This window comes from Blautia faecis (assembly GCF_020554845.1).
Classification (GTDB): Bacteria; Bacillota; Clostridia; order Lachnospirales; family Lachnospiraceae; genus Blautia_A; species Blautia_A faecis.
Map to the genome: position 1 here is coordinate 56206 of NZ_JAJCIA010000002.1, position 115343 is coordinate 171548.

Consider the following 115343-nt stretch of genomic DNA (forward strand, 5'->3'; position numbering starts at 1 on the left):
ACCAGAAATCGTTTGCAGATGAGAAGAGGCAGGAAGTTTGGGAAAATCAGGGAAAAAACGAAGAAAAAAGACAATAGGGTATAATCATCTCGGGATGTTCGGTATTTCTCTGATCGTTCTGATTCTGATTCTGACGCTTATGGCACAGAGCCGGGACCTTAAGGAATCTCTTGCCGGCTATGAGACCAGGGCAGAGGCATTAAGCCAGCAGATTGAGGAAGAGCAGGCGCGCACTCAGGAGATTGAAGATCTGAAGCAGTATATGCTCACGGATGAGTACGCAGAGCAGGCCGCCAGAGAGAAGCTGGGTCTTGTGAAGGAGAATGAGATTATTTTTCAGGAGGAGAAATAAGGTTCTGGGAAAAACGAAGTTTGGAAGTTTCTGACGATATATTTTTCAATATGGTCGTCTTTGTTTGACATATATTTTCATACCTGTCCCCTATAATAGGCATAAGGTGCTGCCGAAGGTGATGTAAATGCAGCATTCCTTTGCAAAAACAAGGGCAGCAGTTAAAGACTACATGAACAGTGGGGCGTGCAGCTTGCGGGAATGCTTTTTCAAACAGGCTCTGGCACTGTAAGGCTGTAAAGGGGAGGGGAGAATATGCAGGAATGGATAATTGCCATGCTCGTGATCAGTGTGCTGCTGGTGCTGCGGGACATGGCAAAAGTTTTTTTCAGGGGAAGAAGTTTCCTTAAGGCAGAGCAGCCGGCCGAAGAGAAAAATCCCCAGAAGGAGAAGGTGGAGCGGTATGCTGCTTCTTTTCGGAAGCTTGCAGACAGCTTTTATGGATTACCCTACCGAAAAGACTATTTAAGCAACGGCCAGGTGGATGGAATCATAAGGGAGACCTGTGATGAGATATGCAGCCACTGTTATCAGCGGGAAATCTGCTGGGGCACCCAGTCGCAGGAAATGTACAGAGGAAGCGAGCGGATGATTCGTTCCATGGAGGAGGGAAATCAGGAGAAAATACAGGAGACAAAAAGCGACTGGATGAGTGTATGCAGTCGTTTTTCCCAGTATTATGAGACACTTGGTAACTCTTATATGAGGGAGCGGCAGAAGCTGATATGGGACAACCGGATGATCGAAAGCCGCCTTGCCGTGGCACAGCAACTCCAGGAGATGTCCAGAATCATGGATATGGTGGCAGAAGACCTGTACGACATTTCCATTGCGGATCCTCAGCTTATGACGGAATTGCAGAAGATTCTCAGGAAGCGTCATATTGTGGTGAAGCAGGTCTGGGTGATGGATAAGGTGGAAGGAAGACGTGAGATTTTTCTTACCATGCGTGCCAGAAGCGGGCAGTGCATTTCTGTTAATGAGGTGGCACAGCTTTTGTCTCAGGAATTCGGAACTCCCATGGCGGCAGCAGGAGGAAGAAGAATTGTAAATGGAGAATACCATACGGTTCATTTTGTGGAGGATGTAAGCTATCAGGTACTTTACGGAGTGGCAAAGCTGACCAAGGAAATGGAGAAGGTTTCCGGAGACAATTATATTTGCAGACAGGAAGAGGCAGGCCGTTTTGTAATGTGTCTTTCTGATGGAATGGGCTCCGGGGTGGAGGCATGCCGGGAAAGCGAGGAAGTGGTAGAACTTCTGGAACAATTTCTGGAATCCGGTTTTACCCAGGAGACGGCGGCGAAAATGGTGAACTCTGCTCTTGTGATGAAGGGACAGGAAGGGATTTTTTCAACAGTGGACATCTGCGCAGTGGATTTATATACGGGAATCTGTAACTTCCTGAAAGCGGGGGCTTCCGCCACTTTTATCAAAAGGGATCACTGGGTGGAGGCCATTTCTTCAGAGAGTCTGGCGGCAGGGCTGATACAGCAGGTGGATTTTGAAACATCTTCAAGGAAGCTGTATCACGGGGATTATCTGATCATGATGACAGATGGCGTCTTGGATGCGCTGCCTGCCATGCGGGAGGAGGAGACCATGAAAGAAATCATTATGGATATCCATGAAGAGACTCCCAAGGAGATGAGCCGGGGGATTCTGGAGCGGGTGCTGGGATACAGCGATTACTGCGCCAGGGATGATATGACGGTTCTTGTAGCTGGAATGTGGAAGAAATAGAATGATTATTTTTGAGTAAAAAACAGATATGGAATCATATGAGCATATGAATATGTTTGAAAGAAGTAATATTGTTACGGTTCACGAAAGAATCAGTAACGTATCAGAGGCAGAGCTAGTATGTATCAGAAAGTGAAAGCATATATGAAAGAACATGGCATGGTAGTGGATGGGGATGTGGTCCTTGCCGGAGTTTCCGGAGGAGGAGACTCCATGGCTATGCTGGAAATGTTAAAAAGATATCAGGCTGAAGCAACTTTTTCGCTGTGTGCGGTACATGTGCATCATGGAATCCGCGGCGAGGAAGCTGACCGGGATGAAAGAGTAGTAAGAGAGACCTGCGAAAAATGGACGATTCCTTTTTTATCCTATCATTACCCGGTACCGGAGCTTGCAAAGAAATGGAAAATGGGACTGGAAGAGACAGGAAGAAAAGTCAGACAGGATGCGTTTTCCAGGGCAGAAGCTGATTATTTTGGAAAATCAGAAACGGCTGACCTCCAGGGTGGGGGAAGAGTCTTTGCCGCCAGAGAAGGAAAATTACGGATCCGTATTGCTCTGGCCCACAATGAAAATGATGTGGCGGAAACTTTGCTCCACAATCTTTGCAGAGGAACGGGGCTGAAAGGTCTGGCTTCTATTTTGCCGGTGCGGGATGAAATTATTCGGCCCATTTTGTGTTTAAATAAACAGGAAATTGTCAATTATTTAATAAAAGAACAGATTCCCTATGTAACAGACAGTACCAATCTTACAGATGATTATACAAGAAATAAGATCAGACATCAGATATTGCCTATTCTGGAAGAACAGGTGAATGCTTCTGCTGTCCGCCATATGGCGGAGACGGCCAGTCTTGTTAGTCAGGCAGAGGAGTATTTGTCCCGTCAGGGAGAACGCCTTGTGAAAAAGTATGGGGAAAACAGGGAGCGGGGAATTTTCCTGTCAGAAGCATTCTGGCGAGATGAGCCTGCCATAGCTTCTTACGGAGTGCTTCAGGTTTTTGAAGACCTGGCTGGGAAACGTAAGGATTTTACAGCTGCTCATGTAAAAAGTGTGGAGAGCCTTCTGAAGCTTCAGGTGGGACGACGGATCAATCTGCCTTATGATCTGGCGGCGCTTCGAACTTATGGAGGAATTTTACTGGGAGAAAGACAATTACTGGGAATGTCAGATAGAAATCTAAGTTCAAAAGAGTACGATCCAGTGAAAGCTGAAAAAAATCAGGAGAGGAATGCACTGCAAAAAAGTGTCCAGTTGAGTAAAAAGGAGCTGGAAACTGCTTGTGAACAGGTACTTTTTACAGATAATGTTTTTTATCTGAAAATATTTTCTAATGAAGGCCAGAAGATTGAAGAAAAAAAGTATACGAAATGGCTGGATTATGATAAAATAAAACAGGAATTGTCCATCCGGACCAGACAGCCGGGAGATTTTCTCATTGTAGATGACAAAGGGAGCAGCAAGAAGCTGAACCGTTATTTTATAGATGAGAAGATCCCATCAGAGGAAAGAGACAGCATCTTGCTTCTATGTACCGGCTCTGAGGTTTTGTGGGTGGTGGGAGGCAGAATAAATGAGAATTATAAAATAGCTCCCAGAACCAGGAGAATATTGGAAATACAATACCAAGGAGGAAAAGATAATCATGAGTGAAAAAATCAGAGTTTTACTGGATGAGGAGACTGTGGAGAAGCGTATCTGCGAAGTAGCAGCCCAGATCAGCGAAGAGTACAAGGGAAAAGAAATCCACATGATCTGCGTTCTTAAGGGCGGAGTATTTTTCATGTGTGAGCTTGCCAAGAGAATCACAGTGCCGGTAACTCTTGACTTCATGTCTGTTTCCAGTTATGGAGATGACACCAAATCAAGCGGAGTTGTAAAGATCGTCAAGGATCTGGATCAGCCTCTTGAAGATAAAGAAGTTCTTGTTGTGGAGGATATTATTGATTCCGGAAGAACCTTAAGCTATCTGCTGGACGTTCTGAAGAGACGTAATCCAAACAGCGTGAGACTTTGCACCTTGTTGGACAAACCGGACCGCAGAGTGGTAAAAGGGGTTGATGTGGATTATTGCTGCTTCAATATTCCAGATGAGTTTGTTGTGGGCTATGGTCTTGACTATGCCCAGAAATACAGAAATCTGCCATACATCGGAGTGGTAGAGTTCGAATGAAAGGAGAATTATACAAGTGAATAAGCAGTCAGGCAGAATTGGCTTGTATCTTGTCCTGATCGTAGCTTTGATCGCAGGTTACCTGTATCTGAACAATCAGGCAGCTGTCCAGAGTGATTATACTTATGGACAGCTGGAGCAGGCAGTGACAGACGGAAAGGTGACCAGTGCCACGATCCATCAGAACAGTGAGGTTCCAACAGGTTCTGTGATCGTGAATATAAGCGGCGAGGGACAGAAGCGTATTTATGTGGCAGATGTAAATGAGGCAGAGCAGCTTCTTCGAGAGAGCGGGCTTGATCCTGCTGTTGAGGATGTGCCGAAGCAGAGTGTATTTATGAACTCTGTTTTCCCGGTACTTCTTACCTGTGGTCTTATCATCTTCCTCATGCTGATGATGAACCGCCAGATGTCAGGTGGGGGTGGTGGCACCAATGCCAAGATGATGAATTTCGGCAAAAGCAGGGCGAGAATGTCCATGCCGGATGATAAGAAAGTGACTTTCCAGAACGTAGCGGGCCTGGAGGAAGAGAAAGAAGAACTGAAGGAGGTTGTAGATTTCCTGAAGGATCCCCAGAAGTATACCAAGGTGGGGGCCAGAATCCCGAAAGGAGTTATCCTTGTAGGACCTCCAGGAACTGGTAAGACGCTTCTGGCCAAGGCTGTTGCCGGGGAAGCGGGCGTTCCGTTTTTCTCCATTTCCGGTTCTGATTTTGTGGAAATGTTTGTTGGTGTAGGTGCTTCCCGTGTAAGAGATCTTTTCGAAGAGGGCAAGCGTCACGCACCTTGTATCATCTTTATTGATGAGATCGATGCTGTTGCAAGACAGCGTGGAACCGGCATGGGAGGCGGTCATGATGAAAGGGAACAGACTCTGAACCAGCTTCTTGTAGAGATGGATGGATTCGGGGTAAATGAAGGCATTATCGTAATGGCCGCTACCAACCGTGTGGATATTCTGGATCCTGCAATTCTTCGTCCGGGACGTTTTGACCGCAAGGTTGGCGTAGGTCGTCCGGATATTAAAGGAAGGGAAGAAATCCTCCATGTTCATGCCAAGGATAAACCTCTTGGCGAGGATGTAGACCTGAAACAGATCGCTCAGACTACAGCTGGATTTACAGGTGCAGATCTTGAGAACCTGATGAATGAGGCGGCTATTGCTGCAGCCAGAAAAGGTCATGTATTTATTTGCCAGAAAGATATTAAGAATGCCTTTATCAAGGTTGGCATCGGTGCAGAGAAAAAGAGCAAGGTGATCTCCGAGAAGGAGAAAAGGATCACCGCTTATCATGAGGCAGGCCATGCAATCTTGTTCCATGTGCTGCCGGATATGGAGCCTGTTTACACCATTTCCATTATCCCTACCGGAATGGGAGCAGCCGGCTATACCATGCCTCTTCCAGAGAATGACGAAATATTTAATACTAAGGGTAAAATGCTCCAGGATATTACCACACTTCTTGGAGGACGTGTGGCAGAGGAGCTGATTTTCGGCGATATTACAACTGGTGCATCCAACGATATCAAGCGGGCTACCAGCGAAGCAAGAGCTATGGTGACCAAGTATGGTATGTCCGATAAGATTGGACTGATCTCCTATGGAGATGATGACGATGAGGTATTTATTGGACGAGATCTGGCGCACACCCGCGGTTACAGCGAGGATGTTGCCAAGGCAATTGACAGTGAGATTCACAGTATCATTGAGGAGTGTCATGACAATGCGAAGAAGATTATTTCTGAGCATATGGAGGTTCTTCATGGCTGTGCCAAGCTCCTTCTCGAGAAGGAAAAAGTTCATCGGGATGAATTTGAAGCACTTTTTACAATGGAAAAATCGGGTGAATCAAATGAAAGTATATAACATGCACAAAAAATAATAGTGATTTTTGTGAAGTTTGTGCACACTTTTTGGTGGACACATGGTACTATATACATCGTAAAAACCCCCCAATACATTATATAGTTTTTGCTACACCCCATAAGAAGAAATACCTTCTCCAAAAAAGACAGCTTTTACCGGCTGTCTTTTTTACGTTAAATGAATAAGGTATTTTAGATCGTGTTTGAAATGTGGTGGGAGTTCTTTGGTGAAAACGTCGGTAAGCTGGGCGGAAATTTGGAGAATAAGCCGAATTTTAACAGTTGTGGGAAGAAATGTTTTCAGTTAAAATATAGGGTGTAATTTTTTTGAAAGAGGGATGTTATGGATCGTAATAATGCAGATGTAATGAAAAAAATGCAATATATATTGAATATGAGACCGGTTTTGAATACAGAGGCATTGTTCAGCGATGGTTCTGATTATTACCGTTGTCCGTCAAATCCCAAAGCAGGAGACAAGGTCCGTATCCGCTTCCGCACCAAGCGGAACAACGTAGATATGGTTTATTTAGTATACGATGGCAAGCGTCAACAGATGGAGCGTGTGGCCAAATCCAATGGATTTGATTATTATGAGACTTCTATTATTATGGGAGAGGAGATTGTCCGTTACCATTTTGAGATCACATACGGATGGGTGACCTGTTATTATAATTATCAGGGCGTTTCCATGAACCCGGAGGAGCGTCTGGAGTTTGAGATTTATCCCGATTATGATACACCCCAGTGGGCGAAGGGTGCTGTTATGTACCAGATTTTTGTGGATCGCTTCTGCAATGGGGATCCGACGAATGATGTGGAGGATCGTGAATATTTTTATATTGGCGATATGACTTCCAGGGTAAGAGACTGGGGAAAAGTTCCGGCAGTAATGGGGGTGCGGGAGTTTTATGGCGGTGACCTGCAGGGAATTATGGATAAACTGGATTATCTGCAGGATCTGGGAGTGGATGTTATTTATCTGAACCCGATTTTTGTTTCTCCAAGTAATCACAAGTACGATATTCAGGATTATGAGTATGTGGATCCCCATTACGGCAAGATCGTGGAGGATATGGATGATGGCCTTCTGAATGAGGGGGACCGCGAGAATGCCCATGCCCGGAAATTTATTAAGCGTGTGACCGATAAGCGGAATCTGGAGGCAAGTAATGAACTGTTTGCAAAGCTTGTGGAGGAAATCCATAAGAGAGGCATGAAAGTAATCCTGGATGGTGTGTTTAACCATTGTGGATCTTTTAACAAATGGATGGACAGAGAGCGGATCTATGAGAACCAGGAGGGATATCCAAAGGGAGCGTATATTTCTGCAGACAGTCCATATAGGTATTACTTTAATTTCTATGACGAGAACCGCTGGCCGTACAATCCTACCTATGATGGATGGTGGACTCATGATACTTTGCCGAAGCTGAATTATGAAGCCTCCAGGGATCTGTATGATAAGATTCTGGAGATTGGTAAGAAGTGGGTTTCTGCGCCTTATAATGTAGATGGATGGAGATTGGATGTGGCGGCAGATCTTGGGCACAGCAACGAATTTAACCATCAATTCTGGAAGGATTTCAGGAAAGCTGTAAAGGAGGCAAATCCCAATGCGATCATTCTGGCAGAGCATTACGGAAATCCGGAGAGCTGGCTGCAGGGGGATGAGTGGGATACGGTTATGAACTACGATGCCTTTATGGAACCTCTGACCTGGTTCCTGACGGGCATGGAGAAGCACAGTGATGAGTGCAGGGATGACCTTTATGGAAACAGTGATGCCTTTATTGGGGCTATGAAGACTCATATGAGGGCACTTCATATGTCTGCACTTTATACGTCCATGAATGAGCTGTCCAATCATGATCATTCCAGATTTCTCACCAGAACAAACCGCCGTGTGGGAAGGATTTCCTATGCCGGTGCGGAAGCTGCTTCCCAGAACATCAATCCTGCAGTGATGCGTGAAGGTGTTGTGGTGCAGATGACCTGGCCGGGAGCACCAACTGTTTATTATGGTGATGAGGCAGGTGTCTGTGGCTTTACGGATCCGGATAACAGAAGAACTTATCCATGGGGACATGAGGATCAGATGATGATTGCGTTCCACAGAGATATGATTAAGATCCATAAGGAATATGATTTCTTAAGTAATGGTTCCCTTGTGTTCCTCTGGAATGATTATCAGGGACTTTGCTTCGGAAGATTTTCCCATGATGAAAGAATGATTGTGATTCTGAATAACCGGAATGAGGATCGGGAGGTTGAGATTGAGGTCTGGAAGACGGGAATCAGCAGACTGAAGGATTCTGTGTTGAAGCGGATCATGCTGTCTTACCGTGATGGATATACTACGGAGGAATATGAATATACAGCCAAGGCAGGTGTGATCAGGGTGCCGATGCCAGCGTTTGGGGCGATGGTGTTGTATCATAAGTGTGAGAATCCGACTATATTTGTGGAAGATTAAGGGACGCCGCGAGGAGGAACCTATGGGCTGACGGCCAGAGCTGTGGTTCCGGGATTTTCCATATACGCTTATTTGCAGGAGGTGGAGCAAACTCGGCCACATGGTGGCCTCAGACAGTGCTCCACCTCCTGCGCGTATATGGAAAATCCCTGGAATCCTCGCAATGGCCGCCAGTCCATAGGCCCCTCCTCGCGGCTGAGTATTCAAGGCGAAAAAAGAACGTTTGGTATCAGGGCGCTGCGCTGCTGATACAGAGAAGAGAGATAAAAAACTCCCAGGTAAAAATATCTGGGAGTTTAGAATATAGTGGATGGAGAAGGATTCGAACCGCTTTGGCGTATGACAGAAAAATTCCAGAGCGAATATGCTCTGGAGTAGTAGTGGATGGAGAAGGATTCGAACCGCTTTGGCGTATGACAGAAAAACTCCAGAGCGAATATGCTCTGGAGTAGTAGTGGATGGAGAAGGATTCGAACCTTCGAAGGCATCGCCAGCAGATTTACAGTCTGTCCCCTTTGGCCACTCGGGAATCCATCCGTGAACGAATTTATTATATACAAAGAAGAAAGTTTTTGCAAGATATTTTTTCAGTTTTTTTGATATTGTACACGCGAGGGGAATGAAAAAAGAATCAATAACTCATTTTTTTTGCAAAGAGGTAGACGAATGGGGAAAAATCTGCTAAACTACAGACAATGGAAATAGTTAAGGTGTTTCCAAAGATAGGAGGAATTTTATCATGTATGAGTTAGTTAATGCAACAGAAATGCTGAAAAAAGCAAAAGCTGGACATTATGCAGTAGGTCAGTTCAATATCAACAACCTTGAGTGGACAAAGGCTATCCTGCTTACAGCACAGGAACTGAACTCCCCGGTTATTCTGGGCGTTTCCGAAGGCGCTGGTAAGTACATGGCTGGTTATAAGACTGTTGTTGGAATGGTTAAAGGTATGATGGAAGAGCAGAAGATCACTGTTCCGGTTGCACTTCACCTGGATCACGGTTCATATGAAGGATGCCTGAAATGTGTTGAGGCTGGATTCTCATCCATCATGTTCGACGGTTCTCATTACCCGATCGAAGAGAACGTTGCTAAGACTAAAGAACTGGTTAAGATCACAAGAGAGCATGGAATGTCCTTAGAGGCAGAGGTTGGCTCCATCGGTGGTGAGGAAGATGGCGTTATCGGTATGGGCGAGTGCGCAGATCCTAAGGAATGCAAGATGATCGCTGATCTTGGTATCGATTTCCTGGCAGCAGGTATTGGTAACATTCATGGTAAATATCCAGCTAACTGGAAGGGCTTAAGCTTTGAGACTCTGGATGCAATCCAGCAGCTTACAGGTGATATGCCGTTAGTACTTCACGGTGGTACAGGTATTCCTACAGACATGATCAAGAAAGCTATCGACCTTGGAGTTTCCAAGATCAATGTTAACACAGAGTGCCAGCTTTCTTTTGCAGAAGCTACACGTAAATACATCGAGGAAGGCAAAGATCAGCAGGGTAAAGGATATGACCCACGTAAGCTTCTTGCACCTGGCTTCGATGCAATCAAGGCTACTGTTAAAGAGAAAATGGAAATCTTCGGATCCGTTGGAAAAGCTTGAATATGATTTTTCTCCGCACATGCGGAAAGAGAAAGGGGACTGCGCAAGCAGTCCTCTTTTGCATATATGAGATGTTTCACAGACTGCTTTTTCCAATAGGTTCTGGCTTGTGACCCGAATTATTATTCAAAGTCTGGATCTGATAAAAATTGTAATGTTTTGTACAAGTTGCGACAAAATGTCCATATTCAAATATCACTCTCTAAAAAAATGAACATGTTTCTTGATTTTTTATCATGGTTTTTTAACAGAAAAATCAGTATTATATAAACATCTTAAGAAACGGTTCTCAAAGAAAAGGAGAGTAAAATTATGAAGATGAGAAAAATCGCAGCAATGGGACTTAGCGCAGTTATGGCAGCTTCTATGGTACCAGCATTACCGGTTATGGCTGATGATGCATCTGGAAAGGTTTACTACTTAAACTTCAAACCAGAGCAGGATGAAGCATGGCAGAATCTGGCAGCAAAATATATAGAAGAAACAGGTGTTCCGGTAACAGTTGTTACAGCAGCTTCCGGACAGTATGAGACCACACTTCAGTCTGAGATGGCTAAGAGTGATGCTCCTACACTTTTCCAGGTAAACGGACCTGTAGGACTTAAGAACTGGAAGGATTATTGCTATGATCTGTCCGGATCTGATATCTACTCACAGCTTACATCTGATGCTTACACTGTAAAAGACGGTGATGCAGTTGATGGTATTGCATACGTAATCGAGTCCTATGGACTGATCGTAAACAAAACCTTACTGGAAAAAGCAGGCTACACAGTAGATGACATCAAGAGCTTTGATGATCTGAAGAAGGTTGCTGATGACATCCAGGCAAGAAAAGATGAGCTTGGAGTGAAAGGTGCTTTCACAAGCGCTGGTATGGACGGATCCTCTGACTGGAGATTCAAAACACACCTTGCAAACCTTCCAATCTACTATGAGTATCAGGCAGATGGCATCGATGATACAGATGCAATCAAGGGAACATACCTTGATAACTATAAGAACGTATTTGATCTTTACATCACAGATTCTACCTGCGATGGAGCTGAGCTTTCCGCTAAGACAGCAGATGACTCCCGTAACGAGTTCATCAACGGAGATGCAGTATTCTATCAGAATGGTTCCTGGGAATATGGCGAATTGTCCAAAACATACAGCGATGACGAGCTGGCTATGATTCCGATTTACTTCGGTGTTGATGATGAGAACGAAGGCCTTGCAACCGGTACAGAGAACTTCTGGTGTGTAAACAAAGAAGCTTCTGAGGAAGATATCCAGGCAACACTTGATTTCATGAACTGGTGCGTAACTTCTGAGGATGGAACAAAGGCTATGTCAGAAGACTTGGGCTTTACAATTCCTTTCAAAACAGCACAGGAGCCCACAAACGTATTTGTAAAACAGGATGCAGAGTATACAGCAGCTGGCCTTACACCTGTATCATGGAACTTCACAACAATGCCATCTGAAGAGTGGAAGAACGGTCTTGGTACAGCGCTTACATTATATGCAGCAGGAAGCGGTTCCTGGGATGATGTAGTTTCCGCATTCGTTGACAATTGGGCAACTGAGAAAGCTCTTTCCGAATAATCGTAACAGGTAATAAATTTCTTTCCAACAGCATATAATATGTCCAGAAGAAATTCAGGACATATTATAGAATGGTGAACAGGGTGGGGAGGCGAAATACAGCCTCCCCATTTTAATGGGAAAATGATGTAATGTTTTGGGGTGGTGGATAATCTTCCACAAAGGTGTCATAACAGGAAAAGGAGGAGTGAAAAATGGTAGGAAAATCTCTGAAAAAATGGTGGCCGGTATTTGTTCTGCCAACATTGGCTGCATTTATTATAGGTTTCTTATGGCCGTTTATCTGGGGTATTTATCTTTCATTTTGTAAATTTTCAACTGTAAAAGATGTAGTCTGGGTTGGACTTTCCAACTATCAGAAAATTTTTATCGGCGGTGACTTCAGTCATGCATTCTGGCTGACCGTTGTATTCGCATTTGTTTCCAGTATTCTGATTAATGTGTTGGCATTTTCCATTGCATTGGCTTTGACAAAAGGCTTCAAAGGAACAAACGTGTTCCGTACTGTATTCTTCATGCCGAACCTGATCGGTGGTATTGTACTTGGTTATATCTGGCAGACACTGTTAAACGGTCTGCTTTCCATGTGGGGACAGCCTCTTCTGAAGTTGTCTGCAACAAATGGTTTTATTGGAATGATCATCCTGTTGTTATGGCAGCAGATTGGATATATGATGATCATTTATGTGGCTGGTCTTAATAACGTATCTCCGGATCTGATTGAGGCTGCACAGATTGATGGCGCAACCGCATCACAGATCCTGTTTAAAATCAAGATTCCGATGATCATGCCATCTGTTACAATTTGTACATTCCTTACTCTTACAAACGGATTCAAGATGTTCGACCAGAACCTTTCCCTTACAGGCGGAGATCCTGGAAAACAGTCACAGTTACTGGCACTGAACATTTACGATACATTCTACGGACGAAGCGGCCCTGCATGGAAGGGTATCGGCCAGGCAAAAGCAGTTGTATTCTTTGTACTGGTTGTTGCAATCGCGTTGATCCAGCTTCGTGCAACATCATCTAAGGAGGTGCAGGCATAATGGCAGATAAGAAAAAAAGTATTATCCCAACTATAATTCTTTCCGTAATTTCAATTATCTGGATCTACCCGATTGTTATGATCCTGTTTAACTCCTTAAAAGTGGAGTCCGCAATTACTACATCTGGTGTTTTCCAGTTTCCTACATCTGAGACCTGGAACGGAATCCAGAACTTTATAGCCAGCGTCACACAGATGGATTTCCTGAAATCCTTCTGGTACAGCCTTGTGATCTCAGTTATGTCTGTTGTTTTGATTCTGCTTTGTTGCTCTATGTGCGCATGGTACATTGTACGTGTAAACGGCTTGCTTTCCAAGGTTCTGTATTACCTTTGCGTATTCAGTATGGTTGTTCCTTTCCAGATGGTTATGTTTACCCTGGCAAAAACAGCAGATACTTTGAAACTGAATAATCCATACACCATTTGCATTGTTTACCTTGGATTTGGTGCCGGACTTGCAGTATTTATGTTTACCGGTTTTGTAAAAGGAAGCCCGCTGGAAATTGAGGAAGCTGCCATGATTGATGGATGCAGTCCTCTGCAGGTTTTCTTTAAGATCTTGATTCCGATTTTGAAACCAACCATTATCTCTACTGCAATTCTGGAGCTGATGTGGGTATGGAACGATTACCTTCTTCCAACACTGGTTCTGGATATTAAGAAGTATAAAACAATTCCAATGGCAATCCAGTATTTCCGTGGAAGCTATGGTCATGTGCAGATGGGACCGATGATGGCAAGTATTATGATCGACATTATCCCGATTATTGTTGTATATCTGGTTTGCCAGAAATATATTATCGAGGGAGTTGTTGCAGGTGCAGTTAAGGGTTGATTTCTTTGGGTAAAAGAACGGTTTTTACCTGAGAAATTTGGAGATTATTCCCTTTTCAATATGATACCAGAATGTTAAAATAAAGATAGTTCTTTGCAGAGATGCGAGGGGCTATCTTTATCTTTATATAAGATTTCATGTGCGCCAGACAGAAAAAATGGGGCGAAGCAACAGGCGATATGAAATTTCTGGCTTTTCTGACAGACGGACATAAATGACAGTTGGAAGAGTTGTCCCGGTGTTAAATATAATAAAAGATCGGAGTACCAATATGTACAGAGTTTTGATAACAGACGATGAGAAAATTGAGCGGGAGGGAATAAAATTCCTTCTGGCACAGGAAGAGGGAGAATACGAGATCCATGAGGCTGCCAATGGCAGGCAGGCACTGAATGTATTGCGAAGTGAAGAGATTGATTTTCTTTTAACAGACATAAAAATGCCTCATATGGACGGTCTGGAGCTGGCTAGCAAGGTCAGAGAAGAGTATCCCAATCTTCCAATTGTAATTTTTAGTGGATACAGTGATTTCGCTTTTGCCCAGGAAGCTATGCGTTACGGAGTGAAGGATTACGTGCTGAAGCCGGTTGATCCGGATACATTTCATACAACTATCGGGAAAGTAAAAGCAGAGCTTCAAAGTATCCGGTCCAAGAAGCAGAAGGAAGAGAAAGGGAAGAATTTTCTTCTTCAGTATTTTCTTCAGACTTACCTGTATTCCGGAAATGAAGAAGTGTTGAAAAAAGCTGGGGAGATTTTAGATGAATCTAACTGGGAGCAGTGGCACTGTGCGATTCTTATCGAATCAGATAAGGCATTTTTTGATAATGTTCCAGATAATATTGATGAGGAACTGATGCAGGGATTGCACCGGAATTTCTTTTACCTGAATCTGAATACCAGACAGTCTGTGCTGTTTTTTTCTGATGTGTACTGCGATTATCAGCTGGTTGCCAAGCATTTATATGACATTTTGAAGCAGAATTACTCTGCAAGTTTTCACCTTGCAGTGAGCAGCCGGTTTGAAGGGCATGAGGCGCTGCCTGAAATTATGTCCCAGCTGGAGCAGACCATGGAGGAGAAATTTTATCATCCAGATGTGCATGTGTTTAATAATGAGGCCTCTGACAGCCAGCCGGTGAATGCGGAGACACAGGATTCCCGTCTGATGGAGAAGATTTCCGAAGACATTTCCCGCAAAGATGTGGAGCAGCTGAAGAAGCATTTTGAGTGTCTGGTGAAGAAATATGAGAATGATACCCGTTTCTCTGCCATGTATGTGAAATTTGTTTTTTCCAATGTGATCCAGGAGCTTTTTCAGGAAAATCAATTCTCTGAGGAGCGGAAGCTGGATCATGAGGTAGAGCGGCTGTACAGTTGTACCAATCTGAAGCAGATCCTTGCAATCACCCAGGAGAATATTAAGGAGTACGAGGAGTTTCTGGAGCGTTCCATGAGTGATTCCAGAGATGAAGTTGCTTCTGTGAAGAATTATATTTACCAGCACTATGCGGAGGATTTAAGTCTTGAGACATTGGCGGAGAAGGTGTATTTGTCTTCTGGCTATCTCAGCTTTATTTTTAAAAAAGAGACTGGTATGAACCTGAACCGCTTTATACGTGTGGTTCGGATGGAAAAGGCGAAGGAGCTTTTGTGTAATTCCAATATGAAGGTGGCACAGGTCAGTGAACAGGTAGGAATCCCCAATGTTTCTTATTTCTGCAGAAGTTTCAGGGAATATTATGGAAGCAGCCCGGAGTCCTATCGGAAAGGAACCGGTGAAGAGGATGAAAATACCGGCAGTCATAAAGAATAAATTTGAGAATATGAAATATCGTCATAAGCTGACTATTCTTCTTGTGACAGCCAGCCTGGTTCCCATGATCCTGCTTGTATTGTATAGTCATGACCGCATGAGCAGTCTGCTCCGGGAAAAAGAAATGGAGGATATGTCTTCCATTCTGGAACAGACCGGAGAGGGAATCGACAGCCAGATAGAAGTTTTTTCCAGTCTTCTGAATTATCTCACTTATTCCCCGGATATTGAGGATCTGATCACTGAGAAAAATATGGATAATTATCAAGCGTATAGAAAATATACAGAAGTAGCAGATCCTCTTTTGTCTGTACCAAAGTCTTATCATGATGCTATTATACAGATCCAGTTGTTTGCAGAAAGTATTAAAGTGCGCCATGAGTATACACTTGTGCCTTTGTCAGAGGTGGATAAGGAGTGGTGGTATGACAAACTGGCAGAGGATGTGTCTGTGCAGTGGGTGGTGGACAGCCGGATACCGGAGATTGCAGCTGTAAGGCGGATTTATACTGGCAGAGAGCAGACTGCAGTTCTTTGCGTTACACTGGATTATAATAAGATTTTTCAGCCCTTTGAAAAGATTATTTCTGCAGAATCCGGGGGCATGATCCTGGATAAAGGGGGAAATGTTCTGTTTCAGAAGGAAATGCTGGGTGAAAAGGAAGAAAAGGATTCGGGAGAGGCTGTCTCCAGGGAGTTTCTGGAGTCCGGGCAGGGAGATTATGCTTTTGTAAACCGGAAGAACGCGGCTTGCGGATGGATTTTTTATTTGTATAAGCTGCAATCAGCAGTGGACAGCTCTGTGTCAGGAATCCTGGTCAGCGAGATTCCCCTGATTGCGGCCTGTGTAGCCATAATTCTGGTGTTGGGACTTTCTTTTTCCAGACTTTTTACCAGAAAGATCGAGGAGCTTACCGATAACATGAACCGGGTAAACCAGGGGAGCCGTGAGGTTACGGTGGACAGCAATGCTGGAGATGAAATTGGCCTTCTGGTGCGCAGCTTCCGAAGCATGATGGACGAGATCAATCGTCTGATCCATGAGGTTTATGAGAATAAGATTGCGTTGAAAGAGTTTGAACTGAAGGCACTGACTGCCCAGATCAACCCTCATTTTTTGTATAACTCCCTGTCTGTTATCAACTGGATGGCTATTCGAAGCAATCAGAGGGAAATTAGTAAGGTTACTTTGTCCTTATCTATGTTCTACCGGACTGCTTTGAGTAAGGGGCAGGATATGGTAACTGTGGATAACTGTATTCAGAATATTAAGGCGTATCTGGATATCCAGCTGGTGATGCATGACAATGATTTTCAAGTGATCTGGGACATTGACCCGGAGGTGAAAGGAGATATTGTGCCTAAATTGTTGCTGCAGCCTGTTGTGGAGAATGCATTGGAGCATGGGCTGGACATGAAAGAAGAAGGAGAGAAGATTCTGAAACTGTTTTTTGTAAAGGACGGTGAGGATGTGCTTCTTGCTGTGGAGGATAATGGACCAGGAATGGAACAGGAAGAGGCAGATAAGCTGGTAACTTACAAGGCTTCCGGATATGGTCTTAAAAATGTCAATGACAGAATGCAGCTTCTTTATGGGATGGAGTACGGAATCAAGGTGTTTAGCCAGATTGATCAAGGTACCAGGGTAGAAATGAGAATTCCAAGAGAAAAAGCGGATGAGGAGGCTGTGGCAGCCGGAGAGTTTTCTACGAAAAAGTTTTTGCAGGAACCGGAAGAAGACACAGAGGACACAACAGGAAAGAAAGGTGGAAAAAGTGAAGAAAAAAAATAGAATTCTGGTATTGGGACTGACTTTTTCCATGGTGATTTCGTCTGGTTCATTGACAGGCTGTGATAGCGCAGCTGGAAATATGGGAAAAGAGACAACGGGTGTGGAATACGAAGAAGCAGATTATGAGCTTTCTGAGGAATCATGCAGTGATTCCGGAATTGATGCAGCTGACCCAGGCACTGTAGACAACGAGACGGAAAAGACAGCAGAAAACAGAACGGATGCAGAGAAAAGTACAGAAACAGAAGAATCCCAGACAGATAATTCTACAGATAGCGGATTGTGGAAAAAAGCTTCCACAACTCCGTATGGAAAGTACCCGGAGCTTGTGACTTATACTTTAGGACAGATGAGCGGTGCCAATAATTCCAATCTTCCAGCAGGAAATACCTACGAAGACAGCGCTTATACCAGATATCTGAAAGAGATTCTGAACGTGCAGAATGAAAATGCCTATATGGAGCGGGAGGATCGCTACGACGAGTATGTGAATGTGCTGGTAAATGATCACACTTTGCCGGATGTACTGGTGGTTTCAGACAGGGAGACTTTAAATGTTCTTGTGGAAAATGACATGGTGGAGGATCTGACTGAGGTTTATGCAAACTGTACCTCCCCGAGAATCAAGGCCATGTATAACAGCTATGGTCCACAGCTTCTCGGTGCAGGAACCTTTGATGGTAAGCTGATGGCGCTTCCGGAAGCAGTAATCGACCACGGTCCCTGCCTTTTGTGGATGAGAAAGGACTGGATGGACCAGCTAGGCCTTGCAGAGCCAAAGACTCTGGAAGAGGCTATGGATATTATCCAGGTTTTTCAGGAAAACAGGATGGGAGCAGAGGAAGGGGAAGATCCTGTGGGACTTGTGTGTGATACCAATTTTGTGTCTACTACCAGTCAGAATTATTCGGTGGAACCTGTTTTTGAAAAATTTTATTCTTATCCAAGAAGATGGATCAAGGACAAAGACGGGGAAATTGTCTATGGTTCTTTGACAGAGGAGACCAGATCTGCCGTTGCTTATTTGCACGAGCTATATGAGAGAGGAATACTGGATCAGAACTTTGCCCTGCGTGCTCAGAATAATCTCCGTGATCTGGTAGTGGAAGGTAAATGCGGTGCGTTTTTTGGACTTTGGTGGGCACCGAATAATCCGCTTATGGATGTGGCTGAGAATGATCCGGAAGCAGACTGGGAGCCTTATTACCTTACTGCTGAATATCAGGAAAAAGATAACGTTTATGCTTCTTTTCGGGACAACAAATATGTGGTTGTGAGAAAGGGTTACGAACATCCGGAAATTGTAATGAAAATTATCAGTGTTCTGTTTGATTACAGCCGGTTTGAAGATGAGGAAAATGCGGATGAGATCAACAGCTATTTTGCTTTGAATGTGGATCCTACAGCCAGACCGCTGGTTATTAATGTGGATTATAATGAGGCAATTTATAATGTTACGAAGGATATCAGGAGAGTAATGTCCGGCAAGCAGAAGGCAAGTAATTTAAGCGCACTGGAGAAGTCTTACTATGATGCCTGTATGAAGTATTTGAGCGGGAAAAATGTAACTGTAGAGGACTGGGCTGCGTACAAGTCCAGAATTTCAGCAGTGGGCGTGCTGGTTGACGGCCATTATAGTTCGGTGCGCAGAACATATCTGGTTGATTCGGATGGAGAGATTCCCAACATGCTTGCTTCCCTGGAGAAAAATGCCTTTATTCAGATGATCATGGGAGAGCAGCCCATGGATTACTTTGATACCTTTGTGGAAGAGTGGTATAACCAGGGGGGAAGGGAACTGACCGAGAAGATCAGAGAGGAGAATTCGTAATTTATGCGAGAAGAATTATTTAAGAATTGTACCTTATGCCCCCGGAAGTGTAATGTGAATCGTCTGGAGGGCAAAAGAGGATATTGTGGCATGGACAGTACTATAAGGGCTGCCCGTGCCGCTCTTCATATGTGGGAGGAACCTTGTATTTCAGGAAAAAAAGGATCAGGGGCTGTTTTTTTCTCTGGCTGCGGCTTGCGGTGCTGTTTCTGCCAGAACCGGGATATTGCCATTGGGGATTCCGGAAAAGAAATTTCAGTGGAGCGGCTTGCTGAAATTTTTCTGGAATTGCAGGAAAAAGGGGCGGCAAATCTGAATCTGGTCACTGGGGCGCATTATGTGCCGCATATTATTTCGGCGTTGGAGCTGGCCAGAGGAAAGGAAATGAATCTTCCAGTCGTGTACAATTCCAGTGGGTATGAGAGCGTGGAAACTATCCGGAGACTGGATGGTTATGTGGATGTATATCTGCCAGATATGAAATATATGGAGCCTGAATTGGCTGCTGCTTTTTCCAACGCAAGGGATTATCCGCAGGCGGCGCAGAGTGCAATTGCCGAAATGATGCGTCAGACCGGTCCCTGTCAGTTTGCGGAGGATGGATATATAAAACGCGGGACAATTGTTCGTCATCTGATTTTGCCAGGGCATACCAAAAATTCTATTGCAGTATTGAAATATCTGTACCGGACTTATGGGGAGGATATTTTTATCAGCGTAATGAACCAATATACGCCTGTCTGGAAGAATGAGAAATTTCCGGAACTGAATCGGAAAGTGACCAGACGAGAGTATGAAAAGGTGTTGGACGCTGCCATTGAGCTTGGAATCGAAAATGGCTATTTTCAGGAAGGGGAGACTGCGGAGGAAAGTTTTATACCGGCGTTTGATTATGAAGGGGTATGAAAGAAAAAGTATTATGCACGAATCCGATGATATAGTTCCAGAGGATATTTGTGGTGACTTTGAAGTTGAGTAAACGAACAATTGGTATGGGGAGAAAAAGCCTGCTGACTACTGTTTTGAAGCTGCCCAGCAATTGCCGGGCAGTATTAGAGCGTGTTTAAAAAAGGTTTTCTGTGAGATGTGTATTGCTGTTACGGTTATCTTTATGACCAGCAGCATATGCTATTTTGCTTCAGGTGCACAGCTTGCAGAGCAGGGATTGTCAAAGCCTGGATTGAAAGCGTAGAAGTTTTTAGCATCCAACTGTTCCTGGATGGAGCGAAGTGCTTCACCAAATCGCTGGAAATGTACCACTTCCCTTGCACGCAGGAAACGGATAGGATCAGCAACTTCCGGGATATTTCGTACTACACGGAGAATATTGTCATAAGTGGAGCGTGCTTTCTGTTCTGCTGCAAGGTCTTCAAATAGATCCGTGATTGGATCACCTTTACTCTGGAATTCGCAGGCATTAAATGGAACACCCCCTGCTGCCTGTGGCCACACGCCAACTGTGTGGTCAATATAATATGGTCCCAGCCCGGAATTCTCAATTTCTTCCATAGTGAGGTCACGGGTAAGCTGGTGAACCATGGTGGAAACCATCTCCAGATGTGCCAGTTCTTCAGTACCGATATCATTAAGCACAGCTGCAGAGGTTCGGTTCGGCATGGTAAAGCGCTGGGAGAGATAGCGCATAGAAGCACCGATTTCTCCATCCGGGCCACCATACTGGCTCATAATGAACTGAGCCAGCTTCGCATTTGGCGTTTTGATATTGATTGGATACTGTAATCTTTTTTCATAATTCCACATAAACTGTCACGCTCCTTCCTTTTCCCATGGAAATGGCTGCTGAGACCATTTCCATGCATTTTCACTGCTTACAGCTGCACTGTCGATGGTCAGAGGACCGTATTTCTCAGCATATTCGGCCATCAGCTGGTTGCGACGGTCAGAAATATCGGAAAAATAGCGCAATGCTTTTTGATCCTCAGGGTGAGTATCCAGATAAAGAAGCATGTCATTGACAGCGAAACTAACCTCATTGATCTGCTGTAAAAAAGAGCATCTTGGGGAAGGCTGCTTTCTCATCATCTTCGAATACCTCTCTTTCCACAGAATGGTTTACAAAGCTGTGGGAAAATAGTGCCCACAGACAAGGCATAGTCAAGAGCATAGGCTGAAGTGAAATTCTGATATGGTACATAGGCCATTGCTGGTGTCAGGTGTTTCAGGTGCTCATACATATTATCTGTTTTTGATGAAACTGGTTTAGTGCAGGGGCAGTTTGGTGTTTGGGAAATTGGCGGATTGTATGAAGACTTCACAGGTATGAAATCACCGGAATTTTTATATGGTCTGGTACAGTCTGAGGACTCACAATTCATTTCGCTGCAAGAAGTCTCTCGCCGCATTTGCGACAGTGGAGCGGGAGAGAAATTCATCATCCCGCAGGTTCTATTATAAGGGCGGCAGCCCGAACGGTTCATCTGATAATTTTCCATAAACAGATCCTTTCCTTATTCCGTAAGGTCTTTCCCTTTATTCTATGTAAAAATATATAAATGTGTTTATATAAGAGAATGTAATAGTTACGTATACTGTTGGTGGTGCAGTGAAAAGAACGGATGGTATTTTTTATTATGGCTTTGGTTTTAAGAGATACACATGCACAAAATAAATCAGTGCGGGAATCAGAAATACAAGATTTACACCGCCTGCCAGGAATTCAGGAACGTTGCCTGCTCCTTGAAATGTAAATTCAAGGAAAAGGTACAGTGCTCCAGCTAAAGTACTTAACATCCAGTTCTCCCAGCCCAGCCAGCCAAGAAGCCCAGCCAGAATCAGGGAAAATTCCCGATAATACTGCAAATAAGTATCCGAAGAAAATGGAAAAACATTTCTTAGAAGATAACATCCAAATAGGATTCCAAGAATATTCATTGCTCTCATTATTTCAAAAATCAGACTTGTACTCTTTAACATAGAGCAGTTGTCCCATAGCTTTACATCTAATTTATTGGCTGCGCTGATAGCTGCCTTGGTGAAAGTGCCATTTGTCATAACGATGCAGCGGTCGCAGTCATAGTATTTGCCCCCGGCATAGACCTCTTGCACTGCTTTATTCCCAACTGGATAAGAATAATATTTGCATTGAACTGCATATTTTGAAAAATGTTTGTAGGCAATGATGTCAACACCCTGGTCACCACTTTTTTTGGTAACTTCTACATGGTGAAATCCCTTTCGGCGCAGCATCCGGGCGCATTTATATTCAAATTTGTGTCCATTCATCTGGTAAAATCCCTTATTTTGAGTTATTGTTTCGTTTTTTTATACAAAAACAGCAGAAATCGTTTCATGATTTTTTCAAAAGTCTTTCACACTTTTATCACATTTGTTTCGTATATTATTAACTGTAGAAAGCACCAAGTCTTTCTTAATTTAATATTTTTCTTTTTCATACGCGCCGGTGCGAAAGCACCGGCCTCCTTCCATTTCTGGGGAAAATATCCTGTTTATAAAGTTAACGGCGAAAGCCAAATTCGGGAAAATGAAATAAAGTATATTTATAGAGATAAAGTCATTGTACTACATATGAAATAAAAAGTAAACACCTGTTCGAACAACACGTTGCTGTTCACTCCGTTCACAGTAACGCGCTTCGCGATGCACAAAAATCACGCATTCGCATGATTTCGCGCCGCACTTCCCGGGTTTTGTGTGAACAAAGTTCACAGTTAACTTCAAACATACTCTAAGATTTACTGTAAGAAAATGACTATTTCCAAAAGCAAACAGTAGTGCTATAATAGCAGTGTTTAGAATGTTAGGAACAGACTCATTTTTTGTCTGTGACCTGACATTTTCCTATTATTTATATATTTGGAGGAGTTATGCAAATTATAATTGTCGGGTGTGGAAAAGTTGGACGTACACTTGCAGAGCAGCTTCAGGAAGAGGATACTGATATAACTCTGATCGATATCAATCCGGACAGGATTAATGAGATTACAGATGAAGTAGATGCTATGGGCGTTGTTGGAAATGGAGCAAGTATCAATACTCTTATGGAAGCGAGAATTGAGACTGCAGACATTCTTATCGCAGTTACTGTATCAGATGAGATGAACCTTCTATGCTGTCTGATCGCCCAGAAGACTGGTCACTGCCACACAATTGCCCGTGTGCGTAATCCGATTTACAGTAAGGAGATTGGTTTTATCAAGGAGCGTCTGGGTGTAACCATGATCATCAACCCGGAACTGGCAGCAGCCCAGGAGATTTCAAAACTTCTGCGTTTTCCATCCGCCATAAAGATCGATACTTTTGCCAGAGGCAAGGTAGAACTTCTGAAATTTAAAGTAATGCCTGAATTTGAACTGGATGGAAAGAGCATTCAGCAGATTACGGAGCACTTTCGCTGCGATATTCTTTTCTGCGCTATTGAGGGAAAAGATTATACTACCATTCCAGGCGGTACCAATGTGATCCGGAATGGAGATGTGATTTCTATTCTTGCTACCCCGCAAAATGCAGCAGTTTTCTTTAAAAAGATTGGCTTGAAGACCCATCAGGTAAAGAACACCGTGATCGTAGGAGGTGGAACTATTTCTTATTATCTTGCCAAGGCCCTGCTTGCCATGAAGATCAAAGTCAAGGTAATTGAGAAAGATAAGAACCGCTGTGAGTTCCTAAGCGAAGAACTTACAGATGCTACGATTATTAACGGTGACGGCACAGACCGTTCCCTTCTTCTGGAAGAGGGGCTGGAAAGTGCTGAGTCCTTTGTAACTTTGACCAATATGGACGAGGAGAATATTTTCCTTTCCCTTTTCGCAAAGACTATTTCAAATGCCAAGCTGGTTGCCAAGGTAAACAGACTTGCCTATGACGATATTATTGACAGTCTGGACATCGGAAGTGTTATTTACCCGAAATACATTACTGCAGATTATATTTTGCAGTATGTAAGAGCAACTCAGAATTCCATTGGAAGTAATGTGGAGACCTTGTATCACATTCTGGATGGAAAGGCAGAAGCTCTGGAATTTAAGATCTGTGATAATTCACCTATTGTAGGAAGGACATTGTCCGAACTGAATCTGAAGAAGAATCTTCTGGTTGGATGTCTTTACCGGGATGGCAGTGTGCGCATTCCTCGTGGACATGATGCCCTGGAGATTGGAGACAGAGTTGTAATTGTTACCACGAACAGAGGCCTTCGTGATATCAACGATATACTTGCAAAGTAAAGGAGTCCGGACATGAATTATTCCATGATATCTTATATTCTTGGCTGGATCTTCAATTTTGAAGCGGCATTTATGATTTTGCCAGGAATTACAGCAATCATTTACCGGGAAAAAAATGGTCTGGCATTTCTGATCACGATGTTGATCTGTCTCACAATTGGAATTCCACTTACCAGGAGGAAAAGAAAAAGCAAAGTATTCCATGCCAAAGAGGGTGCTGTTACAGTTGCTCTCAGCTGGCTGGTACTCAGTATTGCAGGAGCCCTTCCCTTTATTATTTCAGGAAGTATTCCACATCCTATAGATGCAATATTTGAGACTGTTTCCGGTTTTACCACGACTGGAGCCAGTATTTTGAACAATGTGGAGGCACTTTCTCACTGTATGCTGATCTGGAGAAGCTTTACCCACTGGATTGGCGGAATGGGAGTACTGGTATTTATTCTCTGCCTGCTGCCTCTTACCGGTGGATATCACATGAATCTGATGAAAGCAGAGAGCCCGGGACCGTCTGTCAGCAAATTGGTGCCGAAGGTACAGTCCACAGCCAAGATTTTGTATACCATATACATTATTCTGACTATTGTGGAGATCATTTTCCTTCTCATTGGAAAAATGCCTCTGTTTGATACATTGTGCCTTAGTTTTGGTACCGCAGGTACCGGTGGTTTTGGTGTCAAAAATGACAGCATTGCAAGCTACAGTACGTATAATCAGGTGGTGATCACGGTCTTTATGATTCTTTTTGGAATCAACTTTAATGCCTATTATCTGCTTCTGACAAAGAAAGTAATGCAGGCAGCGAAGAATGAAGAGGTACGTTACTATCTGGGGATTATTGGCCTGGCCATTGTAGCTATCGCCATTAATACAAGAGAAATGTTTACAAGCTTTGGAAGTGCTTTCCAGCAGGCTGCTTTCCAGGTGGGGTCCATCATTACGACTACTGGATATGCTACCACAGACTTCAATGTGTGGCCGGTATTTTCCAAGACCATTCTGGTTATCCTTATGTTTGTGGGAGCCTGTGCAGGAAGTACAGGCGGCGGTATCAAGGTATCCCGTCTTCTGATCCTGTGTAAATCTGCACGCAAGGAACTGCAGCTGTATCTGCACCCAAATGCAGTGAAGAAGATCAAGATGGATGATAAGGCGATTCCCCATGAGGTGGTGAGAGCTACAAATATGTTCCTGTTTGTGTATATTATGATTTTTGTTATTTCACTGTTGATCATAAGTCTGGACAATCTGGATATGGTTTCCAATTTCACTGCGATCGCAGCCACTTTGAATAATATAGGACCTGGTCTTGGAGCTGTGGGACCTACCGGGAACTTTGATACGTATTCTTATATTTCCAAGGCTGTTATGATCTTTGATATGCTGGCAGGAAGGCTTGAAGTATTCCCGCTGTTACTTTTGTTTAAGAGAGATACCTGGAGAAAGTTCTGAAAACTGACAAATATAAAACTCCTCAAATTAACACGCTCTAAAGAATGTTAATTTGAGGAGTCTTTATTTGCGTAAGCAACGAACAGGAGCTTGTTTGGTTTTACTTGTCCATAGTATAAGGCTCATCTGCCGGATATCCTCCTGCCGCTTTCTGCATTCCACGCGGCAGTGCATCCTTGGAAGTACGCCAGTCCGCATCTTTATTGCGGTAATCAAACTTATCGCAGAACCAGTCCAGATCATCAGAAAGCCTTTGCATATTCTGCTCCATCATTGGGAAAAGGATAGCGTAAAAGGCTTTTTTCTCTTTATCAGATAAAGCACTTTCAGCTGTTTCAACAAGATCTCCGAAATGGGGAATGCAAAATCCCTTACAGGTTTCAAAAAGCGGGAGAAATTCCTGATTTTTTTTAAACAGTTCAAAAAAAGTATCCAGATATCTTGCATAGGTATCTTTATAAAAATTGCAGATATAGCAGGTATCTTCCTGTTCTTTTACCCATGTGCCAAGAGAAGTCTTCGGTGCCTCTGTATCTGTGTTCCTCTTCTTAAATCTGGAAAAAACGGAAGTCCTGGAAGGGGCGAAAATCCTGATCTGTTCATGAAGTTCTTTTGTTTTGTACTGAAAATGGGTTTTCAGAATCAGCCCTGTACCCAGACGGTTTCCGTAGTCATACATTTTCTTATAGTGGGTACGGCAAAAGCCCATTTTATCAGTTTCTGCCCGTACATCGTCTTCCATATAAGATGCGCCGGCACCTAAAACGAAATCCATGGCATGCTGTTCCAGCTGGCGCTCCACAAAACAGAAAGGGCATTCGTCCTCTGCTTTAAAAGCATCCATCAGGGGAATGGTATATAATTTTTCTTTCATCTGTAAGGTCTCCTTCAGGATTTTAATGTATAAGTCTATAATTTTTCAACATCTGCTCCATGGATAAATGCCTGCAAAATACAGTCTATCGTCCGATGAAGATAAGGACGGTATTCAGCAAGACAGACTGGCTGGGAGTGAAGAATACAGCTGTAACTTGTGGAACTTACCAGTTCAATAATGGTAAAAAGAAGCAGCTCTGGGGAATCATACTGTACATCAGATTGATCCAGAAGATTGAGATATTCCTGGAAAAATGGAAAATCATCGTCATCTGCCTGTTCCTGAAACGCATCCTTAAAAACTCCCCAGGACAGATTCTTGGAAATAAAGCCAAGCAGACTACTCTCAGTTTCCAGCCTGTCCAGAATATTATCTACAATAAAATGAAGCTGTGCAGTGAAACCGGTAATGTGGGAGGCTTCCAGAGCGTCATGCGCCTCGGAAAAAAGTTCGCCGGCTTTGTGAGAGATCAGCTTATTTCGAATATCATATTTATCTTTAAAATAGAGGTAAAAAGTTCCTTTTGCAACACCTGCATTTTCCACAATATCGGAAATGGTTGTCTTGGCAAGCCCCTTAGTGGTAAAGAGTTCAAAGGCAGTGTTGTACAGAGCACTTTTCTTCCTTTTTTTATTTAACTCCAGTTTTCCCATGCCAGTTCCTCCTAAGCTTATGTCTGTCAGACATTCTATAAATAAAAGTTTACTGTCTCTTCCAGCAGCAATAAAAGTCGGTTGTTACAATTATAGCTTCACTATCTGAACTTTTCTTGATAATTATGGTGGTTTATTTCTATTTTAAACAAAAATGACCAAAAGTCAATATCAAAACAGGAAAAGATTTGGGTAAAAAGCAGATATTGACTACTGGTCAGTTTTGTTGTATAACTTTCATAGGCTAAGAGATGACTAACTGATGTCGGGAAAACAGATACGCTGCAGGACAGCGAGAGGAGTTTGCAGACGTCAGATATTTAAGTAAGAATTAAGGAGTTGGCTAACATGAACCGAAATAAAAAGATTCTGAATGTTACAATGGCTGCCGGAATGGCTGCCGTCCTTGGAACTACACCGGTAATTGCTGCAGCACAGGAAGCAGACAATGGAGTATCCAAGGAAGAAACCGTATATGTAAACGCTACTGCAGAAGGTGAAATAAAAGACATCACCGTATCTGACTGGCTGAAGAATTCCGGATCAGCAGAGGGAGATATATCCGATGTATCTGACCTGGAAGGAATCAAGAATGTAAAAGGTGATGAAACCTTTACCCAGGATGGCGACAAGGTTACCTGGAATACAGACAGCAGTGATATTTACTATCAGGGAACTTCCAACAAGGAACTTCCGGTAGATATGAAGATCAAATATTATCTGGATGACCAGGAAATTACTCCAGAGGAGCTTGCTGGCAAGAGTGGACATCTTCGTATGGAAGTTTCTTATACAAACAAATCCAAAAAGACAGTAAAAGTTGATAAAAAAGACGTAGAAGTTTATTCTCCGTTTGTTATGGTAACCGGAATGATCCTTTCTTCCGATAATTTTTCCAATGTTACCATTGATAATGGAAAGGTGATTTCCGATGGCGACAAGGAAATGGTTGTAGGAGTTGCAGTTCCAGGTTTAAAGGACAGCCTGGATTTAAGCGGTGACCTTTCCGATAAGATTGATATTCCGGAAGGATTCACAATGGAGGCTGATGTTACAGACTGTACTATGGGAAATACTTTCACTATGGCGGTTACAGACTTGCTCAGCAGTCTGAATCTTGAGGATTCCGATGATTTGGATGAACTTCAGGATTCTCTGGATGAACTGGATGATGCAGCAGTGAAGCTGGTAGATGGATCTAAGGATCTTTTTGATGGAACTAAGAAGCTTTATGATGGAACGAAAGATCTTTATGATGGAACCGAAAATCTGAAAGACGGAACCAGCCAGCTTTATGATGGAGCCAAGGACCTTGATGACGGAGCCAAGACTCTGAAAGATGGAACCAGCCAGCTTTATGATGGAAGTAAAGATCTGGATGACGGAGCCAGTCAGCTTTACGACGGAGCCAAGACTCTTAATACAGGAGCCGGTCAGCTTTATGATGGAACTACTTCCTTATACAGTGGAACAAAGACTCTGTACGATGGAACCAGAACGCTTTATGGCGGAGCCAATACACTGGCTTCCAGCTACAATGAATTTGATGCTGGTGTGGCAAGTGCCAAGACTGGTGCTTACCAGTTAAACAGCGGTGCAAAAACACTGCAGAGCGGTATTTCCCAGTATACTGCAGGGGTGGATTCACTGGCTTCTGGTGTGAACAGCTACACAGAAGGTGTTGACACTGTAAACAGCAACATGGCAGAGTATAATAAAGGAATGAAATCCCTGACAGATGGTGTGAACAAATATGTGGCTGGTGGAAATCAGCTGGCAGACGGTGTAACCGCTTATGTAAATGGTGCAACTCAGCTGACTGACGGAGTAAGCACTTATGTAAGCGGTGCAAGTGCCCTGGCACAGGGAACCAAGGACTATGTAAGTGGAACATCTGCACTGGTTGAAGGGGTAGGACAGCTGGCACCTGGAATCCAGCAGGCTTCAGAAGGAATCAGCGCTGCTTCTGCAAAACTTACAGAAATTGCCAAGAATGTAGCAGCTGCAAAGCCGGAAACAATGGTGAAGAGCCTGAATCAGTATGCAGATGGAGCTGATTCCCTGGCTGACGGTGTAACGGAATACGTTGGAAAAGTAGGTGAGGCTGCTTCTGGAGCAGCAAGTGTTGCAGAGGGTGCAAAGAGCCTGACTGATGGTACAGCGGCTCTTGTTTCCGGTGCAACTCAGGTAAAAGACGGAATTGGAAAATTAAAAGAAGGAACAAGCTATTCAATCAGTCAGATCGGCGACAGTGCCTCTAAGACAATGAAGGATTCAGCAGCAAGTATCCATGAGGCAGCTGCCCAGATTGAGACTACGGTTACTGCACAGTCCGCAGGGGTATCTACAGATGCTGCCGCTGGTGCAATCAGTGCAACCCAGAGCTCTATGAGCAGTGCAATCGCAACTTTACAGGGAGCACTTGGAACAGAGGGACTTGACGAAGGAACTGCAGCAGCTATTAATTCTGCAATCGAGCAGTTAAATGCAGGTCTTGGAAATGCTTCTGCCGCCCAGGGTGAGCTAGGTAACATTCAGGCACAGTCACAGGTAGCTGTCCAGGCTGAGACAAACGGAAGCAGTGTTCAGGAATCCTTAAATGCCATTGCGTCCACCCTGGAAGGTGCAGCGGGCAGTATTTCAGAAGCAGCATCAGCGAGCTCCTCAACTTTAGCTGGTGAAGCAGATAAACTGATTGCAGGTGCAGCTGCTGTTGAATCAGGAGCCCAGACCGCAAATGCAGGAGCCGCACAGCTGAGCACAGGTGCTGATTCTCTGAACAGTGGAATGGCACAGCTGAAGGAAGCAGGTGAAGGTCAGTTATCTACAGGAGCATCAAATCTGAAAGCAGCCGGAACGCAGGTAAGAGAGAGTCTGACAGCAGTAAGCAGTCTGATTGCAGGACTTGGAGATCTTTCTTCCATGACAGATTCTGTGAATCAGTTAGCGGAAGGTGCTAAACAGATTTCAGAAGGAAATGAGAAGCTTCAGGCTGGCTATAAACAGTTACAGGATACCAAGGCTGCTGAGACACTTACAAGCGGAGCAGATCAGATCCTTAACAGTGAGAAGACTATTACAGATGGAATCAATACCCTTCAGGGCAAGGATAATGCCAATGCAACAGCACTTCTCAGTGGCGCAAGTACATTAAAGAGTGCAAAGGAGAGCCTTGATGCAGGTATCAGTTCAATCAGCAAAGCAACCGGCAAGCTGGTAACTGGTGTTGGTCAGATTGCAGCAAACAGTGTGGCACTAAGAAGCGGAGCTTCTCAGCTGACAGCAAGCAGTGATACCCTGAACAGTGGAGCATCCCAGCTGACAGCAGGAACCAAGAGCCTTGTAAGCGGAGCAGGTACATTAGCAGCAGCCAGTGGACAGGTAAAATCCGGTATTGCACAGCTAAAGAACGGTGCTGCAGATCTGAGAAGCGGAGCTTCCCAGTTAAGAAGCGGTGCAAACAGTGTTAATAATGGAACTCGTGAATTGAAGAGTGGTACATCTTCTTTAGTAAGCGGAACAAAAGATCTGAAAGACGGAACCAAGACTTTGAAAGATGGAGCTAAGGAGCTGAATGACGGAGCTAAGACTCTGAAAGACGGAACAAGCAGTCTGAAAGACGGAGCTAAGACCCTGGATGATGGAGCAAAAGACCTGAAGGATGGGGCAAAAGATCTGAAAGACGGAGCTAAGGATCTGAAGGATGGAGCAAAAGATCTGAAGGATGGTGAGAAAGAGTTCTACGATGAGGGTATCAAGAAACTGAAAGATACTATGGAAGATGATTTCCAGAGTGTTCTGGATCGCCTGGAAGCACTCCAGTCTGATGATGCTGCTTATACATCCTTCACAGGAAAAGATGCTTCCATGAGTGGCAACGTGAAGTTCATTATTGAAACAGAAGGCTTCGATGATGGCAGTGAAGACTGATCTTAAGCAGGTCAGATATAAATTTCTATAAGGAAACAGAGAAGGGCAGGAGAGTATCCTGCTCTTTTCTATTACGGGATAAGCCCTGCAGCCGTTATCGTTCACGGAGTAACAGCACCTTTTGGTTGCACCTGCAAAAAGAGTCTGCTATAATGAAAAACAATTAAGGAAATAAAAGAGTTTATATAAAAATGAACAGAAAAAGGTGATAAAGTGGATATTGCGAAAAAGAAAAAAGCAAGTATCCGGTCAGGAAAGAAAAAGGCAGGTCCTGGCTATAAGTCCAAGATCAAAATGAAAAAGGCGAAATCAGATTACTATGATTTTAATCTGGTCGCAGTAATCATATTGATCATGTGCTTTGGTCTGATCATGCTTTACAGTACAAGCTCTTACATGGCTCAGATTAATGAAGGGGACGATATGTTCTATTTCAAAAAACAGGCAATGTACAGTATCGGCTGTCTTGTGCTGGCAATTATAGTGTCCTATTTTGATTATCATATTCTGGCGAAATTTCCGTTTTTGATCTATGTAGTAGCCGCTGTTCTCATGGTGCTGGTAAAGACTCCCCTGGGAGTCACCTCTCATGGAGCGAGAAGATGGCTGAAGCTTGGGGTACAGTTTCAGCCGGCAGAGATTGCAAAGATTGCAGTGATCATCACATTGTCCTATCTGATCGTCAAAATTGGAAAGAGAGCGGAAACCCTGAAAGCTACTATGGTACTTCTGGGAATGGGCGGCATTCAGGCCCTGTTTGCATATGTGTTTACGGATAACCTGAGTACTGCTATGATTATTTTGGGGATTACCGTAGGTCTGGTGTTTATTGCACATCCAAAAACAAAACCATTTGTTATCCTTGCTGTTGTTGCGGTTATTCTGGTGGCAATCCTGGTATACAGTCTTTCCCATATGGATCAGAGCTCTAACTTCCGTTTACGTCGTATTCAGGTATGGCTTCATCCGGAGGATTATGCAAGCGGAGATGGCTATCAGACTCTGCAGGCTTTGTATGCAATTGGTTCAGGAGGTTTCTTTGGCAGAGGTCTTGGAAACAGTATTCAGAAGCTTGGAAGTGTGCCTGAGGCACAGAATGACATGATATTTTCCATTATTTGTGAAGAACTGGGGATTTTTGGCGCGATCATGGTTTTGGCGTTGTTTGGTTATCTGTTGTACAGATTGTTTTTTGTTGCACAGAATGCACCGGATATGTTTGGCTCCCTGCTTGTGAGCGGCGTTTTTGTACATATCGCTTTGCAGGTTATTATGAACGTGGCTGTTGTGCTGAACATCATGCCAAACACAGGTGTCACATTGCCATTTATCAGCTATGGAGGTACCTCCATTTTGTTCCTGATGGCGGAGATGGGACTGGCCTTAAGTGTGGCCAGACAGATTAAATTCCAGGAGCCGGAATTTATCCTATAATTCTCTTGACAAATGAGCCAGCAGATTATATACTTTCCGCAGTGTATGACATACGGCTGATGGAAGCCGGTTTTCGAGATATTTATTAAAGGAGAATGAGCAATGTTAGAAAAGATGAGTGAAATGATCGCAGAGCAGCTTAACTGCGACGCAGAGACAATTACAGCAGATACTTCTTTCAAGGATGACCTGGGAGCAGATTCCCTTGACCTCTTCGAGCTTGTTATGGCTCTGGAAGACGAGTACAACATCGAGATTCCGGCAGAGGAGCTTACAGAGCTGAACACAGTTGGTGATGTGATCGACTATCTGAGAGATAAAGGAATCGATGCTTAATTTTTTTCGCAGATGATGATCTCCCGCTACTGTTCACTGGTAACATTCCGCGAGGTGTTTCTGTGAACAAAGTTCACAGAAAACCCGAGAATTAAGTTTGCGCAGCAAACGCTACTTCTTGTGCTTGTCACAAGAAGGTTCGTCTTTCTGTGCATCGCGAAGCGCGTTACGGTGAACGGAGTGAACGTAACGATCTCCCTGAGGCTGGGCTTCAGGGGGATTTTTTCTATGGACATTTTGAATGGATTAGGTATATAATGTGAAAAGGCAATTGCCATCACGGAATGGCAGCAGAAGATAAGAAAGAATAAACAGGGAGAATAGAGAAGACATGACTAAGATCAGAACCAGATTTGCACCAAGCCCTACTGGCAGAATGCATGTTGGAAATTTACGTACTGCGTTATACGCATATCTTATTACAAAGCATGAAGGCGGAGATTTTATTCTCCGTATTGAGGATACAGACCAGGAGCGCTATGTAGAGGGCGCTGTAGATATTATTTATCGTACTATGGAGAAGACTGGTCTTATTCATGACGAAGGTCCGGATAAGGACGGTGGATATGGCCCATATGTACAGAGTGAGCGCCAGGCACAGGGGATTTACATGAAATATGCCAGACAGCTTGTAGACCAGGGCGACGCATACTACTGTTTCTGCCAGAAGGAAGAATTAGAGAGCATGAAGCGCGTGGTAGCAGGCAAGGAGATTTCCATTTATGACAAACGCTGCCTGAAGCTTTCCAAGGAAGAAGTTCAGCGCCGTCTGGATGCCGGAGAGCCACATGTAATTCGTTTTAACATGCCTACAGAGGGAACTACCACTTTCCATGATGTAATTTACGGAGATATTACAGTAAACAATGAGGAGCTTGAGGATCTGATCCTGATCAAATCTGACGGATATCCGACTTATAATTTTGCTAACGTTGTAGACGATCATCTTATGGGAATCACACATGTAGTACGAGGCAATGAATATCTTTCCTCTTCCCCGAAATATAACCGTATCTATGAGGCATTTGGCTGGGATATTCCGGTTTATGTACATTGTCCGCTGATCACGGATGAAACTCACGCCAAATTGTCCAAACGTTCCGGACATTCCTCCTATGAGGATCTTCTGGATCAGGGATTTGTTTCCGAGGCAATTGTAAACTATGTTGCACTTCTGGGATGGAGTCCGGCAGATAATAACGAGATCTTCAGTCTCAAGGAACTGATTGAAAAATTTGATTATCATCACATTAATAAATCTCCGGCTGTATTTGATATTAACAAGCTTCGCTGGATGAATGGCGAGTATATTAAGAAAATGGATCCGGAAGTATTTTATGAAAGAGCACTTCCATACATGAAGGAAGTTCTGAAGGGAGACTTTAACTTTAAGAAAATTGCAGGAATGGTTCAGACCAGAATCGAAACTTTCCCTGACATTCCGGCATTGATTGATTTCTTCCAGGAAGTTCCGGAGTATGATGCATCTATGTATTGCCATAAGAAAATGAAAACAAACGAAGAGACTTCTCTTACAGTTTTGAAAGAAGTTCTTCCGCTTCTGGAAGCTCAGGAGGATTACACCAATGATCCGCTGTTCGCTTCCTTAAGTGAATTTGTCAAGGAGAAAGGTTACAAGAACGGCTATGTAATGTGGCCTCTTCGTACAGCTGTTTCAGGTAAGCAGATGACACCGGCAGGCGCTACCGAGATCATGGAGATCATTGGCAAGGATGAGACAATCCGCCGTGTGAAAGCTGCAATTGAGAAGCTTGAGAATCTGTAATGAAGAATCTGTCTCAATTATGAAGAAAAATCCATCTCAATTAAGGGCAATCGCCCACCTGTCAGGACCTATGATGGTTCTGGCAGGCCCCGGTTCGGGGAAAACTTCAGTGATCGTTGAAAGAACTGCATATATGACTGGTGAGGGGGAAATACCGGCGTCCTCTGTTCTTGTTGTAACCTTTTCCCGGGCTGCAGCAAAAGAGATGAGAGAGCGTTTTTTGAAGTTTACCGGACAGACCTCCACGGCTGTTACCTTCGGAACCTTTCACGGTGTTTTTTATGGAATTCTGAAGCAGGCTTATGGACTTGGTGCCGGCAATATTTTGTCAGAAGAAGAAAAATATGCCATTTTAAAAGAAATGACTCTGGAATTTGGTCAGGAACTAGCGCAGGAGGGAGATTTCCAGGAGGATGTGGCAAAGGAAATCAGCGTGGTAAAAGGGGGGAGGATTTCCTTGGATCACTATTATTCTTCCTGCTGCCCGGATGAGATATTCCGCCAGATTTATAATGGGTATCAGAAGGCTTTGCGTCAGAGAAGAAAACTGGATTTCGATGACATGCTTCTTTGCTGCTATGAACTTTTTGTCAAGAGAAAAGATATCCTGGCGGCATGGCAAAACAAATTCCAATACATTATGGTAGATGAATTTCAGGATATCAACCATCTCCAGTATGATATTGTAAGGATGCTGGCAAAGCCCAGGGATAACCTGTTCATAGTGGGAGACGATGATCAGTCTATTTATCATTTCCGTGGCGCCAAGCCAGAGATCATGCTGAACTTTACCAAAGATTATCCTAAGGCAGAAACGGTTCTTTTGGACATTAATTATCGCTGTACGAAAAATGTACTTCAGGCAGCCATGAATGTGGTGGGCTGCAACCAGATCCGCTTTAAGAAGAGGCTGTCTACGCCAAATGAGCAGGGAAAACCTGTGAAGGTGATGGAATTTGACAATCCAAGAGAAGAGTATGTGAAGATTGCCGCCTTTTTGAAGAAGCGGCTGGAGGCAGGAGAGAATCTGGAGGATACTGCAGTGCTTTTTCGTACCAATCAGGAGGCAGAGGGGCTTGTTGGAGCCTTGATGGAGTACCAGATTCCTTTTACCATGAAAGAACAGCTGCCCAATCTGTTCCGGCATTGGATCAGCAGAAACCTGATGGCATATCTGAAAATGGCAGCAGGAGACAGGACGCGAAAGCTTTTCCTGGAAATCATGAACCGCCCCAACCGGTATATAGCAAGGGATGCCCTGACTCAGACCACAATCTCATTTTCTGCACTGAGAGATTTCTATAAAGATAAAGACTGGATGTGCGACAGGATTACCACACTGGAAACACATCTTCGGATTCTTTCCACTTTAGCACCCTATGCTGCAGTGAATTTTATCCGAAAAGGAATGGGCTACGAGCAGTATCTGATTGAATATGCCCAGTATCGTAAAATTCGTCCAGAGGAGCTCCTTGAGGTCCTTGACCGCATACAGGAAAGTGCCAAAGGCATGAAAACCCTGGAAGAGTGGGAAAACTACATAGAGGATTACACAAAGAAACTGGCCGAACAGGCGAAAAAACAGGAGACGAAAAGGGAAGGGATTGTAATTTCCACCCTTCATGCGGTAAAAGGGCTGGAATACGATAAAGTTTATATTATGAATGTAAACGAAGGGAGCATTCCCTATAAAAAAGCGGTTCTGGCAGAGTCCTTGGAAGAAGAACGCCGGCTTTTTTATGTAGGCATGACCCGGGCGAAGAAAGAACTTATGCTCTGTTATGTGCGCCGTCAGTACGATAAAGAGCGTGACCCTTCACGGTTTCTGGAAGAAACCGGGCTGTTCTAATTTCCTCTTGTAAACGTAAACCTGATAAAGTATAATGATGTCTGTTGTGAAATTATAACAAAAAAAGAGGTAACTATTCAGGAGACAGTATTCCGCGAGGTTGTTTTTGTGAACACAGTTCACAGAAAGCCCGGGAATTGCGGCGTGAAATCATGGAAAGCATGATTTTTTGTGTATCGCGAAGCATGCAATTGTAAAGCATGTAATTGTGAAGGTACGGAACAGTTACCAAAAGAGTACTATTGCGGAAGCAGTGCAGATAAATGAAGAAAAAGATGAAATGGAGAAACCGCATTTTCTGGCTCAGGATCCTGATCATGGTTCTGGTCATTGTGGGATCTTATCTGGCATATGCCTTTATATACAGAGGCAGAAATGAGCCGCCCACCAAGAGGAAAACCACCAATCAGGAAGCGGCTTACTATACGCTTCGTGGACAGATCCAGATGCTTTCCCAGAAAGAAGAGCTGATGGCATTTGCCTTTGAAGACAGGAAAAAAGAGCGGGAATACGGAACCTATATTATTCCTGGTCTGAAAGCAACACGAACCCTTCTTACCAGTGAAGGTGATATGCCGGCCATGTGTACCACTATGACACCGCAGGGTCTGGCAGTAACAGAGGATTATGTTTTTGTAAGTGCCTATTGTCATGCGAAAAAGCATAACTCTGTGATCTATATGATTAATAAAGAATCGCACCGTTTTATAAAAGAAATTATTTTGCCCGGACAGCCACATGTTGGCGGTCTGGCGTATGACAGTGAACATCAGATTCTGTGGTATTCTTCAAATACGCAGGAGCTTGCCCAGGCAGTGAGTCTTACCATGGAATCCATTGAAAATTATGACTATGATGCGGGTAGGCATCCTATCGCGACCAACCAAATAGCCAGCCTTTACGGAATCGTCCGTGATTCCTTTATGACCTTTTATGATGGGTGTCTATACGTTGGCTGCTTTACAAAATATACAGACAGTGCAATTGCAAGATATGCAGTAGATGATCAGGGAAACCTGATAAATACTATGGATGAAGGTCTGGGAATGAACTTTGGGATGGCAGTTCCCCTTGATTATTCCACCATTTCCGAACAGGCACAGGGAATGGCTTTTTATAACGACAAGCTTCTTTTGTCTCATTCCTTTGGAATTCTGCCTTCCAGAGTGGTATTTTATGAGAAATCCGATAAAAGGCTTTATGTAGATGAAAATTCTGCTGTCAGCTATCGGTTTCCGGAACGAATCGAACAGATTTTTGTGGATGGGGATGACTTGTACGTGCTGTTTGAATCCGCTGCTTATGCATATAGTTCAGCGTCTGTGAATATTGTGGACAGGGTTTTAAAACTGAGCCTTCCCAGAATGGAAGAATACCAGCAGAGCATACAGAGTAATGTGAGCCAGTATTAGAAGGATTTTTCAAACACGCTCTAGAGCCTGTAAATCTGGTGGATTTATTTAAGAATGAATCCGGGATTGTCCACATATATTAAAATTGAGAGGTGATACAACATAGAAGCAGAGCAGATTCAGAACCTGTTTGCGGGCAATATCCGCAGACTGTTGATGAATGCAAACCTTGATTATGACAAAATATATGAGATACGGTTAAGAGTAGGACGACCGCTGTTCTACACCTATGACGGAGGTGAGGGTTTCCTTACCGACCATGATGGCAAATACGTGGTGACAAGGGAAGATCTGAAGGAAACCATGGAATATATAAGTGGTTATTCCCTTTATTCCTATGAAGATGAAATGCGCCAGGGGTTTCTTACTGTTCAGGGAGGTCATCGGGTAGGTGTTACCGGAAAGGTGATTCTTGACGGCAATGAGATCCAGGGAATGAAATATATTTCCTGTATCAATGTACGTCTGGCTCACGAAGTGGTAGGCTGCGCAGACCAGGTGATGCCCTATATCCGCAAAAAAGACTGGGTAGCGCATACTTTGATCGTTTCTCCGCCAAGAGGGGGGAAAACAACCCTGCTTCGGGATATTATCCGTCAGCTGAGCAATGGTGAGGAAAAGAAAAAAATGCCGGGGGTAACGGTTGGCGTTGTAGATGAGAGAAGTGAGCTTGCCGGTTCCTATCAGGGAGTTCCCCAGAATGACCTTGGTATGCGTACGGATGTGCTGGACGGCTGTCCAAAGGCAGAAGGGATGGAAATGCTGATCCGTTCTATGTCTCCGGCAGTTGTGGCCGTAGATGAACTGGGACGGAAAGAAGACTTTAAAGCTGTGGAATCTGTGATTCACAGTGGATGTAAAGTAATCGCCACCGCTCATGGAAATTCCATTGAGGACGTGATCCATCAGCCTTATTTTGAAAGGCTGGTGAGAAGAAGAGTGTTTGAACGGTATATTTTCCTGGACAAGGGAGAACATGCGGGAACCATACTTGGAATTTATGACAGAAACGGGAGGCCTTGTTGAAAACAGCAGGAATCATTCTGATCCTTTTTTCCGGAACAGGTCTTGGATTGTGTAAAAGCATGGAATTGACAGCCAGACTGAAAATTCTGGAAAAACTGGCTCAGCTTCTTCTGTTACTGAAAGGGGAAATCCGCTGCACAGGGGCGACGTTGGAAGATGCCTTTCTTGATGCTGCAGCAAAAATGCCAGGAGAGTACAGGCTTTTTCTCAAAGAAACTGCAGGATGGCTTCAGCAGCGGCCTGGAATTACCTTTGATGAGATTTTCAGGGAATGCGCGGTAAGACTGCTTCCCCTTTACAGACTTTCAGAGGAAGAGAGGGAAAGCTTTCTTTCTCTGGGCGAAAAACTGGGATATCTGGACAGGGAAATGCAGGTGGCACAGCTGACACTTCTGGAGGAGGAGCTAGGCTACAGGATAAAGACTCTGAAAAGTGCTATGCCAAAGCAGCAGAAAACATATCAGAGCATGGGAATTCTGGGCGGAATTCTGCTGGCAGTCTTGTTGTGGTAATTTCATATAATATCTGGAAAAATTGCCTGGAAAACGGTTATGTAAGGCAGATAACGGTAAGAAAGGAGGCCCCCTTGGAAGTCAGTATTATTTTTAAAATAGCTGCTGTGGGGATTCTGGTCTCCGTGCTTTCTCAGGTTCTGAAACACAGCGGCAGAGAGGAACAGGCTTTTTTAGTCAGCCTGGCAGGTCTCCTTGTGGTACTCTTCTGGATCGTACCATATATTTATGAGTTGTTTGACAGCATAAAAAAATTATTTGAATTGTGATCTGATTCACCAATATCCTGTCACCTGTGTTCAGGAGGTGGAAAATGGACATTATAAAGATTTCGTTACTAGGCGTATGCGGTGTTATTCTTGGATTTCTTATGAAAGGAACCAAACCGGAATACGCCTGTTTTATTACAGTTGGAATTGGTCTTGTGATCATGGGACTTGCTGTGGGGAAAATTTATTACCTGTTTGAATCTCTGGGGAAAATCCAGGAGACACTTCCAGTGGACACGGAATATATTTCCACACTGGTAAAAATGATCGGAATTACCTACATCGGTCAGTTTGCCTCCGGAATCTGTAAAGATGCAGGCTACAGCACAACAGCGGCGCAGATTGAGCTGTTCTGTAAATTGTCGGTGATGGTTCTGAGCATGCCGGTGCTTATGGCACTTCTGAAGACGATTCAGGAGTTCATGGTATGAGGGTCTGGAGAAAAAAACAAAAATGGCAGGCAATTGCTGCATTGTTGTTTGCAGTATGGATTCTGATGGGAACCAGAAAAATAAATGTAAACGCAGAGAACATGGAAGCAGAGAGTTTTACAGGTGAAACAGCAGTCGAAACAGAGGAAGAGACAACGGAGAAAACGGTAACAGCAGGTATTGGCTATCGTGCAGCTTCCGCTGATTCTGAGGGCATTACGGAGCAGCTGGTTTCTGACATGTCTTTCGAACAGGTACAAACTTTAATGGATGAAATGCTGGGAGAGGACAGCTTCTCCATAGGAACAGCATTAAAAAACATGATAAACGGCGAAACAGTATTTTCAAAAGAGGCGGTGCAGCAATTTCTGCGCAGCCTCTTTTTTGAACGGCTGGAAAAAGAACGGGCTAATTTTTTTCGCATTCTTCTCCTGGTGCTGGCAGCTGCTGTTTTTTCAAATTTTGCAGAGGTATTTGAAAACAGCCAGATTGGAGAGGTAAGTTTTTACATGGTATATCTTTTATTATTTACCATTCTGATGAACAGCTATCAGCAGCTTGGAGTTTCTCTTGGAAAACAGCTGGAATGGATGACTCAGTTTATGAAAGGCCTGGCACCTGCTTATTTCGTGGCAGTTTCAGCAGCATCAGGAGCTGTCACGGCTTCTGTATTTTATCAGGGGGTTCTTCTTCTGGTGTGGCTGGTGGAATGGCTTCTTCTCACTTTGATTCTGCCAGGGGCTAATCTGTATGTTCTTCTTTGTATGGTGAACCATCTTTCCAAAGAGGATATGTTAAGCAAGATGGCAGAACTTCTGGAAACTATGATCAACTGGAGCCTGAAAACCATGCTTGGGGCTGTCCTTGGGCTTCAGGCGGTACGAGGGCTGGTTGCGCCTGCCATGGATGCCATCAAACGAACTGCCCTGGGCAGAACTGCCGGAGCGATTCCGGCTGTGGGAAATGCCGTAAATGCGGTAACAGAATTGATTCTGGCAGGGGCACTGCTTGTGAAAAACTGTCTTGGAGCAATGGCGGTGGTGGTTCTGCTTCTTGCAGGAGCCGGACCTGTGATTCATTATGGTCTCCTATCCCTTAGCTTTCGCTTCCTTGGTGCAGTGGCACAGCCTGTATCAGACAAACGAATCGTAGGCTGCCTTGGCACAATGGGAGAAGGCTGTGCCCTGCTTCTGCGGATCATGCTGACTGCGGAAATACTGTGTGTGCTTACCTTTATAGTTCTCATGGCGTCTGTAGGCGGATAAAAGTAACAGTAAGCGGAAATGAACCATAATAACCTGAGCATATGACTGTATGGGACCAAAATGGGATGCGGGAAGTGATATATTATGAAAGAAGCCATCTACAGCTGGATCAAATGCCTTGCCATATTTTATATTCTGTTGACTATGCTCATCCATCTGGTGCCTACCGGGAAATATCAGCGTTATGTGCGTTTTTTTATGGGACTTTTGCTGATGGTTATGCTGATCACTCCCATGCTTTCCATTCTGGAAAAAGCTAAGACACTGCCGGAAAGCTTTTCCAGCCTTTACCAGCAGGAAGAAAAAAAGCGGCTCACTCTTGATCTGGAAAATCTTCAGAAAAGCCTTCTGGAAAAAGGTGTGGAGGAGCAGCTTGAGAAAAATATTCCGGAATCTTTGAAAAAGAAAGGCATAGAAGTGACGGCATGCAAAGTACATATAGAAGGGGAGCTGTTAAAAGTCTGCCTGTGGACGAAGGAGGTGCCAGATGGAGAGCTTGAGAGGGGGATAAAAGATGAACTTGCAGCAAACTGGGGAATCAGGGAAGAAAACTGTGAAGTCCTTGCTTGGGAAAATGGGAAGCAGACAATGGGTGATTCTTCTCCTTCTGGGACTTCTGCTTACAGTAATCGCACTTCCGGTATCCAATAAAAAGGATAGCTCCCCGGAAGTAAAAAGCAGTTCCTTTTTTTCAGCTTCTTCTGAGGAAAATACAGATGCAGAACGGACAGTTCTGGAGAAAAAACTGGAAGATCTTTTATCCCAGACAGAAGGAGTGGGAAAAGTGCGGGTGCTCCTTATGACGGGGGAAGAAAAAGACAGCAGCAGTTTCTACGATTCCGGAAATCAGGCGGTGACCGGAGTGCTGATCGCGGCGGAAGGAGCAGATAATTCTGTGGTTTCCAGGAATATTGTAGAAGGAGTTATGGCATTATTTCAGCTGGATGCCCATAAAATTAAAGTAATGAAAATGAAATGAGGAGAGGTAAAGTGAAAAAGATTCTGAAAAAGAACCAGGTAATCATTACTTCACTGGCGGTTCTGATCGCAGTTGCAGGATACCTGAATTTTGCAGATGTAGATCTTGGCCTGAAAAATAAGGAGGCAAGCGCGGACAGCAGCAGTATTCTGGAGGATGTAGACTATGATCTGACCGATGAAACAGCCCTTCTGGATGAGAACGGGGCGGATAGCAGCCTTACGGATGTGCAGGATCAGACCACCAGCACGCCGGGGGAAGCTGTACTTACTGCGGCTTCTGATTTTGCGGCCCAGGCCAAACTTTCCAGAGAACAGATCCGTTCCCAGAATAAAGCAGACCTGCAGGCTATTATTAACAATCAGGATCTGGGAGATGACCAGAAGCAGGAGGCTGTGAGCACAATGGTTTCCATGGCGGATCTGACGGAAAAAGAGTCGGCAGCAGAACTTCTTCTGGAAGCCAAAGGCTTCGAAAATGTGATCGTAAACCTTACCGGAGAAACGGCAGATGTGGTGGTTCCGGAAGCAGATCTGACAGATGCAAAACGGGCTCAGATTGAAGACATTGTGAAAAGAAAAACGGGAATTGCGCCGGAAAATATTGTGATCACGCCGTTAAATGAAAGCGAGGAAGAACTGGTAAATAAAGATGAATCACTGGAGACTTCCGTGGATATTGATGATGATACTACAGTAAATCCGTGATAATACTACAGTAAATCCATGATATACCCCCTTGACAGTGCAGCAGTCCTTATACTAGAATAGGAATGCTGCAAAAATATAAGAATACACGCTCTAGAGCGTGTCTGAAATAGAGAATTCAAATAGGAGGCTAAACGTGTCGAAGTATACGAAAGAAATAGAAAAAAGAAGAACCTTTGCCATCATTTCCCACCCGGATGCAGGTAAGACTACTCTGACTGAGAAATTCCTGCTGTATGGCGGAGCCATTAATCTGGCCGGTAGTGTTAAAGGAAAGGCAACGGCCCGCCATGCAGTATCAGACTGGATGGAAATTGAAAAGGAGAGAGGTATTTCCGTTACTTCTTCCGTATTGCAGTTCCATTATGACGGTTACTGCATCAACATTCTGGATACTCCTGGACATCAGGATTTCTCAGAGGATACTTATCGTACCCTGATGGCTGCAGATTCTGCAGTTATGGTAATCGATGGGTCCAAGGGTGTTGAGGCACAGACCAGAAAGCTGTTCAAGGTCTGCGTTATGAGACACATTCCTATTTTTACGTTTATCAATAAAATGGACCGTGATGCCAACGATACCTTTGATCTTCTTGACGAGATCGAAAAAGAGCTTGGAATCGCAACCTGCCCTATTAACTGGCCAATCGGTTCCGGTAAGAAATTCCGCGGTGTTTACGACCGCAACACGAATAAGATCCTTACTTTCACAGATACCCAGAAAGGTACCAAGGAGGGAACTATTGAGGAAATCGATCTGGATTCTCCTCATGCACTTGAGGTTATGGATCCGGAGCAGAAAGAACAGCTTCTGGAGGAAATCGAGCTTCTGGATGGCGCAAGTGCCGAGTTCGATCAGGAGATGGTAAGTAAGGGAGAACTGACTCCTGTGTTCTTTGGATCCGCTCTTACCAATTTTGGTGTTGAGACTTTCCTGGAGCATTTCCTGAAGATGACTACGTCACCTCTTCCAAGAATGGCAGACTCAGGTCTTGTTGATCCTATGAGCGATGATTTTTCTGCTTTTGTATTTAAGATTCAGGCAAATATGAATAAGGCTCACCGTGACAGAATTGCATTTATGCGTATCTGCTCCGGCAAATTCGATGCCTCCCAGGAGGTTTATCATGTACAGGGGGATAAGAAGATGAGACTTCTTCAGCCCCAGCAGATGATGGCTGAGTCACGCCATGTAGTTGAGGAGGCTTATGCAGGAGATATTATCGGTGTATTTGATCCCGGTATTTTCTCTATTGGAGATACGATCTGTACGCCTGGAAAAAAATTTGCATTTGAGGGCATTCCTACATTTGCACCGGAGCACTTTGCAAGGGTAAGACTTCTGGATACCATGAAGAGAAAGCAGTTTGTAAAGGGAATTAACCAGATCGCACAGGAAGGTGCCATCCAGATTTTCCAGGAGCTTTACGGAAATATGGAAGAGATCATTGTGGGCGTTGTTGGTGTGCTCCAGTTTGATGTTTTGAAATATCGTCTGGAGAACGAGTATAATGTGGAAATTCGTCTGGAAAATCTGCCATATGAGCACATCAGATGGATTGCGAACAAGGATGAGATTCAGGTGGACAAGATCGTCGGAACTTCTGACATGAAGAAGGTTACAGATCTGAAAGGCAATCCGTTGCTTCTGTTTATCAATGCATGGAGTGTGGGCATGACAGAAGACAGAAATCCGGATTTAATATTAACAGAATTCAGTAAATAACTCTTTTCATTTTTGACGCATTTTGCTATAATTAAAGAAAGTCTCGGATAGAAATAGAACTGCGCAGATGCGTGGGATGATCCGTTTCGTGTAAATACGCCGTAAGGCAGATTTGACGCTGGCCTCGTGGAAAGATGCGAATTTTCCGGCAGCCGGCAGATTAAACCTAGGAGGTTTGTAAGCATGGCAGAGAAGAGAACAACATATAAAATACAGGATATTGAGGGAATCGGTGAGGTTCAGATCGCAGATGAGGTCGTTACTATTATCGCCGGACTTGCCGCTACAGAAGTAGACGGAGTTGCCTCCATGGCAGGTAATATTACCAATGAGCTGGTAAGCAAGCTTGGAATGAAGAATCTCTCCAAGGGAGTTAAGGTTGAAATTGTTGACAGTGTGGTAAGCGTTGACCTTACCCTGAATATTGAATATGGCATGAATATCCTTGAGACCAGCAAGAAGGTTCAGGAGAAAGTAAAAGCAGCCATTGAGAACATGACAGGACTTGAGGTTGCAGATGTCAATATTCATATTGCAAGCGTAGATATGGAGAATGAAAAAAGCAAGTAAACGAAAAAAGGAAAGTAAACCTTTCCTTTTTTTTCTATGAATGTCTGCGTGAGCTGGCATTTCTTTGCAGGGATTTTCGGGAGTTACAGATAGTAGGAGGAAACATGAGAAGAAGGGAACAGAGAGAACATATTTTTAAGCTGCTTTTTATCAGCGAGTTTAATACACAGAAAGAAATGGAAGAGCAGCTGGCTTTATATTTAGCTGATATTGAGAATCTGGAAGAGAGCGACCGGGACTATATCAGCCGCAAATATATGAACATTATGAACCACACAGATGAGCTTGATGAGAAGCTGAACAGCATCAGTATGGGATGGAAGACAAGCCGTATGAACCGTGTTGATCTGACAGTTCTTCGTCTGGCTGTGTATGAGCTTGAATATGAGAAAGAGGAAGTGCCGGTAGGAGTTGCCATCAATGAGGCTGTAGAACTGGCGAAATGCTTCGGTTCTGAAGAGTCCGGTGCATTCGTAAACGGAATCCTTGGAAAGATTGCCAACCCGGATAAGAAGGTTGCTGCAAGAAAGGCATCTTCTAAGAAAGAAGAACAGACCTCTGCAAGACCGAAATCCGGTTTCAAGGTAAAGGATCCTTCCAAAAAGGTGGTAGTTGTCAACCGCAATGTAAGCTCCAGGGCACCGGAAAATAAAAATGAATAATGTCTATTCTGTTGGTCAGGTAAACCGCTATGTGAAGAACATGTTTACCCAGGACTATTTTTTACAGAATATTTATGTAAAGGGAGAGGTATCCAACTGTAAATACCACTCCACAGGACACATCTATTTTACCTTGAAGGACGAAGGCGGCACACTGAAATGCGTTATGTTCGCAGGTTCCAGAAAAGGTCTTGCTTTCCGCATGAAAGACGGAGACAAGGTGATAGCCGGGGGCAGAGTAGATGTTTATGAAAGAGATGGCGCATATCAGTTCTATGCGAAGGAGATTACTTTAGAGGGAGCTGGTGCGCTTTATGAAAGATACCTGGCGTTGAAGCAGGAGCTGGAGGATATGGGAATGTTTGCACAGGAGTACAAGCAGCCCATACCGGAATTTGCCCACAGAGTGGGGATTGTCACATCTCCTACAGGTGCTGCGATTCGGGATATTATCAACGTTTCCACCCGAAGAAATCCTTTTATCCAGAGTATTCTTTACCCGGCACTTGTGCAGGGAGAGGGAGCAGCGGCCAGTATTGTACGTGGTATCCGCATGCTGGACGAGGCAGGCGTGGATGTGATCATTGTAGGCCGGGGCGGTGGTTCTATCGAGGAACTATGGGCTTTTAACGAAGAAGAGGTGGCAAGGGCGATTTTTGAGTGCCATACACCTGTAATTTCTGCAGTGGGACATGAGACTGACTTTACCATCGCGGATTTTGTGGCGGATCTTCGTGCCCCTACACCTTCAGCAGCGGCAGAACTCGCCTATTTTGACTGCCGGACTCTTTTGAATTCCATGCAAGGGTATCAGGAACGGCTGGAACGGGCAGTGTGGAATAAAATTGACGTAAACAGGGCAAAACTGGAAAGATATGGAACACGTCTTCAGTATCTGAATCCAGAGAGCCGTCTGCGTGACCGTCAGCAGTATGCGGCAGATGTGCAGGAACGAATCCAGTCTGCCATGGAACAAAAGATAAAAGATAAAAGACACAGACTGTCCCTCTATCTGGAAAGGTTTCACGGTCTTTCTCCTCTTCGGAAGCTGAATCAGGGTTACTCCTACGTTTCTGATAAGGAAGGAAAGATATTGACAAGCGTTTCACAGGTAAAACAAGGGGATGGTCTGCTGATTTATGTTACAGATGGTACAATAGAGGCGTCTGTACAGAATACAAAAGCCAGCAGTTACGGAGCAGATACAGACAGTGAAAAATAAAGTCAGCATGCAGATCGTGCATAGCTAGTAAAAGACTTCTGTGCACAATGTGTGCAGCAATAAAGACGGAGGTGCGGAAGGATGGCTGATGAGAAAAAAGAAGAGAAAACTCTGGAGGAGGCTTTTTCAGAGCTGGATGTTCTGGCTGGAAGGCTGGAAGACCGTGAGACCTCCCTGGAAGATTCATTTCGCCTTTATAAACAGGGAATGGAGCTTCTGAAATATTGTAATGATAAGCTTGATACTGTTGAGAAAAAAATGCTGCTGATGAATGAGGATGGTAGCCTTGGTGAATTTTCAAGATGAATTAAAAAAAAGAACAGAAGAAATTAATAAAGTGATCCAGTCTTATCTTCCGGAAGAGGAAGGTTTTGCGAAGACTATGGCACAGGCAATGAATTACAGTATTCTGGCAGGAGGAAAGCGCCTTCGCCCTATGCTGATCCTGGAAACCTTAAGGCTGTTTGGAGGAGAAGAGAAGCTGGCATATCCTTTTATGGCAGCAATGGAGATGATTCATACCCATTCACTGGTCCATGATGATCTTCCGGCTCTTGATAATGACGATTACCGGAGAGGACGTCTTACTACTCATAAAGTTTATGGGGAAGCTATGGGGGTTCTTAGCGGTGTGGCACTTCTCAATTATGCTTATGAAGTGATGCTTACAGCTTTTGACACGGCAGATACACCAGATTGTCAGGCACATATGATTCAGGCACTGAAGGTAATGTCCCATAAGACCGGACTTTACGGAATGCTTGGCGGACAGAGTGTGGATGTGGAAAATGACGGCAAGCCTATGAGCCGTGAGATGATTGATTATATTTATGAGAATAAGACTTCTGCACTTATTGAAGCCTCTGTGATGACAGGCGCAATTCTTGGAGGTGCCACGGAAGAAGAGACTGCTATAGTAGAAAAAGCAGCAAAAAATATCGGCCTTGCGTTCCAAATCCAGGATGATATCCTGGATGTGACCAGCACCGAGGAAGAGCTGGGTAAGCCAATTCACAGTGATGAGAAGAACCATAAGACTACTTATGTGACACTTATGGGAATTGAGAAAGCATCACAGCAGGTGAAGAAGCTGTCAGATGAGGCAGTTACTTTGTTTGAAGGACTGAATAAGAAAAATGAATTCCTGTTTACTCTGGTGAACGAGCTGGTGGGACGCAGGAAGTGAAAGAAGGATACAAATGATTCTGGATAAAATAAAAAAGCCCAACGATATTCACAAAATTCCTCTGGCTGAATTTCCGCAGCTGGCAGAAGAAATACGAAGCTTTTTGATTGAATCCGTCAGCAGGACAGGAGGACATCTGGCATCCAATCTTGGAGTGGTAGAACTTACACTGGCACTGCATAATGTACTGGATTTTCCAGATGACAAGCTGATTTGGGATGTAGGCCATCAGGCATACACTCACAAGATCCTCACCGGACGAAAAGGTGAATTTGAGACCCTGCGCAAGGAAGGCGGACTTAGTGGTTTTCCAAAAAGAGGGGAGAGCAATTGCGACTCTTTTGACGCGGGACACAGCTCAGATTCTATTTCAGCAGGCCTTGGTTATGTGTATGCAAGGGATCTTCTTGGTGAGAATTATCATGTGGTTTCTGTGATCGGCGATGGTGCGCTTACAGGCGGTATGGCTTATGAGGCGTTGAATAATGCAGCTGAATTGGAGACCAATTTTATAATTGTTTTAAATGACAATAATATGTCAATCTCTCCAAATGTAGGAGGAATGTCAAATTATCTCAGTGCGATCCGTACTGCAGAAGCATACACCGGAATGAAAATGAGCTTGAATAAGGCGGTAAAAAAGATTCCCCGTGTGGGAACCGCTATGGTGGATGCTGTGAGAAGGACGAAAAGCAGCATTAAGCAGCTTTTTATTCCGGGAATGCTCTTTGAAAATATGGGCCTGACCTATCTTGGACCGGTGGACGGGCATAATATGCGCCAGATGATGCGTCTTTTTAATGAGGCAAAGCGTGTGAAGGGACCGGTTGTGGTTCATGTTCTTACAGAAAAGGGACGTGGCTATGAACCTGCAAGACAGAATCCGGATATGTTTCATGGAATCGGACCGTTTGACATCAAGACTGGAAAGCCAACCCAGAAGAAGGTCTGTCCGGGCTATACGGATGTGTTTGCAGATGCTTTGTGCCAGGTGGCAGCAGAAGAAGAGAAGCTGGTTGCCATTACAGCTGCCATGCCTGATGGTACCGGGCTGAAAAAGTTTTCCCAGAGATTTCCAGACCGGTTCTTTGATGTGGGAATTGCAGAAGAGCATGCAGTTTCCTTTGCAGCCGGACTGGCACTTGGCGGAGTAGTCCCGGTGGTTGCCATTTATTCCTCCTTTTTGCAAAGAGCTGTGGATCAGATGCTTCACGATGTGTGCATGCAGAAGCTTCATGTGATCTTTGCAGTGGACAGGGCAGGTCTTGTTGGAGCAGATGGTGAGACACATCAGGGCAATTTTGACATTTCCTATCTCAGCATGATGCCTGGAATGACAGTGATGGCACCGAAGAATGACTGGGAGCTAAAGGAAATGCTTCGCTTTGCTGTGAAAGCGGATGGCCCGGTAGCAATCCGTTACCCAAGAGGTAATGCATATCAGGGGCTGCAGGAATATCAGACAGCTGTGGAGATGGGGAAAAGTGAAGTCCTTCACAGCGGTTGTAAGGTAGCAGTTCTGGCACTTGGAAACATGGTGGAGATCTGTGCAGAGGTCTGCAGTGAATTACAGAAGGAAGGAATTGATTCTACCTTTGTAAATGTCAGATTTGTAAAGCCATTAGATACAGCTTTGCTGGATCAGCTGGCGCGGAATCACAGCCTGGTGGTAACAGTAGAAGAAAATGTGCAAAATGGTGGCTTTGGACAGCAGGTATGCGGTTATATGGAAGAACATCATCCTGGTATCCAGGTGCTGCCAGTGGCTATTCCGGATCGTTTTGTGCCTCATGGAGGTGTGGACAGTCTTAGGGTACAGCTGGGGCTTAGCGCCAATGCCATTGCAGAGAAGATAAAGAAAATTTCAGGTAACTATTCAGAAGGAATAAGAGAATGAAGAAACGATTGGATATGATGCTGGTGGAGCGCGCTCTTGCACCTTCCAGAGAAAAAGCAAAAGCATATATCATGGCCGGACAGGTTTATGTAGATGGTCAGAAGGAAGATAAAGCAGGCTCCATGTTTACTGAAACGGTGAAAGTGGAAGTCAGAGGAAACACCCTTCCATATGTAAGCCGCGGCGGCCTGAAGCTTGAAAAAGCAATGAATGAATTTGATGTAAGTCTTGAGGGGAAGGTGTGCATGGATGTAGGCGCCTCTACAGGCGGTTTTACAGACTGTATGCTTCAGAATGGCGGTGTGAAGGTATATTCTATTGATGTGGGATATGGCCAGCTGGACTGGAAGCTTCGCAACGACCCAAGAGTTGTGTGCATGGAGAAAACCAACATTCGCTATGTGGTACCGGAGGATATCCAGGAGAAACCTGCATTTTCCTCTATTGATGTTTCCTTTATTTCCCTGACCAAGGTACTGGGACCTGTGCGAAATCTTCTTACAGAGGATGGCGAAATCGTCTGCCTGATAAAACCCCAGTTTGAGGCTGGCAGGGAAAAGGTGGGAAAGAAAGGGGTTGTCCGTGATCCTGCTGTACACGAGGAAGTGATAGAGAAGGTGAGGGATTTCGCCATGAGTATTTCCCTCGAGCCATGCCATCTTTCTTTTTCTCCGATCAAAGGACCAGAGGGAAATATTGAATATCTTCTGCATCTGAAGAAAAAACCGGAGGGAACGGAGGTTCCGGACAGTCTTACTGTGAAAGTGGAAGATGTGGTTGCACAGGCACACGGAGCATTGGATAAACCGGCAGAAAAATAGTATGCAGTTGAATGCTGTTGCTTACAGGGGCAGTAAACAGATACAGGACTTTGGTATGAATAAGTTTTATATTATAACCAACAATGAAAAAGATAAAAATCTGGAATTTACAGACCGGGTAGTGGATTATCTTGGAAAAAGAGGCGGACACTGTGAAGTTCAGCTTGCAGGAAGACAGACTGCAGGTCCGTTCCACTATACGGATCCAAGAAAGATTCCGGAAGAAACACAGTGCATTATCGTACTTGGCGGTGATGGAACCCTTCTTCAGGCTGCCAGAGACATTCAGGCGGCTCACGATAAGAAGCGCAGTCAGATTCCCCTTCTGGGAGTCAATCTTGGAAATCTGGGCTTTCTGGCTGAGGTGGACAGGCAGTCTGTATACCAGGCTCTTGACAAGCTTACGGAGGATGTCTACGAGGTGGAAGAGAGAATGATGCTCTCCGGGACTGTTTACCGGGGAGACAGGGTCATTGGCAAGGATATTGCCTTAAACGACATTGTAATTGCAAGGGAAGGTCCCCTTCGTGTTGTAAGATTTAAAAATTTTGTCAATGACGAATATCTGAACTCTTATAACGCTGATGGAATTATTATTTCCACACCTACAGGTTCGACAGGATACAGCCTTTCTGTTGGCGGTCCTATTGTTTCACCAAGTGGAGAGATGACGATTATGACACCGATCGCGCCACACACTCTGAACAGCCGAAGCATTGTTTTCCCGGCGGAGGATGTGATCACGGTGGAAATGGGAGAGGGACGTCACCAGGATTGTGAAAAAGGACTGGCTTCTTTTGATGGGGATTCTGAGATTCCGATGATCACAGGAGATAAGATTGTGATCCGGAAGGCAGAGGTGAAAACCAGGATTTTGAAGCTGAATCATCTTAGTTTTGTTGAAGTGTTGAGACAAAAAATGAGGGATAGCTGATTTTTATTAATGTATCAGAATACAAATATTATTATAAGTATTGATCATAGTATGGGAATTTTATTGATAATATCATTTTCAGAATGCGTTGCAAAGGTTCATTCAGAGCTTGTTTGAAAAAGGGGTATTGTAAGTGACAGCCTTTTTTAACAGACTTCAGGGCAGAAAATCTTTGCAGGGGAGGTTAAGAAGTGAAATTAGCAAGACATGAGAAAATTATCGAACTGATAAAAGAATATGACATAGATACACAGGAAGAGCTTGCAGCCAGATTGAATGAAGCCGGTTTTAAGGTGACACAGGCTACGGTTTCACGAGATATCCGTGCACTGAAAATGACCAAGGTTGCAGGAAAAGACGGGAAATCCCGCTATGCCATCCTGCAGGATACACAGCCAGGGCTTGGGGACCAGTATACAAGAGTGTTAAATGATGCGGTTGTGTCCATTGAGGTTGGACAGAATCTGGTAGTGATCAAGACAGTTACCGGAATGGCAATGGGAGTTGCCACCGCCCTGGATGCCTTGAAATGGCCGGAAATCCTGGGCTGTATTGCAGGAGATGACACGATTATGTGTGCCTGCAAAAGCTCTGAGCTGGCGGAGGGTGTCATGGAGAAGCTGGGTAGTATTTTGAACAGAAGATAAAAATGGAAACAGTTTGCATGACCGGAAGTTTCAATCGGGTTTCAGAGCTGACTGAGAACATAAAGTGGATCGGGCAGGGAGTTCCTGCTCGATTGTTGCTATCTGAAGGGCATGTGTGGCTTTGAAGCATAGCGTTGCCTGACATTACATATGGCATTTAGACCTGTTTATAAGGGTATGAGAAAAGAGTAAGGAGTTACTGTCCATTTGAATATACAGTAACGTAAGGAGGTCAACCTTGTTAGTACATTTACACGTAAAAAACCTTGCACTCATAGATGAAATTGAAGTGGAATTCGGACCAGGGCTGAATATCCTCACCGGTGAGACTGGTGCCGGTAAGTCCATTCTTCTCGGTTCCATGCAGCTGATCCTGGGAGGAAAGACATCCAGAAGCATGATCAGGGAAAATGCGCCCTATGCACTGGTAGAGCTTTTATTTCAGGTTGAAAATACGAAAGCAAAAGAAGCACTTGCCGCACTTGATATTTATCCGGAGGACGGACAGATCCTCATGTCAAGAAAGATCATGGACGGCAGGAGCATTAATAAAATAAATGGGGAGACAAGCACTGTCAGCCAGATGAAGGCCGCTGCAGCCTGTCTTCTTGACATTCACGGGCAGCATGAGCACCAGTCCCTTCTCTATGAGGAGAAACAGCTGGAAATCCTGGACGCTTATGGCCGTGAGAAAATCTTTCCGGAAAAAGAGAAGGTGAAAGCAGCCTATCAGGAATATAAGAAATGTCAGGCAGAACTGAAATCCCTTGATATGGACGAAGAACAGAAGAATCGGGAAATGGCTTTTCTGGAATTTGAGATCAATGAGATTGAGAAAGCATCTCTGGTTCCAGGAGAAGACGAAGAATTGGAAAAGCAGTATCGAAAGCTCTCCAATGGACGCAGAATTATCGATTCCCTGCAAAGTGCCCATGCCCTTACCGGATATGACGGACAGGGAGCCGGGGAAGCAGTGGGAGAGGCTCTTCGGGAGCTTTCCAGAGTGACAGAGTACGATGAACAGCTGGAATCCCTTTCCCAGACCTTAAGCGAAGTGGACGGACTTCTCAATGATTTTAACAGGGAGCTGTCCTCCTATATGGATGACATGACTTTTGATGAGTCCGTATTTTATGAGACAGAGCACCGCCTGGATCTGCTCAATGGTCTGAAAGCCAAATACGGTCAGCGTATCGAAGAAATCCAGGAATACCAGAAAAAACAGCAGGAAAAGCTGAACAAACTTCAGAAGTATGAAGAAATTTTCGAGGCTGCCAGGGAAGAACTGAAAAAGGCAGAGAAACAGCTGGAAACAGCCTGCAGCCGTCTTTCGGAAATTCGTAAAGAATACAGCCATCAGCTGGAGGAAAAGGTAATTCAGGGATTAAAAGACTTAAATTTTCTGGATGTACAGTTTGCCATCACGTTTTCCAGAAGAAGCAGTTTTACAGAGAATGGTTATGATGAAATTCAGTATGAAATTTCCACAAATCCGGGAGAAAGTCTGAAGCCCCTTGGTAAAATCGTATCCGGCGGTGAGCTTTCCAGAATTATGCTTGCCCTGAAGGCAATCCTGGCAGATCGTGACCAGATCGAAACACTGATTTTCGATGAAATAGATACGGGAATCAGCGGACGCACTGCTCAGAAGGTTTCTGAGAAAATGGCAGTGATCGGGCATCATCATCAGGTGCTCTGCATTACCCATCTTCCCCAGATCGCAGCCATGGCAGATTCCCATTTTGAGATCGAGAAGCAGGTTGAAGGCACCAAGACCACCACTCAGATTCATCCCCTTGATGAAGAAGCCTCCATCCGCGAACTGGCCCGTCTTCTTGGGGGTGCCCAGATCACTGGCGCTGTGCTGGAAAATGCAAGGGAGATGAAAAAACTGGCCAGGGAGTGCAAGGCATAATTCCTTTTTGTAGATTGAGAAAATGAGTTTTCAAACATGTAAGTTGAAATCCTCTGTGAGACAGGCTCCTGTCTGACAGGGGATTTCTGAATATATCAGAAGCTTTTTCAGGCAGGCTCCGGAGCGAGTCTGAAAAATCATTCCCGCAATCTGCACGCCCCACTTTGCGGTATATTTTGCCCGAATTCAGTTGCCGTAGTCCGCTACGGCGCCCTCATCCGGGCAAAATCTCCCACAAATTGTGACGCACATCTTGCAGAAAGCCTTTTTCAGACACGCTCCAGCATGTTTTCAATAAAAATTCCATACCCACTTGCCGCATCCTGGACAAAAACGTGGGTTACCGCACCGATTACTTTTCCATTTTGCAGGATGGGACTGCCTGACATGCCCTGGACAATGCCGCCGGTGGTGTTAAGAAGCCGCTGATCGGTGATATGGATGATGAAACTTTTGTTAGTGTCCTCGTGGTTCATGTCGATTCTGGTGATTTCTGCATCGTATTCTTTTACTCCATTACCTACATCACACAGAATGGAAGCCGGACCGGTCTGTACTTCCTGTTTGTAGCCGATTTTCATCTGGCGGAGGGAAATTGGCAGAGAATCATTTCCGGAAAAACTGTCTGCAAAATCCCAGAAAGAAGTTTTGGACTGGTTAAAGCTTTCAGAAGCATTGACCGTATCATCTGAAGCAGAAGCTGCGGCCTGGAGCTCTGTAATATTATTGCCAGAACTGTTGGTGAAACTGCCGTAAATTCCATTTGAACTATTTACACGAATCTGTCCGATCACATTGTCATTTCTGTAACGGATCAGCCCGGAAAGTTCTCCGGGACTTCCTTTTTCCCCTTTTTGCACTCCGAGAATCTGGGCACAGTAAAGATTTCCTCCCTTTATTGACAAAAGATTTCCTGTGTCGATATCGCTGATTCCATGGCCAAGAGCACCGAAATTTCCGTCTTTTGTTACATAGGTAAGGGTTCCGATTCCCTGGGTGTCATCCCGGACCCAGATTCCAAGCTTGTACTTTCCGGAAGCATCCTGTGCCGGGGAGAGAGAGACCGGAATGGTACTGTTATTTCTTCGCACGCTTACCGTAACAGGCTTTCCATCAATAGTTTCCAGATCGTTAATTAAATCCTGCTTGCAGGATATTTTCTGCTCATTTAGTGCAACAATATAATCGCCAGGCTTTAAAATATTTTTTGCCGGATCCTGCATCTGCCCATTTTTAGAAAGGATTTCTCCGGTGTCGATCACAAGAACTCCGTCTGTTTCCATGTAAATCCCCACTGTGCTGCCACTGACCAGAATGGTGTCTGCCTCTGTTGGTTTCACTTTAATATTCTTGAAAGCTATTTTTCCAAAAAGTCTGCAAGGCAGTTGGTAGCTGCCTTCCCCGGAAGTAGTGATTGTATCTCCGAAAGATACAAAAGGAAGATTGGAAATCTGGGAAAGGTCAAGTCCTGAATTTTTGTCAATGTGTATTTCATCCGGAATTTTCCGGTCCAGATAACGATATCCCAGAAATACCATTGTCAGAAGGTCAAGGACAAGACAGAGCAGGATAAAATGTTTGTATTTTCGTTTCTGGTACATGTTTTCACATCCTTTTCTTTTGTTTTTCACTGTGCTGGTACAGCAAATATTAAGTAACCGCTATAGTGACTTGTCTGATTTTTCATATACTGTGTCAATATAGCAGAAACTTAATTTTCACTGTACTAGTATGGAGAAAAATCATGATTTCACTCTTGTATTTTTATGAACCTGTTCCATATCTTTCAATCATAAAACGCGAAAAAAATAAACTGTGTTAAATTGAGAGGCGGTGTAAAACGCTGTCTTAATATAAAAATCCCCTCAGAAAAAATGAAATTATTGTCGTTAAAAGACGCAAAAAAGCTCGAAACTAATCGAACGAAAATGCAGTAAAAACGGCAGTTTCGGCTTGATTTCCCCATGGCAGTTCCACTATAATAGACGTTGTTACAGCAAAGGAAAATTTTTCTGAAAAATGTGCAAGAGCAAACAGGGCCCTGCTGTTTTGTACAGGTGATAGGAAGATATTGGGAAGAAAAACGCGTTTGCTTCCTGATATCAGAAATATAGCAACTTTCCGGCTGTGGATTGCCGGAGAATTTTCAAAATAGTAGAAGGAGAATGGCCTCATGGAAAAATTGAATGTGGCAATTGCGGACGATAATGAGAAAATGGTGGAGGTACTGAGTAAGATCATTGATCAGGACGAAGAACTGAAACTGGTTGGAAAAGCACATAATGGAGAAGAAATCTGTAACATCATAAAGGAAAAACAGCCTGACGTGGTTGTACTGGATATTATCATGCCAAAAGTAGACGGACTTTCAGTGATGGAGCGCTTCAGTCACGATGAAAATTTGAAAAAAGTGCCGTCATTTATTGTGGTTTCGGCAGTGGGACAGGAGCGGATCACAGAGGACGCTTTTGATCTTGGAGCAGATTATTTTATGCTGAAGCCTTTTGACAACAAAATGCTGCTGAACCGAATCAAACACATCCGCCGGGCGGGAGAGAGACGCGTCAGGGAAATGAACCGTCCAAGACAAAAGGAAGAGGAAAATACTTACAATTCAGGAAATCTGGAAACGGATGTGACAGATATCATACATGAAATCGGAGTACCTGCACATATTAAAGGTTATCAGTATCTGCGGGATGCTATTATTTTATCCGTAAATGACATGGAAATGCTGAATTCTATTACAAAAATTTTATACCCAACCATAGCCAAACGCCATCAGACAACGCCAAGCCGCGTGGAGCGGGCTATCCGACATGCCATTGAAGTTGCATGGAGCCGTGGAAAAATGGATACCATTGACCAGCTGTTTGGCTATACAGTGAGCAATGGGAAAGGAAAACCTACCAATTCCGAGTTTATTGCACTGATTGCTGACAAAATCAGACTGGAATATAAAAATCGTTCTTTCCAATGAGCCGAATTTGGGGTATAATAAAAGACAGAAGCAGGTTACTGGCATTAAGTGGCAGTAACGCTATTTGCTATTACTAAGGAGGGTTTTTTGAATGAAAAGAATTCTTTTTGCAACATCAGAGGCAGTGCCTTTTATTAAGACCGGAGGATTGGCTGATGTAGCCGGCTCACTGCCGAAATGCTTTGATAAACGTTATTTTGATATTCGCGTGATCTTACCGAAATATGCCTGCATGAAGCAGGAATGGAAAGATAAAATGGAATATGTCACACACTTCTACATGGATCTTGGATACAAGAACTGTTATGTAGGTATTCTTCAGATGGAGTATGATGGCATTAAGTTCTACTTTATAGATAATGAGTATTATTTCAGTGGACCGAAGCCATATGACAGTGCTCCGTGGGATCTGGAGAAATTTGCATTCTTCTCCAAGGCAGTGCTTTCCGTACTTCCGGTAATCGATTTCCGCCCGGACATTATTCACTGCCATGACTGGCAGACAGGTCTTGTTCCGGTTTATCTGCACGACAGCTTCCAGCAGAATCAGTTTTTCTGGGGAATTAAGACCATCATGACCATACATAACCTGAAATTCCAGGGTGTATATGATGTGAAGACAATCAAGGAGCTTACAGGACTTTCCGATTACTATTTTACACCGGATAAGCTGGAAGCATACAAGGATGGCAACTTCCTGAAGGGTGGTATTGTATTTGCAGATGCTGTTACTACAGTAAGTAATACATATGCAGATGAGATCAAGACACCGTTCTATGGCGAAGGTCTGGACGGACTGCTCCGTGCACGCTCCAACAGTCTGCGTGGTATTGTAAATGGTATTGATTATAATGATTTTAATCCGGAGACAGATATTAATCTGTCAGCTCGTTATAATGCTACCACCTTCCGTAAGGAGAAGGTTAAGAATAAGATCCAGCTACAGAAAGATTTAGGACTTGAGCAGGATCCGAAGGCTATGATGATTGGTATTGTTTCCCGTCTGACAGATCAGAAGGGATTTGACCTGATCGCTTATATCATGGACGAGCTTTGTCAGGATAGTGTACAGATTGTAGCTCTTGGCACAGGAGATGAGCGCTATGAGAATATGTTCCGTCACTTTGACTGGAAATATCATGGCAAGGTTTCTGCACAGATTTATTACGATGAGAGCATGTCTCACAGAATCTATGCAGCTTCTGATGCATTTCTGATGCCGTCATTGTTTGAGCCATGCGGTCTGAGCCAGCTGATGAGCCTTCGTTATGGTACTCTTCCAATCGTCAGAGAGACAGGTGGTCTGAAGGATACGGTAGAGCCTTACAATGAATTCGAAGGAACCGGAACCGGATTTTCATTCAGCAATTACAATGCACATGAGATGCTTTCCACGATCCGCTATGCAGAGCACATTTACTATGACAAGAAGCGCGAATGGAATAAGATGGTAGACCGGGCTATGGCAAAGGATTTCTCATGGAGTAATTCCGCACGTCAGTATGAAGAGATGTACAACTGGCTGATCGGGGAATAATGATTCTGTAAGAAATATGCCATTTAAAGTACGGATATAGATATATATGGTACATAATATATACGGTACATAATAAGATGAAATTCGGACATACTACTTTCTGTAAAGTGTCCGCCTCAGGATACAGGAGAGATTAATTTTCTCCTGTATTTTGTATATATGGACATTTGAAGGCTGTCGAAAACAAAGGTTCCATACTGTTGGTTTTCGCTACAGAAATATTTTAGTTACTGTTCACTGGTAACATTCCGCGAGGTGTTTTTTGTGAACGTAGTTCACAGAAAACCCGAGAAGTGCGGCGCGAAATCATGCAAATGCATGATTTCTGTGCATCGCGAAGCGCGTTGCTGTGAACGGAGTGAACAGTAACATATTTTAACAGGAGGCAGGTTATATGAACCAAATTTCAGAACTGGATCTACAGAATTTACGTCACCTGATTGGCGGATTTGACACCACCCATTGTAAAATGGAGGAGTATGCAAGTAAGGCTACAGATGCCCAGGTAAAACAGTTTTTCCAGAAGTCTGCCCAGTCGGCAGTGGACTGCAAAAATCAGCTTATGCAGTATTTACAGTAGGAGGTGCCGCAGATGAATGAAAAAGTGATGGTAGCAGATACCCTTGCCGGAATTAACGGTGAACTGACCCGTTATGGGGAGATGATCCCTCAGACAGAGAATCCTCAGCTGAAACAAACCTTAAAACAGATGAGAAATCAGTGCGAGATGTCCCAGGAGGAGATTTACCAGATTGCCCGTGCAAGAGGCTATTATGTGCCGGCAGCTCAGGCAACAAGGGAAGAAGTGGATCATGTCAGAAGCGTGCTTAGCCAGGGATAAGAAGGGATAGTGTTACTGGTCACGGAGTGAACAGTAACCGGGATAGTCAATAACATCCGGGTTGCAGGAAATAATTCTTGTAATTCCGGATGTTTTGCTATATAGTAGAATTACTGACAGGAAAACGACAATAAAAAAGTCGTATACGATTCATTTCAAAATTTACCGGAGTTTTGTCTGTCTCCGGGTATACAAGAATTTCACACCCGTATTCCGGGATGATTCCACCGGTGAAAATAACTTTACAGTTCGTTTGGCTTAACATGAAAAATAAAATTTTTATATGGCGAGTAGGGGCTTGACAAGTGAACTGATTTAAGATAGTATGTACTACAGAGAAGCGAACATAGGTTCGTATTTGCGCAAGCAAGAAGATCCTGGCTGCTGTTCACTGGTAACGTTCCGCGAGGTGTTTTTGTGAACAAAGTTCACAGAAAACCCGAGAATTGCGGCGCGAAATCATGCTTTGCATGATTTCTGTGCATCGCGAAGCGCGTTACTGTGAACGGAGTGAACAGTAACAGATCCTGGCTGCTGTTCACGGATAAGGTTCTGCCAGGTGCCTTTTGTGAATGGTAACAGGTTATACAGTCCGGTTAATGATTACAGAAATTACTACGGACTTGTCTGATTATTAAGAATAGGAGATCGGAATAATGATAAATGAAGAGAAGAAGAAAGCGCTGGAAGCGGCTCTTGGACATATTGAGAAGCAATATGGCAAGGGCTCTGTAATGAAACTGGGTGAGTCCAGTGCCAATATGCAGGTGGAGACTGTTCCTACCGGTTCCCTGAGCCTTGACATTGCACTTGGGGTAGGCGGTGTGCCGAAGGGACGTATTATAGAAATCTACGGACCAGAGTCCAGTGGTAAGACCACTGTTGCATTACATATGGTAGCCGAGGTTCAGAAAAGAGGCGGAATTGCCGGTTTTATCGATGCCGAGCATGCTCTTGACCCTGTATATGCGAAGAACATCGGCGTAGATATTGATAATCTTTACATTTCCCAGCCGGATAATGGTGAGCAGGCTCTGGAGATTACAGAGACCATGGTTCGTTCCGGTGCAGTTGACATTATCATCGTGGATTCCGTTGCAGCTCTGGTTCCCAAGGCAGAGATTGATGGTGACATGGGAGACAGTCATGTAGGTTTGCAGGCACGTCTGATGTCACAGGCACTTCGTAAGCTGACCGCTATTATCAGTAAGTCTAACTGCGTTGTGATCTTTATCAACCAGCTCCGTGAGAAGGTTGGTGTTATGTTTGGTAACCCGGAGACAACTACTGGTGGACGTGCCCTTAAGTTCTATTCATCCATACGTCTTGATGTACGCCGTGTAGAGACATTGAAGCAGGGCGGCGAGATGGTTGGAAACCACACCAGGATCAAGGTTGTTAAGAATAAGGTTGCTCCGCCATTTAAGCAGGCTGAGTTTGATATTATGTTTGGTACCGGCATCTCCAAGGAAGGGGATATCCTTGATCTTGCTGCTGAGAATTCCATTGTGAATAAGAGCGGTGCATGGTATGCATACGAAGGAAATAAGATCGGCCAGGGACGTGAGAATGCTAAGCTGTTCCTGAAAGAGCATCCGGACATCTGCGATGAGATTGAACGCAAGGTTCGTATCCATTATCACCTTCTTCCAGGTGAGGAAGAAGAGCAGCAGGATGTGAAGCAAGAAGAAACTACACCAGAATCTGACGCTCCGGCAGCAGAAGAGGAATAAAATATGGCGGTTACACCTGAAGAGCAAAAGAATGCCAGAAGAAAGGCAATGCTTCTTCTGGAGCATATGGACCGTACAGAGAAAGGCCTGTCTGACCGGCTGCGTCAGGCAGGCTTTTCAGCAGAAGCCACAGAGGATGCCATGAACTATGTGCGTTCCTATGGGTATCTGAACGATTACCGCTATGCCATGAATTATATTTCCTTCCGCATGGGAACCAAGAGCCGTCAGAAGATTCTCCAGGAGCTTTCCGGGAAAGGAATTGACCGCGAGACTGCCCTTGCAGCCTGGGAAGAGGCAGCAGAGATTGAAGAGCCAGATGAACTGGCCATTCTCCGCGTTGCAGTAGAGAAGAAGTGCCAGCCAGATACTGTTCTGGATGAAAAAGGAATGCGCAGACTCCAGGGATTTCTTCAGAGAAGAGGTTTTTCCTATGGGGACATATCCCATGTACTTGAAGAGATGAATATTACCTGTGAGAGGAATTTTTAACAAAATTCAGCTGTTCAGTACTTTCACAGGAACCCTTGACGAAATATAAATTTCATTTTTGTGTAGAAAAACTTGACATAATTCTAAAAAAAAGATAAACTTGTATTGTTGTGATTGCACAATGAAAACTAAATATTGAGGAGGTGCTCCTGTGACAACAATTATTGTTGCAGTTGTCGCTGTAGTAGCCACTCTACTGATTGCAGTTCCTATTACTAGTAAAGTTTCTGTGGATAACAAAGTTAAGAAAGACGCAGAAACGATTGGGTCAGCTGAAGAAAAGGCCAGAGGCATCATTGATGAAGCCTTAAAAGCGGCCGAAACAAAGAAACGTGAAACTTTATTGGAAGTAAAGGAAGAATCTCTCCGTACAAAGAACGAACTGGAGAAGGAAACCAAGGAACGTAGAAACGAACTGCAGAAATATGAGAAGCGTGTCTTATCGAAGGAAGAAACCGTTGATAAGAAAGCTGAAGCAGTTGAGAAGCGCGAGGCAGAGTGCACAGCGAGATTTGCTGAATTGCAGAAGAAAGAAAAGAGAGTAGATGAACTCGAGCTGAAAGGAGTACAGGAACTGGAACGTGTTTCCGGTCTGACCTCCGAACAGGCAAAAGAAGAATTGCTCAGATCTGTGGAAGACGATGTTAAAGTTGATGTTGCCAGACTTTACAAGGAACTTGAGAGCCAGGCGAAGGAAGAGGCAGGAAAGAAAGCCAAGGAATATGTGGTAAATGCCATTCAGAAATGTGCGGTAGACCATGTTGCCGAGACTACTATTTCCGTAGTGCAGCTTCCAAGCGATGAGATGAAGGGACGTATTATCGGACGTGAGGGACGTAATATCCGTACTATGGAGACCCTGACAGGTGTAGACCTTATCATTGATGATACTCCTGAGGCAGTAGTTCTCTCATCATTTGATCCTATCAGACGTGAAGTGGCAAGAGTAGCACTTGAGAAACTGATCGTAGATGGACGTATCCATCCGGCCAGAATCGAGGAAATGGTTGAGAAGGCACAGAAAGAAGTTGAAACTCAGATCCGCGAGGATGGCGAGAATGCAGCTATGGATGTTGGAGTTCATGGTATTCATCCAGAGCTTCTGAAACTTCTTGGACGTATGAAATTCCGTTCAAGTTATGGACAGAATGCGCTGAAGCATTCTATTGAAGTAGCACAGCTTTCCGGTCTGCTTGCCGGTGAAATTGGTGTAGACGTGCGCATGGCGAAACGTGCCGGTCTGCTTCATGATATCGGTAAATCTATTGACCATGAAGTTGAGGGATCCCATATTGAGATTGGTGTAAACCTTTGTAAGAAATATAAGGAATCACCTATTGTGATCAATGCGGTAGCAGCACACCACGGTGATGTGGAGCCAGAGAGCCTTATTGCCTGTATCGTGCAGGCAGCAGATGCGATTTCCGCGGCGCGTCCAGGTGCCAGAAGAGAGACACTGGAGACTTATACCAACAGACTGAAGCAGCTTGAGGATATTACCAATCAGTTCAAGGGGGTTGAGAAATCCTTTGCAATCCAGGCTGGTAGAGAAATCCGTGTTATGGTAGTTCCTGAGCATGTGAATGATTCTGAGATGGTACTTCTCGCAAGAGACATAGCGAAGCAGATTGAGGCTGAGCTTGAGTATCCGGGTCAGATCAAAGTCAATGTGATCCGCGAGAGCAGAGCTGTTGATTATGCCAAATAATCGGAGTTAATTTACATTAAGAAATATTAAGAAACCGCTTCCGCATTTTTCATACTATATGAAGGATGCGGAGGCGGTTTTTATTATGAAAGTCCCGGACGGCAGCCATGAACGAGCTATGCTTGCATGGGCTGATTCATGGAAAATCAAAAAGAATTTTTTTATGTAATTCATAATCAAATCATCGCTTGCGTACAATGGTACAGGGTGAATATATGGAAAATTTACTCAGTATCAAAAAGAAAAGTTTTTTTCCAGGACTGACTTTGCTGCTTGCAGGATTTCTTGCAGGAATGCTGATCCCGAACTTTATATACCGTTTTTCCTGGAAGCAGCAGGCATTTTCCGCAGTGTACCTTTTGGAAACCTATGGGAAAACAGAAGCAGGAGGAATCGATTATCTTTTGCAGATTCTCTGGATGCGCGGTGGGATTTTTTTCCTTTCTCTAATCTGTGGTTTTACTGTATTTGGAGTCCCTATGGCAATTATGGCGATGCTTTTTACCGGAATTGGACTGGGAATCGTATTTTCCATGTCTATTCTGCAGTTCGGACTTACCGGAGGCGCAGTTGCCGTAGCACTTCTTTTTCCGCATTATCTGATCTATCTGCCATTATGGGATTCGGTGTATCAGATGGTCTACAGGGAATCTATGGGAATCTGGCGCAATCATGGAATTTTTCCACAGAAAGTAAGCGCTTATCTCCTGAAAGTGCTCTTATATACAGCTTTATACGGTGTGGGAATTCTTTTGGAATGGCGTGTAAATCCATGGATTTTAAACAAAATTCTGGATTTTTCGAAATTTTTTGAATGAGAATAATATGAAAAATACAAGATATAGTATTGGTTACCATAAAAGCGACGCTATTTTGTAAAATGGGCAAAAAAAGCTTGTTTTTATACGATTTTTGGCCGAAAAAAAGGTTTGATTTTATGTCAATTACAAAGTATAATACAAATACATTTTAAGATCAGTTATTGTGGGGAGGTAGCCCGTTCCTGCAATAAAGCGTGAAAGAGCAAATGCAATGGACAATAGGAATTCCGGGCGAAATCTCCCACAAATTGTGACGCACATCTTACAGAAAGCCTTTTTCAAACACGCTCCAGAATCTTTTTCAAACATGGTCTAAAGCAGTATGATCATGGACTATATGAAATGAATTTATAACAAAAGAGACAGGAAGTAAACAATATGGAACAGGAAATACGCGAGTTTATTGAATACTTACATAATACGAAAAAAACATCCCAGAATACAGAGGTTTCCTATCAGCGGGATCTGAACAAGATGGCTGCATACCTGGAAATGAAGGGGATTATGAAAGCGGAAGATGTCCGTGAATTTGATCTTATGGGATACATGGATTATATGGAGAAAGAGAACTTCGCGTCATCCACTATTTCAAGAAGTGTTGCTTCCATGCGTGCTTTTTTTCAACACATGTTTGCACTTAGGAAGATGGAAGAGAACCCCACAGATAATCTGAAATCTCCAAAGGTAGAGAAGAAGCTTCCGGAGATTCTCAGTATTCAGGAAGTTGACGATCTTTTGAAGCAGCCAGATCTGACTACGCCTAAGGGAATTCGGGATAAGGCTATGTTAGAGCTTTTATATGCCACTGGTATGCGTGTCAGCGAACTGATCCATCTGGAGACCACAGATGTAAACCTTCAGCTTGGCTATGTGGTTTGCCAGGAGAATAAAGAGCGTATCATTCCGATTGGAAATGTAAGCAAGGAAGCGTTGAATCTTTATCTTGAAGAGGGACGTAAGGTATTTGTGAAAGATGATTCAGAGCATGCGCTGTTCACAAATTGCTCCGGTAAGGCCATGAGCCGTCAGGGATTCTGGAAAATGCTGAAAGGCTATGCCCAGGAGGCTGGAATTCACAGAGATATTACGCCACATACATTGAGACATTCTTTTGCAGTACATATGCTGCAGAATGGAGCAGACATCCGAAGCGTCCAGGAAATGCTGGGACATTCCGATATTTCTACGACTCAGGTATATTTAAGCATGAATATTAACCGGATGCGAGATGTGTATATGAAAGCACATCCAAGACATTGAGAAGATCGAATAAGATGATAACTGTCCATGGGAGAGACCTGTGGGCAGTTTTTTATGTAATAGGAAATTCCGTTGGAATTTCCTATTACATAAAAAGCCCTACCGGGCAGGATCGCACTGCGGCGGAAAGGTAGTTGTCGCTCGAGGCGACCCGCCGCAGGCGGAGAAGCCTGCAAGCAGGATTCTTTTTTATGTAATGAAAATTCTGCAAAGTAAGATTCTTTCTTGTATTATAAAAATGTTTGACCGAAAATTCTATCGAAAGATATTAGAGCGTGTCTGAAAAATCTCCCGCATTCCGAAATCAGAATACAGGAGATAAATAAATTTTATTTTTGAAAATATACCGCAAAGTGGGGCGTGTAGATTGCGGAAATGATTTTTCAAACAGGCGCTAGCACATCTCAGCGATTGTATAAAGCAGCTTCTCAGATTCTTCCCATCCAAGACAAGCATCTGTAATGGATTTACCATATACATGGTTTGGTCCGATCTTCTGATTGCCTGGCTCAATGTAGCTTTCGATCATAAGACCCTTTACCAGCCCACGAACATCAGAATCAACCTGACGGCTGTGAAGAACTTCTTTGGCAATACGGATCTGCTGCTCATACTGCTTGTTGGAGTTGGAATGGTTGGTATCCACGATGGTAGCCATGTTCTTCAGGTTCTTAGCGGAATATTTCTCGAAAAGAAGACGAAGATCTTCGTAATGGTAGTTGGGAATAGCTTCTCCGTGTTTGTTTACAGCACCACGAAGAATGGTATGTGTCAACTCATTTCCAGTAGTTTCAACTTCCCATCCCCTGTAGATAAATGTATGGCTTCCCTGAGCTGCAACAACAGAGTTCAGCATAACACTGAAGTCACCACTTGTAGGATTCTTCATTCCCGCCGGAACATCCATACCGCTGACAGTGAGACGGTGCTGCTGATCCTCAACAGAACGTGCTCCTACAGCAACATAGGAAAGAAGATCGGAAAGGTAACGCCAGTTCTCTGGGTAAAGCATCTCGTCCGCACAGGTAAATCCGCTCTCCTCAATAGCGCGGATGTGCATTTTACGGATGGCAACAAGACCGGCAAGCATATTAGGTTTTTTCTCCGGATCTGGCTGGTGTACCATTCCTTTATAACCCTCTCCGGTAGTACGGGGTTTATTTGTATAAACACGAGGAATGATTAAAACTTTATCCGCGATCTTGTCCTGAACTTTGCGAAGTCTCAGCAGATAGTCGCATACAGCATCTTCATTATCTGCAGAACAGGGACCAATGATTGCAAGAAATTTATCGGATTTTCCGGTGAATACGTCACGGATTTCCTGATCACGTTTCTCTTTCAGTGCCTTGATCTTTGCATCAATGGGATATTGGTTGCGGATCTCGTCGGGGGTTGGAAGCTTTTTGATGAATTCAAATCCCATGGTATTTTCTCCTTTTATCGGCAAAATTTGTTTTCGATTCAATATTATAGACTATGATGGAAAAAATGTCGATAGGCAAATTGCAGGAATGATTTTTCAAACACGCTCCAGTCTGTTTAGATAAATGAAATGAAGCAAGGTAAGAATTAGTTGGGAAAGGAGCATTCCGTAAAAATATCCACGGATTCCAAGCACAGGAATGGAAAAGAAAACAAATCCAATTCGGATACACACTCCTGCAATATTGTGAAAAAGGCAGGTATCCGGGCGCCCGAGGCCGTTCAGAATACTTTCCAGTGCAGTATTTGTATAAAGAAAAGGGCAGATAAAAGCTAACGTCCTTATGTAAATCCCCGCAGTTTCACTGTGAAAAAGAAAATTTCCCAGTGATTTTCCGAAAATAAAGAAAAAGAATGTACAGAAGGCTCCGAAGAAAAAGCAGTTTTCACAGGTGCGGCGGATCACATGACGGATTTTTTTTTCATGACCGAGGGCCTGTAAACTAGCCACAGAAGGCATCAGCATAACAGAGGCAGAATTTGTCAGTGTTGCCGGGAAAAGAATCAGCGGCAGCGCCATTCCGGTAAAAATTCCGTACACAGACAGGGAATCAGTCCGATTTATTCCAGCCAGAAGCAGTCTTTGGGGAATAAGAACCATTTCGATGCCAGAGAGTAAGGTAAGCAGCAGCCGGTTGACAGAATGGGGAACTGCAATCTGGGCGATCTCTTTTATAAGAGCATTTATGGAAGTGGCAGTATTGTTTTTGGCAGAAGCTGGTTGTATATGTGAAATATATTTTACAGCAGAAGGTGAATTTCTGTGAGTGCCTTTGTTTATACGAGAAAATACTCGTAAAATACGTCGAAGCAGTCTGGCGGCTGGTTTGTAATTTTCCCTGGAAAAATCCAGCCCAAGCGCCAACATACATGCTGCAGTGGCTGTAAGCTCACTGAAAAGTGCACCTCCGGCCGCTATTACAGGGGTAATCTCTTTTTTCTGGGAAATCAGAATCAGGTAGATCACGTAAGTGCTGCCAATCCGGGAAGTCTGCTCAAGAAGCAGGATAAAAGCTGGAATTCCAGTCGTTTTTCTGGCATAATAAAAGCTGTTTACGCATGAATGCAAGGCTGCAAAAGGAAAACTAAAGGCAAGAATACGAAGCAGAACCGTAGTACGCGGCTCTTTTAACAAAGCAGAAGCCACAAAATCTGCATTCCAATAGACCAGAAAAGATAAAAGTCCGCAAAGTGCCATCGAAAGAAATGTTCCAAGAAGCAGCGCATCTCTGGACTCTTTTTCTTTTCCAAGGGCAGTGAAAGAGGCACACAGCCTGGAAATAGCAGCCTGAATGCCCATACAGCAGGCTGCCAGTACGATTGCGTGAACCGGAAGCGTAAGCTGGTAAATTCCCACTCCCTGTGCACCAATAGTATGAGATAAGAATATTCTATAGAAGAAACCCATCAGGCGGCTGACAAGGCCGGTAAGAGTAAGAATCAGGGTTCCTTTGATAAAAAGTTTGTCAGACATAAGAATCCGCCTATCCTCTTCATCCTTTTAGTTAGTTTATGCTGTAAATGTGCCTTGACAGAACTGCTATTATCTGGTAAAGTGGGATAGAAATCCAAGAGAAATACTAGGAAATAGAAAAGTACCTAAGGAGATAGATGAAATAACCCTTTCCCGGGAGTCTTTCATATCGAATTGATACCAATAAACCAGGAGGAAGAAAAATGGGAAAAATGATATATCTGGATAATGCGGCTACTACCAAGACCGCTCCGGAAGTAGTAGAAGCAATGCTTCCTTATTTTACCGAAATGTATGGAAATCCATCCAGCATTTACGACTTCGCATCCAAGAGCAAAGAAGGCGTCAGCAAGGCAAGAGGCCAGATCGCAGATGCACTTGGTGCCAAGAAAGAAGAAATCTATTTCACAGCTGGCGGTTCAGAGTCTGATAACTGGGCACTGAAAGCCACCTTTGAAGCATATAAATCCAAAGGAAACCACATCATCACAACCAAGATCGAGCATCATGCAATCCTTCACACCTGCGAATATCTTGAGAAAGAGCGCGGAGCGAAGATCACATATCTTGATGTAGATGAGAATGGTATTGTGAAGCTTGACGAGCTTGAGAAAGCAATCACACCAGAGACCATCCTAATCTCCGTTATGTTTGCAAACAACGAGATTGGATCTATTCAGCCAATCAAAGAGATCGGTGCAATTGCCAAAGAGCACGGCATCCTTTTCCACACAGATGCAGTACAGGCTTTTGGACAGGTGCCGATCAATGTAGATGAATTAGGAATCGATATGCTCAGCTCCAGTGGACACAAGCTGAATGGACCGAAGGGAATCGGCTTCCTTTACATCCGTAAGGGTGTTAAGATCCGTTCCTTTGTACACGGTGGAGCGCAGGAGAGAAAGCGCCGCGCAGGTACAGAGAATGTTCCTGGAATCGTAGGTTACGGTGTTGCTGCAGATCGTGCAGTCCGCACTATGAAAGAACGTACAGACAAAGAGATTCAGGTAAGAGATCATTTCATTGAAAGAATCCTGAAAGAGATTCCGTATGTGAAATTAAATGGTGACCGTACCAAACGTCTTCCAAATAACGTAAATGTAAGCTTCCAGTTCATCGAAGGAGAGTCCATGCTGCTCATGCTTGACAATTATGGCATCTGTGCATCCAGCGGTTCCGCCTGTACATCAGGCTCTCTGGATCCGTCCCATGTACTTCTGGCAATCGGACTCCCGCATGAGATTGCACATGGTTCCCTGCGTATGACCTTAAGCGAGGAGACTACCATGGAAGATGCTGATTTTGTAGTAGATAAGCTGAAAGAAATCGTAGCTTACCTGAGATCAATGTCTCCATTATATGAAGATTTTATAAAAAAACAGTAACTGTTCAGTACCTTCACAGTTACACGCTTCGCGATGCACAGAAATCATGCTTTGCATGATTTCGCGCCGACATTCTCGGGCTTTCTGTGAACTACGTTCACAAAAAACACCTCGCGGAATAGTGCCTGCTGAATAGTTAAAAAAATAAAAAATTTGATTAAAACACTTGCCAGGAGGAAAAAAAGATGTATAGTGAGAAAGTAATGGATCATTTCCAGCATCCACGTAATGTTGGAGAAATAGAGAATGCAAGCGGTGTCGGTACAGTAGGAAATGCCAAATGCGGCGATATTATGAGAATTTTCCTGGATATCGATGATGAGACACATATTATCAGAGACTGCAAATTCAAAACCTTTGGCTGCGGTGCTGCAGTTGCAACCAGCAGTATGGCTACTGAGATGGTAAAAGGTAAGACCATCGAGGAAGCTATGAAGCTTACCAACAAGGCTGTTATGGAGGCTCTTGATGGACTTCCGCCAGTGAAAGTACACTGTTCTCTTCTTGCAGAGGAGGCTGTACATGCTGCACTGTGGGATTACGCACAGAAGCATCACATTGAGATCGAAGGTCTGAAGAAACCGAAGTCTGACATCCATGAGGGTGAAGAGGCAGAGGAAGAAGAGTATTAATAGTTACTGCGAACTGCAGTAATTGTGAGGTGTCGTCATCGATACAAAAGAATAATATTTTTTACAGGAAACCGAATCCTTAAGCAGATTTATTTCGTTACAGATAAATAGGTGGTAAAGATGAGGCAGACCGTAAAGAGAATTCATCAGGGCGGATGTTATCATCTGCCCTGAATTTGTTGCTGCTTATAATAAAGTTACGCGAAGTATACTTCTGTGAGCAGTAATCTGATTTTTTTAACATGCTCCAGGAAAGAAAAAGAGTAAAAACGAAACATCCTTAAAGAAAACATAAGAATGAAGGAAGTAACGATGACAGGACTGACAAACGAACAGGTACAACAAAGAATTGAAGAGGGGAAAATCAATGCCAATGAGAACCCTAACACAAGAAGCTATAAGCAGATCATAAGGGAGAATGTGCTTACATTTTTCAACTTTCTGAACCTGGCTCTGATGATTATGGTATTGCTGGTTGGCTCCTATAAGAACTCCATGTTCATGGGGATTATTGTGATCAATACGGTGATCGGAATCATCCAGGAAGTGCGTGCGAAAAAGACGCTGGATAAGCTGGCTATCCTTACGGAGAGCAAGGCAGTGGTCTTGCGTGAAGGCAAAAAATGGTCTATCTCCACGGAGAAGCTGGTTCTGGACGATATCCTTTTTCTGAAAACAGGAGATCAGGTGCCTGCAGATGCCAAGGTGCTTGAGGGCAGTATTGAGGTCAATGAATCCCTACTGACCGGTGAATCGGATAACCTTCAGAAAAATGAAGGAGACGAGCTTTTTTCAGGAAGCTTTGTCACATCCGGAGAGGCCTGCTGTCAGGTTATCCACGTTGGCAAGGATAATTACGCATCTCAGATTACCAGCGAGGCTAAGGAATTTAAACGTCATAACTCAGAACTTCGTAATTCCCTGAATGCGATTCTGAAGACTATAAGTGTGATCATAGTTCCTATGGGAATGCTGTTGTTTTATAAGCAATATTACATTGCGGGAAACGGAATCCGGGATGCAGTAGTGAATATGGTGGCTGCTGTCCTTGGAATGATCCCTGAGGGACTGGTGCTCCTTACCAGTGTGGCGCTGACTCTTGGTGCGCTGACGCTGACCCGTAAGAATACTTTGGTGCAGGAATTGTATTGTATTGAGACTCTGGCGAGAGTGGATACCCTCTGTCTGGATAAAACCGGAACCATCACAGCCGGTACCATGTGTGTGGAGCAGGTACAGCCCTATGTGGAGGGTATGGAGATCAGGACTCCGGAAGCAGAAAATGAGAATATAAGCGAAAGTACAATAAATGGAACAGCGAATCAAGCTCAGAAAGTTCCAGAAATGGCAGCTGCAGAGGCGCAGTCTGAAGTATCCGTGGTTGCGGCACAATTGCAGATAGGAGCTGTTATGGGAACTACTGAACAGCTGTCAGCACAAGATTCACAGGGCAATGTCAATACTGATTTGGCCATCAGCGGCGCCCAGCCAGAACTGACCATGGGCGAGATCGAGCGTGTCATGGCAAACATGATGTCCGTTTTAAAGGATAAGAATGCCACCGCAGATGCACTCCACAAACGCTTCTCCAGAAGAACGGACATGCCGGTAGATCATTGCATTCCGTTTTCCTCAGACCGCAAATACAGCGGTGTAGCCTTTAAAACAGAAGGAACTTATCTGATGGGTGCTGCTCAGTTCCTTTTTCCGGATGGAAATGAAGACTTGATCAAGCAGTGTGCTGCTTATGGAAAAGAAGGCTTACGTGTTCTGGTGTTGGCGCATAGCCCAAACCTGAATCGGGAGAATGAGCTTCCGGAAGGGTTAAAGCCGGTTGCGTTATTTATGCTCACTGACATTATCAGGGATAATGCCCCTGAAACCTTGGCATTTTTCAAAGACCAGGGCGTAGATCTGAAAGTGATCTCCGGTGATGATCCTGTGACTGTTTCTGCCATTGCAAAAAAAGCAGGCCTGGAGAATGCAGATAAATATATTGATGCCACCACTATCACTACACCGGAGGATATGGAGCGTGCCGTTGCAGAGTGTTCCGTATTCGGCCGTGTAACCCCGCAGCAGAAGAAAGAGATGGTGCTTGCCCTTCAGAAACAGAAGCATACAGTTGCCATGACCGGTGACGGTGTGAACGATGTTCTGGCACTGAAAGAGGCAGACTGCAGCGTAGTTATGGCAGAGGGAAGTGACGCTGCCAAGAACATTGCAAATGTAGTCCTTATGGATTCTAATTTCGCTGCTATGCCGGAGATTGTGAACCAGGGACGCCGTGTGGTGAACAACATCCGCACCGCAGCTTCCATGTTCCTGATCAAAACTATTTTCTCTGCGCTGCTGTGTCTGATTACTATTTTCTGGGGCGATAGCTATCCGTTTGAGCCAATTCAGATGTCCCTGATCAGTGCCTGTGCAGTGGGTATCCCAACCTTCCTGCTCGCCCAGGAAAACAACTTCAACAAGATTGAGAGTGGTTTTCTGCGTTATGTATTTATGAATGCATTCCCAGCAGCAGTCACCATCACGGGATGTGTATTTACCATTATGCTGGTCTGCCAGAACGTTTACCATAGCAATGTAATGCTGAGTACAGCCTGTTTCCTGGTAACAGGATGGAATTACATGGCAGCTTTGAAGACGGTATACGCGCCGCTTAGCAGGTACAGGAAAATCATTATTTACGGTATGCAGTTTATTTTCTTCTTTGCAGCCGTATGTGTGCAGAACCTGCTTGCACTTGGCTCACTGGAGTTCGGAATGATCATCCTGGTATTTATCCTGATGACCTTCTCTCCGGTCGTAATCGAAGTTATCACAGAATGGTGCAGATCTTTGTATAACAAGGCACATGAGAAGGAAAAGAAAGGAATTATTTCTCTGTTTTTGGAGAAAGTGCAGAAATAATGACTGACCTGGTCTTGAGTGGCAATCAAAAATAATACCTCAAGCTGAATTTGAAAAGAAACGCAAAAAATGCTTCATCGCTTATTCTGGCGATGAGGCATTTTTTTAACACGTTCTAAAAGCCGGGCTGATGTGAGAAGCTGATCGCTTCTGCAGTGCATGGCAAAATAGGGTTTCCTTATAGCTTTACAAAGGTTGGTTTCCGGTTTTCAAATACTGTATAATATTCAAATCCGCATTCTTTCAGTACCTTTGATGCTTTGTCAAAGGCATAGCCGATTTTATCCGGTGTATGCGCGTCAGCACCAATGGTGATGATTTCACCCCCTAGTTCTTTATAACGTCGGATGATATCCGTACATGGGTTTGGCTCTCCAAGCCTGTAGTGATAACCGCCGGTGTTGACCTCCAGTCCTACATTTGTGTCTGCCAGTTTTTTCAGAATCGCATCCAGAATGTTCCGATATTTTTTATAAGAATAAAACTGGTTCTTGTTTGGACCGTAGCGGACAATATAATCCAGATGTCCATAAGTGTCCATTTCATGAAATGCATCCAGATTCTCCAGAATGGATTCGAAATATTCAAGGTAGGCCTGTTCCTCGTTCCTGCCCTGGAAAAATTCCGGGTAGTAGGGGTCGGCACCGTGGACTACGTGAGAAGAACCAATCACGAAATCGAAAGGATATTCTTTTAAAAGATTGTGAAAATATTGTTTAAGATGAAGCTGCAAACCGATCTCAATACCGAAATGGATGTGAATCTGATTCTTGTAGGTCTCTTTCAGTTCGTTGAGTTTGGTGTAATAGGCGGGAATATCCAGGGCAAATTCCAGGTCATCCGGAGTTGGTGGATAGTCTGGATCCAGATGCTCTGTAAAGCAGATTCCCTTAAACCCCAGTGCAATGGCCTGGCGGATCATATCCTCAGTGGGAGTGCCGGAATCTGCGGAAAATTCAGAATGCATGTGGCAGTCCCACAAAACTCCGGGAGAGTTGGAAAGTATTTTCATAATAACCTCCTTATGAATTATAAACCAAGCAAAGTATTTTAAAAATATATTTTCTGTAAATATAAAGATATATTTTATGGATAAGTGTACAGCGAAGGAACATGTGAAAAAAATTCTTCCTACACGAAAAAGAAAGGAAAAAATGTGCATAAATGCTGCCACTGTGTCATAAAAGGGACTTAATTGTCTCATTTGAGAGCAGTATATCATATCAGAGGATATTTGTGGCAATTTGCTTGTTATTTTTTTGAAAATAGGCTTGAATTTTTGTTCGGAATTAGGTACAATACGCTATAGGTTGATGTTTCTTTCACAAAGATTGAAGCACTCACATAATTTTTACCATTTAATTCATAGGAGGAATTTATCATGGCAGTAAAAGTTGCAATTAATGGTTTTGGACGTATTGGTCGTCTTGCATTCCGTCAGATGTTCGGTGCAGAAGGATTTGAAATCGTTGCTATCAACGACTTAACATCTCCTAAAATGCTCGCTCACTTATTAAAATATGACTCAACTCAGGGAAGATATGCTCTTGCAGATACAGTAGTAGCTGGAGAGGATTCCATCACAGTTGACGGAAAAGAAATCAAAATTTATGCAAAAGCTAACGCTGCTGAGCTTCCATGGGGAGAGATCGGTGTAGACGTAGTTCTTGAGTGTACTGGATTCTATACATCCAAAGACAAAGCTCAGGCTCATATCGATGCAGGTGCTAAACACGTTATCATTTCCGCTCCGGCTGGAAACGACCTTAAGACAATCGTTTACAATGTAAACCATGAGACTCTTACAAAAGAGGATCACATCATTTCCGCAGCTTCCTGTACAACAAACTGCTTAGCTCCAATGGCTAAAGCACTTAATGATCTTGCTGCAATCAAATCCGGTATCATGTGCACAATCCACGCTTACACAGGCGATCAGATGACACTTGACGGACCGCAGAGAAAAGGCGATCTGAGAAGATCCCGTGCAGCTGCAGTTAACATCGTTCCGAACAGCACAGGTGCTGCTAAAGCAATCGGTCTTGTTATCCCAGAACTGAACGGCAAACTGATCGGTTCCGCACAGCGTGTTCCAACCCCAACAGGTTCTACTACAATCCTTACAGCAGTTGTTGAAGGAAATGTAACTAAAGAGCAGATCAACGCAGCTATGAAAGCAGCTTCTAACGAGTCCTTCGGATACAACGAAGATGAGATCGTTTCCAGCGATATCGTTGGTATGAGATTTGGTTCTCTGTTCGATGCTACTCAGACAATGGTTCTTCCACTTGAGAATGGCACAACAGAGGTTCAGGTTGTTTCCTGGTATGATAATGAGAACTCCTACACAAGCCAGATGGTTCGTACAATCAAACACTTTGGCAAACTGCTTAACGCTTAATCAGAAGCAGAGTAGGGTTTTCGAATGCTGACAAGCCACGGCTTGACAGCATATGAATAAGACTCAGAGAAGGGTCCGGTCTGAATAGGACCGGACCCTTTTGTCTGTATAAAAAGTTAAATTTTATAAGGAGGCATAACAAGATGCTGAATAAGAAATCTGTTGATGACATCAACGTAAAAGGCAAAAGAGTCCTCGTAAGATGTGACTTCAATGTACCTCTGCAGGACGGTAAGATTACAGATGAGAACCGTCTGGTAGCAGCTCTTCCTACAATCAAGAAGCTTGTTGCAGATGGTGGAAAGATTATCCTTTGCTCTCACCTTGGAAAACCGAAAGGAGAGCCGAAACCGGAGCTTTCTCTTGCACCTGTTGCAAAACGTCTCACAGAACTTCTCGGACAGGAAGTGAAATTCGTTCCAAGCCCGGTTGTTGTAGATGACACTGTAAAAGCAGCAGTAGCTGACATGAAAGACGGCGAGATCATTCTTCTTGAGAACACTCGTTATCGTGCAGAAGAGACTAAGAACGGTGATGAATTCAGCAAGGAACTTGCTTCTCTTTGCGATGTATTTGTAAACGATGCATTTGGTACCGCTCATAGAGCACACTGCTCTAATGTTGGTGTTACCAAATATGTAGATACAGCTGTTGTTGGATATCTGATGCAGAAAGAAATCGATTTCCTCGGAAACGCTGTAAACAATCCTGACAGACCATTCGTAGCTATCCTTGGCGGCGCTAAGGTTTCCAGCAAGATTTCTGTTATCAACAACCTTCTTGACAAGGTAGATACTCTGATCATCGGTGGTGGAATGTCCTACACATTCTCCAAGGCTATGGGCGGACATATCGGAAAATCCCTTTGCGAGGATGATTATCTTCAGTATGCATTAGACATGATGAAGAAAGCAGAAGATAAAGGCGTTAAGCTTCTTCTTCCTGTAGATAACAGAATCGGAGATGACTTCTCCAACGACTGCAACATCCAGGTTGTAAAACGTGGCGAGATTCCGGATGGCTGGGAAGGAATGGACATCGGACCAGAGACAGAGAAACTTTTCGCTGACGCTGTAAAAGATGCCAAGACAGTTGTTTGGAACGGACCGATGGGCTGCTTCGAAATGCCGAACTTCGCTCGTGGTACGGAGGCTGTTGCTAAGGCTCTTGCTGATACAGATGCTACCACTATCATCGGTGGTGGTGATTCCGCAGCAGCTGTTAACATCCTCGGCTATGGTGACAAGATGACACACATCTCCACAGGTGGCGGTGCATCTCTTGAATTCCTGGAAGGAAAAGAGTTACCAGGTGTAGCAGCAGCTAACGATAAATAAATAGAGCACTTAATGAAAGCAAGCTGTAAGCGCAGCTTGAATTATGTGCGAATTTGGTTCGAAGGAACTTAATGAGAGCAAGCCAACGGCGCAGACCAGCTGATTTTCATATATGGTGATGTCGCCTGCCGGCGACATGTCCGTTTAGTGAATCGGACTTCCTTATTACACAAAAGGAGATATATAAAATGTCTAGAAAGAAAATTATTGCCGGAAACTGGAAAATGAACATGACTCCAAGTGAGGCAGTTAAATTAGTAGAAACTTTAAAACCATTAGTAGCAAACGATGACGTTGACGTAGTATTCTGCGTACCGGCTATCGATATTCTTCCTGTAGTTGAGGCTGCAAAAGGCTCCAATATCCAGGTAGGTGCTGAGAACATGTATTTCGAGGAGAAAGGTGCTTTCACAGGCGAGATTTCCCCGAACATGCTTACAGACGCTGGTGTTAAATACGTAGTTCTCGGACACTCTGAGAGAAGAGAGTACTTCGCTGAGACAAGCGAAACTGTAAACAAAAAAATGCTTAAAGCATTTGAGCACGGAATCACTCCAATTATGTGCTGTGGAGAGACTCTTGATCAGAGAGAGCAGGGCGTAACTATGGACTTCATCCGTCAGCAGGTTAAAGTTGGTTTCCAGAACGTTACAGCTGATCAGGCTAAAACAGCCGTTATCGCTTACGAGCCAATCTGGGCTATCGGAACTGGCAAAACAGCTACAACTGAGCAGGCTCAGGAAGTATGCGCAGGAATCCGTGCTTGCATCGCTGAGATCTATGATGAGGCCACTGCAGCAGCAATCCGCATCCAGTACGGCGGATCTGTAAACGCTAAGACAGCTCCGGAATTATTTGCTCAGGCAGACATCGACGGCGGTCTTGTAGGCGGTGCATCCCTGAAACCAGAGTTCGGCGATATCGTAAACTATAACAAATAATAAAATAATAGCTATTTTTTAGCTAATGTGTCCAAGCGAGAAGTAATTAAACGCCCCTAAACACAAGGATGATTGGTAAATATTACCAATTGAATTGTGGGTAGGGGCGTTTTATAATTTACCTACTATCACCTTTTGGTATCACTTTTGGAAGGAAAAATCACTGTCATTCAAATAAGCAGAAATAATGAAATTAGGTATCGTTATTACGAGGCCGATTTCATAAATGTCCAGATAAGTTGTTAAATGCCTTTAAATGCTGATAGCTAGAGCATTTAGCGGATTTCCGACTTGGATAAAACTCTATATAAATTCATGTGATTTTTTGAAAAATGGCCCACTTTGTGGCCTACTAACTTTTGATCGAAGTCCTAATATGGTAAGAAGAAGCGCCTGTAGGAACGCTTCTTTTTTTCTGTACAGGAAAGACCGCCTGTGGTGCGCTGCTGAATTTAAAAATGCCCGCACGGAGGCGGGCATGATAACAAGAAAATCCCTGGATTAGAAAATATAAAATTTTACTCGCCAAATCGTTATCAGATTCTTCATCATTTAGAAGATAATCCATATCTGGAAGTCCATTCTCGTTTCTCCTGCTATATAATATTTTGTAAATCATTTTGCATGGATGTTCGCTGATAATAAGTATTTATGATATCCTGTAAAGTAATTGTATTCATCTTTTCTTCAGTGTTTTTTTGAATTTCATTATAGAATCCCTGCAAGGACAACTGAATATTAATGCCAACGCCACAATCAGGGTTGGTATGAGTATCTAAATGAAGTAGCGGTTTCTCGCCCTCCACTGCTTTATAAATATCCAGCAACGTAATCTGGTCTGCTGGTTTTGAAAGAGAAGGACGGGCATGTCCGGCTACACTGGTCATAAGTTCGGCCTTTTTTAGTTTTAACATGAGCTGGCGTACAAAGCCGGGATTTGTATGGATACTTTCTGCAATTGAGGCACTGGAGAGTGAGTTTTCCTGGTTGATAGCAATCAGAACCATTACATGGACAGTATCGCTTAATTTCGTTGAGTATTTCATGATAAGAAACTCCTTGTAGTATGATATAATGATTTTGGTTTCACGTTTTTGAGGCGAAAATATTTCTGGTTTGTCAAAAACATCCCAAGTTCTCAACAGCTCTTTTAATGTGTTGAGAAACTGTACATATTTTTTTATTTTGATGATTGTAAATAATATAATTACAACTATAATGAAATTTAAAGGAAAAGTCAACATAGTAATAAAACTTACGGAGGATTGTATAATATGCTGATTGTGGACAAATTAAAAGGAAATTTATATACCAGAATCAAAAAACATATGACTAAAAAAATGTATCACCTTTATTATCGTGAAAACAGGGAAGCTTCACAGTCTAAAGAAGAATATGAAGCAAATTTATTAAGAGCATACCGACATTTAGATGCATGCAGATTCAAAAATAAGGGATGGCCATGTCCAACATGCCCAAGTTGCTGTTTTTGTGGAAAAGATTATGAAACTATGACTGAGGTAATGGATTTTGCCCGGGAATGGATGAAAGAGAATCCGGACAAAGCCAGATTTATGAAACCACCCAAATTCTTGCATAAACATTGATTATTATATGATGCGATAAAATGTTCGCAAAGGGGAAGTTATGGAATACAAAAATCAAACAGAAAATCGTGCATTTCAGGAAATGTTGCAGGCAGCAGTAAAACGGCTGCAAAATCGCTCCGGAGAGGATCTTGCTGCAAAAAGTGGGGCTGTTTTTCAAAGCAGCCGAAATGTGCTTGAAGTACAGAGCTTTTACGAAAAGATTGAAATTCAACTCCCTGAGTTTCGTATTAACTCAGACATGGACGAATGGCATTATCTGACATTGCTGCATTATCTGGATATGGCCGATGGAACAGAAGGTTCACAGAAGCTCATTACTTTTGGTAACCTGAAAGATGGATTGATTCGAGGAACCAAGTTTGACCGGACCGCAGAGCAGAAACTGGAAAAGCTTTTGCAGGATAAAGATCCTGAGAAAATTCAGAAAGCATGTAAAAACCTGGGTGCAGAATTTACAGAGACAACGGCGGATTTGTGTGTTGTTTTTCCAGTTCTGCCAAGATATCCGGTAACTTTAAAAATATGGTTTGCAGATGAAGAATTTCCTGTATCTGGCAAAATATTTCTTCAGGATCATGCCGATCATTATCTAAGTGTAGAAGATGCGGTAACAGTTGGAGAAATTTTGCTGCAAAAATTATCGGAAGCCTTTTCTTCTCTCTGATCATGAATCAGAAAACTTTCCAGCCCGGCTTTGATAAATTTGTCGATTACTGTCTGAATCTGTTTCCAGTCATTACAGTGATTGCGGAGCATCAGTCTGTTGATGGAAAGGCAGCCATTCATTTGAAAATAAAAAACCGATTCTGCCTGTTCAAAGGTCAGGAGGCTGTGTGACATAAGCCAGGTCACATAGCCTTCTTTTGTATTTTCTGCTATTTTTTCCAGAAGAATAGGGGCAATTGCATCATCCAGAAACAGTGCCCTGTATTGTGATTCCATCTGTATTTTCTGACAGAACGGATAGGAACAGCTTTTTTGATTTAGACAGAATAAATGATCTACCGTTGTTAACATATCCTGAGTCATATCATTAAAAATATCTGATAATACATCATGGATATCGTAGTAATGAAGATAAAAAGTGCCACGGTTGATTTCAGCATTTTTGCAGATCTCTGTAACTGTAATTTTCGTAAAACTTTTCTGCTTTAACAATTCTAAGAACGTATCTTTTATGGTTTGCCTGGTATAGCGGGTACGGCGATCTTGTTTTCTCGTTTTTTCTGACATTATATACTCCTGTATTAGTTAGTATCATATAATTTCTCAACAATTTTTCTGATGTGTTGAGTAACCATACAAATCTCACAGACTGATTATTGTAATTTATATAGTAACAACTATAATGAGGTTTAAAGAAAAAGTCAACAGATTGTTCAGAATTTTAGGAGGAAAAACATGGGACATGTAATTGCAGTATCAGGAAAAGGTGGCGTAGGAAAAACAACTCTTTGTGGATTGTTGATCCAGTATTTATGTGAAAGCGGAAAACGTCCGGTCCTGGCGGTGGATGCAGATGCAAACGCAAATTTGAACGAAGTGCTCGGTGTTGAGCCGGAGATCACACTTGGAGAGCTGAGAGAAGAAATTGAGCGGGCAGGCGTAGACCCACGATATCAGATTCCCTCCGGTATGACAAAACAGGCATATCTGGAAATGCGTCTTTCTGATGCGATTGCAGAAGAAGACGATTATGATTTGATGGTAATGGGACGAACCCAGGGACAGGGCTGCTATTGTTTTGTAAATGGTCTTGTGCAGACCCAGGTTCAGAAACTGCAAAGCCATTATCCATATATTGTGGTTGATAACGAAGCAGGTATGGAACATATCAGCAGAGGAATCCTGCCAATGATGGAAGTTGCGATTCTTGTAAGTGACTGTTCCAGAAGAGGTGTTCAGGCAGCCGGACGTATTGCAAAGCTGATGAAGGAATTAAACTTTAAACCACAGAAAACCGGATTAATCGTGAATCGTGTTCCAGATGGAAAACTGGATGCCGGAACTCTGGAAGAAATCCGAAATCAGGGACTGGAACTGTTAGGGGTTGTACCACATGATGACCAGGTATATCAGTATGACTGTGATGGAAAGCCGATCATACAGCTTCCGAAAGATTCTCCTGTAAGAAGTGCACTGGAAGGAATTGTAAAGAAGTTGGGATTGTGAGTTGGAGGATTGAAAGTATGAAGATTACAGTATGTGGCAAAGGTGGCTGTGGAAAAAGTACAGTATCAGCGCTGCTTGCCAAAGAATTTGAACGAATGGGAAAGACTGTTCTTGTAGCTGATTCTGATGAATCAAATTATGGACTGCATCGCCAACTTGGTGTAAAGCTTCCAAGGGATTTTACAGAGTATTTTGGTGGTAAGGAGAAAGCTTTTAAAACAATGATGGCAGGAGAGATTCTTGATACTGTGAAGTTGTCTGCATTTGCAAAAAAGTTCTATTCGGAACCATTTACATTGAATGAGATACCCGAAGAATATATTTCACGAAACAATGGCGTGATGCTTATTTCCAGTGGAAAAATACGTCAGTCAAATGAAGGCTGTGCCTGCACAATGAATAGTATTTTAAAGCAATTTATCAAACATCTGACGGTAGGAGAAAATGAAGTTGTATTGTTGGATATGGAAGCTGGCGTAGAGCATTTTGGACGTGGTGTAGATAACAGTGTGGATTTAATCTTAATGATCGTAGATCCTTCTTTTGAATCATTGAAATTGACGAAAAAAATCCAACAGCTAGGGGACAGCATTGGGAAAACTGTATTTTTTGTGTTAAATAAAGTAAATGAATTGGTTTTGCCAACAATGTTGGAGTCTATTGACGATCAGAGTAAGGTGTTGGCAGTTATTTCAACAGATACAGAAATCGCAAGAAAGGGATTGGTTGGAGATGAACTAATGATGGAAATTCCGGAAATTCATATGCTTGCAAGGAAAATTTTGAAGCAATAAATGAGAGGAAGTAATAAGAAATGAAAATAGCCGTAACAGGAAAAGGTGGTGTAGGAAAGACCACAATCGCTGCAACTCTTGCAAGATTATATGCAGATGAAGGAAAAACAGTGTATGCAGCGGATGCAGATCCGGATGCGAATCTGGGACTGGCACTAGGTTTTTCAGAGGAAGAACTGGCAGAGATTATACCAGTCAGCAAAATGAGAAAGCTGGTGGAAGAACGGACCGGAGCGGATAAAAGCAATACATTTTACAAAATCAATCCAAAAGTTGACGATATTCCGGAGAGATATTCGAAATTTCGTAATGGTGTCAGATTATTGATTCTTGGAACAGTAGAAACAGCCGGAAGCGGCTGTGTCTGCCCGGAAAATGTAATGCTTAAACGGATCATCAACAATCTTATTCTGCACAGAGAGGATGTTGTGCTGCTGGATATGGAAGCAGGTTTGGAACATCTTGGAAGAGGGACAACAGAAGGCATGGATCAGTTTATCGTTGTGATAGAGCCAGGAGCCAGAAGTGTTCAGACTTATAGAAACGTAAAGCGTCTGGCAGAAGAACTGGGGGTAAAGAAAGTAAGAGTTGTTGCAAATAAAATCAGGGATGAAAGTGATGAAGCATTTGTGAAAGACAGAATACCGGAAAGTGATTTGCTGGGATTTGTTCATTATAATCCGGAAATTATGAATGCAGACAGAGAGGGAGTTTCTCCTTATGATTTCAGCCAGACAGCAGTAGATGAGATAAAAAAAATAAAAGAAAAATTAGGTTAAGAAAATAATAGAATATATACAGGAAAAAGGTGAAAAAATGGGATTTTTTTCAGGATGTATGGATGCCAGAAGCATGACTTCAATTAAAGAAGTTAAATGTCCGAAATGTAGTGCAGATATAGAAGTATTTGTGAGAGATGGAAAAACAGTTGGCGAAAGTGTATGCGATAACTGCGGATATATGATAAAAGAAAACCAGATTACACAGCTGTAATTTGTAATATTACATCCACTTAACGCAAGAAAGAAGCAGTGATATACTGAAATAAAAGTTATTTATAAAATAATAATAAAAATCTGGAACAATATTGTGTGATTGAACAGTTGCAAAGAATGCAATTGTGGAAGATGAAGAAATTTACGTAAAACAATTAACAGAGTATATCCGGAAATATCAAACGGAAAGGGGAAGATCAATAAAGGTTACGGTATTTGGTATTTGCTGCATCTCGTGCCAAAAACGGTACGAAATAATAACCATGTTATAGTAATGACAACAGGAAATGATACTTTAAAAGGACGAGAGAGTCAAAGGAGGGAAAAAGAGAATGATCAGTGTTGAAATGGAAGATGTTCTGGCGGTATTACAATTATGCAAACCGTATATTATCGGTATTGCTGCCGCACTTGTAATTGGAATCGTAATTATGATCGCATGCCGCAGGATGTCCAGGGACAAAAGATTTCTGATAAGAGGAGAAGCTGTGATCGCAATGGTTCTTGCTGTTGTTGTCTGCGTGAATATGATCTGTTTTGGACCAATGGCTACATTGATTGGACTTGCAACGGGAAATGGAACTTTAAGCGATGAAACAAATGAAGAAGCTGCGGAAGTGGCAGAAGAAATTATGGAAGACGGAATTGTTCTTCTGAAGAATGAAAGCTTGCTTCCTTTAAATGAAACAAAAAAACTGAATATTTTTGGCTGGGAATCTATTAATCCGGCTTACGGAGGAGCTGGTTCCGGTGGAATTAATGATCTGTATGATATTGTCAGTCTGAATCAGGGACTTGAAAATGCCGGATTTTCTATTAACCAGAAACTGGTTGATTTTTATAACAATTATGGTGCAGATGATCCGGAAATGTCTATCCAGAAACAGAGCTGGACATTACCTGAGCCACCTGTAGATACTTACAGTGATGAGCTTATTAAAAGTGCGAAAGAGTATTCTGATGTGGCAGTTGTGGTTCTTTCCAGAAAAGCAGGTGAAGGTCATAATGATATTCCTATGGACGTAAAAAAAGCAGCATATGATAATAATTCAGATGAATATGATGATTTTCCTGAGGGAGAGCATTATTTACAGCTTTCACAAACTGAGAGAGATATGGTGGATATGGTTTGCTCAAACTTTGATAATGTGATTGTAATTTATAATGGAGCAAATCAGTTTGAACTTGGTTTCGCAGATGAATATCCTCAGATTAAATCTGTTGTATGGTGCCCCGGAACGGGAAATGTGGGATTTAATGCACTTGGTAAAGTATTTTCAGGTGAAGTCAATCCTTCCGGAAAAACACCGGATACATTCATTTATGATATGACGACTGCTCCGTGGTGGGATAATGCAGAAAAAACAGAGTATACAAATCTGGCAGATATGGCCGTTGAAGGAATGAACGCAGGAACCGCGCAGGTGTATGCTCCGGCATTTACCAATTATGTGGAAGGCATTTATGTAGGATACAAGTACTATGAAACAGCTGCCCAGGAAGGTGCGATTGATTACGATAAGACTGTACAGTATCCATTTGGATATGGTCTGAGTTACACAGAATTTGAACAGAAAATGGGTGAACTGGAGGAAAAAGACGGACAGATTTCTGTAGATGTGGAAGTAACCAACACTGGAGATGTTGCCGGAAAAGATGTAGTAGAAGTGTATTATAATCCGCCATATACAAATGGCGGAATTGAGAAATCTTCTGCAAATCTGATCGAGTTTGCAAAAACAGATCTGCTTCAGCCGGGAAAATCTCAGATTGTTACAGTTACATTTAGTATAGAAGATATGGCCTCTTATGATGAGAATAATGCAAAAGCGTATGTTCTTGAAAAAGGTGACTATGTAATCTCTATTAACAGCGATTCACATACTGTGCTGGATCAGAAAACTTATACCGCAGATGCTGATGTAGTATATAAGGGAGAAAATAAAAGAGCATCAGATGATACTGCTGCTGGAAATGTATTTGAAGATGCAAAAGGAGATATAACATATCTGTCACGTGCAGATCATTTTGCAAATTATGAAGAGGCTACAGCAGCACCGGCATCTGCAGAACTGAGTGAGCCATATGTTTCTGAATATCATCTGAACAGTAACTTTGATAAGACTACATACCTTAATGATGAGGATGTAATGCCGACAACGGGAGCAGATAACGGACTTACATTAGAGGATATGCGAGATGCTGATTATGACGACCCTCGTTGGGAAAAACTTCTGGATCAGCTTTCTGTTGATGAAATGGCAAATATGATTGCAATGGCTGGTTATCAGACAGCAGCCATGGATTCTGTGGGAAAAGTGGCTACACTTGATTTCGATGGACCGGCAGCAATTAATAACAACTTTACAGGGGTTGGTTCTATTGGATTTCCGATTGAAGTTGTGATTGCTTCCACATGGAATAAGGAACTTGCACAAACCTGGGGTGAATGCATGGGCAAGATCAGTCAGGAAATGGGTGCAGAGGGCTGGTATGCACCAGGTATGAATACTCATAGAACCGCATTTGGAGCAAGAAACTATGAATACTTTTCAGAAGATGGAGTTCTTGCAGGAAATATGGGAGCAAAAGCAGTAGAAGGAGCAAGAAAATACGGAGTTTATTCTTACATTAAACATTTTGCTATGTATGAAGGTAATGCCAAAATGGTAAGTGTCTGGTCGAATGAGCAGGCAATCCGGGAAATTTATCTGAAACCATTCGAGATTTCTGTAAAACAAGGTGGAGCAAATGCGGTTATGGTTTCCTGGAGTTTCCTTGGAGATAAATGGACTGGAGAATGCAGTAACCTTATGAATACAGTTCTCAGAGATGAATGGGGATTCAGGGGAATGGCGCTTACAGACTTCTTCCGAAACAATGGTCATGGATTTATGAATGCAGATGCAGCTTTGGCGAATGGAGTAGATGTAATGTTGTCTACATTCAATGGAGAAGAGAACAATGTAGCCAATCCAGAGCATCCAACATCTGTACTTCAGATGAGAAATGCCTGCAAAAATGTCATGTATACAGTTGTAAGCAGTTGGGCTTATGATGGAGAACACGAAGAAACAGGTATGGAAAACTGGAAAAAAGCAGGAATTGGTATCGACACTGTAATAGCCCTTTTCATGGCAGGAATGGAAGTACTGGTAATTAGAGGATATAAGAAAAGAAAGAATGCTGAATAAGGATGAAAGTGGGATGGAAAACAATTATGAAACAGTAAAAATTGGTTGAAAAGATGACAATAGAAGAAAAGGCAGCAATCCTCAGTGGAAAAACTGTCTGACAGACCAGAGAAATTGACAGGTTTTCCATCTCGTGTTGTGCTGCTGAAACAAAGGAAAATGGCCGTCTGATTATGAGTGCTGAGGATGTATGGAATGTTTCGCTGACAGCACCAGAGGCGAATATTCTCTTGTGTGCCATTTTTTCTGTGAAAAAGAAGGTTTTCCTATGTGCAGAACCGGCAATACACTCAGGAAAAGACAGTCAGCTCTGTGGAGAAGAAATTTTTTTGTTTTCACAGTCCTGACAGATGCCATGAAGCATATCTCCGCTGCAATGCAGCCGGAAGCCATGATCTTTATACAAATGCTCTTTAAATTCATCCATAAAGTCACAGTCAAGATGCACAACCTTGCCACATCTGATGCATTTCAGATGTAGGTGTTCTGTGCATTTTTTTTCTTCTCCTGCAAACTGAAACACAGCTTTATCACTGTTCAGATCCGGATATTTGATTACAATATGCTCGGCGCAAAGCTTGTCAAGATATCGGTATACAGTTGTTGTGTTTACCTTAATTCCTTCAGTTTTTAAATATTTTTCAATATCAGCCACACTGACAGTGACAGCCTTCTGGGACTTCAAATACTCCAGAATAATCTGTCGTGTTTTTGTAGTATAGGGTTTTCGCTCAGCCATTTTCTTTATTCCTTTCATATGTGCTTTTTTCTATTGTATCTTTTTATTTCGCCTAAGTCAATTATGCTCCAGAAATGCAAATAATTTGCAAATATTATTGACGGCCGGTATTCTATGCGTTATTTTAATAAACGCAAATGGTTTGCGCTTATTTTAAGCGGATGAGATAATATGCTTTTGAAATTTTATTTTCAGGCACATCAGGTTTGTGCAGAAAGGATTTTATTATGAGAAAAAAATTATTAACTAGAACAGCACTTGCAGCTACAATAGCACTTGGCATTGGTTCTTTTAATCTGGCATATGCAGCAGAAACTGAGGATACTTCTTCTGGAAAAAAAATAAATGTTATGGCAAGCTTTTATCCTATGTATGATTTTGCAACAAAGGTTGGAGGGGATAAGATTGAGGTTACCAATATGGTACCTGCCTTCTGATTTGACGCAGGATGCATGGATAAATGTAACAGGTACATATCACTATGACAAACATAAAGGGATGGAAATTACTGTCACTGATATAGAAGACGCAGAGCCGTCAGAAGAGGAATATGTTTATCCTATTTATTAAACAGAGTTAGCTTGATTCAAGAAAACTATTTATAAGGTATATATTTTGCTCCATCAGAATGTTTGAAACAGAGCTTTGGGGCCTTTTATCTATCATTTATTAACTCCGGAAATAGAAAATAATTTTGTGTAAATGCAAACTATTTGTATTATAGATGCTGGCGCGGGACAGAAAAAAATGCCGTTACTGTTCACTCCGTTCACAGTAACGCGCTTCGCGATGCACAGAAATCATGCTTTGCATGATTTCGCGCCGCAACTCTCGGGTTTTCTGTGAACTTTGTTCACAAAAAACATCTCGCGGAACGTTACCAGTGAACAGTATCAAAATGCCAACAATATTTGCAAATAATCTGCAATTTACATTGACCAACATCGAATAAAAGCGTACAATGCGATATTGGCAGAAATATTAATCTGGAAGGAGAAAATAAATTCAATGAAATTTTGTCTATCTCATAAAAAATATCTTTTAGCTGGCATTTATATTATCTGTGTTATATTTACCTGTTTTAATGCCAGATTCTATCACACTCCTCTGGCAAAAATATGTTCTGTATCAGAAATGGAAACCATGAGCAGAGAAGGAACCAGAGGTGCAGAAGAACACTATTATACTCAGAAAATTACAGCCCGGATATTGAACGGTGCATATAAAGGTAAAGAAATTACACTTTCTAACGAATACACTTCTTCACAGGTTCAGACGCAGAAATACCATAAAGGAGATACGGTACTTCTGAATGGGTCAAAAGACAGACCTGGAAAAACTATACGTTCTGTAAAACGTGACATCTATCTGGTCGTACTGGTGGGTGGTCTGATTATTCTTCTGATCTATATTACGAGAAAACAGGGGGGTTATACGATCGTATCAGTGATACTGAATACATTGATTTTTGCGTACGGATTTCAACTGTTGGGAGATGGAAAGAATATTCTGAGAATATGTAATGTAATTGCACTTCTTTTTTCGTTGACTACATTGATCTGTCTGAATGGAATTCACAGGAAAACATGGGCTGCTGTTCTTTCGACTTTATGTGTTCTTTTCCTGATTATGATGCTGTTTGATTTTTCTATTCACAGGTATGGAGATTTAGATTATTCTAATCTGGAATACCTTGGAAGCATGAGTAATTCAGCCGACATATTCTGGACAGATATTATGCTGACAGGGCTTGGAGCGATTATGGATGTAACAGTCACTATAAGTGCAGCAACTGGTGAAATTGTTCGCAAAAATCCATCAGTTTCTATAAGAAAGCTGATACATTCGGGAAGGGAAATCGGATATGATATTATGGGAACCATGATAAATGTACTGCTATTTGTTCTTGTAAGTGGCATGATTCCAATGTTTATTCTTAAAATGAATAATGAGATCAGATTTATAACGCTTGTCAGATATCACATTCCATATGATATCTGTCGCTTTCTGATAGAAAGTATTGGAATAGTGTTGGCAATACCAGTATCTGTTTTAATTGCTTCGATTATTATGAAAATACCATCACTGAAAAGGAGTGGAAAATAATGATTCTTTTTCTTACATTAGTGCTGCTTTTTTTGATGATTACAATTGGAGGAGAACGTGGAGCTGTTTCAATCATGGCACTGGCAGGTAATATTATTATTCTGTTTTTTTCGGTTATATTGATGTCAGCTGGTTTTCCCGCACTGCTTCTGATACTGGCGGCAGGAGCAGGTGTCTGTTATAATTCTCTGTTTTATCAGAATGGAAATAATGTCAAAACGCGAGCTGCCTTTCTGGCTACACTGTTTGTAATGCTGATTCTGTTTATTCCGATTTTTGCTATTACGTGGAGAACAGGAAGTTATGGCTTAAATGAACTTCAGATTTCAGAAGAGGATTTTATGTACTATTACAACACAGATATCAGTATTAATATGCTTCATGTGGCTGTTTTTGTAAGTGTTTTCAGCACTCTGGGAGCTGTCATTGATACTGCACTGTCTGTGACGTCATCTGTGTATGAAGTCTGGACTCATAAAAACAGTCTGGTAGAGAAAGAACTTACTTCAACAGGGTATCAGGTGGGAAAAGAAATTATAGGCACAACAGTAAACACGTTGCTTTTTGCATATCTTGGAGGGAGTATTTTATTGTTTTCCTATGTGCAGACACAAAAATATAGTCTGGAAATCATTCTCAATTCCAGATTCCTCTTTCAGGATGTTGCGATTATGCTATTTGGTGCTATTGCCTGTCTTGTTGCAGTTCCAGTATCAATTAAATGCATTATCTGGCAGATCAGATATATTAATCCAGATAAAAAGCAATTAAACGCTTAAATTATATGGTAATCAGAAGATGGGAATTTTATATATAGTGATGTCACTGATAAGAGAGATGCCGGTTGTGTGTAAGATTCTTGCATAATGGTATCTACTTATCGTCAGTAAGCTGAATAGAAATAAAAATTACCATATATTTCGTCAGATTATACAGAAAAATGGAAATTTTGAACCGCAAAAAATTACAATTTGAAATTAATCAAATATTGTAATCAGCCTATGATTATGGCATAATGATTAAGGATATGTAAAAATTGAGAAAAATCCACGTTAACAAAAGAAAATACTTTGAAAAGAAAGGTCGCCTCTGCAGAATTGGCAGAGGGAAACGACAACAGAGGATTAGAACATGGCAATTTTTTCAATGGTTTTATCTTTGCTGTGCGGAGTATCATTTTTCCTTTTTGGAATGTCGCTGATGGGAGACGGACTGAAATCCGTTGCTGGTAATAAGCTGGAAGCATTCCTTTACAAAATGACCAATACCCCGCTGAAGGGAGTAGCACTTGGAACAGGTGTTACCAGTGTAATCCAGTCATCATCCGCCACTACCGTTATGGTAATCGGTTTTGTAAACTCCGGTATGATGAAGCTGAAACAGGCAATTGGTATTATCATGGGCGCAAATATCGGAACCAGTATTACAGGATGGATTCTGTGTCTGTCTTATATCCAGGGCTCCGGTGGAATTGCAAGTATTCTTTCTACAGCCACTATTTCAGCAGTAGTTGCTGTAATCGGTATCATGCTTCGTATGGTCTGTAAGAGATCTGTATACCGAAATATTGGAAACATTATGCTGGGTTTTGCCATTTTGATGAATGGTATGCAGATGATGAGTGGAGCAGTTTCTCCTCTTCGTGAAAGTCCTGTATTCATTGATATGCTGACAATGTTTTCCAACCCAATTGCAGGTATCCTGGTAGGTATTGCATTTACCGCAGTGCTTCAGAGTGCATCTGCAACAGTTGGTGTGCTGCAGGCTCTTTCCGTAACCGGAATCCTCACCTTTGCAAGTGCATTTCCAATTGTTCTTGGTATCGGTGTTGGTGCTGCATGTCCGGTACTGATCTCTGCAGTTGGAGCGAATAAGAACGGTAAGAGAACAGCTCTTGTATATTTGCTGAATGACTTATTCGGTCTGATCTTGTGGTCCATTGTATTCTATACCTTGAATGCGTTCATTCATTTTGGATTTTTGGATATGATCATGACTCCGGTATCCATCGCATTTTTGAACACCATTTTCCGTGTGGCTACCGTTGTGGTGCTTTTCCCGTTTATTTCCAAGCTGGAGAAACTGGTTTGCTATCTGGTTAAGGACAGCGCAGAGGAGCTGGAGGACGAGGCAGACTTCGATCTTCTGGAAGAGCGTCTGTTAAATTATCCTGCACTTGCAATCGGACAGTGTCATCGTGCTATGAATGGTATGGCCAAGAAGCTTCGTAAGAATGTAAACAGAGCTATGAACCTTCTGAATGATTATCAGCAGGATAAATATGACAAGGTACAGCGTAAGGAAGACCTGATCGACAAATATGAGAGCCGTCTTGGAGAGTATCTGATCCAGCTCACCAAACGTGAGATGAACACCGCCCAGACGCGCCAGACCTCCCTTTATCTGCACACTATCAATGACTTTGAGAGAATTGGCGATCACGCTTCCTACATCGCACATATGTCCAACGAAATGCATGACAACCACACGAATTTCTCTCAGACAGCATGGGATGAGCTGAATGTAGTTATGGATGCAGTCCGTGAGGAAATCAATGTGACCTGCAATGCATTTATGAACGATGACAGAGAAGCCGCACAGCGTGTTGCACCACTTGGCGTGGTAATCACCAGACTTTGTGATGAACTGAAGATGCGCCATGCAGAGCGCCTCAGCCAGGGCAAATGCGGACTGGAAGAGGGAACTGTGTTCAGCGATATTCTGAACAGCTTTGGACGTATTGCTTCCCACTGTGCAAGTGCTATGACAGCACTTATGAAAAGTGGGGAAGAGACAACCGATATCCACATTCACAACTCCAGAATTTATCCTACAGACAGTCTGGAATATTACACTTATTTTAAGGAATACAGACAGAAGTATGATATTGGCACAGAAGTGGAGCATAAGCTGAGTATGGAGCCGGAAGAGGTTGAATAAATAATTTTTAAGATAAAAACACCGTCAGATGAAAATTCGCAGATAAAATGCGAAAGTCACCTGGCGGTGTTTTTTATGCAGCAGGGTTCTTTATGGAAAAATTAATACCCTGGATTAATTAAAAAACAATATGAAAAAAGAACAAAATGCTCTAAAAATAATTCCAAACTCTCTCCACTCAGCCGAAACAAAGAATTAGGCATCCGTGCAAAAAAATAAAAATGTAAGTATTTTTATTCTTTTTCAAAAAAACGTGTTTATCAGAGCTGAGACACGTATAGTTTATGTATGGTTTATACTGTGGGAGTCTGAAGCACCAGTTATTTCGATGGAGTGTGAACAGGATGTGATGCGGCTGCCTCTTTTTGGGCTGTTTTCGCATCCTCAATGATATCAGGGTTATTGGGTACGTATTCTACTATATCATCCAGATCACAGTTAAGAACAGTGCATATTCGGTCTAATGAAAAGATTTCTACATTTTCATTGTCCCGAAGTCTGCGCAATAACCTTTTTTCGATTCCACACTCATTAATGAGATAGTACTGTGAAATATGGCGTTTTTTCAATGTCTCCCAGAATCTGTCGTATTTTATCATCACTCAAATTCCTGTCCATTTTGTTCTTGCCATATCTCTATTATGGGTTTAAAATGAAAAACATAACAGGGTGATTATAGTCACCCTATCTGGGAGGACTAAGATATGCGAAAAGGATTAAAAATAGCAGGTTCCACTGTATTTGCAGCTGCATTGTCTTCGTGTCTGTTTTACTGTATGGTAGCAGGGGCGAAATCTGGCGCTGTGGTATATGTGGTCATGGCTGCACTGTTGTCTGTTATTATTTCGGTAACTCTGTGTGCAGGGTTTCATTATATCCGCCATCTTCAGAAGCTTTTGAAGGAGCTCAGTGAGAAGTAGTTTTTATATAAGAAGTAGTAAACAGTGGAAGTACGATTTAGATCGTGTTGTTGTATAAGGGAAACAATAATCAGAAAGAGCTGGCGACAATAGGTATCAGGAATAATAGAACAGCTGTGATGGATGGAAAATCTGTCAGAGCTGTTCTTTTTGTGCCATAATAAAAAAGGACATAATAAAAAAGGCGCTGGCATTTAAGCCAGCACCCTTTAAAGCAACAGAGCTGTATAAGCGGATTATTTCTCCACCAGAAGTGATTTACCAGTCATCTCAGCTGGCTGCTCCATGCCCATAAGCTGGATCAGAGTCGGGATGATGTCTGCCAGGCAGCCGTTCTCACGAAGAGTATATTTCGGGTCTGCATTAACCAGAATGAACGGTACCGGATTGGTGGTATGAGCAGTATATGGCTCGCCTGTCTCATAGTCTACAAGCTGCTCTGCGTTACCGTGGTCAGCACAGATGAACATCTGTCCGTCAACCTCCTTCAGAGCCTCTACAGCCTTTCCTACGCACTCATCAACAGCCTCAACAGCTTTGATAGCTGCAGCTTCAACACCTGTATGACCAACCATATCCGGGTTGGCGAAGTTGATGATGATCACATCATATTTCTCAGATTTGATTGCTGCAACAAGCTTCTCGCAAACTTCCGGAGCGCTCATCTCTGGCTGCAGGTCGTAAGTCGGAACCTTCGGGGACTTCACAAGGATTCTGTCCTCGCCCTTGTTTGGCTCCTCAACGCCACCGTTGAAGAAGAAGGTTACGTGAGCATATTTCTCTGTCTCAGCGATACGTGCCTGAGTCATGTTGTGAGCTGCAAGGTACTCGCCGAATGTGTTGTGAAGCTGAACCTTGTGGAATGCAACCAGCTTATTTCCGATGGTGTCATCGTAATCTGTGAAGCATACATATGTGAGGTCAAGGCGTTTCTCTCTTGCGAAACCTGTAAATTCGTCATCGCAGAATGCTCTTGTGATCTCACGTGCACGGTCAGGACGGAAGTTGAAAAATACAACAGAATCTTTATCAGAAACAACGGCAACTGGTTTGCCATCTTTCTCAATGACTGTTGGAAGAACGAATTCGTCTGTCTTGCCGTCGTCATAGGATGCCTGTACAGCCTCAGCTGCGTCGGTTCCCTTAACACCCTCGCCCTTGGTAAGTGCGTTGTAAGCAAGCTCAACACGATCCCAGCGGTTGTCACGGTCCATTGCGTAATAACGTCCGGAAACAACACCAATCTCACCTACGCCAAGCTCATCCATCTTCGCCTGGAGCTGCTGGATATATCCTTTTCCGGAAGCCGGAGGGGTGTCACGGCCGTCCAGGAAGCAGTGTACATAAACTTTCTTAAGTCCCTCTTTCTTAGCCATTTCAAGAAGACCAAAAAGGTGAGTAATGTGGCTGTGAACACCACCATCAGAAAGAAGACCCATGAAGTGGATCGCGGAATCATTTTCTTTGGCATTCTTCATAGCTGCAAGAAGTGCTTCATTTTTGAAGAAGTCTCCGTCCTGAATCTCTTTGGTGATTCTGGTAAGCTCCTGGTATACGATACGGCCTGCACCCATATTCATATGACCAACCTCGGAGTTACCCATCTGACCGTCCGGAAGACCTACAGCCAGTCCGCTTGCATTACCTTTTACAAAAGGATATTCAGCCATCAGCTTGTCCATGACAGGTGTGTTCGCTTCGTATACAGCGTTTGCGTCATGTCTTTCATTCAGGCCATATCCGTCAAGAATCATTAAAACCGTTGGTTTTTTGCTCATAATGTGCTCCTTTATATGATAAAATTTCCCTTTTGTTGTTCCTTATATATAGTATCAAAAATCTGGGATTTTTCAATCACAATTTTTTTTATTTCTGGAAACTATTTTTAGCAGTATTTACTATGGGAGTTCTGATGAGAAAGAATTCTGCCTTGGCAGGCTTTTTATATAACAGCTTATTACATAAAAAAGGCACGAACGAATCGTGCCTTTGACTGTATGCTTAAGATAAACATATGTACAATATAATTTTGATTTTTCTAATTACTTCCTATAAACTCGGATAGTCTTTGAAATACGCTTTACCGAAGACTTATTGGAAAGCTCCTGTACCGCTGTCTTAAAGTCACCCTCACGAACCTTGGAAGTGATCACAACAACCTCTGCAAGATGGTCGTCCTGATTCTGGCTGTCTTTCTGGATGATCTGGGCAATGCTTACGTGATATTTGGCGAAAACCTCCGTCATTTCAGCAAGTACACCACAGCGGTCTTCTACATGAAGGCGAAGGAAGTAACGGTTGTAGGTATCTTCCATTTTTTTCACAGGAAGCTGTTTATAGCAGGTGCATCCGATACGGCCGCAGCACCCTGCTTCCATATTGCGCACAATATCAAAAATATCTCCAACTACAGCGCTTGCAGTAGGAAGCTCACCTGCACCCCGTCCGAAGAACATGGCGTCCTCTACAGCATCTCCATGAACAAAGACTGCATTATAGGAATCATTAACGGTTGCAAGAGGATGATCATTTGGAATCAGCATCGGGCAGACGTAAGCTTCTACACCGGACTCAGTATTGCGGGCAACACCAAGAAGCTTGATGGCACAGCCCATCTCTTTTGCATAGCGGATGTCCTTGGCGGAAATTTTTGTGATTCCTTCGATATAAACATCATCAAATACCACTCTGGAATTAAAAGCAACGCTGGCGAGAATAGCCACCTTGCGTCCTGCATCAAGTCCATCAATATCCGCAGTAGGATCCGCTTCTGCATAGCCAAGCTCTGTGGCAAGTGCCAGTGCATCTTTAAATTCCATATTCTCCTGGGACATTTTTGTGAGGATAAAGTTGGTAGTACCGTTTACAATACCCATAACCTCGCTCATGTGGTTGCCTGCCAGGCACTGCTTCAAAGGACGGATAATAGGGATTCCGCCTGCTACAGCTGCTTCAAAGAGAAAATCCACATGGGAAGCTCTGGCTGTGTCCATAAGTTCTTTTCCGTGGACGGCAATCAGATCTTTGTTTGCTGTTACTACGTGCTTGCCTGCGTGAAGAGCATCCAGAATATAGGTTCTGGCAGGTTCGATTCCGCCGATCAGTTCGATTATAATGTCAATGGAAGGATCTGCTTTAATATCCTCCCAGCTATTGGTAAGGACAGCCGGATCATCTACCTTGCCAGCTGCCTTTTCCAGGTTGCGGACAAGTATTTTGCGTATTTTAACCTTGCAGCCGATTTTGGCTGTCATTTCTTCCTCCTGGTTCTTCAGAACCTTGTAAACACCGGTTCCAACTGTTCCAAGCCCAAGCAGGGCTGCGTTTATAACTTTTTCTCCCATGGGGAACTCCCTTCTTAAAAATAGTAGTGCTGCCGTTTGATCGTGGTTCCCGTTCATAGTCTGGCAGCAGATATAAACGTAAGCGCGAAAAAGACAGATGTCTTTCACACATTAACATTTCGTTATGTGGTTCTTATAGTATGGCAGAAAATGGTTTTTGTCAAGCGCTTAAAATAATACAATCCTATGGACTACGTTCACAAATAAACACCTCGGGGAACAGCACCTGCTGAATAGTTGCAAAATAAAAAAAAGGGGCTTGAAAGTAGAAAAAATATCGCCTATAATCCCTCTAAAACGATATTTTTTCTTGTGGAGGAAAAAAGAATATGCAGACAGATATGACTGTGGGAAAACCTATGAAAATGCTGTTGAATTTTACCATTCCTGTATTTCTTGGAAATGTTTTCCAACAGCTGTACAGTATGGCGGATGCGGTAATTGTTGGGAAGTTTGTTGGAACTAAGGGGCTGGCAGCGGTAGGCGCTACTGGAACCATTACGTTCCTTATTATTGGATTTCTGATGGGGGTTACAACAGGAGTTACCGTTCTTACCTCTCAGAAGTTCGGAGCAGGAAGAATGGATGAGATGCGTAAGACGGTTGGTAATGCAGCAATTCTTTCTGCTGTGATCGCAGTTGTTATGACTGCAGTAAGCATGTTGGGAATGCACAGGCTTCTTGTATTCATGCATACACCTGAAGATATTTTTGATGGTGCATATGGTTATATTATGATCATCTGTGCCGGAATTTTTACCCAGGTATTGTATAATCTGGTGTCCAGTATCTTAAGGGCACTGGGAAACAGCAAAACGCCTCTTTACTTTTTGATTCTGGCGGCAGGACTGAATATTGTACTTGACCTTGTATTTATTATCTTTTTTCACTGGGGAGCGCCGGGAGCTGCCTGGGCTACCGTTATTTCACAGGGAGTGTCAGGAGTTCTTTGCCTGATTTATATGTGGAAGGCCGTGCCGGAACTAAAGATGAAAAAAGAAGACTGGTGTTTTAACCGTGATATTGCCGTAAAACAGATCAGTGTGGGAATTCCCATGGGACTGCAGTATTCCATTACAGCCATTGGAGGCATGATGGTACAGAGTTCTTTGAATATACTTGGCTCTTATGCAGTTGCGGCCTTTACAGCAGGCTCTAAAATTGATAATATCTTTACCCAGGCATTTGTAGCTATAGGAACTACAATGTCTACATATAGTGCACAGAATGTTGGTGCGCGTAAGCTGGACCGTGTGCGTCAGGGGTTCCGGTGTGCAGATGTGATCGGCTGTGCATATGCTGTTGTTGTAGGATTTGTCCTGTTTTTTGTGGGAAAAAGCTTTTCTTATCTGTTTATCTCTGATAATGCAGAGGCGGTGATCCCTATGGTGGATACATATCTTCGCTGTGTTGGAATGTTTATGATTCCCCTTTATGTGGTCAATTGTTACCGTAATGGCTTTCAGGGAATGGGATATGGGCTTCTTCCTATGCTCTCAGGCGTGGCAGAGCTTATTGGAAGAGGTGTGATGGCAGTTGTTGCAGCAGATGCCAGGAGTTATACAATGGCATGCATGGCCAGTCCATTTGCATGGATTGTAGCAACAGTCCTTCTTATTGTACTTTACTTCTATGTGATGAAGGATATGAAGAGAAAATTATGTCTGCAGTGAAAGCCAGGATTACAAATCCGTAAACGTGATTTAATAAAATGAATCTGTTATAGACTGTTAAGGCTGAAAAAAGGTCGATTGCAATCCGAGTTTCCAGTTTGAAAGGGTAACTTCCACATATTCTTTCGGAAGAATTAACTTTCACGGATAAGCTCTTGGGGTGGAAGTTTGAATTGCAATTAACATTAAAGGGATTCTTTTGAAGGAAATATACATTTTAAGATACAAAATGGAAAATATATGTTATAATGAAACAAGGTTTCGCCATTAGATGGAGAAGCCTTGTTCAAACAGTGTTTTTATCAGAGGAGAGTTTTATACATGAGTAAGGACAATAAGCATACTCAGGGAAGCCCGGGAGACTTTGAAGATAAAATAGATTCGGCTATGGCAGGTCTTGAAGCAGATCTGGACGAGGAATTCCACGGCGCAGACTTTTATGATGAAGATGACCAGGAGAGCGATTTTGATTCCTGGGAAGGTGAAGACGATTCCGATGCAGAAGAACTGGCTGAGCAGGATTCTGAAGAGGAGTATCCAGAGGAAGAAGAGTACGACCAGGATGAGGCAGAGCTGAGCACGGAAGAAGAGGACTTCTGGGACGAGGAAGAGACAGAATCTGAAGAAGAGAATTCAGAGGAAAAAGATTCAGAGAGCGAAGATTCAGAGGACGCTGAATCTGCAGATGAACCGAAAACATCTGAAAAAGAGCTTCAGGTGGAAATTATTCCGCCCCATTCAAATAAAGGCAGAAAGCACCGAAGAAAAGATTCTGCCGGTGCGGCAGCACCTAACCAGCCTGAGAAGCAGACTTCTAAGAAATCTGCCAGACCGTCTCCGAAGCCGGCAGCCAGATCTGCCCGTCCGACGAAGATTTCCTATGTTCCTATTACTGATGAGGAACTGGATGAGAAGATCATCCCTGTTCCCAGAAAGAAGCATAAGGGACTTAAAGTTACGGGAATTGTGGCAGCTATTCTTGCGGTGACAGCAGGATGCGCTTATGGAGCAGTGAGTTACTATTATGCAGACAGATTCTTTGAGGGAACCTATATTAACGGAATCAACTGTTCCAATAAGACTGCCTACGAAACAGAGCAGCTGATTGCAAGCAATGTAGAGGATTATTCCATTGAGATTACCGCGAGGAACCAGGAGCCGCAGGCCATCAGCGGAAACCAGATCAATTACCGCTATGTGTCTGATGGAGAAGTTCTGGATCTTTTGAAGCAGCAGAAGCCATATGAATGGGTAAAAGGGTTCATGGAGACCAGAAGCTATACCACCCAGGAGAATGTGACTTTTGATAAGAGTTTGCTTCAGAGTGAAGTAAAGGAATTAAAGTGTGCACAGGCAGAAAACCAGGTTGAGCCGGAGAATGCATATGTGGCGCTTGAGGGAAGCGAGTTTACCATTGTTCCTGAGACTGAGGGCAGCAAGCTGAAGGTGAAGGAAGCCTATAAAGCGCTGGATACCGCCATTTCCGGAAGCCAGACCTCCATTGATCTGGGAAATACGCCGGATGTATATGCAGTGGCAGCAGTGACCAGCGATGATCCTACCCTTCAGGCCACCAGGGATGCTTATAATAATTATACCAAGGCCAGCATTACCTATACATTTGGAGAGCAGACAGTCACTCTTGACGGAAGCACCCTTAAGGAATGGCTGCAGTTTGATGACAAGGGACAGCTGGTGCAGGATGATGCTTCCTTTACCCAGCATATCAAGGATTTTGTGGCACAGCTGGCAAGTGAGCATGACACAGTTGGAACAACACGCTCCTTTAATACGACCAGTGGCCGTACCGTTTCTGTTTATGGCTCTGCATATGGCTGGAAAATCGATCAGGACGCAGAAGCAGCACAGCTGACAGAAGAGATCCGTACAGGCACTCAGACTACACGGGAACCGGTATATTCCATGAGAGCCAATTCTTACGGATACAATGATATTGGAAGTACCTATATCGAGGTAGATTTGAGTAGTCAGCACATGTACTATTACCAGAATGGCAGCATCATCTTTGACTCTGACATTGTTTCCGGAGATATCCGTTATGATGACAGAGCCACACCTCCGGGAATTTTCACCCTGTATTATAAGAAGAGCCCGGATGTGCTTCGTGGAGAGAAGAAGCCGGACGGCACTTACGAGTACGAAACCCAGGTTACCTACTGGATGCCGTTTAACGGCGGAATTGGTTTCCATGACGCTACCTGGCAGGCATATTTCGGTGGTGACCGCTATACCTACGCCGGATCCCATGGATGTATCAATATGCCGCTGGATGCAGCAGCTACTCTGTACAGCATTATTGATACCAATGTGCCGATCGTGTGCTTCTACTAAAAGATCATTTATCTGACCGGAAAATTGCAGTGAGCAGTAACAATTAGTTTTTGGTCACTGAGTACGAACAAACACGCTCTAGATGGATGAAAAGACAGCTGCATGTCTTTGAGACCGCGGGCAGCAGCATAACACAAAAGAAGTGGAGAATAAGTTAATATGAATATGGATTCATTTGATATGATACTGACTATAGCAGCTCTTGTAATGGGAGTTATGCTTCTTACCGGTCATGGAGATATTCTTATGAAAGGCGGAAATGCCGCTGAGCGTAAGAAGCTTTACGATGACAAAAAGGTTCAGCTGGTTTCCGGCGTGACTCTGCTCATTTTCGGAATTCTCACCGGTCTGGATATGGTGATCAAGAGCTATGTGTACGATATCATTTATCTGGCAGCAGTAATTGTTATCTTCATTATCATGGTGGTAGTGATTCGCAAGAAATGTAAGAAATGAGATGAAAAAGAAGCACTTGTATATCTGGAAATTGATATACAGGTGCTTCTTTTGTAATCCGGATATTGAGCTGCACTGGAGCATGTTTGAAAAATCATTCCGGCGATCTGCTGTTGGATAACTGTGTGTCGCATTCTCGTTACTTCAGTAATGAGTTAGACGCACTATTTTTTGAAAAAGCAAGGACTGCTAATAAAAATTTGTATAAATAATTAGAATAATTTCAACAGATCCGCTGGCTTCTCAATCATATAATCCGGTGTATCCACCTGTCCGAATCCATAGGAAGCAAATACAAATGGTACCCCTGCCTCCTGACATGCCTGGTAATCCCCGAAGGTGTCTCCTACATAAACAGGTGCTTTCAGCTGATATTTCTTAGCAATAGAACGGATATTAGCTGCCTTGGCTTCCCCGCTGTCTCCTGGACACAGATGACCGGTGAAGTATTTTCCCAGCCCTGTTTTCTCAAAAACAAGCTCAATATATCCAGCTTGGCAGTTGCTTACTACAAAAAGAGGGTAGCGTTTGTTAAGCTCCTTCAAAGTTTCTTCCAGTCCGTCGTAAACAGGTGCCCCCATCGCACCCAGCAGATCGTGCTCAGCCTGGCAGCAGATATCGATGACCCGAAGCTGCTCCGCTTCAGTCTGTTCTGGAAGGATTGCCTTCGCAATATCTGGGAGAAGTCTGCCAAACAGCCCTTTCAGCTGATCAGCTGTCACACGGACATCAAGATTCTCTTTTTCTAAAGTCTTATTCCACGCCATAGCTACAACGTCGGTGGAATTCCATATAGTTCCGTCAATATCAAAAATAATACTGTCCATTTGAGGTTTTTAGTCCTTTCTGGTGTGCTTAAAATTCTTAAATTGCTTCTTTTCTCATTCTGTTTTGAAATCTGACGGTTTCTATTCTATATAGGAAAATCAAAAAAATCAATCTCCTAACATGGGATTTTTCAATTTTAACTGGCTTTTTGCAGATTTTATGTTATGATAGGAAAGGTGACTGTTGCTTTTGAACTATTGGTCAGTTTTATATTGCAGTGAAATAGTTACATTATTTCTTGAGACTGTCATTGAAGAAAGCCTTTTTCAGACACGTTTTGGGAGTCAGGCAGCAGCACGAGGTGAACTATGAAATACGAAAATATTACAGAAGGCCGTTTCCTGGATCGTCCGAACCGATTTATTGCACATGTGGAGATTGCGGGACAGACAGAGACGGTTCATGTAAAGAACACAGGCAGATGCAGGGAGCTTTTGATTCCTGGTGTTCAGGTTTTTCTGGAAAAGAGCAGTAATCCGGCAAGGAAAACAGCATACGATCTGGTCTGTGTAAATAAAGGCGGACGCCTGATCAATATGGATTCCCAGATTCCCAATAAAGCCGCCCTGGAATGGGTAAGGGCAGGACATCTTTTTCCGGAGGAAGTGCAGGTAACTCCTGAGAAAACTTATGGAAATTCCAGATTCGATCTGTATGCCTGTTCAGATAAGAGAAAGGCTTTTATTGAGGTCAAGGGTGTAACCCTGGAAGCAGACAATATTGCCCGTTTTCCAGATGCTCCTACTGCGAGAGGCGTGAAGCATCTGGAAGAGCTGATCCATTGCATGAGGGAAGGATATGAGGCTTATCTGCTTCTGGTGATCCAGATGAAGGGAATTACAAGATTTGAACCAAACTGGGATACGCACCGGGAATTTGGGGAAACCTTACAGAAAGCGAAAAAGGCAGGGGTGCATATTCTGGCCTATGACTGTCTGGTAGAGCCAGACGGGATGGAAATACAGAATCAAGTGCCTGTGTGTTTGGAGGAAACTAGATGACAGATGAGTTTATACAGCCTCTTCTTGCCTGGTATGATGAGAACAAAAGGATTTTGCCCTGGAGGGATAAGCACAACGCCTATTACACCTGGGTATCCGAGATCATGCTCCAGCAGACCCGCGTGGAAGCTGTAAAGCCCTATTTTGAAAGATTTATCAGGGAACTGCCGGATATCCCGGCCCTGGCAGTCTGTCCGGAGGAAAAGCTGTTAAAGCTGTGGGAAGGTCTTGGATACTATAGCCGTGTGCGGAACATGCAGCTGGCAGCCAGGGAAATGGTAGAAAAATATAATGGGAGACTTCCCGACGACTTTTCCCTTCTTATCTCGTTAAAGGGGATAGGAAGTTATACCGCAGGAGCTATCGCTTCCATAGCGTATGGTGTTCCAGTGCCAGCCGTAGATGGAAATGTTTTCCGTGTAGTTACCAGAATGACGGAGGATCAGGAGGACATTACCAGACCTGCATTTCGCAAAAAAACAGAAAGCGCATTGCAGAAAATTATCCCAAAAGACCGTCCAGGTGATTTTAATCAGGCAATGATGGAGCTTGGAGCAGTAGTGTGCGTCCCCAACGGACAGCCCAAATGCGACCTTTGTCCGGTGAGAGGCTTTTGCCAGGCGGGACTTCACGGCACTATGGAAAAGTTTCCGGTGAAAGCACCAAAGAAGCCAAGAGTGGTGGAAGAGCGAACCGTTCTGGTTATTCAGGATGGAAGCTGCACTGCGATCCGCAAGCGGCCGCCGAAAGGCCTCCTTGCCGGATTATACGAGCTTCCCAATACAGAAGGATACCTGAACCGTGAGGAAGCCCTGGAATACGTGAAAGAGCTTGGCGCAGAGCCCTTATATATAGAAGAACTGCCGGAGGCCAGGCATATTTTTTCCCACATTGAGTGGCGGATGAAAGCGTACCGGATCCGCGTGTCCTCCCTGGAGCAGACACATGCCCCGGGAATTCTTTTTGCAGATAAAAAAGAATCAGAGAGAAACTACGCCATACCTTCTGCGTTTGGCGCTTATGAAAAATATATGTAACGGTTCAGCTGGCGTTTTTGAGAACATAACTCAAAGAAAAAAAGGAAAATACATCGCAAGGTGCGTAATTTTAAAATACAGAATCGTTACACTACATGAGGAGGAAAATAAATGAAATTACTGAGCATAGCAATTCCATGTTATAATTCTGAAGCTTATATGGAGAACTGCATCAAATCCCTTTTACCAGGCGGAGATGAAGTAGAGATCCTTGTAATTGACGATGGATCCAAGGACAGAACAGCCGAGATCGCAGATGAATACCAGGAGAAATATCCAGGCATTGTCCGCGCCATCCATCAGCCAAACCTTGGCCACGGCGGCGCCGTAAACACCGGTATCCACAATGCCCAGGGGCTCTATTTCAAGGTTGTAGACAGCGATGACTGGGTAAATGAAGAATCCTACAAAGAGATCCTGAAAACTCTGGAAGAGCTGGTAAAAGGCTCCAAAACAGTTGATCTTCTCATCAGTAATTTTGTATACGAGAAACAGGGTGCTACCCGCAAGAAGGTTATGCAGTATCGTCACTGCCTGCCAGTGAACCAGATTTTCACCTGGAATGAAGTAGGTCACATGCCAAAGGGAAAATATCTTCTCATGCACTCCATGATCTACCGTACCCAGCTTCTCCTTGAGTGCAACTTGACTCTGCCGGAGCATACCTTCTACGTAGATAATATTTTTGCCTTTGATCCGCTGCCGTATGTACAGAACATGTACTACCTGGATACTAATTTCTACCGTTACTTTATCGGCCGCGATGACCAGTCCGTAAACGAGACAGTTATGATCCGCAGAATCGACCAGCAGCTCCGCGTAAATAAACTGATGGTAAATTCCTACACCAGCTGCGGCAGCATGAATAAACGCACCAGAGCCTACATGATCAGTTATCTGGATATTATTACTACCATTTCCTCCATTATGCTGATCCGCTCCGGCACAAAGGAAGCTCTCGACAAGAAGAAGGAGCTTCTGGAATATATCCGCTCCACGAACCGTGCCCTCTACGGAAAACTTCGCCACAGCCTCATGGGTAACTTCATGAACCTTCCAGGCCGCGGCGGACGTAAGGTGTCTGTAGCTGCATACAAGCTTTGCCAGAAGTTCTACGGATTTAACTGATTAATGATCAGGGCGCTCTGGAGACTGTTTGAAAAATCATTCCTGCAATCTGTACGCCCCACTTTGCAGCATATTTTATCTATATTCGGTTGTCGCCGCTCGTATTTTTGTTAAAAAAAAACGCGCCTTCCCATTTCTGGAAGTGCGCGTTTTTTTTAATAATGTTTCCTGCGATTATTCCGTCCAATTCTCTCTACTGCCATGCCACTTGCTTCTTCTCCTGCCTTCTGCGGATAGAAAAACAGATATCCAAACAGCGCCAGCGTAGCACCACAGCACACATCAATTACGGAATGCTGCTTCAGGAACATAGTAGACATGATAATAAGTAATGTAAGAACCAATGATCCATACCTTACCCCTTTGTGGTCTCTCAGCGCCTCACAATTGGTAAGTGACATATGAACTGCCAGAGAATTAAATACATGAATACTTGGCAGAACATTGGTCGGTGTATCCGTCCGATACAGCCATCTTACCATATCTGTAAACACGTTTTCCCTTGGAAACTCTGATGGTCTTAAGTGCAGTACATTTGGATATGCATAAGACACGATCAGGAAAACAGTCATACCCATCATCATATTGAAAATCAACTGATAATATTCTTTTTTATTCTTGTTCCTGAAGATAAAGTATAAAACTGTGAGAATCTGATACGGAAACCATAATAGATAGGGGACAATAAAATACTCACAAAATGGTATGTAATCATCAAAAACAGTGTCGATCACATGAAATCCCCATACCGGCCTGCACTCCAGATACTCAAAAAAAAGCATATAAACAATGGCATACGCAAGTATGATCAGACCATGCCTGTATTTTTTTATAAATTGTACCAAGTCTTTTTCACTCCTTTTCCAATCTGGGTTACCGGTCTTGTAATTCCGGATCCCCCAAATCGTGAGAGATTATACCACAGGTAAAATGATTTTTAAAGAGCTTTTTTCAATGGAAACTGTTAAATCTTCGCGAATTCCGCCAGATTCCCCGTCAATATGAATGGGAAGAGCGGACGCACTATGTACATGGATATCGCTGCAGGTGAGAATATGTATTCCCCTGATGCCCACATGCTTTCCGAAAAAAGCAGTAGGCAGGCAAAATAAAAGCTTTATCTTACGGATACCTTCCACAAGGATCACGTCCAGAAGCTGATCGTCAGGCTGAGCATCCGGGCAGAACTTAAAACCGCCGCCTTCATATTTCTGATTCATAACCGCTGTAAAATATACGTGGTCATAGGAAAAAGTATTCTCTCCATCTAGGGTCACTGTCATTTTTCCTGGATTAATAAAAATCAGCTGCTTCAATGCAATGAAAAGATAAATCAGCTTTCCCAGCCCAAGACGATTGAATATCTTCTTTAAGGGCGTTGCCAGAACCTCCTGGCATACGCCGGCGTCATATCCGATTCCCGTGCTGATACCGAATCGGGACTTCTTATTATTGCGGAGCAGGTAAGGAACATCCATTTTGCTGATATGCTCTGCCTTTAGGATATATTCCAGTGATTCCATTGGATCAAAAGGGAGTCTCATGCTTCTGCAGAAATCATTGCCAGAGCCGGTTGGAATGTATCCGAAGACTACCCGGTCAAAATCGGTGATGCCGGTGAGCACCTCGTGAATGGTGCCGTCACCTCCCACTGCAATGATATATACAGGCTCAGATTCAGTGCCAAGAGCACAGGCATCAGAAGCAATCTCTGCGGCATGTCCGGAATATCTTGTAAGGCAGTACTGGAAATCAATTCCCCGAAGCATAAGCTGCTGATGAATTTCATTCCAGATGGAACGTCCCCTGCCAGAGCGGGAATTGGGATTAACAATAAAATAATACATAACTTCTCCTAGGTTTTTAGAACATGTTTGCAAAATCTCCCATAAATTGTGAAGCACATATCAGGGAAAGTATTTGGGGGCATGCTCTGAGACAAAGAACCTGAAGCCTTGCGATGTAGATTCTCTGTCTTTTATGGTTACATAATAGCATTGGTGGGATCGTTTTACAAATTAATTTTAACAAAATATTCTTAAAAATTTCTGAAGTGTGTTATAATATAACTATTCCTTAACAATTATGGAGAGGATTTCACTGTTTGCTTAAGCAGACATCATCAAATACGAAAATAATCAGGAGTGTATACATGAAATCACTTGTAATTGCGGAAAAACCGTCCGTCGCCAGAGACATTGCCCGTGTTCTTGGCGCAAACCAGAAAAATGGTGGTATTCTCGAAGGCAAAAACTATGTAGTAACCTGGGCACTTGGACATCTTGTAACCCTGGCTGACCCGGAAGAATATGACAGAAAGTATGAAAAATGGGAAATGGCGACCTTGCCCATGCTCCCCAAGGAGATGAAGCTGGTAGTCATCCGCCAGACAGGCAGGCAATTTTCCGTAGTAAAGACTCAGCTTTTCCGAAAAGATATTGGAGAAATCATTATAGCCACAGATGCAGGACGGGAGGGGGAACTTGTTGCCCGCTGGATTCTGGAAAAAGCAGGCTGCCATAAGCCAATTAAGAGACTGTGGATTTCCTCAGTCACAGATAAAGCAATTAAAGAAGGCTTTGCCAATCTGAAAGACGGGCATGACTATGATAATCTTTACCGTGCAGCTGTTGCAAGGGCAGAAGCAGACTGGCTGGTGGGAATGAATGGTACCAGAGCTCTCACCTGTAAATACAACGCCCAGCTTTCCTGTGGCAGGGTGCAGACCCCCACCCTTGCCATGATCGCAAAGCGCGAAGAAGAAATCCGCAAATTTGTGCCAAAAGAATATTATGGTATTTCTCTGGAGACCCAGGATGTGAAATGGACCTGGAGAGATGAGAAAACAAAGAGCTTCCGTACTTTTTCTAGGGAAAGGGCAGAGCAGATCAAAGGCAGGCTGGAGAACGCTGCTCTTGAAATAACCAGTGTAGAGAAAAAAGCAAAAAAGACTATGGCCCCGGGCCTGTACGACCTGACAACTTTGCAGAGGGAAGCCAACCTGAAATATGGTTTTTCTGCAAAAGAGACCCTGAATATTATGCAGCGCCTTTACGAAAATCACAAAGTACTCACATATCCCAGAACCGATTCCCGATACATTGGAAAGGACATTGTTCCTACTATTAAGGAAAGACTGAAGGCCTGCGGAATCGGTCCGTACAGAAAGCTTGCTGGCGCACTTATGAATAAGCCTGTGCAGGTGAATGGAAGTTTTGTGGATGATAAGAGGGTCAGTGACCACCATGCGATCATTCCGACAGAACAGTTTGTTCAGCTGGACCACATGACAAATGAAGAACGGAAGATTTATGATATGGTTGTCCGTCGTTTCCTTGCAGTTCTTTATCCTGCAAGCCAGTATGAGCAGGTGACCATGGAGGCGAAAGCGGCAGGAGAAACTTTTGCAGCCAGCGGCAAAGTGATAAAGAGCATGGGCTGGAAGGAAGTTTACGAAGGCGGAGCAGATGATGATTTGGAAGATGAGGCGGATGATGAGAAAAAACTGAAAGACCAGCGTCTTCCGGAGATGAAAACCGGAACCAGACTAAAGATTTTGAAAACTTCCTTAAATACAGGAAAAACAAAACCGCCAGCAAGATTCACAGAGGCAACTCTTCTTGCAGCTATGGAAAATCCGGTGAAATTTATGGAGACAAGAGATAAAGAAGCGGTGAAAACCCTTGGAGAGACTGGGGGGCTTGGAACCGTTGCCACAAGAGCAGACATTATTGAGAAACTTTTCCATTCCTTTATGATGGAGAAAAAAGGCAATGAGATCCATATTACCTCAAAGGCAAAACAGCTTCTGGAGCTGGTGCCGGAAGACCTGAAAAAGCCTGAGCTCACAGCTGACTGGGAGATGAAGCTTTCCCAGATTGCAAAAGGCAGGATACGTCAGGGGGATTTTCTTCACCAAATCCGTGACTATACCTGTGAAATTGTAGATGAGATCAAAACCGGGGAGGGCACGTTCCGCCACGACAATCTTACAAATAAAGTATGTCCGCAGTGCGGCAAAAAACTTCTGGCTGTCAATGGAAAAAACAGCAAAATGCTGGTATGCCAGGACCGGGAGTGCGGCTACCGTGAAACGATTTCCCGCACTACCAATGCCCGTTGTCCAAAATGCCATAAACGTATGGAAATGTATGTGAAAGGTAAGGAAGAGACGTTTGTCTGCCAGTGCGGTTATAAAGAGAAGCTTTCCGCGTTCCAGGCAAGACGCCAGAAAGAGGGCGCAGGAGTAGGCAAGCGTGACGTGCAGAACTATCTGCGCAGGCAGCAGAAAGAGGCAAATGAGCCGGTGAATAATGCTTTTGCACAGGCATTGTCTGGAATTAAGTTGTAAATACAGAGGATAGATAATACGGAGATGCTGTTGATGGCAGCATGTTATATTACTGTTCACTGGCAATGTCCCGCGGGGTGTTTTTGGTGAATATCGTTTACAGAAAAATGGGGAATCTCAGCGGGAAATCTTGAAAATGCATGATTTCAGTGCATCGCGAAGTGAACCGTAACCATGTTTGTCTACAAAAAAATAAAAGAAAGAGGAATTTGCATATGCGCCGAGAAGTATCTTTGGAAGAGATTTCCGACGGAAGACTTTATGAATTAAATGATATGGTAAAGGCAGACTGTCAGGATTGTGCGGGCTGTCATGACTGCTGTGAGGGTATGGGGGACTCAGTTGTGCTGGATCCCATGGATGTGTACCGTCTGTGTACGAATCTGGGAAAAACACCACAGGAACTGGTAAGCACCGGGCTGATCCAGTTCGATGCCATGGATGGGAATATTCTGCCTCATCTTTGCATGAGTGGAAAAAACCAATGCTGTGTTTTCCTGAATGAACAGGGACGGTGCAGCATTCATGACTTCCGTCCTGGGTTCTGCAGACTTTTCCCATTGGGACGTTTCTATGAAAATGGAGGATTTAAGTATTTTCTGCAGATCCATGAATGTAAGAAGACAAGCCGGAGCAAGATCAAGGTAAAGAAATGGATCGACACTCCGGATCTTCGCCAGTATGAAAAGTTTGTAGCTGACTGGCATTATTTTTTGCTGGATGTGCAGGAGGTTCTTTATAATGCCACAGATGCCCAGCTGATCAAAAATCTGAATTTATATGTGGTGAATCGTTTTTATATGAAAACATATGAAGTGGGCAGAGATTTCTATGAGCAGTTTGAAGAAAGACTGACAGAAGGAAAGCAGCTGTTAAGTCTGGCATAAATGAATTGAAAAACTCCCGGAACACTTGAGCCTGTTTGAAAAATCTTACAGAAAGTTTTTTCAGACACGCTCTAGAGCGCCCGGGAGTCTTTTATTTTTAGATTGCAGTATTCCATTAGAAGCTTTGGGAGGGACTATGGTGTCTGCGCACTAAAAATCAGAAATATATATCAAATGTTAAGTGAAAATCAAATTGTTGAAAAGTAGTCCGTATAATAGAATACACGAATTTCTCCATTTTGGCAAGAGATTTTTTGTAAAAAACTAAGAAATGCCAAGATATATAAAAAATAAGATAGTTACTGGTCACAAAGTGAACAATAATACAAGACAATGCTGCATTATGAAACAGGCCAACTCATTCTGGACATTAGAGAAAAATGTTGTTATAGTAGGTAAGAGAAATTAGAGAAATATATCCCTTTAAATACACAGGAAAGAGGAAAAAGCTATGCCAGTATTTGATTTCAGCGGTGCTTCTGCAAGCAAAGCGGAGGCAAAGTGTACTTACACAACATTTCACAGCAGCCATACGAAGCCTTCACCGGAGCAGCCGATCATGGTGCTTGACAATAAAGAGAGACAGTGGAAACATCATTCCTGCGGTGTGTTTACCAATCCGGTAAACCGTACTGCTTTTGATTTTAAGGAAGAAGACGGTAACCATACAGCAGATGTGGTGAAAATTGATTCCAGATTTACCAGTCTTTTGAAATGGCTGGGAGACAGCAGGATCAATGTACGTTTGTCTGGTACTAACAGGGAGGACGGATATGCGGTATACCGCATTCGCGAAACTGCTTTTGGCGGCGGCACAAAGCTTTCTGCAGAGGATGGCTTTCTGCAGTTTATGATTGAGAGACTTCTGGAGAGTAATGCACCTGCTGAGGCAGAAGAGGATGAGGAACAGGAGGAAAACGGTGATGAGATGAAGCTTACCAGCATTCAGAGTATTACCGATTTTATGACCTGCGCAGGCAAAACACTGCCGGATAATATCAGACTCTGGACCAGAAGAAATCTGGCAGTGGCAAGATCCAGTGAAGTTTCCCAGGAAGAGCGCCATCATGCACAGAGGGCTCTTTCTATTATGTTGAATATCCAGTGGAAGAACAATTATTTTGAAGCAATCGATCCTGTTGAGGCAAGGAGAATCCTGGATGAAGAGCTTTATGGAATGGAGCGTGTGAAACAACGTATTATCGAGACGATTATCCAGATCAACCGTACACATACCCTTCCGGCCTACGGACTTCTTCTGATCGGACCTGCCGGTACTGGCAAATCCCAGATAGCCTATGCAGTTGCAAGAATCCTGAAACTTCCGTGGACTACGCTGGACATGAGCTCAATTAACGACTCTAAGCAGCTTACCGGAAGCCCCCGTATTTACGCAAATGCAAAGCCCGGAATTATTATGGAGGCATTTTCCATGGCTGGTGCCTCTAATCTGGTATTTATTATTAACGAGCTTGATAAGGCAAATTCCGGCAAAGGAAATGGAAATCCGGCAGACGTACTTCTTACCCTTCTGGACAATCTTGGATTTACAGATAACTATATGGAGTGTATGATCCCAACTGGCGGTGTTTATCCAATTGCTACTGCAAATGACCGTGACCAGATCAGTGCACCGCTGATGTCCAGATTCGCAGTAATTGATATTCCGGATTATACAGCTGAGGAGAAGAAAGTAATCTTTTCCAGATTCTCTCTTCCGAAAGTTCTTAAGAGAATGCATATGGAAGAGAGTGAGTGCATTATCACAGAGGGGGCGCTGGAGGCAATCATCCAGCGTTATTCCAATACTTCAGGTATTCGTGATCTGGAGCAGGCAGCAGAGCACATTGCGGCAAATGCACTGTATCAGATCGAGGTCAACCATGTAGAGAAGGTAGAGTATACCAGAGAGATGGTGGAGGAACTTCTGAAATAGAAAAGATGAATTATTATATTCGATAACAATATTCGCAAAATAATCATAATATAAAAATATACAAGAGAAACATATAACAGGAGTGATAAAAATTGGAATTCTGGGACATCTATGATATTAACAAGAAACCTACAGGCCGCACCATGAAGCGAAACGACTGGTGCTTAAAAGACGGGGAATACCATCTCACCGTACTTGGAGTAGTGGCAAGACCAGATGGTACGTTTCTCATTACCAAACGTGTGATGACAAAAGCCTGGGCACCAGGCTGGTGGGAAGTTTCCGGCGGTGCAGCACAGGCAGGGGAATCTTCTTATGATGCTGTACTCCGCGAAGTGAAAGAAGAGACAGGCCTTGATGTAAGCGGTGCGCAGGGCGGCTATCTTTTTACTTACAAAAGAGAGAATCCAGGGGAGGGAGACAACTATTTCGTAGATGTTTACCGCTTTGTGATGGATGTGAAAGAAGAAGATCTACATCTTCAGGAAGAAGAGACAGACGGCCACATGTTTGCCACCCTGAATCAGATCAAGGAATTTGCAGCCCAGGGAAAATTCCTGCACTATGACAGTATTCAGGCTGCTTTTGAGAATCTATAGATTTATTATATATTCTGCAGGAAATAACTGTGATATGCAGGGGGATTTTTTTAACGAATTCTGATGAAATGGGAATATTAATTAGAGCTTGCTGGTCAGACTGCGAGCAGTACAATTCTGTTAAGGGTATGTAAAATATAATTGAGATAAAAATAGTTTCTTGTAATTTGAAGAAAGGTGTATTATAATAAGCAACGAAATCTGAATAAAGACCAGGGGAGTTTCAATTGAGAAGCTGAGAGTAAGGTAGTCCTTAGACCCTTTTAACCTGTTGGATCATGCCAGTGTAGGAAGTGTTTAACGATGTAAGTAGGAGCATTTGTCTGGATGGCAGGTGCTCTTTTTTTTATACTGACTGACAGAGCCTGTTCAGTTCCGTCACAGTTTCAAGAATGGTTCTTATTCGATTTTTATTACAAAGTCCTGTTTATGGGACAGAAAATAGGAGGAAAAGAAAATGAACGCAAGTGTAGCAATTCAGGTACTGCCAAATGTACAGGATGAAGAGGAAGTTATCCGCATTGTAGACGAGGTAATCGCCTACATCAGATCCACTGGTCTGAACTATTATGTAGGACCATTTGAGACCACCATCGAAGGTGATTACGACCAGCTGATGGATATTGTAAAAGAGTGTCAGCATGTAGCTGAGCGCGCAGGCTGCAAGGCTATGAGCGTATATGTTAAAATTGCATATAAACCAGAAGGGGATGTACTTACCATTGAAAAGAAAGTTACCAAACATCACCAGTAAGATCCCTTCAATTGCAGCCATGGCCGTGATTCTGCTTGGCTGGGAAGTGGTAAGCATTTCGGGAATTGTTCCCTCCTACATGCTTCCATCTCCGGTAGCAGTGCTGACAGCCCTGTTTGGCGATCTGCCAACCATACTTTTCCATGCGAAATTCACTTTGCTGGAATCCTTTTACGGACTTCTCATTGGAATCGCGCTGGCATTTGTGTTTGCAACTATGATGGATCGGTTCCGTGTAATGGATCAGGCATTTTATCCGATCATGATCATTACACAGACCATACCGACCATTGCCATTGCGCCAATTCTGGTGCTTTGGATGGGATTTGGAATGGCACCGAAGATCACTCTGGTTGTGATCACCACTTTTTTCCCAATTACAATCGGACTGCTGGATGGATATAAAAGTGTGGATCCGGATGCCATTCGTCTGATGAAGGCCATGGGAGCCAGCCGGGCACAGATTTTCCGCCATGTGAAATTTCCAGGTGCTTTGCCCCAGTTTTTTTCTGGGCTGAAAATATCTGCTTCCTACGCAGTTGTAGGAGCAGTTGTTTCTGAGTGGCTGGGTGGATTTAACGGACTTGGTGTTTATATGACCCGTGTAAAAAAAGCATATTCTTTTGATAAAATGTTTGCAGTCATTATCTTCATTGTGATCATCAGCCTTTTACTTCTTCTGGCAGTAAATATTGTCAGCCGGATCACAATGCCATGGCTGCAGGTAGAAAAGGAGAAAAATC

101 protein-coding genes, 1 tRNA gene, 5 pseudogenes and 1 riboswitch (2 of these 108 only partly in view) are annotated in these 115343 nt (G+C 43.3%); of the genes and pseudogenes, 84 read left to right on the forward strand and 23 right to left on the reverse strand.

All coding sequences use genetic code 11. From position 1 onward, the window contains the following. The 8 genes and pseudogenes from yabQ to LIZ66_RS01460 form a co-directional block, all read left to right on the forward strand. Positions 1-84 carry the end of a spore cortex biosynthesis protein YabQ gene (gene yabQ, locus LIZ66_RS19720; protein WP_118581558.1) on the forward strand. Its footprint begins 420 nt before the window's first position, so the window shows 84 of its 504 coding nt (coding positions 421-504); its start codon lies beyond the left edge, outside the window; the stop codon is at positions 82-84. After that, the gene (locus LIZ66_RS01435) at positions 38-352 is read left to right on the forward strand and encodes an FtsB family cell division protein (protein ID WP_226815895.1); all 315 of its coding nucleotides are present in this window, start codon (positions 38-40) and stop codon (positions 350-352) included. Before yabQ ends, LIZ66_RS01435 begins: the two co-directional genes overlap by 47 nt. 177 nt (positions 353-529) lie before the next feature. Continuing rightward, positions 530-592, forward strand: a pseudogene (locus tag LIZ66_RS19725) (DUF6783 domain-containing protein); the annotation flags it as partial. 15 nt (positions 593-607) lie between these two features. Continuing rightward, a complete protein-coding gene (locus LIZ66_RS01440; protein WP_118581564.1) occupies positions 608-2095 on the forward strand; it encodes a SpoIIE family protein phosphatase in 1488 nt (495 codons plus the stop codon). 120 nt (positions 2096-2215) lie between these two features. Continuing rightward, the gene (gene tilS, locus LIZ66_RS01445) at positions 2216-3751 is read left to right on the forward strand and encodes a tRNA lysidine(34) synthetase TilS (RefSeq protein WP_227200029.1); all 1536 of its coding nucleotides are present in this window, start codon (positions 2216-2218) and stop codon (positions 3749-3751) included. Beyond that, on the forward strand, positions 3744-4271 hold the full coding sequence (gene hpt, locus LIZ66_RS01450) for a hypoxanthine phosphoribosyltransferase (protein ID WP_118581570.1): 528 nt from the start codon (positions 3744-3746) through the stop codon (positions 4269-4271). Before tilS ends, hpt begins: the two co-directional genes overlap by 8 nt. Positions 4272-4287: 16 nt before the next feature. Then, positions 4288-6138, forward strand: a complete 1851-nt coding sequence (gene ftsH, locus LIZ66_RS01455) for an ATP-dependent zinc metalloprotease FtsH (RefSeq protein WP_173770838.1) — start codon at positions 4288-4290, stop codon at positions 6136-6138. Between the two features lie 342 nt (positions 6139-6480). After that, positions 6481-8613 (forward strand): glycoside hydrolase family 13 protein, encoded by a 2133-nt coding sequence (locus LIZ66_RS01460; RefSeq protein WP_173715656.1) that lies wholly within the window; start codon positions 6481-6483, stop codon positions 8611-8613. Positions 8614-9068: 455 nt separating this feature from the next. On the opposite strand, the gene LIZ66_RS01465 is transcribed toward LIZ66_RS01460, so the two are convergent. After that, positions 9069-9150, reverse strand: a tRNA-Tyr gene (locus tag LIZ66_RS01465). A 202-nt stretch (positions 9151-9352) separates the two neighbouring features. Between LIZ66_RS01465 and fba the strand changes: the two genes are divergently transcribed. From fba to LIZ66_RS01505, 8 genes are all read left to right on the forward strand, one after another. Then, positions 9353-10222: a class II fructose-1,6-bisphosphate aldolase gene (fba, locus tag LIZ66_RS01470; RefSeq protein ID WP_118581582.1), complete on the forward strand. Its 870-nt coding sequence runs from the start codon at positions 9353-9355 to the stop codon at positions 10220-10222. A 312-nt stretch (positions 10223-10534) separates the two neighbouring features. Continuing rightward, positions 10535-11812: an ABC transporter substrate-binding protein gene (locus LIZ66_RS01475; protein ID WP_227200031.1), complete on the forward strand. Its 1278-nt coding sequence runs from the start codon at positions 10535-10537 to the stop codon at positions 11810-11812. Positions 11813-12006: 194 nt separating this feature from the next. Continuing rightward, positions 12007-12861 carry a carbohydrate ABC transporter permease gene (locus LIZ66_RS01480; RefSeq protein WP_195983006.1) on the forward strand — a complete coding sequence of 285 codons (855 nt, stop codon included), beginning with the start codon at positions 12007-12009 and terminating at the stop codon, positions 12859-12861. Beyond that, positions 12861-13697 (forward strand): carbohydrate ABC transporter permease, encoded by an 837-nt coding sequence (locus tag LIZ66_RS01485; protein WP_148463676.1) that lies wholly within the window; start codon positions 12861-12863, stop codon positions 13695-13697. Before LIZ66_RS01480 ends, LIZ66_RS01485 begins: the two co-directional genes overlap by 1 nt. A 271-nt stretch (positions 13698-13968) precedes the next feature. Further along, positions 13969-15513, forward strand: a complete 1545-nt coding sequence (locus LIZ66_RS01490; RefSeq protein WP_118581742.1) for a response regulator transcription factor — start codon at positions 13969-13971, stop codon at positions 15511-15513. Continuing rightward, positions 15440-17305: a cache domain-containing sensor histidine kinase gene (locus LIZ66_RS01495; RefSeq protein WP_227200033.1), complete on the forward strand. Its 1866-nt coding sequence runs from the start codon at positions 15440-15442 to the stop codon at positions 17303-17305. The genes LIZ66_RS01490 and LIZ66_RS01495 overlap by 74 nt, the downstream gene beginning before the upstream one ends. Beyond that, the gene (locus tag LIZ66_RS01500) at positions 17289-19136 is read left to right on the forward strand and encodes a type 2 periplasmic-binding domain-containing protein (RefSeq protein ID WP_227200035.1); all 1848 of its coding nucleotides are present in this window, start codon (positions 17289-17291) and stop codon (positions 19134-19136) included. The genes LIZ66_RS01495 and LIZ66_RS01500 overlap by 17 nt, the downstream gene beginning before the upstream one ends. Before the next feature lie 3 nt (positions 19137-19139). Beyond that, positions 19140-20042, forward strand: a complete 903-nt coding sequence (locus LIZ66_RS01505; protein WP_195478292.1) for a radical SAM protein — start codon at positions 19140-19142, stop codon at positions 20040-20042. A gap of 222 nt (positions 20043-20264) precedes the next feature. On the opposite strand, the gene LIZ66_RS01510 is transcribed toward LIZ66_RS01505, so the two are convergent. The 4 genes from LIZ66_RS01510 to LIZ66_RS01525 all read right to left on the reverse strand — a co-directional run bounded on the left by LIZ66_RS01510 (position 20265) and on the right by LIZ66_RS01525 (position 22379). Next, positions 20265-20897, reverse strand: coding sequence for a manganese catalase family protein (locus LIZ66_RS01510; RefSeq protein WP_173719384.1), 633 nt, complete (start codon positions 20895-20897; stop codon positions 20265-20267). Between the two features lie 6 nt (positions 20898-20903). After that, positions 20904-21179 carry a spore coat protein CotJB gene (locus tag LIZ66_RS01515; RefSeq protein ID WP_118581087.1) on the reverse strand — a complete coding sequence of 92 codons (276 nt, stop codon included), beginning with the start codon at positions 21177-21179 and terminating at the stop codon, positions 20904-20906. Next, positions 21176-21589, reverse strand: coding sequence for a spore coat associated protein CotJA (locus tag LIZ66_RS18680; RefSeq protein ID WP_306797037.1), 414 nt, complete (start codon positions 21587-21589; stop codon positions 21176-21178). Before LIZ66_RS18680 ends, LIZ66_RS01515 begins: the two co-directional genes overlap by 4 nt. 136 nt (positions 21590-21725) lie before the next feature. After that, positions 21726-22379: a restriction endonuclease gene (locus LIZ66_RS01525; protein WP_118581084.1), complete on the reverse strand. Its 654-nt coding sequence runs from the start codon at positions 22377-22379 to the stop codon at positions 21726-21728. A 602-nt stretch (positions 22380-22981) separates the two neighbouring features. On the opposite strand from LIZ66_RS01525, the gene trkA reads away from it, so the two are divergent. Further along, positions 22982-24340, forward strand: a complete 1359-nt coding sequence (gene trkA / locus LIZ66_RS01530) for a Trk system potassium transporter TrkA (protein WP_148462537.1) — start codon at positions 22982-22984, stop codon at positions 24338-24340. Between the two features lie 12 nt (positions 24341-24352). Then, positions 24353-25792, forward strand: a complete 1440-nt coding sequence (locus LIZ66_RS01535) for a TrkH family potassium uptake protein (RefSeq protein WP_226837116.1) — start codon at positions 24353-24355, stop codon at positions 25790-25792. A 100-nt stretch (positions 25793-25892) separates the two neighbouring features. Here the strand turns inward: LIZ66_RS01535 and LIZ66_RS01540 are convergent, their stop codons facing one another. Beyond that, entirely contained in the window at positions 25893-26666 is a 774-nt protein-coding gene (locus LIZ66_RS01540; RefSeq protein ID WP_227200037.1) for a DUF6062 family protein, read from the reverse strand. Between the two features lie 35 nt (positions 26667-26701). Continuing rightward, positions 26702-27322: a TetR/AcrR family transcriptional regulator gene (locus LIZ66_RS01545; protein ID WP_173718378.1), complete on the reverse strand. Its 621-nt coding sequence runs from the start codon at positions 27320-27322 to the stop codon at positions 26702-26704. 348 nt (positions 27323-27670) lie between these two features. Here LIZ66_RS01545 and LIZ66_RS01550 point away from each other — a divergent pair, with 348 nt between their 5' ends. From LIZ66_RS01550 to recN, 25 genes are all read left to right on the forward strand, one after another. Continuing rightward, positions 27671-31252: a YhgE/Pip domain-containing protein gene (locus LIZ66_RS01550; RefSeq protein WP_226837120.1), complete on the forward strand. Its 3582-nt coding sequence runs from the start codon at positions 27671-27673 to the stop codon at positions 31250-31252. A gap of 294 nt (positions 31253-31546) precedes the next feature. After that, positions 31547-32686 (forward strand): FtsW/RodA/SpoVE family cell cycle protein, encoded by a 1140-nt coding sequence (locus LIZ66_RS01555; RefSeq protein ID WP_226837172.1) that lies wholly within the window; start codon positions 31547-31549, stop codon positions 32684-32686. Positions 32687-32788: 102 nt separating this feature from the next. Beyond that, the gene (acpP, locus tag LIZ66_RS01560; RefSeq protein WP_021924300.1) at positions 32789-33022 is read left to right on the forward strand and encodes an acyl carrier protein; all 234 of its coding nucleotides are present in this window, start codon (positions 32789-32791) and stop codon (positions 33020-33022) included. Positions 33023-33353: 331 nt separating this feature from the next. Then, on the forward strand, positions 33354-34808 hold the full coding sequence (gene gltX, locus LIZ66_RS01565; RefSeq protein WP_227200040.1) for a glutamate--tRNA ligase: 1455 nt from the start codon (positions 33354-33356) through the stop codon (positions 34806-34808). Positions 34809-34827: 19 nt separating this feature from the next. Next, positions 34828-36657 (forward strand): ATP-dependent helicase, encoded by a 1830-nt coding sequence (locus tag LIZ66_RS01570; RefSeq protein WP_227200042.1) that lies wholly within the window; start codon positions 34828-34830, stop codon positions 36655-36657. A gap of 263 nt (positions 36658-36920) precedes the next feature. Continuing rightward, on the forward strand, positions 36921-38069 hold the full coding sequence (locus LIZ66_RS01575; RefSeq protein ID WP_226837125.1) for a hypothetical protein: 1149 nt from the start codon (positions 36921-36923) through the stop codon (positions 38067-38069). A 117-nt stretch (positions 38070-38186) separates the two neighbouring features. Then, positions 38187-39095, forward strand: coding sequence for a stage III sporulation protein AA (gene spoIIIAA / locus LIZ66_RS01580; protein WP_330382709.1), 909 nt, complete (start codon positions 38187-38189; stop codon positions 39093-39095). Next, the gene (locus LIZ66_RS01585; RefSeq protein WP_226837127.1) at positions 39092-39607 is read left to right on the forward strand and encodes a stage III sporulation protein AB; all 516 of its coding nucleotides are present in this window, start codon (positions 39092-39094) and stop codon (positions 39605-39607) included. The genes spoIIIAA and LIZ66_RS01585 overlap by 4 nt, the downstream gene beginning before the upstream one ends. A gap of 74 nt (positions 39608-39681) precedes the next feature. After that, complete coding sequence (spoIIIAC, locus tag LIZ66_RS01590) at positions 39682-39876, forward strand: stage III sporulation protein AC (protein WP_021924294.1); 195 nt, start codon at positions 39682-39684, stop codon at positions 39874-39876. A 44-nt stretch (positions 39877-39920) separates the two neighbouring features. Continuing rightward, on the forward strand, positions 39921-40307 hold the full coding sequence (locus LIZ66_RS01595) for a SpoIIIAC/SpoIIIAD family protein (protein ID WP_118581049.1): 387 nt from the start codon (positions 39921-39923) through the stop codon (positions 40305-40307). Then, positions 40304-41572 (forward strand): stage III sporulation protein AE, encoded by a 1269-nt coding sequence (locus LIZ66_RS01600; RefSeq protein ID WP_226837128.1) that lies wholly within the window; start codon positions 40304-40306, stop codon positions 41570-41572. Before LIZ66_RS01595 ends, LIZ66_RS01600 begins: the two co-directional genes overlap by 4 nt. Before the next feature lie 84 nt (positions 41573-41656). After that, positions 41657-42223 (forward strand): stage III sporulation protein AF, encoded by a 567-nt coding sequence (locus tag LIZ66_RS01605; RefSeq protein ID WP_226837129.1) that lies wholly within the window; start codon positions 41657-41659, stop codon positions 42221-42223. Then, positions 42165-42551 carry a hypothetical protein gene (locus LIZ66_RS01610; RefSeq protein WP_226837131.1) on the forward strand — a complete coding sequence of 129 codons (387 nt, stop codon included), beginning with the start codon at positions 42165-42167 and terminating at the stop codon, positions 42549-42551. Before LIZ66_RS01605 ends, LIZ66_RS01610 begins: the two co-directional genes overlap by 59 nt. Positions 42552-42562: 11 nt before the next feature. Further along, complete coding sequence (locus LIZ66_RS01615) at positions 42563-43258, forward strand: SpoIIIAH-like family protein (protein ID WP_118581034.1); 696 nt, start codon at positions 42563-42565, stop codon at positions 43256-43258. A gap of 136 nt (positions 43259-43394) precedes the next feature. Continuing rightward, on the forward strand, positions 43395-44984 hold the full coding sequence (locus LIZ66_RS01620) for a peptide chain release factor 3 (protein ID WP_118581031.1): 1590 nt from the start codon (positions 43395-43397) through the stop codon (positions 44982-44984). A gap of 183 nt (positions 44985-45167) precedes the next feature. Further along, complete coding sequence (locus LIZ66_RS01625) at positions 45168-45554, forward strand: Asp23/Gls24 family envelope stress response protein (RefSeq protein ID WP_118581028.1); 387 nt, start codon at positions 45168-45170, stop codon at positions 45552-45554. A gap of 104 nt (positions 45555-45658) precedes the next feature. Beyond that, the gene (gene nusB, locus LIZ66_RS01630; protein WP_118581025.1) at positions 45659-46216 is read left to right on the forward strand and encodes a transcription antitermination factor NusB; all 558 of its coding nucleotides are present in this window, start codon (positions 45659-45661) and stop codon (positions 46214-46216) included. Next, on the forward strand, positions 46209-47438 hold the full coding sequence (gene xseA / locus LIZ66_RS01635) for an exodeoxyribonuclease VII large subunit (protein ID WP_227200044.1): 1230 nt from the start codon (positions 46209-46211) through the stop codon (positions 47436-47438). The genes nusB and xseA overlap by 8 nt, the downstream gene beginning before the upstream one ends. Before the next feature lie 81 nt (positions 47439-47519). Then, positions 47520-47744 (forward strand): exodeoxyribonuclease VII small subunit, encoded by a 225-nt coding sequence (xseB, locus tag LIZ66_RS01640; protein ID WP_227200046.1) that lies wholly within the window; start codon positions 47520-47522, stop codon positions 47742-47744. Beyond that, positions 47728-48624, forward strand: coding sequence for a polyprenyl synthetase family protein (locus LIZ66_RS01645; RefSeq protein ID WP_227200067.1), 897 nt, complete (start codon positions 47728-47730; stop codon positions 48622-48624). The genes xseB and LIZ66_RS01645 overlap by 17 nt, the downstream gene beginning before the upstream one ends. 13 nt (positions 48625-48637) lie before the next feature. After that, positions 48638-50521 carry a 1-deoxy-D-xylulose-5-phosphate synthase gene (gene dxs / locus LIZ66_RS01650; protein ID WP_173736398.1) on the forward strand — a complete coding sequence of 628 codons (1884 nt, stop codon included), beginning with the start codon at positions 48638-48640 and terminating at the stop codon, positions 50519-50521. Continuing rightward, complete coding sequence (locus tag LIZ66_RS01655; protein WP_173736397.1) at positions 50518-51342, forward strand: TlyA family RNA methyltransferase; 825 nt, start codon at positions 50518-50520, stop codon at positions 51340-51342. The genes dxs and LIZ66_RS01655 overlap by 4 nt, the downstream gene beginning before the upstream one ends. Positions 51343-51397: 55 nt before the next feature. Then, complete coding sequence (locus LIZ66_RS01660; RefSeq protein ID WP_148462519.1) at positions 51398-52276, forward strand: NAD(+)/NADH kinase; 879 nt, start codon at positions 51398-51400, stop codon at positions 52274-52276. Between the two features lie 191 nt (positions 52277-52467). Then, positions 52468-52923 (forward strand): arginine repressor, encoded by a 456-nt coding sequence (gene argR / locus LIZ66_RS01665; protein ID WP_118581008.1) that lies wholly within the window; start codon positions 52468-52470, stop codon positions 52921-52923. Between the two features lie 238 nt (positions 52924-53161). Beyond that, on the forward strand, positions 53162-54838 hold the full coding sequence (recN, locus tag LIZ66_RS01670) for a DNA repair protein RecN (protein ID WP_227200048.1): 1677 nt from the start codon (positions 53162-53164) through the stop codon (positions 54836-54838). Between the two features lie 30 nt (positions 54839-54868). On the opposite strand, the pseudogene LIZ66_RS18915 reads toward recN, so the two are convergent. After that, a pseudogene (locus LIZ66_RS18915) lies at positions 54869-55051 on the reverse strand (DUF6783 domain-containing protein); the annotation flags it as partial. Between LIZ66_RS18915 and LIZ66_RS18920 the strand changes: the two are divergent. After that, positions 55028-55078, forward strand: a pseudogene (locus LIZ66_RS18920) (DUF6783 domain-containing protein); the annotation flags it as partial. The pseudogenes LIZ66_RS18915 and LIZ66_RS18920 overlap by 24 nt on opposite strands. A 29-nt stretch (positions 55079-55107) precedes the next feature. Here LIZ66_RS18920 and LIZ66_RS01675 read toward each other — a convergent pair. Then, positions 55108-56439, reverse strand: coding sequence for a SpoIVB peptidase S55 domain-containing protein (locus tag LIZ66_RS01675; RefSeq protein ID WP_227200050.1), 1332 nt, complete (start codon positions 56437-56439; stop codon positions 55108-55110). A gap of 572 nt (positions 56440-57011) precedes the next feature. On the opposite strand from LIZ66_RS01675, the gene spo0A reads away from it, so the two are divergent. The 8 genes from spo0A (at position 57012) to LIZ66_RS01715 (ending at position 64947) form a co-directional block, all read left to right on the forward strand. After that, positions 57012-57818 carry a sporulation transcription factor Spo0A gene (gene spo0A / locus LIZ66_RS01680; protein WP_118580999.1) on the forward strand — a complete coding sequence of 269 codons (807 nt, stop codon included), beginning with the start codon at positions 57012-57014 and terminating at the stop codon, positions 57816-57818. 91 nt (positions 57819-57909) lie between these two features. Beyond that, complete coding sequence (gene glgA / locus LIZ66_RS01685) at positions 57910-59355, forward strand: glycogen synthase GlgA (RefSeq protein WP_118580996.1); 1446 nt, start codon at positions 57910-57912, stop codon at positions 59353-59355. A 394-nt stretch (positions 59356-59749) separates the two neighbouring features. Next, on the forward strand, positions 59750-59935 hold the full coding sequence (locus tag LIZ66_RS01690; RefSeq protein ID WP_148462515.1) for a hypothetical protein: 186 nt from the start codon (positions 59750-59752) through the stop codon (positions 59933-59935). A 12-nt stretch (positions 59936-59947) separates the two neighbouring features. Then, positions 59948-60196, forward strand: coding sequence for a spore coat protein (locus tag LIZ66_RS01695; RefSeq protein WP_118580993.1), 249 nt, complete (start codon positions 59948-59950; stop codon positions 60194-60196). Positions 60197-60852: 656 nt separating this feature from the next. After that, the gene (recA, locus tag LIZ66_RS01700) at positions 60853-61929 is read left to right on the forward strand and encodes a recombinase RecA (RefSeq protein WP_118580990.1); all 1077 of its coding nucleotides are present in this window, start codon (positions 60853-60855) and stop codon (positions 61927-61929) included. Positions 61930-61932: 3 nt separating this feature from the next. After that, a complete protein-coding gene (locus LIZ66_RS01705; protein ID WP_187565773.1) occupies positions 61933-62421 on the forward strand; it encodes a regulatory protein RecX in 489 nt (162 codons plus the stop codon). A gap of 163 nt (positions 62422-62584) precedes the next feature. Beyond that, positions 62585-64129, forward strand: coding sequence for a ribonuclease Y (gene rny / locus LIZ66_RS01710; RefSeq protein WP_408609631.1), 1545 nt, complete (start codon positions 62585-62587; stop codon positions 64127-64129). A 215-nt stretch (positions 64130-64344) separates the two neighbouring features. Next, entirely contained in the window at positions 64345-64947 is a 603-nt protein-coding gene (locus tag LIZ66_RS01715) for a stage II sporulation protein M (protein WP_173773253.1), read from the forward strand. 126 nt (positions 64948-65073) lie between these two features. Here the strand turns inward: LIZ66_RS01715 and LIZ66_RS19730 are convergent, their stop codons facing one another. Beyond that, positions 65074-65232 (reverse strand): DUF6783 domain-containing protein, encoded by a 159-nt coding sequence (locus tag LIZ66_RS19730; RefSeq protein WP_368072541.1) that lies wholly within the window; start codon positions 65230-65232, stop codon positions 65074-65076. Here LIZ66_RS19730 and LIZ66_RS19735 point away from each other — a divergent pair. Both LIZ66_RS19735 and xerD read left to right on the forward strand, forming a co-directional pair. Further along, positions 65191-65304: pseudogene (locus LIZ66_RS19735) on the forward strand (DUF6783 domain-containing protein); the annotation flags it as partial. The gene LIZ66_RS19730 and the pseudogene LIZ66_RS19735 sit on opposite strands and share 42 nt — an antisense overlap. A 24-nt stretch (positions 65305-65328) precedes the next feature. Further along, positions 65329-66210, forward strand: a complete 882-nt coding sequence (gene xerD / locus LIZ66_RS01720; RefSeq protein WP_173718393.1) for a site-specific tyrosine recombinase XerD — start codon at positions 65329-65331, stop codon at positions 66208-66210. A 394-nt stretch (positions 66211-66604) separates the two neighbouring features. Here the strand turns inward: xerD and LIZ66_RS01725 are convergent, their stop codons facing one another. Next, positions 66605-67636 (reverse strand): 3-deoxy-7-phosphoheptulonate synthase, encoded by a 1032-nt coding sequence (locus tag LIZ66_RS01725; RefSeq protein WP_118580970.1) that lies wholly within the window; start codon positions 67634-67636, stop codon positions 66605-66607. A gap of 96 nt (positions 67637-67732) precedes the next feature. Further along, a complete protein-coding gene (locus LIZ66_RS01730) occupies positions 67733-69169 on the reverse strand; it encodes an MATE family efflux transporter (protein ID WP_226837141.1) in 1437 nt (478 codons plus the stop codon). Between the two features lie 203 nt (positions 69170-69372). On the opposite strand from LIZ66_RS01730, the gene nifS reads away from it, so the two are divergent. The 3 genes from nifS (at position 69373) to LIZ66_RS01745 (ending at position 74105) form a co-directional block, all read left to right on the forward strand. Beyond that, positions 69373-70554 (forward strand): cysteine desulfurase NifS, encoded by a 1182-nt coding sequence (gene nifS / locus LIZ66_RS01735; RefSeq protein ID WP_148462508.1) that lies wholly within the window; start codon positions 69373-69375, stop codon positions 70552-70554. A 185-nt stretch (positions 70555-70739) separates the two neighbouring features. Then, positions 70740-71186, forward strand: coding sequence for a Fe-S cluster assembly scaffold protein NifU (nifU, locus tag LIZ66_RS01740; RefSeq protein WP_118580961.1), 447 nt, complete (start codon positions 70740-70742; stop codon positions 71184-71186). A gap of 297 nt (positions 71187-71483) precedes the next feature. After that, the gene (locus tag LIZ66_RS01745) at positions 71484-74105 is read left to right on the forward strand and encodes a cation-translocating P-type ATPase (RefSeq protein ID WP_226837143.1); all 2622 of its coding nucleotides are present in this window, start codon (positions 71484-71486) and stop codon (positions 74103-74105) included. Between the two features lie 178 nt (positions 74106-74283). Here the strand turns inward: LIZ66_RS01745 and LIZ66_RS01750 are convergent, their stop codons facing one another. Continuing rightward, positions 74284-75117, reverse strand: a complete 834-nt coding sequence (locus tag LIZ66_RS01750) for a histidinol-phosphatase HisJ family protein (protein ID WP_173770288.1) — start codon at positions 75115-75117, stop codon at positions 74284-74286. A 369-nt stretch (positions 75118-75486) separates the two neighbouring features. On the opposite strand from LIZ66_RS01750, the gene gap reads away from it, so the two are divergent. From gap to tpiA, 3 genes are all read left to right on the forward strand, one after another. Then, positions 75487-76506 (forward strand): type I glyceraldehyde-3-phosphate dehydrogenase, encoded by a 1020-nt coding sequence (gap, locus tag LIZ66_RS01755; protein WP_117851616.1) that lies wholly within the window; start codon positions 75487-75489, stop codon positions 76504-76506. 143 nt (positions 76507-76649) lie between these two features. After that, positions 76650-77843, forward strand: a complete 1194-nt coding sequence (locus tag LIZ66_RS01760) for a phosphoglycerate kinase (RefSeq protein ID WP_148462506.1) — start codon at positions 76650-76652, stop codon at positions 77841-77843. A gap of 188 nt (positions 77844-78031) precedes the next feature. Beyond that, positions 78032-78784 carry a triose-phosphate isomerase gene (gene tpiA / locus LIZ66_RS01765; protein ID WP_118580952.1) on the forward strand — a complete coding sequence of 251 codons (753 nt, stop codon included), beginning with the start codon at positions 78032-78034 and terminating at the stop codon, positions 78782-78784. Positions 78785-79380: 596 nt separating this feature from the next. On the opposite strand, the gene LIZ66_RS01770 is transcribed toward tpiA, so the two are convergent. Next, a complete protein-coding gene (locus LIZ66_RS01770; RefSeq protein ID WP_148462504.1) occupies positions 79381-79830 on the reverse strand; it encodes an Rrf2 family transcriptional regulator in 450 nt (149 codons plus the stop codon). A gap of 228 nt (positions 79831-80058) precedes the next feature. Between LIZ66_RS01770 and LIZ66_RS01775 the strand changes: the two genes are divergently transcribed. Together LIZ66_RS01775 and LIZ66_RS01780 are read left to right on the forward strand one after the other, a co-directional pair. Continuing rightward, positions 80059-80391, forward strand: coding sequence for a nitrous oxide-stimulated promoter family protein (locus tag LIZ66_RS01775; RefSeq protein ID WP_015542172.1), 333 nt, complete (start codon positions 80059-80061; stop codon positions 80389-80391). Positions 80392-80431: 40 nt separating this feature from the next. Further along, entirely contained in the window at positions 80432-81058 is a 627-nt protein-coding gene (locus LIZ66_RS01780) for a DUF3786 domain-containing protein (RefSeq protein WP_226837144.1), read from the forward strand. On the opposite strand, the gene LIZ66_RS01785 is transcribed toward LIZ66_RS01780, so the two are convergent. Continuing rightward, positions 80980-81627 (reverse strand): TetR/AcrR family transcriptional regulator, encoded by a 648-nt coding sequence (locus tag LIZ66_RS01785; RefSeq protein WP_015542174.1) that lies wholly within the window; start codon positions 81625-81627, stop codon positions 80980-80982. The genes LIZ66_RS01780 and LIZ66_RS01785 overlap by 79 nt on opposite strands. 168 nt (positions 81628-81795) lie before the next feature. Between LIZ66_RS01785 and LIZ66_RS01790 the strand changes: the two genes are divergently transcribed. The 5 genes from LIZ66_RS01790 (at position 81796) to LIZ66_RS01810 (ending at position 87549) form a co-directional block, all read left to right on the forward strand. Continuing rightward, a complete protein-coding gene (locus tag LIZ66_RS01790; RefSeq protein ID WP_226837148.1) occupies positions 81796-82566 on the forward strand; it encodes an ATP-binding protein in 771 nt (256 codons plus the stop codon). A 17-nt stretch (positions 82567-82583) separates the two neighbouring features. Then, entirely contained in the window at positions 82584-83360 is a 777-nt protein-coding gene (locus LIZ66_RS01795) for an ATP-binding protein (RefSeq protein WP_227198822.1), read from the forward strand. 20 nt (positions 83361-83380) lie between these two features. Further along, on the forward strand, positions 83381-84139 hold the full coding sequence (locus LIZ66_RS01800) for an ATP-binding protein (RefSeq protein WP_226837152.1): 759 nt from the start codon (positions 83381-83383) through the stop codon (positions 84137-84139). A 37-nt stretch (positions 84140-84176) separates the two neighbouring features. Beyond that, on the forward strand, positions 84177-84353 hold the full coding sequence (locus LIZ66_RS01805; protein ID WP_226837154.1) for a TFIIB-type zinc ribbon-containing protein: 177 nt from the start codon (positions 84177-84179) through the stop codon (positions 84351-84353). Positions 84354-84687: 334 nt separating this feature from the next. After that, positions 84688-87549, forward strand: coding sequence for a glycoside hydrolase family 3 C-terminal domain-containing protein (locus LIZ66_RS01810; RefSeq protein WP_226837156.1), 2862 nt, complete (start codon positions 84688-84690; stop codon positions 87547-87549). Between the two features lie 304 nt (positions 87550-87853). Here LIZ66_RS01810 and LIZ66_RS01815 read toward each other — a convergent pair whose 3' ends face one another. Further along, complete coding sequence (locus tag LIZ66_RS01815; RefSeq protein WP_118580919.1) at positions 87854-88288, reverse strand: Fur family transcriptional regulator; 435 nt, start codon at positions 88286-88288, stop codon at positions 87854-87856. Between the two features lie 311 nt (positions 88289-88599). Between LIZ66_RS01815 and LIZ66_RS19740 the strand changes: the two are divergent. The 4 genes and pseudogenes from LIZ66_RS19740 to LIZ66_RS01835 all read left to right on the forward strand — a co-directional run. Continuing rightward, positions 88600-88719: pseudogene (locus LIZ66_RS19740) on the forward strand (ABC transporter substrate-binding protein); the annotation flags it as partial. A 577-nt stretch (positions 88720-89296) separates the two neighbouring features. After that, positions 89297-90394, forward strand: a complete 1098-nt coding sequence (locus LIZ66_RS01825) for a YibE/F family protein (protein ID WP_148462497.1) — start codon at positions 89297-89299, stop codon at positions 90392-90394. After that, entirely contained in the window at positions 90394-91173 is a 780-nt protein-coding gene (locus LIZ66_RS01830) for a YibE/F family protein (RefSeq protein WP_173715631.1), read from the forward strand. The genes LIZ66_RS01825 and LIZ66_RS01830 overlap by 1 nt, the downstream gene beginning before the upstream one ends. A gap of 352 nt (positions 91174-91525) precedes the next feature. Next, entirely contained in the window at positions 91526-93334 is a 1809-nt protein-coding gene (locus LIZ66_RS01835; protein ID WP_118580913.1) for a Na/Pi cotransporter family protein, read from the forward strand. Positions 93335-93654: 320 nt separating this feature from the next. Here LIZ66_RS01835 and LIZ66_RS01840 read toward each other — a convergent pair whose 3' ends face one another. Next, positions 93655-93933 (reverse strand): helix-turn-helix domain-containing protein, encoded by a 279-nt coding sequence (locus tag LIZ66_RS01840; protein WP_118580910.1) that lies wholly within the window; start codon positions 93931-93933, stop codon positions 93655-93657. Between the two features lie 105 nt (positions 93934-94038). Between LIZ66_RS01840 and LIZ66_RS01845 the strand changes: the two genes are divergently transcribed. Continuing rightward, the gene (locus tag LIZ66_RS01845; RefSeq protein WP_118580907.1) at positions 94039-94254 is read left to right on the forward strand and encodes a hypothetical protein; all 216 of its coding nucleotides are present in this window, start codon (positions 94039-94041) and stop codon (positions 94252-94254) included. Positions 94255-94490: 236 nt separating this feature from the next. Here the strand turns inward: LIZ66_RS01845 and gpmI are convergent, their stop codons facing one another. Together gpmI and LIZ66_RS01855 are read right to left on the reverse strand one after the other, a co-directional pair. Further along, positions 94491-96032 carry a 2,3-bisphosphoglycerate-independent phosphoglycerate mutase gene (gene gpmI / locus LIZ66_RS01850; protein WP_173769744.1) on the reverse strand — a complete coding sequence of 514 codons (1542 nt, stop codon included), beginning with the start codon at positions 96030-96032 and terminating at the stop codon, positions 94491-94493. 264 nt (positions 96033-96296) lie between these two features. Beyond that, a complete protein-coding gene (locus tag LIZ66_RS01855; protein WP_118580901.1) occupies positions 96297-97598 on the reverse strand; it encodes a homoserine dehydrogenase in 1302 nt (433 codons plus the stop codon). Positions 97599-97927: 329 nt separating this feature from the next. Here LIZ66_RS01855 and LIZ66_RS01860 point away from each other — a divergent pair, with 329 nt between their 5' ends. From LIZ66_RS01860 to LIZ66_RS01870, 3 genes are all read left to right on the forward strand, one after another. After that, positions 97928-99271: an MATE family efflux transporter gene (locus LIZ66_RS01860; RefSeq protein WP_195478553.1), complete on the forward strand. Its 1344-nt coding sequence runs from the start codon at positions 97928-97930 to the stop codon at positions 99269-99271. Positions 99272-99592: 321 nt separating this feature from the next. Next, positions 99593-101623, forward strand: coding sequence for a L,D-transpeptidase family protein (locus LIZ66_RS01865; RefSeq protein WP_227200052.1), 2031 nt, complete (start codon positions 99593-99595; stop codon positions 101621-101623). Positions 101624-101782: 159 nt separating this feature from the next. Beyond that, complete coding sequence (locus tag LIZ66_RS01870) at positions 101783-102079, forward strand: DUF3784 domain-containing protein (protein WP_227198820.1); 297 nt, start codon at positions 101783-101785, stop codon at positions 102077-102079. Positions 102080-102291: 212 nt separating this feature from the next. Here the strand turns inward: LIZ66_RS01870 and LIZ66_RS01875 are convergent, their stop codons facing one another. Beyond that, positions 102292-102906, reverse strand: a complete 615-nt coding sequence (locus LIZ66_RS01875) for an HAD family hydrolase (protein WP_195983045.1) — start codon at positions 102904-102906, stop codon at positions 102292-102294. Positions 102907-103215: 309 nt separating this feature from the next. Between LIZ66_RS01875 and sfsA the strand changes: the two genes are divergently transcribed. From sfsA to LIZ66_RS01890, 3 genes are all read left to right on the forward strand, one after another. Further along, positions 103216-103908 carry a DNA/RNA nuclease SfsA gene (gene sfsA, locus LIZ66_RS01880; RefSeq protein WP_195983046.1) on the forward strand — a complete coding sequence of 231 codons (693 nt, stop codon included), beginning with the start codon at positions 103216-103218 and terminating at the stop codon, positions 103906-103908. Next, the gene (gene mutY / locus LIZ66_RS01885) at positions 103905-104945 is read left to right on the forward strand and encodes an A/G-specific adenine glycosylase (RefSeq protein ID WP_195983047.1); all 1041 of its coding nucleotides are present in this window, start codon (positions 103905-103907) and stop codon (positions 104943-104945) included. The genes sfsA and mutY overlap by 4 nt, the downstream gene beginning before the upstream one ends. A 111-nt stretch (positions 104946-105056) precedes the next feature. Next, positions 105057-106073 carry a glycosyltransferase family 2 protein gene (locus tag LIZ66_RS01890; RefSeq protein ID WP_118583852.1) on the forward strand — a complete coding sequence of 339 codons (1017 nt, stop codon included), beginning with the start codon at positions 105057-105059 and terminating at the stop codon, positions 106071-106073. A 7-nt stretch (positions 106074-106080) separates the two neighbouring features. On the opposite strand, the gene LIZ66_RS19745 is transcribed toward LIZ66_RS01890, so the two are convergent. The 3 genes from LIZ66_RS19745 to LIZ66_RS01900 all read right to left on the reverse strand — a co-directional run bounded on the left by LIZ66_RS19745 (position 106081) and on the right by LIZ66_RS01900 (position 107920). Beyond that, a complete protein-coding gene (locus LIZ66_RS19745) occupies positions 106081-106152 on the reverse strand; it encodes a DUF6783 domain-containing protein (protein ID WP_368072542.1) in 72 nt (23 codons plus the stop codon). Between the two features lie 76 nt (positions 106153-106228). Further along, the gene (locus tag LIZ66_RS01895) at positions 106229-106918 is read right to left on the reverse strand and encodes a phosphatase PAP2 family protein (protein WP_148462491.1); all 690 of its coding nucleotides are present in this window, start codon (positions 106916-106918) and stop codon (positions 106229-106231) included. A 69-nt stretch (positions 106919-106987) separates the two neighbouring features. Next, complete coding sequence (locus tag LIZ66_RS01900; RefSeq protein ID WP_118583854.1) at positions 106988-107920, reverse strand: diacylglycerol/lipid kinase family protein; 933 nt, start codon at positions 107918-107920, stop codon at positions 106988-106990. A gap of 305 nt (positions 107921-108225) precedes the next feature. On the opposite strand from LIZ66_RS01900, the gene LIZ66_RS01905 reads away from it, so the two are divergent. The 6 genes from LIZ66_RS01905 to LIZ66_RS01930 form a co-directional block, all read left to right on the forward strand. Continuing rightward, the gene (locus LIZ66_RS01905) at positions 108226-110424 is read left to right on the forward strand and encodes a DNA topoisomerase III (protein WP_173715627.1); all 2199 of its coding nucleotides are present in this window, start codon (positions 108226-108228) and stop codon (positions 110422-110424) included. Between the two features lie 215 nt (positions 110425-110639). Further along, complete coding sequence (locus LIZ66_RS01910) at positions 110640-111311, forward strand: YkgJ family cysteine cluster protein (RefSeq protein WP_118583858.1); 672 nt, start codon at positions 110640-110642, stop codon at positions 111309-111311. Between the two features lie 451 nt (positions 111312-111762). Then, the gene (locus tag LIZ66_RS01915) at positions 111763-113247 is read left to right on the forward strand and encodes an AAA family ATPase (RefSeq protein ID WP_118583860.1); all 1485 of its coding nucleotides are present in this window, start codon (positions 111763-111765) and stop codon (positions 113245-113247) included. Between the two features lie 92 nt (positions 113248-113339). Next, positions 113340-113846: an NUDIX hydrolase gene (locus LIZ66_RS01920; protein WP_173769749.1), complete on the forward strand. Its 507-nt coding sequence runs from the start codon at positions 113340-113342 to the stop codon at positions 113844-113846. A 204-nt stretch (positions 113847-114050) separates the two neighbouring features. Next, positions 114051-114157: riboswitch (TPP riboswitch) on the forward strand. A 146-nt stretch (positions 114158-114303) separates the two neighbouring features. Beyond that, a complete protein-coding gene (locus LIZ66_RS01925; RefSeq protein WP_118583864.1) occupies positions 114304-114600 on the forward strand; it encodes a thiamine-binding protein in 297 nt (98 codons plus the stop codon). Further along, positions 114569-115343, forward strand: the 5' portion of a protein-coding gene (locus LIZ66_RS01930; RefSeq protein ID WP_148462485.1) for an ABC transporter permease. It continues 8 nt past the right edge of the window; only the first 775 of its 783 coding nucleotides appear in the window; it begins with the start codon at positions 114569-114571; the stop codon falls past the right edge of the window. Before LIZ66_RS01925 ends, LIZ66_RS01930 begins: the two co-directional genes overlap by 32 nt.

Bases quoted from the DNA above. Each gene is read 5' to 3' on its own strand.
- LIZ66_RS01730 (WP_226837141.1), bottom strand. From the start codon at position 69,169: ATGTCTGACAAACTTTTTATCAAAGGAACCCTGATTCTTACTCTTACC.
- LIZ66_RS01535 (WP_226837116.1), top strand. From the start codon at position 24,353: ATGAATTATTCCATGATATCTTATATTCTTGGCTGGATCTTCAATTTT.
- fba (WP_118581582.1), top strand. From the start codon at position 9,353: ATGTATGAGTTAGTTAATGCAACAGAAATGCTGAAAAAAGCAAAAGCT.
- LIZ66_RS01695 (WP_118580993.1), top strand. From the start codon at position 59,948: ATGAATGAAAAAGTGATGGTAGCAGATACCCTTGCCGGAATTAACGGT.
- LIZ66_RS01745 (WP_226837143.1), top strand. From the start codon at position 71,484: ATGAAGGAAGTAACGATGACAGGACTGACAAACGAACAGGTACAACAA.
- LIZ66_RS01890 (WP_118583852.1), top strand. From the start codon at position 105,057: ATGAAATTACTGAGCATAGCAATTCCATGTTATAATTCTGAAGCTTAT.
- glgA (WP_118580996.1), top strand. From the start codon at position 57,910: ATGAAAAGAATTCTTTTTGCAACATCAGAGGCAGTGCCTTTTATTAAG.
- LIZ66_RS01440 (WP_118581564.1), top strand. From the start codon at position 608: ATGCAGGAATGGATAATTGCCATGCTCGTGATCAGTGTGCTGCTGGTG.
- LIZ66_RS01775 (WP_015542172.1), top strand. From the start codon at position 80,059: ATGCTGATTGTGGACAAATTAAAAGGAAATTTATATACCAGAATCAAA.
- LIZ66_RS01480 (WP_195983006.1), top strand. From the start codon at position 12,007: ATGGTAGGAAAATCTCTGAAAAAATGGTGGCCGGTATTTGTTCTGCCA.
- LIZ66_RS01910 (WP_118583858.1), top strand. From the start codon at position 110,640: ATGCGCCGAGAAGTATCTTTGGAAGAGATTTCCGACGGAAGACTTTAT.
- LIZ66_RS01835 (WP_118580913.1), top strand. From the start codon at position 91,526: ATGGCAATTTTTTCAATGGTTTTATCTTTGCTGTGCGGAGTATCATTT.
- nusB (WP_118581025.1), top strand. From the start codon at position 45,659: ATGAGAAGAAGGGAACAGAGAGAACATATTTTTAAGCTGCTTTTTATC.
- LIZ66_RS01875 (WP_195983045.1), bottom strand. From the start codon at position 102,906: ATGGACAGTATTATTTTTGATATTGACGGAACTATATGGAATTCCACC.
- LIZ66_RS01770 (WP_148462504.1), bottom strand. From the start codon at position 79,830: ATGAAATACTCAACGAAATTAAGCGATACTGTCCATGTAATGGTTCTG.
- spo0A (WP_118580999.1), top strand. From the start codon at position 57,012: ATGGAAAAATTGAATGTGGCAATTGCGGACGATAATGAGAAAATGGTG.
- LIZ66_RS18680 (WP_306797037.1), bottom strand. From the start codon at position 21,589: ATGGAAAATTATCAGATGAACCGTTCGGGCTGCCGCCCTTATAATAGA.
- LIZ66_RS01810 (WP_226837156.1), top strand. From the start codon at position 84,688: ATGATCAGTGTTGAAATGGAAGATGTTCTGGCGGTATTACAATTATGC.
- LIZ66_RS01460 (WP_173715656.1), top strand. From the start codon at position 6,481: ATGGATCGTAATAATGCAGATGTAATGAAAAAAATGCAATATATATTG.
- LIZ66_RS01515 (WP_118581087.1), bottom strand. From the start codon at position 21,179: ATGATGAGAAAGCAGCCTTCCCCAAGATGCTCTTTTTTACAGCAGATC.
- LIZ66_RS01900 (WP_118583854.1), bottom strand. From the start codon at position 107,920: ATGTATTATTTTATTGTTAATCCCAATTCCCGCTCTGGCAGGGGACGT.
- LIZ66_RS01510 (WP_173719384.1), bottom strand. From the start codon at position 20,897: ATGTGGAATTATGAAAAAAGATTACAGTATCCAATCAATATCAAAACG.
- LIZ66_RS01925 (WP_118583864.1), top strand. From the start codon at position 114,304: ATGAACGCAAGTGTAGCAATTCAGGTACTGCCAAATGTACAGGATGAA.
- LIZ66_RS01495 (WP_227200033.1), top strand. From the start codon at position 15,440: ATGGAAGCAGCCCGGAGTCCTATCGGAAAGGAACCGGTGAAGAGGATG.
- LIZ66_RS01655 (WP_173736397.1), top strand. From the start codon at position 50,518: ATGAAGAAACGATTGGATATGATGCTGGTGGAGCGCGCTCTTGCACCT.
- tilS (WP_227200029.1), top strand. From the start codon at position 2,216: ATGTATCAGAAAGTGAAAGCATATATGAAAGAACATGGCATGGTAGTG.
- LIZ66_RS01485 (WP_148463676.1), top strand. From the start codon at position 12,861: ATGGCAGATAAGAAAAAAAGTATTATCCCAACTATAATTCTTTCCGTA.
- LIZ66_RS01540 (WP_227200037.1), bottom strand. From the start codon at position 26,666: ATGAAAGAAAAATTATATACCATTCCCCTGATGGATGCTTTTAAAGCA.
- LIZ66_RS01840 (WP_118580910.1), bottom strand. From the start codon at position 93,933: ATGATAAAATACGACAGATTCTGGGAGACATTGAAAAAACGCCATATT.
- LIZ66_RS01760 (WP_148462506.1), top strand. From the start codon at position 76,650: ATGCTGAATAAGAAATCTGTTGATGACATCAACGTAAAAGGCAAAAGA.
- LIZ66_RS01475 (WP_227200031.1), top strand. From the start codon at position 10,535: ATGAAGATGAGAAAAATCGCAGCAATGGGACTTAGCGCAGTTATGGCA.
- gltX (WP_227200040.1), top strand. From the start codon at position 33,354: ATGACTAAGATCAGAACCAGATTTGCACCAAGCCCTACTGGCAGAATG.
- LIZ66_RS01525 (WP_118581084.1), bottom strand. From the start codon at position 22,379: ATGAATGGACACAAATTTGAATATAAATGCGCCCGGATGCTGCGCCGA.
- LIZ66_RS01490 (WP_118581742.1), top strand. From the start codon at position 13,969: ATGTACAGAGTTTTGATAACAGACGATGAGAAAATTGAGCGGGAGGGA.
- trkA (WP_148462537.1), top strand. From the start codon at position 22,982: ATGCAAATTATAATTGTCGGGTGTGGAAAAGTTGGACGTACACTTGCA.
- LIZ66_RS01830 (WP_173715631.1), top strand. From the start codon at position 90,394: ATGATTCTTTTTCTTACATTAGTGCTGCTTTTTTTGATGATTACAATT.
- LIZ66_RS01870 (WP_227198820.1), top strand. From the start codon at position 101,783: ATGAATATGGATTCATTTGATATGATACTGACTATAGCAGCTCTTGTA.
- LIZ66_RS01750 (WP_173770288.1), bottom strand. From the start codon at position 75,117: ATGAAAATACTTTCCAACTCTCCCGGAGTTTTGTGGGACTGCCACATG.
- sfsA (WP_195983046.1), top strand. From the start codon at position 103,216: ATGAAATACGAAAATATTACAGAAGGCCGTTTCCTGGATCGTCCGAAC.
- gap (WP_117851616.1), top strand. From the start codon at position 75,487: ATGGCAGTAAAAGTTGCAATTAATGGTTTTGGACGTATTGGTCGTCTT.
- LIZ66_RS01705 (WP_187565773.1), top strand. From the start codon at position 61,933: ATGGCGGTTACACCTGAAGAGCAAAAGAATGCCAGAAGAAAGGCAATG.
- LIZ66_RS01595 (WP_118581049.1), top strand. From the start codon at position 39,921: ATGGACATTATAAAGATTTCGTTACTAGGCGTATGCGGTGTTATTCTT.
- xseA (WP_227200044.1), top strand. From the start codon at position 46,209: ATGAATAATGTCTATTCTGTTGGTCAGGTAAACCGCTATGTGAAGAAC.
- acpP (WP_021924300.1), top strand. From the start codon at position 32,789: ATGTTAGAAAAGATGAGTGAAATGATCGCAGAGCAGCTTAACTGCGAC.
- recA (WP_118580990.1), top strand. From the start codon at position 60,853: ATGATAAATGAAGAGAAGAAGAAAGCGCTGGAAGCGGCTCTTGGACAT.
- hpt (WP_118581570.1), top strand. From the start codon at position 3,744: ATGAGTGAAAAAATCAGAGTTTTACTGGATGAGGAGACTGTGGAGAAG.
- LIZ66_RS01915 (WP_118583860.1), top strand. From the start codon at position 111,763: ATGCCAGTATTTGATTTCAGCGGTGCTTCTGCAAGCAAAGCGGAGGCA.
- LIZ66_RS01625 (WP_118581028.1), top strand. From the start codon at position 45,168: ATGGCAGAGAAGAGAACAACATATAAAATACAGGATATTGAGGGAATC.
- LIZ66_RS01805 (WP_226837154.1), top strand. From the start codon at position 84,177: ATGGGATTTTTTTCAGGATGTATGGATGCCAGAAGCATGACTTCAATT.
- LIZ66_RS01860 (WP_195478553.1), top strand. From the start codon at position 97,928: ATGCAGACAGATATGACTGTGGGAAAACCTATGAAAATGCTGTTGAAT.
- LIZ66_RS01795 (WP_227198822.1), top strand. From the start codon at position 82,584: ATGAAGATTACAGTATGTGGCAAAGGTGGCTGTGGAAAAAGTACAGTA.
- gpmI (WP_173769744.1), bottom strand. From the start codon at position 96,032: ATGAGCAAAAAACCAACGGTTTTAATGATTCTTGACGGATATGGCCTG.
- LIZ66_RS01675 (WP_227200050.1), bottom strand. From the start codon at position 56,439: ATGTACCAGAAACGAAAATACAAACATTTTATCCTGCTCTGTCTTGTC.
- xseB (WP_227200046.1), top strand. From the start codon at position 47,520: ATGGCTGATGAGAAAAAAGAAGAGAAAACTCTGGAGGAGGCTTTTTCA.
- LIZ66_RS01660 (WP_148462519.1), top strand. From the start codon at position 51,398: ATGAATAAGTTTTATATTATAACCAACAATGAAAAAGATAAAAATCTG.
- nifU (WP_118580961.1), top strand. From the start codon at position 70,740: ATGTATAGTGAGAAAGTAATGGATCATTTCCAGCATCCACGTAATGTT.
- LIZ66_RS01780 (WP_226837144.1), top strand. From the start codon at position 80,432: ATGGAATACAAAAATCAAACAGAAAATCGTGCATTTCAGGAAATGTTG.
- LIZ66_RS01545 (WP_173718378.1), bottom strand. From the start codon at position 27,322: ATGGGAAAACTGGAGTTAAATAAAAAAAGGAAGAAAAGTGCTCTGTAC.
- LIZ66_RS01505 (WP_195478292.1), top strand. From the start codon at position 19,140: ATGCGAGAAGAATTATTTAAGAATTGTACCTTATGCCCCCGGAAGTGT.
- LIZ66_RS01845 (WP_118580907.1), top strand. From the start codon at position 94,039: ATGCGAAAAGGATTAAAAATAGCAGGTTCCACTGTATTTGCAGCTGCA.
- dxs (WP_173736398.1), top strand. From the start codon at position 48,638: ATGATTCTGGATAAAATAAAAAAGCCCAACGATATTCACAAAATTCCT.
- LIZ66_RS01800 (WP_226837152.1), top strand. From the start codon at position 83,381: ATGAAAATAGCCGTAACAGGAAAAGGTGGTGTAGGAAAGACCACAATC.
- LIZ66_RS01600 (WP_226837128.1), top strand. From the start codon at position 40,304: ATGAGGGTCTGGAGAAAAAAACAAAAATGGCAGGCAATTGCTGCATTG.
- tpiA (WP_118580952.1), top strand. From the start codon at position 78,032: ATGTCTAGAAAGAAAATTATTGCCGGAAACTGGAAAATGAACATGACT.
- LIZ66_RS01825 (WP_148462497.1), top strand. From the start codon at position 89,297: ATGAAATTTTGTCTATCTCATAAAAAATATCTTTTAGCTGGCATTTAT.
- LIZ66_RS01905 (WP_173715627.1), top strand. From the start codon at position 108,226: ATGAAATCACTTGTAATTGCGGAAAAACCGTCCGTCGCCAGAGACATT.
- LIZ66_RS01785 (WP_015542174.1), bottom strand. From the start codon at position 81,627: ATGTCAGAAAAAACGAGAAAACAAGATCGCCGTACCCGCTATACCAGG.
- LIZ66_RS01575 (WP_226837125.1), top strand. From the start codon at position 36,921: ATGAAGAAAAAGATGAAATGGAGAAACCGCATTTTCTGGCTCAGGATC.
- LIZ66_RS01725 (WP_118580970.1), bottom strand. From the start codon at position 67,636: ATGGGATTTGAATTCATCAAAAAGCTTCCAACCCCCGACGAGATCCGC.
- LIZ66_RS01570 (WP_227200042.1), top strand. From the start codon at position 34,828: ATGAAGAAAAATCCATCTCAATTAAGGGCAATCGCCCACCTGTCAGGA.
- LIZ66_RS01815 (WP_118580919.1), bottom strand. From the start codon at position 88,288: ATGGCTGAGCGAAAACCCTATACTACAAAAACACGACAGATTATTCTG.
- xerD (WP_173718393.1), top strand. From the start codon at position 65,329: ATGGAACAGGAAATACGCGAGTTTATTGAATACTTACATAATACGAAA.
- LIZ66_RS01865 (WP_227200052.1), top strand. From the start codon at position 99,593: ATGAGTAAGGACAATAAGCATACTCAGGGAAGCCCGGGAGACTTTGAA.
- LIZ66_RS01715 (WP_173773253.1), top strand. From the start codon at position 64,345: ATGGAAAATTTACTCAGTATCAAAAAGAAAAGTTTTTTTCCAGGACTG.
- LIZ66_RS01605 (WP_226837129.1), top strand. From the start codon at position 41,657: ATGAAAGAAGCCATCTACAGCTGGATCAAATGCCTTGCCATATTTTAT.
- LIZ66_RS01855 (WP_118580901.1), bottom strand. From the start codon at position 97,598: ATGGGAGAAAAAGTTATAAACGCAGCCCTGCTTGGGCTTGGAACAGTT.
- LIZ66_RS01555 (WP_226837172.1), top strand. From the start codon at position 31,547: ATGAAAAAGGCGAAATCAGATTACTATGATTTTAATCTGGTCGCAGTA.
- mutY (WP_195983047.1), top strand. From the start codon at position 103,905: ATGACAGATGAGTTTATACAGCCTCTTCTTGCCTGGTATGATGAGAAC.
- LIZ66_RS01790 (WP_226837148.1), top strand. From the start codon at position 81,796: ATGGGACATGTAATTGCAGTATCAGGAAAAGGTGGCGTAGGAAAAACA.
- LIZ66_RS01690 (WP_148462515.1), top strand. From the start codon at position 59,750: ATGAACCAAATTTCAGAACTGGATCTACAGAATTTACGTCACCTGATT.
- LIZ66_RS01550 (WP_226837120.1), top strand. From the start codon at position 27,671: ATGAACCGAAATAAAAAGATTCTGAATGTTACAATGGCTGCCGGAATG.
- nifS (WP_148462508.1), top strand. From the start codon at position 69,373: ATGGGAAAAATGATATATCTGGATAATGCGGCTACTACCAAGACCGCT.